General features: G+C 39.1%; 90 protein-coding genes (2 of these 90 running past the window's edge). 47 read left to right on the forward strand and 43 right to left on the reverse strand.

The features are described from left to right. The 4 genes from J0A69_RS18060 to J0A69_RS18075 all read left to right on the forward strand — a co-directional run. On the forward strand, positions 1 to 414 hold the end of the coding sequence (locus tag J0A69_RS18060; protein ID WP_206588025.1) for an ATP-binding protein. It extends 1,500 nt beyond the left edge of the window; 414 of the gene's 1,914 nt are visible here — the last part of the coding sequence; the start codon falls outside the window, past its left edge; the stop codon is at positions 412 to 414. A gap of 164 nt (positions 415 to 578) precedes the next feature. Continuing rightward, entirely contained in the window at positions 579 to 1,055 is a 477-nt protein-coding gene (locus J0A69_RS18065) for an SRPBCC family protein (protein ID WP_206588026.1), read from the forward strand. Positions 1,056 to 1,265: 210 nt separating this feature from the next. Then, positions 1,266 to 2,279 (forward strand): tetratricopeptide repeat protein, encoded by a 1,014-nt coding sequence (locus tag J0A69_RS18070; protein WP_206588027.1) that lies wholly within the window; start codon positions 1,266 to 1,268, stop codon positions 2,277 to 2,279. 61 nt (positions 2,280 to 2,340) lie between these two features. Further along, positions 2,341 to 3,078, forward strand: a complete 738-nt coding sequence (locus tag J0A69_RS18075; protein ID WP_206588028.1) for a hypothetical protein — start codon at positions 2,341 to 2,343, stop codon at positions 3,076 to 3,078. 308 nt (positions 3,079 to 3,386) lie between these two features. Here J0A69_RS18075 and J0A69_RS18080 read toward each other — a convergent pair whose 3' ends face one another. From J0A69_RS18080 to J0A69_RS18090, 3 genes are all read right to left on the reverse strand, one after another. Next, entirely contained in the window at positions 3,387 to 3,872 is a 486-nt protein-coding gene (locus J0A69_RS18080; RefSeq protein WP_206588029.1) for a transposase, read from the reverse strand. A 112-nt stretch (positions 3,873 to 3,984) separates the two neighbouring features. After that, on the reverse strand, positions 3,985 to 5,160 hold the full coding sequence (locus tag J0A69_RS18085) for a hypothetical protein (RefSeq protein WP_206588030.1): 1,176 nt from the start codon (positions 5,158 to 5,160) through the stop codon (positions 3,985 to 3,987). Between the two features lie 229 nt (positions 5,161 to 5,389). Further along, complete coding sequence (locus J0A69_RS18090) at positions 5,390 to 7,786, reverse strand: ABC transporter permease (protein WP_236032994.1); 2,397 nt, start codon at positions 7,784 to 7,786, stop codon at positions 5,390 to 5,392. Positions 7,787 to 8,280: 494 nt separating this feature from the next. Between J0A69_RS18090 and J0A69_RS18095 the strand changes: the two genes are divergently transcribed. From J0A69_RS18095 to J0A69_RS18110, 4 genes are all read left to right on the forward strand, one after another. Further along, positions 8,281 to 9,750: a M43 family zinc metalloprotease gene (locus J0A69_RS18095; RefSeq protein ID WP_206588032.1), complete on the forward strand. Its 1,470-nt coding sequence runs from the start codon at positions 8,281 to 8,283 to the stop codon at positions 9,748 to 9,750. Positions 9,751 to 9,981: 231 nt separating this feature from the next. Continuing rightward, positions 9,982 to 10,401, forward strand: a complete 420-nt coding sequence (locus tag J0A69_RS18100; RefSeq protein WP_206588033.1) for a helix-turn-helix domain-containing protein — start codon at positions 9,982 to 9,984, stop codon at positions 10,399 to 10,401. Positions 10,402 to 10,694: 293 nt separating this feature from the next. Further along, positions 10,695 to 11,141, forward strand: a complete 447-nt coding sequence (locus tag J0A69_RS18105; RefSeq protein ID WP_206588034.1) for a DUF6266 family protein — start codon at positions 10,695 to 10,697, stop codon at positions 11,139 to 11,141. A gap of 652 nt (positions 11,142 to 11,793) precedes the next feature. Next, on the forward strand, positions 11,794 to 13,833 hold the full coding sequence (locus J0A69_RS18110) for a glycoside hydrolase family 3 protein (protein WP_206588035.1): 2,040 nt from the start codon (positions 11,794 to 11,796) through the stop codon (positions 13,831 to 13,833). A gap of 328 nt (positions 13,834 to 14,161) precedes the next feature. On the opposite strand, the gene J0A69_RS18115 is transcribed toward J0A69_RS18110, so the two are convergent. From J0A69_RS18115 to J0A69_RS18130, 4 genes are all read right to left on the reverse strand, one after another. Continuing rightward, the gene (locus J0A69_RS18115; RefSeq protein WP_206588036.1) at positions 14,162 to 16,615 is read right to left on the reverse strand and encodes an ABC transporter permease; all 2,454 of its coding nucleotides are present in this window, start codon (positions 16,613 to 16,615) and stop codon (positions 14,162 to 14,164) included. A 218-nt stretch (positions 16,616 to 16,833) separates the two neighbouring features. Then, positions 16,834 to 19,194 (reverse strand): ABC transporter permease, encoded by a 2,361-nt coding sequence (locus J0A69_RS18120; protein WP_206588037.1) that lies wholly within the window; start codon positions 19,192 to 19,194, stop codon positions 16,834 to 16,836. A 363-nt stretch (positions 19,195 to 19,557) separates the two neighbouring features. Continuing rightward, positions 19,558 to 20,256 (reverse strand): ABC transporter ATP-binding protein, encoded by a 699-nt coding sequence (locus J0A69_RS18125; protein ID WP_206588038.1) that lies wholly within the window; start codon positions 20,254 to 20,256, stop codon positions 19,558 to 19,560. A gap of 202 nt (positions 20,257 to 20,458) precedes the next feature. Continuing rightward, positions 20,459 to 21,706 carry an efflux RND transporter periplasmic adaptor subunit gene (locus J0A69_RS18130; protein ID WP_206588039.1) on the reverse strand — a complete coding sequence of 416 codons (1,248 nt, stop codon included), beginning with the start codon at positions 21,704 to 21,706 and terminating at the stop codon, positions 20,459 to 20,461. A 338-nt stretch (positions 21,707 to 22,044) separates the two neighbouring features. Between J0A69_RS18130 and J0A69_RS18135 the strand changes: the two genes are divergently transcribed. Next, positions 22,045 to 23,433 (forward strand): sigma-54-dependent transcriptional regulator, encoded by a 1,389-nt coding sequence (locus J0A69_RS18135; protein WP_206588040.1) that lies wholly within the window; start codon positions 22,045 to 22,047, stop codon positions 23,431 to 23,433. Then, positions 23,423 to 24,775, forward strand: coding sequence for a sensor histidine kinase (locus tag J0A69_RS18140; protein WP_206588041.1), 1,353 nt, complete (start codon positions 23,423 to 23,425; stop codon positions 24,773 to 24,775). Before J0A69_RS18135 ends, J0A69_RS18140 begins: the two co-directional genes overlap by 11 nt. On the opposite strand, the gene J0A69_RS18145 is transcribed toward J0A69_RS18140, so the two are convergent. Beyond that, on the reverse strand, positions 24,776 to 25,318 hold the full coding sequence (locus J0A69_RS18145) for a hypothetical protein (RefSeq protein ID WP_206588042.1): 543 nt from the start codon (positions 25,316 to 25,318) through the stop codon (positions 24,776 to 24,778). It lies immediately after the preceding gene. A gap of 178 nt (positions 25,319 to 25,496) precedes the next feature. Here J0A69_RS18145 and J0A69_RS18150 point away from each other — a divergent pair, with 178 nt between their 5' ends. Beyond that, positions 25,497 to 26,018 (forward strand): TerB family tellurite resistance protein, encoded by a 522-nt coding sequence (locus J0A69_RS18150; protein WP_206588043.1) that lies wholly within the window; start codon positions 25,497 to 25,499, stop codon positions 26,016 to 26,018. A gap of 38 nt (positions 26,019 to 26,056) precedes the next feature. On the opposite strand, the gene J0A69_RS18155 is transcribed toward J0A69_RS18150, so the two are convergent. Beyond that, entirely contained in the window at positions 26,057 to 28,720 is a 2,664-nt protein-coding gene (locus tag J0A69_RS18155) for a PQQ-dependent sugar dehydrogenase (protein ID WP_236032995.1), read from the reverse strand. 268 nt (positions 28,721 to 28,988) lie between these two features. Between J0A69_RS18155 and msrA the strand changes: the two genes are divergently transcribed. The 4 genes from msrA to J0A69_RS18175 all read left to right on the forward strand — a co-directional run bounded on the left by msrA (position 28,989) and on the right by J0A69_RS18175 (position 37,029). Next, positions 28,989 to 30,098 (forward strand): peptide-methionine (S)-S-oxide reductase MsrA, encoded by a 1,110-nt coding sequence (msrA, locus tag J0A69_RS18160; RefSeq protein ID WP_317194886.1) that lies wholly within the window; start codon positions 28,989 to 28,991, stop codon positions 30,096 to 30,098. A gap of 287 nt (positions 30,099 to 30,385) precedes the next feature. Further along, positions 30,386 to 35,518: a PAS domain S-box protein gene (locus tag J0A69_RS18165; RefSeq protein ID WP_206588044.1), complete on the forward strand. Its 5,133-nt coding sequence runs from the start codon at positions 30,386 to 30,388 to the stop codon at positions 35,516 to 35,518. Positions 35,519 to 35,553: 35 nt separating this feature from the next. Then, the gene (locus J0A69_RS18170; RefSeq protein WP_206588045.1) at positions 35,554 to 36,621 is read left to right on the forward strand and encodes a response regulator; all 1,068 of its coding nucleotides are present in this window, start codon (positions 35,554 to 35,556) and stop codon (positions 36,619 to 36,621) included. Positions 36,622 to 36,639: 18 nt separating this feature from the next. Next, complete coding sequence (locus J0A69_RS18175) at positions 36,640 to 37,029, forward strand: response regulator (protein ID WP_206588046.1); 390 nt, start codon at positions 36,640 to 36,642, stop codon at positions 37,027 to 37,029. 8 nt (positions 37,030 to 37,037) lie between these two features. Here J0A69_RS18175 and J0A69_RS18180 read toward each other — a convergent pair whose 3' ends face one another. After that, positions 37,038 to 37,646 (reverse strand): alpha-ketoglutarate-dependent dioxygenase AlkB family protein, encoded by a 609-nt coding sequence (locus tag J0A69_RS18180; RefSeq protein ID WP_206588047.1) that lies wholly within the window; start codon positions 37,644 to 37,646, stop codon positions 37,038 to 37,040. 104 nt (positions 37,647 to 37,750) lie between these two features. On the opposite strand from J0A69_RS18180, the gene J0A69_RS18185 reads away from it, so the two are divergent. Then, the gene (locus J0A69_RS18185; protein WP_206588048.1) at positions 37,751 to 38,158 is read left to right on the forward strand and encodes a hypothetical protein; all 408 of its coding nucleotides are present in this window, start codon (positions 37,751 to 37,753) and stop codon (positions 38,156 to 38,158) included. On the opposite strand, the gene J0A69_RS18190 is transcribed toward J0A69_RS18185, so the two are convergent. Beyond that, positions 38,159 to 38,596: a Dabb family protein gene (locus J0A69_RS18190; protein ID WP_206588049.1), complete on the reverse strand. Its 438-nt coding sequence runs from the start codon at positions 38,594 to 38,596 to the stop codon at positions 38,159 to 38,161. 161 nt (positions 38,597 to 38,757) lie between these two features. On the opposite strand from J0A69_RS18190, the gene J0A69_RS18195 reads away from it, so the two are divergent. Together J0A69_RS18195 and J0A69_RS18200 are read left to right on the forward strand one after the other, a co-directional pair. Then, positions 38,758 to 39,942 (forward strand): hypothetical protein, encoded by a 1,185-nt coding sequence (locus J0A69_RS18195; protein ID WP_206588050.1) that lies wholly within the window; start codon positions 38,758 to 38,760, stop codon positions 39,940 to 39,942. Between the two features lie 2 nt (positions 39,943 to 39,944). Next, positions 39,945 to 40,949 (forward strand): 2-hydroxyacid dehydrogenase, encoded by a 1,005-nt coding sequence (locus J0A69_RS18200; protein ID WP_206588051.1) that lies wholly within the window; start codon positions 39,945 to 39,947, stop codon positions 40,947 to 40,949. 92 nt (positions 40,950 to 41,041) lie between these two features. On the opposite strand, the gene J0A69_RS18205 is transcribed toward J0A69_RS18200, so the two are convergent. The 12 genes from J0A69_RS18205 to trxA form a co-directional block, all read right to left on the reverse strand. Then, on the reverse strand, positions 41,042 to 41,236 hold the full coding sequence (locus J0A69_RS18205; RefSeq protein WP_206588052.1) for a cold-shock protein: 195 nt from the start codon (positions 41,234 to 41,236) through the stop codon (positions 41,042 to 41,044). Further along, a complete protein-coding gene (locus J0A69_RS18210) occupies positions 41,229 to 41,489 on the reverse strand; it encodes a cold-shock protein (RefSeq protein ID WP_206588053.1) in 261 nt (86 codons plus the stop codon). Before J0A69_RS18210 ends, J0A69_RS18205 begins: the two co-directional genes overlap by 8 nt. A 9-nt stretch (positions 41,490 to 41,498) precedes the next feature. Further along, a complete protein-coding gene (locus J0A69_RS18215; protein WP_206588054.1) occupies positions 41,499 to 42,692 on the reverse strand; it encodes a DEAD/DEAH box helicase in 1,194 nt (397 codons plus the stop codon). Positions 42,693 to 42,696: 4 nt separating this feature from the next. Beyond that, on the reverse strand, positions 42,697 to 43,635 hold the full coding sequence (locus tag J0A69_RS18220) for a fatty acid desaturase family protein (RefSeq protein ID WP_236032996.1): 939 nt from the start codon (positions 43,633 to 43,635) through the stop codon (positions 42,697 to 42,699). 496 nt (positions 43,636 to 44,131) lie between these two features. After that, positions 44,132 to 45,484 (reverse strand): hypothetical protein, encoded by a 1,353-nt coding sequence (locus tag J0A69_RS18225; protein WP_206588056.1) that lies wholly within the window; start codon positions 45,482 to 45,484, stop codon positions 44,132 to 44,134. Beyond that, positions 45,481 to 46,539 (reverse strand): c-type cytochrome, encoded by a 1,059-nt coding sequence (locus J0A69_RS18230; protein WP_206588057.1) that lies wholly within the window; start codon positions 46,537 to 46,539, stop codon positions 45,481 to 45,483. Before J0A69_RS18230 ends, J0A69_RS18225 begins: the two co-directional genes overlap by 4 nt. Positions 46,540 to 46,623: 84 nt before the next feature. Then, on the reverse strand, positions 46,624 to 47,340 hold the full coding sequence (locus J0A69_RS18235; protein ID WP_206588058.1) for an acyl-[acyl-carrier-protein] thioesterase: 717 nt from the start codon (positions 47,338 to 47,340) through the stop codon (positions 46,624 to 46,626). Continuing rightward, a complete protein-coding gene (locus J0A69_RS18240; RefSeq protein ID WP_206588059.1) occupies positions 47,337 to 48,509 on the reverse strand; it encodes an MFS transporter in 1,173 nt (390 codons plus the stop codon). Before J0A69_RS18240 ends, J0A69_RS18235 begins: the two co-directional genes overlap by 4 nt. A gap of 249 nt (positions 48,510 to 48,758) precedes the next feature. Beyond that, positions 48,759 to 49,244: a DUF6691 family protein gene (locus J0A69_RS18245; RefSeq protein WP_206588060.1), complete on the reverse strand. Its 486-nt coding sequence runs from the start codon at positions 49,242 to 49,244 to the stop codon at positions 48,759 to 48,761. 11 nt (positions 49,245 to 49,255) lie between these two features. Beyond that, positions 49,256 to 49,837, reverse strand: a complete 582-nt coding sequence (locus tag J0A69_RS18250; RefSeq protein ID WP_206588061.1) for a YeeE/YedE family protein — start codon at positions 49,835 to 49,837, stop codon at positions 49,256 to 49,258. A 118-nt stretch (positions 49,838 to 49,955) separates the two neighbouring features. Further along, entirely contained in the window at positions 49,956 to 51,377 is a 1,422-nt protein-coding gene (locus J0A69_RS18255; RefSeq protein ID WP_206588062.1) for an MBL fold metallo-hydrolase, read from the reverse strand. Positions 51,378 to 51,463: 86 nt separating this feature from the next. Next, positions 51,464 to 51,784: a thioredoxin gene (trxA, locus tag J0A69_RS18260; RefSeq protein WP_206588063.1), complete on the reverse strand. Its 321-nt coding sequence runs from the start codon at positions 51,782 to 51,784 to the stop codon at positions 51,464 to 51,466. A 167-nt stretch (positions 51,785 to 51,951) separates the two neighbouring features. Here trxA and J0A69_RS18265 point away from each other — a divergent pair, with 167 nt between their 5' ends. Continuing rightward, positions 51,952 to 54,936: a glycosyltransferase family 117 protein gene (locus tag J0A69_RS18265; protein WP_206588064.1), complete on the forward strand. Its 2,985-nt coding sequence runs from the start codon at positions 51,952 to 51,954 to the stop codon at positions 54,934 to 54,936. 23 nt (positions 54,937 to 54,959) lie between these two features. Here the strand turns inward: J0A69_RS18265 and J0A69_RS18270 are convergent, their stop codons facing one another. Further along, positions 54,960 to 55,736, reverse strand: coding sequence for a class I SAM-dependent methyltransferase (locus J0A69_RS18270; protein WP_206588065.1), 777 nt, complete (start codon positions 55,734 to 55,736; stop codon positions 54,960 to 54,962). A 61-nt stretch (positions 55,737 to 55,797) separates the two neighbouring features. On the opposite strand from J0A69_RS18270, the gene J0A69_RS18275 reads away from it, so the two are divergent. Beyond that, positions 55,798 to 57,033, forward strand: coding sequence for a GWxTD domain-containing protein (locus tag J0A69_RS18275; protein WP_206588066.1), 1,236 nt, complete (start codon positions 55,798 to 55,800; stop codon positions 57,031 to 57,033). Further along, the gene (gene rlmB, locus J0A69_RS18280; RefSeq protein ID WP_206588067.1) at positions 57,006 to 57,782 is read left to right on the forward strand and encodes a 23S rRNA (guanosine(2251)-2'-O)-methyltransferase RlmB; all 777 of its coding nucleotides are present in this window, start codon (positions 57,006 to 57,008) and stop codon (positions 57,780 to 57,782) included. Before J0A69_RS18275 ends, rlmB begins: the two co-directional genes overlap by 28 nt. Before the next feature lie 18 nt (positions 57,783 to 57,800). Here the strand turns inward: rlmB and J0A69_RS18285 are convergent, their stop codons facing one another. Next, positions 57,801 to 58,874: a mannose-1-phosphate guanylyltransferase gene (locus J0A69_RS18285; RefSeq protein ID WP_206588068.1), complete on the reverse strand. Its 1,074-nt coding sequence runs from the start codon at positions 58,872 to 58,874 to the stop codon at positions 57,801 to 57,803. A gap of 6 nt (positions 58,875 to 58,880) precedes the next feature. Further along, positions 58,881 to 59,849, reverse strand: a complete 969-nt coding sequence (locus J0A69_RS18290) for a KpsF/GutQ family sugar-phosphate isomerase (RefSeq protein WP_206588069.1) — start codon at positions 59,847 to 59,849, stop codon at positions 58,881 to 58,883. A gap of 99 nt (positions 59,850 to 59,948) precedes the next feature. Here J0A69_RS18290 and recQ point away from each other — a divergent pair, with 99 nt between their 5' ends. From recQ to J0A69_RS18310, 4 genes are all read left to right on the forward strand, one after another. Continuing rightward, the gene (recQ, locus tag J0A69_RS18295) at positions 59,949 to 62,126 is read left to right on the forward strand and encodes a DNA helicase RecQ (RefSeq protein ID WP_206588070.1); all 2,178 of its coding nucleotides are present in this window, start codon (positions 59,949 to 59,951) and stop codon (positions 62,124 to 62,126) included. Between the two features lie 14 nt (positions 62,127 to 62,140). Beyond that, complete coding sequence (purD, locus tag J0A69_RS18300) at positions 62,141 to 63,430, forward strand: phosphoribosylamine--glycine ligase (protein WP_206588071.1); 1,290 nt, start codon at positions 62,141 to 62,143, stop codon at positions 63,428 to 63,430. A gap of 131 nt (positions 63,431 to 63,561) precedes the next feature. Further along, complete coding sequence (ricT, locus tag J0A69_RS18305) at positions 63,562 to 64,998, forward strand: regulatory iron-sulfur-containing complex subunit RicT (protein WP_236033004.1); 1,437 nt, start codon at positions 63,562 to 63,564, stop codon at positions 64,996 to 64,998. Beyond that, on the forward strand, positions 64,991 to 65,446 hold the full coding sequence (locus J0A69_RS18310) for a gliding motility lipoprotein GldH (RefSeq protein WP_206588073.1): 456 nt from the start codon (positions 64,991 to 64,993) through the stop codon (positions 65,444 to 65,446). The genes ricT and J0A69_RS18310 overlap by 8 nt, the downstream gene beginning before the upstream one ends. Positions 65,447 to 65,511: 65 nt before the next feature. Here J0A69_RS18310 and pgi read toward each other — a convergent pair whose 3' ends face one another. Next, positions 65,512 to 67,155 carry a glucose-6-phosphate isomerase gene (pgi, locus tag J0A69_RS18315; RefSeq protein WP_206588074.1) on the reverse strand — a complete coding sequence of 548 codons (1,644 nt, stop codon included), beginning with the start codon at positions 67,153 to 67,155 and terminating at the stop codon, positions 65,512 to 65,514. A 247-nt stretch (positions 67,156 to 67,402) separates the two neighbouring features. Between pgi and J0A69_RS18320 the strand changes: the two genes are divergently transcribed. Next, positions 67,403 to 68,167 carry an energy transducer TonB gene (locus J0A69_RS18320; RefSeq protein WP_206588075.1) on the forward strand — a complete coding sequence of 255 codons (765 nt, stop codon included), beginning with the start codon at positions 67,403 to 67,405 and terminating at the stop codon, positions 68,165 to 68,167. Between the two features lie 61 nt (positions 68,168 to 68,228). Further along, positions 68,229 to 68,990, forward strand: a complete 762-nt coding sequence (locus J0A69_RS18325; protein ID WP_206588076.1) for an energy transducer TonB — start codon at positions 68,229 to 68,231, stop codon at positions 68,988 to 68,990. A gap of 54 nt (positions 68,991 to 69,044) precedes the next feature. On the opposite strand, the gene acnA is transcribed toward J0A69_RS18325, so the two are convergent. Continuing rightward, on the reverse strand, positions 69,045 to 71,819 hold the full coding sequence (gene acnA, locus J0A69_RS18330; protein WP_206588077.1) for an aconitate hydratase AcnA: 2,775 nt from the start codon (positions 71,817 to 71,819) through the stop codon (positions 69,045 to 69,047). 159 nt (positions 71,820 to 71,978) lie between these two features. On the opposite strand from acnA, the gene J0A69_RS18335 reads away from it, so the two are divergent. Further along, positions 71,979 to 73,037: an endonuclease/exonuclease/phosphatase family protein gene (locus tag J0A69_RS18335; protein ID WP_206588078.1), complete on the forward strand. Its 1,059-nt coding sequence runs from the start codon at positions 71,979 to 71,981 to the stop codon at positions 73,035 to 73,037. Positions 73,038 to 73,068: 31 nt separating this feature from the next. On the opposite strand, the gene J0A69_RS18340 is transcribed toward J0A69_RS18335, so the two are convergent. The 4 genes from J0A69_RS18340 to J0A69_RS18355 form a co-directional block, all read right to left on the reverse strand. Beyond that, positions 73,069 to 74,049, reverse strand: a complete 981-nt coding sequence (locus tag J0A69_RS18340) for an MlaD family protein (protein WP_206588079.1) — start codon at positions 74,047 to 74,049, stop codon at positions 73,069 to 73,071. Beyond that, the gene (locus tag J0A69_RS18345) at positions 74,046 to 74,798 is read right to left on the reverse strand and encodes an ABC transporter ATP-binding protein (RefSeq protein ID WP_206588080.1); all 753 of its coding nucleotides are present in this window, start codon (positions 74,796 to 74,798) and stop codon (positions 74,046 to 74,048) included. Before J0A69_RS18345 ends, J0A69_RS18340 begins: the two co-directional genes overlap by 4 nt. Positions 74,799 to 74,800: 2 nt before the next feature. Then, the gene (locus J0A69_RS18350; RefSeq protein WP_206588081.1) at positions 74,801 to 75,598 is read right to left on the reverse strand and encodes an MlaE family ABC transporter permease; all 798 of its coding nucleotides are present in this window, start codon (positions 75,596 to 75,598) and stop codon (positions 74,801 to 74,803) included. Between the two features lie 334 nt (positions 75,599 to 75,932). Further along, positions 75,933 to 76,310, reverse strand: coding sequence for a response regulator (locus J0A69_RS18355; RefSeq protein ID WP_206588082.1), 378 nt, complete (start codon positions 76,308 to 76,310; stop codon positions 75,933 to 75,935). Positions 76,311 to 76,731: 421 nt separating this feature from the next. On the opposite strand from J0A69_RS18355, the gene J0A69_RS18360 reads away from it, so the two are divergent. Together J0A69_RS18360 and J0A69_RS18365 are read left to right on the forward strand one after the other, a co-directional pair. Continuing rightward, positions 76,732 to 78,108 (forward strand): TIGR00341 family protein, encoded by a 1,377-nt coding sequence (locus J0A69_RS18360; RefSeq protein ID WP_206588083.1) that lies wholly within the window; start codon positions 76,732 to 76,734, stop codon positions 78,106 to 78,108. A gap of 12 nt (positions 78,109 to 78,120) precedes the next feature. After that, positions 78,121 to 78,579 (forward strand): YciI family protein, encoded by a 459-nt coding sequence (locus tag J0A69_RS18365; protein WP_206588084.1) that lies wholly within the window; start codon positions 78,121 to 78,123, stop codon positions 78,577 to 78,579. A 25-nt stretch (positions 78,580 to 78,604) separates the two neighbouring features. On the opposite strand, the gene J0A69_RS18370 is transcribed toward J0A69_RS18365, so the two are convergent. Both J0A69_RS18370 and J0A69_RS18375 read right to left on the reverse strand, forming a co-directional pair. Next, a complete protein-coding gene (locus J0A69_RS18370) occupies positions 78,605 to 81,469 on the reverse strand; it encodes a PD-(D/E)XK nuclease family protein (protein ID WP_206588085.1) in 2,865 nt (954 codons plus the stop codon). Further along, on the reverse strand, positions 81,462 to 84,677 hold the full coding sequence (locus J0A69_RS18375; RefSeq protein ID WP_206588086.1) for a UvrD-helicase domain-containing protein: 3,216 nt from the start codon (positions 84,675 to 84,677) through the stop codon (positions 81,462 to 81,464). Before J0A69_RS18375 ends, J0A69_RS18370 begins: the two co-directional genes overlap by 8 nt. 171 nt (positions 84,678 to 84,848) lie before the next feature. Between J0A69_RS18375 and J0A69_RS18380 the strand changes: the two genes are divergently transcribed. Both J0A69_RS18380 and J0A69_RS18385 read left to right on the forward strand, forming a co-directional pair. Continuing rightward, on the forward strand, positions 84,849 to 87,002 hold the full coding sequence (locus J0A69_RS18380) for an alpha-glucuronidase family glycosyl hydrolase (RefSeq protein WP_206588087.1): 2,154 nt from the start codon (positions 84,849 to 84,851) through the stop codon (positions 87,000 to 87,002). 96 nt (positions 87,003 to 87,098) lie between these two features. Further along, positions 87,099 to 87,584 carry a VOC family protein gene (locus J0A69_RS18385; protein WP_206588088.1) on the forward strand — a complete coding sequence of 162 codons (486 nt, stop codon included), beginning with the start codon at positions 87,099 to 87,101 and terminating at the stop codon, positions 87,582 to 87,584. A gap of 9 nt (positions 87,585 to 87,593) precedes the next feature. Here J0A69_RS18385 and J0A69_RS18390 read toward each other — a convergent pair whose 3' ends face one another. Continuing rightward, complete coding sequence (locus tag J0A69_RS18390) at positions 87,594 to 88,439, reverse strand: alpha/beta hydrolase (protein ID WP_206588089.1); 846 nt, start codon at positions 88,437 to 88,439, stop codon at positions 87,594 to 87,596. 101 nt (positions 88,440 to 88,540) lie between these two features. Between J0A69_RS18390 and J0A69_RS18395 the strand changes: the two genes are divergently transcribed. After that, complete coding sequence (locus tag J0A69_RS18395; RefSeq protein ID WP_206588090.1) at positions 88,541 to 89,758, forward strand: serine hydrolase domain-containing protein; 1,218 nt, start codon at positions 88,541 to 88,543, stop codon at positions 89,756 to 89,758. Between the two features lie 34 nt (positions 89,759 to 89,792). On the opposite strand, the gene J0A69_RS18400 is transcribed toward J0A69_RS18395, so the two are convergent. Beyond that, entirely contained in the window at positions 89,793 to 90,626 is an 834-nt protein-coding gene (locus J0A69_RS18400; RefSeq protein WP_206588091.1) for a 1,4-dihydroxy-2-naphthoyl-CoA synthase, read from the reverse strand. A gap of 104 nt (positions 90,627 to 90,730) precedes the next feature. Between J0A69_RS18400 and J0A69_RS18405 the strand changes: the two genes are divergently transcribed. Together J0A69_RS18405 and J0A69_RS18410 are read left to right on the forward strand one after the other, a co-directional pair. Continuing rightward, positions 90,731 to 91,798, forward strand: coding sequence for an AMP-binding protein (locus J0A69_RS18405; protein WP_206588092.1), 1,068 nt, complete (start codon positions 90,731 to 90,733; stop codon positions 91,796 to 91,798). Then, complete coding sequence (locus tag J0A69_RS18410) at positions 91,795 to 92,217, forward strand: DUF2141 domain-containing protein (protein WP_206588093.1); 423 nt, start codon at positions 91,795 to 91,797, stop codon at positions 92,215 to 92,217. The genes J0A69_RS18405 and J0A69_RS18410 overlap by 4 nt, the downstream gene beginning before the upstream one ends. On the opposite strand, the gene J0A69_RS18415 is transcribed toward J0A69_RS18410, so the two are convergent. Beyond that, positions 92,214 to 92,825: a 2OG-Fe(II) oxygenase gene (locus tag J0A69_RS18415; RefSeq protein WP_206588094.1), complete on the reverse strand. Its 612-nt coding sequence runs from the start codon at positions 92,823 to 92,825 to the stop codon at positions 92,214 to 92,216. The two genes, J0A69_RS18410 and J0A69_RS18415, sit on opposite strands and share 4 nt — an antisense overlap. 73 nt (positions 92,826 to 92,898) lie before the next feature. On the opposite strand from J0A69_RS18415, the gene J0A69_RS18420 reads away from it, so the two are divergent. Then, complete coding sequence (locus tag J0A69_RS18420; RefSeq protein WP_206588095.1) at positions 92,899 to 93,657, forward strand: hypothetical protein; 759 nt, start codon at positions 92,899 to 92,901, stop codon at positions 93,655 to 93,657. Positions 93,658 to 93,725: 68 nt separating this feature from the next. Further along, positions 93,726 to 94,796, forward strand: a complete 1,071-nt coding sequence (locus J0A69_RS18425) for a toll/interleukin-1 receptor domain-containing protein (protein WP_206588096.1) — start codon at positions 93,726 to 93,728, stop codon at positions 94,794 to 94,796. Here J0A69_RS18425 and J0A69_RS18430 read toward each other — a convergent pair. Both J0A69_RS18430 and J0A69_RS18435 read right to left on the reverse strand, forming a co-directional pair. Beyond that, positions 94,786 to 95,559, reverse strand: a complete 774-nt coding sequence (locus tag J0A69_RS18430) for an XRE family transcriptional regulator (protein ID WP_206588097.1) — start codon at positions 95,557 to 95,559, stop codon at positions 94,786 to 94,788. The two genes, J0A69_RS18425 and J0A69_RS18430, sit on opposite strands and share 11 nt — an antisense overlap. Continuing rightward, positions 95,556 to 95,813, reverse strand: coding sequence for a hypothetical protein (locus J0A69_RS18435; RefSeq protein ID WP_206588098.1), 258 nt, complete (start codon positions 95,811 to 95,813; stop codon positions 95,556 to 95,558). Before J0A69_RS18435 ends, J0A69_RS18430 begins: the two co-directional genes overlap by 4 nt. A 350-nt stretch (positions 95,814 to 96,163) precedes the next feature. On the opposite strand from J0A69_RS18435, the gene J0A69_RS18440 reads away from it, so the two are divergent. After that, entirely contained in the window at positions 96,164 to 98,929 is a 2,766-nt protein-coding gene (locus J0A69_RS18440) for an outer membrane beta-barrel protein (protein WP_206588099.1), read from the forward strand. Positions 98,930 to 98,963: 34 nt separating this feature from the next. Here the strand turns inward: J0A69_RS18440 and J0A69_RS18445 are convergent, their stop codons facing one another. After that, positions 98,964 to 99,290 (reverse strand): four-helix bundle copper-binding protein, encoded by a 327-nt coding sequence (locus J0A69_RS18445; RefSeq protein WP_206588100.1) that lies wholly within the window; start codon positions 99,288 to 99,290, stop codon positions 98,964 to 98,966. 302 nt (positions 99,291 to 99,592) lie between these two features. Here J0A69_RS18445 and J0A69_RS18450 point away from each other — a divergent pair, with 302 nt between their 5' ends. Next, positions 99,593 to 100,579 carry an LLM class flavin-dependent oxidoreductase gene (locus tag J0A69_RS18450; RefSeq protein ID WP_206588101.1) on the forward strand — a complete coding sequence of 329 codons (987 nt, stop codon included), beginning with the start codon at positions 99,593 to 99,595 and terminating at the stop codon, positions 100,577 to 100,579. A gap of 35 nt (positions 100,580 to 100,614) precedes the next feature. Here J0A69_RS18450 and J0A69_RS18455 read toward each other — a convergent pair whose 3' ends face one another. After that, the gene (locus J0A69_RS18455; RefSeq protein ID WP_206588102.1) at positions 100,615 to 102,858 is read right to left on the reverse strand and encodes a Tex family protein; all 2,244 of its coding nucleotides are present in this window, start codon (positions 102,856 to 102,858) and stop codon (positions 100,615 to 100,617) included. A gap of 277 nt (positions 102,859 to 103,135) precedes the next feature. On the opposite strand from J0A69_RS18455, the gene J0A69_RS18460 reads away from it, so the two are divergent. From J0A69_RS18460 to J0A69_RS18485, 6 genes are all read left to right on the forward strand, one after another. Further along, positions 103,136 to 103,708 (forward strand): TlpA family protein disulfide reductase, encoded by a 573-nt coding sequence (locus J0A69_RS18460; RefSeq protein WP_206588103.1) that lies wholly within the window; start codon positions 103,136 to 103,138, stop codon positions 103,706 to 103,708. 87 nt (positions 103,709 to 103,795) lie between these two features. Next, on the forward strand, positions 103,796 to 106,132 hold the full coding sequence (locus tag J0A69_RS18465) for a glycoside hydrolase family 95 protein (RefSeq protein ID WP_206588104.1): 2,337 nt from the start codon (positions 103,796 to 103,798) through the stop codon (positions 106,130 to 106,132). Positions 106,133 to 106,227: 95 nt separating this feature from the next. Continuing rightward, a complete protein-coding gene (locus J0A69_RS18470; RefSeq protein ID WP_206588105.1) occupies positions 106,228 to 107,361 on the forward strand; it encodes a carbon-nitrogen hydrolase family protein in 1,134 nt (377 codons plus the stop codon). A 107-nt stretch (positions 107,362 to 107,468) separates the two neighbouring features. Beyond that, positions 107,469 to 107,840: a hypothetical protein gene (locus J0A69_RS18475; protein ID WP_206588106.1), complete on the forward strand. Its 372-nt coding sequence runs from the start codon at positions 107,469 to 107,471 to the stop codon at positions 107,838 to 107,840. Between the two features lie 3 nt (positions 107,841 to 107,843). Beyond that, positions 107,844 to 108,821: a hypothetical protein gene (locus J0A69_RS18480; RefSeq protein WP_206588107.1), complete on the forward strand. Its 978-nt coding sequence runs from the start codon at positions 107,844 to 107,846 to the stop codon at positions 108,819 to 108,821. Between the two features lie 75 nt (positions 108,822 to 108,896). Next, positions 108,897 to 109,484, forward strand: coding sequence for a hypothetical protein (locus J0A69_RS18485; protein ID WP_206588108.1), 588 nt, complete (start codon positions 108,897 to 108,899; stop codon positions 109,482 to 109,484). Here J0A69_RS18485 and J0A69_RS18490 read toward each other — a convergent pair whose 3' ends face one another. Continuing rightward, entirely contained in the window at positions 109,485 to 111,149 is a 1,665-nt protein-coding gene (locus tag J0A69_RS18490; RefSeq protein WP_206588109.1) for an FAD-dependent oxidoreductase, read from the reverse strand. A 147-nt stretch (positions 111,150 to 111,296) separates the two neighbouring features. Between J0A69_RS18490 and J0A69_RS18495 the strand changes: the two genes are divergently transcribed. Beyond that, positions 111,297 to 113,735 carry a TonB-dependent receptor gene (locus J0A69_RS18495; RefSeq protein WP_206588110.1) on the forward strand — a complete coding sequence of 813 codons (2,439 nt, stop codon included), beginning with the start codon at positions 111,297 to 111,299 and terminating at the stop codon, positions 113,733 to 113,735. A gap of 12 nt (positions 113,736 to 113,747) precedes the next feature. Beyond that, positions 113,748 to 115,070: a PepSY-associated TM helix domain-containing protein gene (locus J0A69_RS18500; protein ID WP_206588111.1), complete on the forward strand. Its 1,323-nt coding sequence runs from the start codon at positions 113,748 to 113,750 to the stop codon at positions 115,068 to 115,070. A gap of 61 nt (positions 115,071 to 115,131) precedes the next feature. On the opposite strand, the gene J0A69_RS18505 is transcribed toward J0A69_RS18500, so the two are convergent. After that, positions 115,132 to 115,343, reverse strand: partial view of an alkaline phosphatase family protein gene (locus J0A69_RS18505; RefSeq protein WP_206588112.1) — the 3' end only. 1,942 nt of this gene lie beyond the right edge of the window; only the last 212 of its 2,154 coding nucleotides appear in the window; its start codon lies off the right edge, out of view; the stop codon is at positions 115,132 to 115,134.

Here is a 115,343-nt window from a genome sequence, read left to right on the forward strand (position 1 = left end):
GATTCTACTTTTTCAATCACAGGGACAACAGATTTTGACCATGACAACGGCTTAAGTTCACTTAGAAAAATATTAATAATTGAACTAAAGCGTGGGGGGTTTAAAATCGGTAGAGATGAAAGAAATCAAGCAGTTGGCTACATTGAAGATTTTTCAAATTGCGGAACATTAATTGGTAATCCGTATATCAATGCTTTTGTAGTTGGAGAATCATATAGTGAAAAGGTTCAACCCTTTCAAACTATTGAAAATGATAATAAAGTCGAGATTGGTAAAGTACACATATGTTTATTCTCGCAAATAGTTGATTCGTCTGAAAAAAGACTATTTAATTTACGGGAACGACTAAATGAAAGGTATGCAGACATTGCAGGTATTGACCTCTTTCACCAACAGAAAAAATTAGCTATTTGAAAAAACACGAACGCCCTTCTAGATTTCTTCAGATTTTTCTTAATCAAAGATTGTAATTATAACTCTCCCCCCTCTAGGTGTAGTCAGAAAGTCAATGCACTGGGTGTAGTCTGCGACAATGGTCGGGAGTAAAACCCTCAAATACGATAAACTCAAAACTCCAGATGCCAAGCATTGGAATTACCACGGAAATAAAAGCAGATATCTCGGTAGTTTTTGATCTTTCGAGAAGTATTGACTTGCATAAAATATCCACAAGTCATACGAATGAAACGGCTATAGCCGGTAAGACAGAAGGGCTAATCGAATTAGGGGAATTCGTTACCTGGAAAGCAAAACATTTTGGAGTTTATCAAAAGTTAACCACTAGAATAACTGAATACGAACGACCCAGTTTCTTTGTAGATGAGATGGTTAGTGGAGCTTTTAAATCTTTCCGACATGAACACCATTTCAAGGAAACTACCACAGGTACAATGATGACAGATTACTTTCATTATGTTTCGCCATTTGGATGGATTGGAAGACTAGTGGATACTTTGTTTCTCAAAAAGTATATGACAAAGCTGCTTTTAAAAAGAAATGAAACTATTAAGAGCTTCGCGGAAAGTGATCGATATAAAGAATTGATCGGCTTTTGAAAGATCCTCTTCTAAGAACTGTCGAATTGTCCTTTGTTCTAACAATTGTCAAGTACACTATTCGAGAGTAGCCATGACTATTTTTCAATACCAACTGCTAGAATATACCCAATATAGGGTATTGTTCAAAAAGGATTTTTCCTTTTTATTTCGTCAAAAAGGAAATTAAAACATCCTTTCAAACACTTTCTCCCCCATGTAAATTCCTAGATGAACAAGACTAAATTATTACTTAGTATTTCTCTGATTTTTATCCTCAGTTCCACTTTTGCACAAAATGAAAAAGTCCAAAAACTTGTCTCGGAAGGCATAGAATTTCATGATCAGGGAAATTATAAAAAGGCTATTGAAACTTACAAGAAGGCCTTGAAGGTTGATGAAAATTCCAGTCTAGCGAATTACGAAATCGCTTTATCATACATTTCCACAAAGGATCTTAAGAATTCAATTGCTCATGCTAAAAAAGTAATTGAGCTTAATGAAAACCATTTAATAGAAGCATATGTCCTTTGGGGAAATGCGCTTGACATGGATGGCAAACCAGAAAAGGCAATAGAAGTCTATGAGGTTGCCATGAAAGAATTTGACAATCACCTAATAAATTATAATTACGCAGTAACCTGCACCAATGTAGGGGAAATTGATAAGGCTTATGATGCACTTCTGGATGGAATCAGTATTAACCCATCACATGGAAGTAGTCATATGCTTTTAAGTCAAATAATGACTATGAAAGGTTCTAGAATCAAAACCATTTTGCCATTGTATTTTTTCTTACTTCTAGAACCCGATTCCAATAGATCAAGAAGTGAATATCAAAAACTAAGAGATTTGCTAAGTCAGGGGATCTCCAAAAAATCAGAAAAAGATATTGACATCAATATTGCTTTTTCTGGAGGAGATGATTCTGATTTTGATGCAGCTGAACTAATGATCAGTCTTTCGGCTGTTTCAGGTACGCTTGAGGAAAACGAAGAAAAATCCGAATTAGAATTATTTAGTGAACAAAATGAATTGATTTTCAAAACTCTAGGCGAGCTAAAAAAAGAAAACACAGGATTGTTTTGGGAATTATATGTTGCCTTATTCAGTGATATGGCAAATGCAGGTTTTACCAAACCTTTCAGTTATTACATTTCCCAAACTAGTGGTCCAGAAGTACAAGATTGGCTAAACAACAACGAGGAGGAATTTCAAAAATTCTTGGATTGGATAAATAATTAATCTCTCTCTAGGTGTAGTTTTCCTACCCTATGGTCTGGTCCATTGTTAAAACATCGGCAGAATGATTTCTTTAGAATTATTCTGTCTGAACTTCAAAATAAATCACTTTACCTATCACAGAGAACAAATAAAAACTATGGGAATAGGAAGAAGACAATTCCTCAAATTATCAAGTCTTGCATTAACAGGTCTTACTGTTGACCCTTTAAATGCTGTTGCTATAAACGATAGGGTTTATGTAAATAAAAAACTGGGAATTCTATTCCATATACCAAAAGAATGGGGTTTCATAGCAGTTAAAGACTTTGGAAAAATTAAAAGTGATCAAATAATTGGAGAAGGGCTTGAAGATACCCAAGAAGAAATTTGGGAGGAATTAGGAGACCCAATTTGTATTGCTACAAAATATTATGAAGACAAACCCGAGCATACAGGTGTATTCTCTCCAACAATTACTTTAAACATTACGGCAAAAGAGGAACTCGATTATTTAGGACACGAATCTTTCGAAGAACTATTGGAAATGTCTGAACACGGGACTTCTATGATTTTAAAAGGCTTCAAGGTGATAAAAAAATATGAGCCTTATTATATAAGCAATTGTAAATTTTATGAGTTTGACGCTGAATACTTATTCGAGCATGTGGAAATAAATGGACCATTGAAAGTTGAGCTAAAAGTCTTGAAAACAGAACATAATGGATTCTATTACGACTTTAACTGTCACCAATCAAAAGCTCAAAATCAACTAGCGAACATAGAATTTGATGAATTTAAAAAATCAATAAAACTAATTTAAATAATACCTTTTCTAGGTGTAATCAAAAAGTTTTAGCACTAGGTGTTGCTATCCCTTCTAAGTGTAGTCAGAAAGTCAATGTACTGGGTGTAGTCCCCTCTAAGTGTAGTCAGAAAGTCAATTCACTGGGTGTAGTCTCCCTCTAAGTGTAGTCGGAAAGTCAATGCACTGGGTGTAGTTTGCCTGCCCTACAAGCTGGCCCAAGGCTAAAACAATTCACTGAATTGTTTTTTTTAACGCCTTGTCCTACCCAAATATCCATACCATATTGAACCGCTGTCTGTATTAAATTAATCCTAACGAACTATTTACCAATAATCCACCTCAATCAGACCTTTCAATCCTGAGTAATTTCTTGCGCTAGAATTCAAGTAATCTTCTGGTTTTTCAACAATTCCAGCTCGAACAGGATTGTCATGAATATACTTCATTCTAGACTCTATCATCTCAGTTCGATAGAGTTCAATTGCGTGATTTTCATGAGTCCAGAACTGTAAGTCACCAGCTCTTTTGTTAAATTTCGCATGGTATTCAAAGATCATTTGAAGCCATTCTTTCCTACTTTCTTGCGGGTTTTCAAGAATAATTTTCAATAATTTCTTACTTGTAAATTTCTTGAAGTCTCTTACCCATTCTGACAATTTTCCCTCCTTTTGCTGGACTACTAAATGGATATGGTTGCTAATGATAACATAACCATATGGGTACAACCCTTTTTCAATTCGAGAATAAGTCAAATTTTCCAAAATAAAATCACAATAGACTTTTCTTGAAAATACATCAGCCCAACCCACTACCTGAGATTAATCCAATTACAGTATTTGTAAGGTAGACGTTTTCAAGGTATTTGATATCTGTATTTAATGACTTAGACAAATTATCCAACTAAAGCATTGAAATATTCTATCATTCTATATTCAACTCAAACTTAAAAATCCTGAAATAATCCTGCTCTGATTCTGTATCAAAAGATTCCAGCATCCAAATCTCATTATCTCGGAGGACCATACTACCTGGAATAAATCCTTCCATAGGAAAGTGACTTAGAACCTTTCCTTTATTATTCAAAATTGCCACTTTATGAGGATATTTCTCATTCATTCTTTTTTGAAACAACATACTTTCCTCTCTTGATTTATTTTCAAATTGCTCTTGTGTATCGGTAAAATCAAATCCTGGGAAGTAGACGATTATAAAAAATTCTCCAATTTTCTTGATATTCAATATCCTTCCTGATGTTCTTCTCTGCCCAAAAAAACTGACATCTGAAGTGATTTTCTCTGCCCCTTTAAAGTAGTTGTATTCAGGCAATTCAAGATTGGTCTTTGAGATCAAAGAGTATGGAGGATGTTTATCATAAGAATATATAACCGGCTCCACTCCAAATACAACATATACAAAGTTGTCCGCAATTGTAAATGCAGGGTCCCAAGCATTATTGAAAAAAAAATTGTCTCCACGGAAAATACTAGAGTTTGGGAAACTGATAAATGGCTCCTTTTCCCCTGTTGACTGATCTAGCCATGTTAAAATTTTCAGTTCTTCATAAAACTTTCTTTCGTTTTTACTATAGTCTGGTATTTCTATATTTACATATAAAAGACGGTTTCCTGATTTTTCCATTCCACCCCCAAGCCCGATTCGATTAAATCCAAAATAGTCGAAATCCGGATGTTTTACTCTAGATAGTAACTCTCCATTAAAATCATAAGTTAAAAAACCTCTTGAACCATAAGCGATAAATGAATTGCTATTATCGATTAAAAGTGGGGCAATTAGGTTTCCATAGGAATCAGGAACATCCCCCCATTTTGAGAAGGTATTACGAATAGTTCCATCAAAATCTGCCAGAATTATTTCTTGGGATGATAGCATGTGCTCCATGAACAAAACTGTTCTTGAAGATGGATCTATATCATGTACAGTTGGATTACCTAAATAGGGAATTTTAATACTATCAAGCTTTTCTAAGGAATATACTTTTTCACCAGTACTGATTTCAGTTTTTTGAAACTTATCTTTATCAGGCTTGCAGCCTGACATTAATAAATAAATAAAAATAAATGATAGAAAATACTTCATACTTTTTCGTTGGTTAAGCAATGTGCTAAATCCCCCCCTACGTGTAGTCAGAAAGTCAATGCACTGGGTGTAGTCCCCGAATCTGATATGCTTCACCCATGAAATGAAAATAAACCGAAACACCCGAATTACAAATTCTTTGAAATATAAAGGTGTAGTTGCAAACTACACCTAGTCCCCAAAATATTCCCAGTCATAGTGAAGTAAGTAGCAACCTATCTATTTCAACCTATTCATTTTTCAGATAATCCACCGGATTAGAGGCTGCTGTTTTGAAACTCTGGTAACTTACCGTCAGCCAGGCAATCAGGATAGAAATCATTCCTGCTATCAGAATAAGTCCTAGATCTATCTCTGTTCGGTAGGCAAAGTTTTGAAGCCAATATTTTTCCAAGAAGAAATAGCTTAGTGGTCCCGCCAGAATGAAGGCGATGATGACCAAAAGGGTGAAATCCTTACTCAAAATCGTCACCAAGCTAGCCATGGAAGCGCCTAGTGCCTTTCGAATACTAATTTCTTTGGATCTTTGCTCGGTCGTATAGGCAGCTAATCCAAATAAGCCCAAGCAGGCAATCCCAATTGCCAAGACAGTGAAAATAAGAATGATATTTCCCATCTTCTGTTCTTTTTGGAAAAGGAGATTGAAGTCAGCATCCAAAAACGAATACTCAAATGGGGCCCCGTCTGCATGCTTATTCCAGGTCTGTTCGAGAACATCCAATTTATCGGAAATTTGACCAGGATTGATTCTGATAGCTATTTCATTGAAATCATTTTTCACCCCTTTCATCATTACCAAGGGCCGGACATTTTGCCGTAGGCTCTCGTAATTGTAATCTTCCAATATCCCAATCACCTTTCTGTAAGTAATTGATCCATCATCATCCCAAAAACCGCCCACTGCTTGATTTCCATCAAGTTCCGTCCATCCCATTTGGGCAAATGCTGCTTCATTCACTAAAACTGCCCCAGTGTCTGAAGGAATATCCTTTGAAAAGAACCTTCCGCCAACCAATTTCAAACCCATGGTTTCCAAGAAATTTTCATCCACCACATTGATATTGCAAAGGATATCCTGTTGATTGTCCTTTGTTCTCATCACTGAGCTCCAGTCGATTCTCGGAGGAAGAGAATTGGCAAAACTCGCATTGGAGAAACCTGTCTGACTGATTAAATCCTGTTTGAAAGCTTCCTGATTATTTCCCAATGCCCGAATGTGTAAAAGGGATATAACATTCTCCTTGTCAAAACCCAGATTCTTTTCCTGCATATAACCCAGCTGCTTGTAAACCACCATGCTGCTAATGATCAGAACCGTGGAAATAAAGAACTGAAATACCACCAGACCGCTACGAAGGTGAGACCTTTTCACGCCTGACCTGATTTTTCCTTTAAGCACCGATGCAGGGGAAAAAGAGGTGAGGAAAAAAGCGGGATAAGAGCCTGCAACCAAACCTATCAAAAGAATAAAGGTCAAAAATCCGAAAACAAATTGGGGCTGGATTAGAAAGCTCAGTCCAATATCTTTCCCGGAAATTGCATTAAACGGCTGAAGAAGAATCAAAATGATTCCAAGAGCAATCAGCCCCGCAAAGACACTGTTTAATATCGACTCTGTTAAAAATTGGGTGATCAAGCGACTTTTGTAGGCACCTATGGATTTTCTCACCCCTACTTCTTTGGCTCGATTGGCAGATCGGGCTGTGGACAAATTCATAAAGTTGATACAGGCGATAAGCAAAATAAAAACAGCAATCCCTCCAAATAAATACAGGTATTGCATGTTTCCTGAAGCTTTGATTTCGTCATCGGTATCTGACTTGAGATAAATATCGGGAAGTGCCATGGTATGAATTCCATAGGCATTGCCCTGCTCTTTGAAAGCATCTAAAGAAATTCCAAGAAATTTCTGGATCTCATCTCCAACATATTTAACCACAAAACCATTGAGGGCAACGTCAATATCTGCCGGATTGGCTCCTTCCACAAGTTTATAATAAGTGTAGATGTTGTTACTAGTCCAGTTTTCCTGATCAAAAAACCACCAATTTTCTCCTGAAATTACCGCATCAAAATCCAAGTGTGAATTTGCCGGCACATCAGATACCAAACCTGTTACTTCCAAGGGCTTCTTTTCAGAACCACTGAAAATCGTTTTTCCAATGGGATCTTCCTCACCAAAATATTTCTCAGCAACGGTTTGAGTCAGAACAATTTTATCTGGTCCTGAAAGAGCGGTTTCAGGATTTCCTTTGATCAATTGAAATCCGAAAAAACTGAGAAAATTAGGGTCAGCAGCCAAGACAATTGGTTCGGTAAAAGCCTTATCCTCCACTCGAAGGGGAAAAGTCCGCATCATCCCAAAACGTACAGTTTCCTCCACTTGCGCAATTTCGTTTTCCATTGCAGGTCCCATAGGGGTGGCTGAGGTTGCGGAAGTAAACTCATTGCCATTCATTTTCCCGCTGACATTGGCTCGGTAAATCCTATCCGCATCGGGAATAAACTTTTCATAACTGAGTTCATCCAAGATAAAAAGGCAAATCAAAATACTTGCTGCCATCCCCAAACTTAGGCCGATAATATTGATGGCGGAATAGATCTTATTGCGCTTCAAATTGCGCATGGCGATTTTGAGATAATTTTCCCACATACTAGTTGGTGTTTAGTTGGTTTAGTTTCTGTAAAAAGTTGGTTTAGCTTTCACTAAATCAGATGCAGTTAGCCGCCAAAGAGTTGCATGGACTATGTCAAAAACCATAAAAAATTTGCCGATCGGCTAAAAAGGCTTTCTTAGAGAAGGGTATTTGTCTGACTTGCAGATCTAAAAAATGGGAAATAAATAGATCAGACTGCATTAGTTGAAGTCTTGTAAAATTTCCTTTTTTCAAAGGTACGTATAGAAGGGAACTAGAGCGAGATGGAGTTGTCCAGGCTCGTGTCTCCACAAGCCAATAATTCCTTCTGTTCGTGAAGACACGAACTTGGGCGAAAAAATCACATACCTAATATCATAAATCTTATATCTTATATCACAATTCCCAACTTCCACTGTTGCAACTTGATCGGGATCTGCGTTTAGTTTTAGATTAACAACTACTTGTACTTTTTACCCTTTCTATGACAAACTTTAAACTGCCTTCCCAACTCGCTTTATTTTTTATGTTTTGCTTTGCTCTATTTGGTTGTTCCAATTTAGAGGATGAAAAACTGGAGGCTTTTAACAGTCAAGTTGCCGGGATAAAAATTACCGCCTATGACTCGATATTCTCAACAACTATCAAGGAACAAACCTTAAAAATTTTTCCTCAGTTCTTGAATGGAGCTGATGAAGAGGTTTTTTTAGAAGAACTCCCCAAACAGGTAATTTACATCAATGATAAAGTCAGCAAAGACTTGGTCATAGACACCAGTGAAGAAGCTGAATATTCGGTTTTTATGAAGGTAGGAAGCGTTAAAAGCAATACCCTTCGGATAAAAGTCATGGATGTGAATACCCGAACCTATATTTCAAGAATAGCAATCTCACCGGGAGATTCTACTTTCTCGCCTTATGCTATTTCCGGTATTTCCAGAATTGATTTGAAGCCAAGGATCTATAATTACAAGGAAAGAGAATTCGAGACAGACTTTTATCCAAATTATTCTGTTTGGTTTGATGGGGTAGAATATCCGAACCCAACAAACATCCTGGTGAACCGGACAGGAAATATTCCTTATTATGTTGTTTCGGGAGATAAGAAATCTGAGGTGCAATATATTATTTCAAGAGAAAAGCCTGATTTGTCACCTGTCTATAGCCTACCAATTATTTTTCATTTAGTAAAGGGACCAGGAAGCAGAGAAGCTTATTCAGAAGAAATTCCTGGGATTCTTGAAAAGGCAAATGAACAATTTAGAAATGAACCAAGTACTTTCAGACAAAGCCATAATTCATTCGATTCCGGAATTCAATTTACTTTGGCACTCACTGATACGCTTGGCAATTTATTAAACGAACCTGGGATTCATCGGATAAACACTGATATAGACAAATTCCCCTATAATTCTAATCTAACCAATGAATTCATTTTTGAACATCTTTGGGATCCAGAAAAGTACATTAATGTTTTCATCTTGGAACTGACTGGAGCAGGAGGTTTTGCCAATTTTCCCAGAGAATATCCAGCCGATCAAATCCCTCCTCTAAACTTTAATTATGCAGTTGCAGTTGGTATGTCTTCCTACCGAAACTCTACCACTTTAACCCATGAATTGGGTCATTTATTTGGTCTCCCCCACATATTTCATAACAATGAATACGACCCTTGTAAAGATGGGGATGGAATACCTGACACTGAGTCTTACCTGAAAAAGGGCGATATCTTGGCTTCCAAACAAGACATTTATTGCAACGATATTCCATTCTACTCCACTAATTATATGGACTATATCGGGGCCAAGAATAGCTTCACTCTCGACCAAGTGATAAAAATGAGAGAAGTGGTATCAAAAAATATTTATTTGCCAGCCATAGATTCCAAGGGAAGAATAGACCAAGGCTCATTTGTAAAAGGAACCCTGGATTTGAGTATTAAAGCAGTTCAATAAGAGATATTAGATACTCTTGAATTGTATAAAAGATGGTATAGAATCTAAACTCCTGAATTTACAGACATAGGATGTCTACATTTTGTAGGGTTGGAATAAAATATCCTTATAAAACAACTATTTTACCTTGGAATTAACTTTGCATTTCCAGCGTCAAATCCAGAAAAGGTTTAAATTTGATCTACTACAGAATTAAGTCTTAAGCCACAAACCGGAAAAATATCCTAAACCATGAACGACTCTCCATCCAATAAAATCCATCAAGGTAGAAACGTCAAACGCTTCAGGGAAATGCTAGGCATCAAGCAGGAAGCCCTGGCTTATGAGCTAGGTGAGGACTGGAACCAGAAAAAGATTTCCCTGCTGGAACAAAAGGAAGAAATTGAAGCTAGTCTTTTAAGCCAGATTGCTGAGGCACTCAAACTTCCTGTTGAAGCATTTCAGAATTTTGATGAGGAACAAGCCGTGAATATTATTTCTAATACTTTTCAAGATTTCAAAGAGGGTGCTGTGGCTATTAATGTAAATCCAACTTTTCACCCAATAGATAAATTGATCCAGCTTCACGAAGAAAAAATTGCATTGTACGAGCGTATGCTCAAGGAGAAAGATGAGATGATGGCCAGGCTGGAGAAGTTGATCGGAAAGTAATGGCATCTTTTTAATTACCTTAAATCCCTCAAGGCCTTTCCTATCACTCTTCCTACCATCTTTGCTACATTTTCTCTCCCAATAAAAGCAGCTTACTAGCATCATCAGCATAGTATACTTTAGTGTAAAACCATTCTATGACCAATCCAAAAACAATCTGAAATCAATCCATAATTAATAAATTATTGGTTTGAAGATAATTGTAGAGTGATTTTAGATAAAAAACAAACTAATTTATTGTGTGATTATTCTTTTTTTAAACTAAATTCTACTGTAAATTAAACAGTAAGCAAATGGCAAGGATTACTAACTCAATTCTGGAGGGACTTTCAGGAAGCGTAGGAGATCTGACTTTTTACAAAATAGGAGGAAAAACCTATACGCGCAGGAAACCCGGAAAGCAAAGTAAAAGTACTAAAGCAAAAACTTCAGAAATAAAGCGCCGATCTCAATCTGTGAATACGCAGAGCGTAAGATTTCTGAAAAACATTACTCATATTTTAAAGTTCGGCTATCAAAACCATGAAAACGGTGCAAGGAGAGCTTATCATGCAGCAGTCTCCTATACCAATAAAAATTCTTTCAAGTTCGAAGGCAATTCAAAAATTCTGGATATCAGCCTTGTAAAAGTAAGTCTGGGCAATCTATTAGGTCCGCAAAATGCTAAAGCGGAACGGGTTACTGATGGAATAAAATTCACCTGGACAGATAATTCCGAACAGGCATCTGCAAAACCCTAGGACAATGCTTTTCTATTTTTACTATCTACAGAAAGCACAGGCTCAGAATGGGAGTTTTTAGGTAGCATCAGAAAATCCGAAAACCATTTAATGCCAATATCTCCAATACTTGCCGATATAAAATGGCATGCTTGGTTAGCCTTTAGCCAAGAAAACCCTTGGACAAAGAAAAGGGACTTATCTGATTCAGTGTATCTAGGTATTGTATAAGAAATCCATCTCCGACGATATGTTAGCTTAGGAGATTTAACCAAAAAAAACTCAAAGGTTGATTTCTAATTTCTGCCCAGCTTGTTTCCCCACGTGCCGATTTTATTTATTAGTTTGGTCGCTCAGGCTCGTGTCTTCACGAGCCATCAGAATAGTCAATTCGTGAAGACATGAATTAGGGCTTTAACGTTAGTGAATACAAGAACTTAGTAGGGGAATTATAACAAAACAAAAAATCCTTCTAGGTATTAATAACCTCGAAGGTTGAATTCTGCTTCGGCTTGTGTCTCCACAACCCGATTTTATTTTAAGCCCTATAGGAAAGGAACTTTTGGGAGAAAAATTTAACTTCTCATTTACTGCATCAGAAATCCCATCTGATTTTTTTTATATTGAGAAAGGTACCCAAATACCCTTTAGTCAATCAACCCAAAATAGTCCCATGAAAAATGCTTTTAAAGTAGTGCTATTAGCGCTATTACTCTCAGGCAATACTTTGGCACAAGGAACCTATAAATTCCAGCCTACCATTGAAGGTCGTGTCGTAGATATTCTACACGAAAATCAACTCACTTTTAAAGACCTGAACAAAAACAACAAATTAGATCCTTATGAAGATTGGCGTCAACCTGTGAACATCCGGATTACTGATTTACTAAATCAAATGACGCTGGAGGAAAAAGTGGGTATGATGCTAATCAATACGCTAAATGCTGGTGAACATGGAAAAATAACGGATCAGGCTGTAGACTTAATTGAAAATCAGAAAATGACCCGATTCATTTTCAGAAATACTATTAAAGACAATCCAGTCAATAATGGTCCGGGGAATGGTTTTGCAGGAGTACAAATCTCTCCTTTCGATGCCGCACAATTTATGAATGCTATTCAAGAGTTATCTGAGCGCACACGCTTGGGCATTCCGTCTATGTTTAAATCCAATTCCAGAAACCATATGGATTTTGACTCTAGAGCCGGAATTAACGTGGAGTCTGGTTCGTTTTCAGCCTGGCCTAAAGAAAGTGGTTTGGCAGCGACGAGAGATATGGAGCTAATTGCCGACTTCGCTAAAATAATGGCCGAAGAATGGAATGCTATTGGCCTGCGAGGCATGTATGGATATATGGCCGACTTGTCTACCGAACCGCGATGGTATCGCGTCCATGAGACTTTTACGGAAGACAGCGAGCTAGCATCTGATATCATCTCAGTATTGATAAAGAATCTTCAAGGAGAACAATTGAATTCAAAAAGCATTGCTTTAACTATCAAACATTTCCCTGGCGGCGGGCCACAGGAAGGAGGCGGAGATCCGCATTATGATTTTGGGAAAAACCAAGTCTATCCAGCCGGTCAATTCGATTACCACCTTGCTCCTTTTAAAGCTGCTGTGGATGCAGGGGCTTCATCCATCATGGCATATTATGGTATTCCAGTGGGCCAGCCTTATCTACCCAATACAGTTGGGATGGCCTTTTCCAAAGGGATTTTGACAGATTTATTACGAATTAAACTCGGCTTTAGCGGATATGTGAATTCGGATACTGGAATTATTGGTGACCGAGCTTGGGGATTGGAAGATAAGACTGTGGATGAACAAATTCTGATTGCAATAGAGGCTGGCACGGATATTCTTTCCGGTTTTAGCAATAACAAGCAAATCCTGGACTTAGTGAAATCCGGTAAACTCTCTGAAGACAGGGTCAATCTTTCGGTGACCAGATTATTGAAAGAGCAATTTGAATTAGGCTTATTCGAAAACCCATACGTTGATCCAAACAGAGCGGCTTATGTAGTGGGAAATCCTTCTTTCCAGAAAAAGGCTGATCTCGCACAAAGAAAATCAATTGTGCTTCTCCAAAATAAAATGACCCTTCCCCTGTCTCAACCCAAGGAACAGGATACGCTGAGAATCTTTACTATGGGAATGAATACGGCTTTGTTTAAAGATCGAGCATGGTCAAATTACATCTTCACGCCAGGCGATTACGACAAAGCAAAAAATGAAACATTACCAGCTATTTCACAAGAAACTGATATTGCTATTATCCGAATTCAGGTAACCACGAATGGTGGAAGTGAAAGAAGATTTGGGGGAGCTAGTCCTGATGAATTAAGTTTTCTATCCTTTTCAGAAATGGCAAAATCAAAGTCTTGGAAGATTTCACCTTCTTTGGAAGACATTCAGAAGATTATGGAAACTGTTGGCCCTGAGAAGACCATTTTATCCATTGACTTCCGCCAGCCATATGTATTGGATGAAGCAAGTGGCGTTCTCAATGCTGGGGGTATATTGGCTACTTTTGGAGTAAGTGATGCAGCCGTGATGGATATTATTATGGGAAAATTTAATCCAAGCGGAAAACTACCATTTGCCTTGGCAAAAACCAGTTCGGCAATTATAGAACAAGATCCTGATGCTCCTGGATATCCCGAAAAAGATACCTTATTCCCTTTTGGATTTGGGTTAACCTATAAATAAGAACTTGAATAGGTTGAGCAGTTAATTCCTCGAGAATTATGGGGATAAAAAGCATTAGAAAACAAAAAAACCTTCGAGGTATTAAAAACCTCGAAGGTTGATTTCTGCTTCGGCTTGTGTCTCCATGAGCCATAGGAATAGTCAGTTCGTGAAGACAGGAACTTCGGCAAGAGTCGAGATGGGTTACTTTTCAGACTTCTTCCTTTAGCTTTCTGACTTGAGATCCTTCGCTCCTACCTCTCTCGCCCGCCTCCCGGAGGGCAGGCAATAACGATTAAATCAGAAGGTCAGCTGAACCTAAATCCTACATCCAAAATCTTAAATCAAATTACTCGCTCTTTAATGAGTTTACCGGATTGGCAGTAGCAGCTTTGATGGATTGATAACTGGTGGTCAACAAAGCAATCACAATCGCAAACACTCCTGCCCCCAGGAATACCTGCCAGCCTAAATCCTGCTTGAACTGATAATCTTCCAGCCATTTTCTCATGGCGTACCAGGCCACTGGTGAAGCAATCAAGAAGGCTATCAAAACCAGTTTGGCAAACTCTTTCGACAGCAATACGATAATGCTTCCAATACTGGAACCCAGTACTTTTCGGATACCGATTTCCTTGGTTCGCTGCTCTGCAGTAAAGGCTGTCAAAGCAAACAAACCCAAACAAGCAATCACAATCGCAAAGCCGGCAAAGATGCCAAAGACCTTTCCAAGTCGGGTTTCAGCTGCATACATTTTCCCAAATCGATCATCCAGGAATGAGTAAGTAAAAGGCTGCCCGGGAGCAAATTCATTCCACTTTGCTTCCACAAATTCAATTACCTGATCTGTATTGTTGGCATTGAATCGGAAAGAGGCTATTCCTTGTGGTCTTTTATTCAAAAATATCATCACTGACCCGATATTTTCCTTCAGAGACTCGAAGTGGAAATTTTTCACAATTCCTACCACTGTCTTATTTTGAAGGTTACTCATATCCAGGTTTTCATTATCCCCAGCCATGGTATAGATTTTCTGTCCGATTGGATCTCCTTCAAAATTGAAGTTTTTCGCTGCCGTTTCATTGAGAATTACTGCGGAGGAATCAGATGGAAAATCCATAGAGAAATCTCTTCCTTCAGCAATCTCCATACCCAGAGTTTTCACATAATCGTAATCAACACGCCAGTTTTGAATGCTAACAAGGTTTTCAGTTTGCTTGGGATCTTTACCTTCTGCCCACCACGGGGTATCGCTCCGGTAAGTTCCAGCTACAGGTAAATAGCCAGAAATTGTCCCGGCTTCCATCATACTATTGGAAAGTACAGCAGCCTTAAAAGCTTCTGCCTGATCGCCTAGCGCATAGATATCATCTATTGTGATGATTTGATCTTTGTTAAAACCAATCTTCTTGTTTTGGATGTAATTCAACTGGTTGAATACCGCGATGGTTGCGATGATCAAAATGATGGAAATAGAAAACTGGAAAACCACTAAAGAGCTTCGAATCAATCCGCTTTTCATTCCAGAAGCCACTTTTCCCTTAAGAATACTTATTGGCTTAAAGCCTGAAAGGAAAAAGGATGGATAGGTTCCTGCCAATAATCCTGTACCAATGGCTCCCACAACCAAAATCCCGTAAAAAGTTATTTGAGAAAAAGGAATACTTAATGTTCTACCAGCCAAATCATTGAAAATCGGCAAAAGAAAAGCCACAATAGGAATCGCGATCAGGAAAGAAATTACGCTCAATAAGATAGACTCCATCAGGAACTGACGGATCAAGTGAGACCTGTAGGAACCCATTACTTTTCGGATCCCAACTTCCTTGGCTCGGTTAGAAGAACGTGCCGTGGATAAGTTCATAAAATTGATGCAGGCAATAACCAAAATGAATAATGCAATTGCCACAAAAAGGTAAACATAAGTGATGTTGAAATTCGGCTCAAATTCACCCATCAAATCACTTTTCAAGTGAATATCCAGCAGCGGTTGCAAAGCATATTCCATTTTACCCCCATCAGCAAGCATGGCATCCATGGTCGCACCTTCACCAAATATTTTACTTAATTCAGGCTCTATATTTTTTTTGACCAGAGACTTCATCTTTAGATCCAAATCTTCTGGATCCGAACCCTCTCTGAGTTTGAGATAAGTCTGAAAATTATTGCTCAGCCAAGATGTGGTTTGAGCTTCTTCCAAGCCTTCCATGGAAAGCAAAAAATCGAAATGGAAATGAGTGTTTTTTGGGATATCCTCATAGATTCCTGTAATTCTGAAATCGTATTCATTGTCCAAAATCAATGATTTACCCAAGGCACTTTCTCCCGGAAAATATTTCTCTGCGGTACTTTTACTGATGGCCATTGTATTTGGTTCTGCCAAAACCCCGTCAGGACTTCCTTCCAAAAGAGGTGTTCCAAAGACGTTAAAAAAGTCCTTACTAGCCCAAATCACATTGTTTTCCTTAATATTTTGGTCTACGTTCTTGACCAAGTAAGAGCCACGCTGTCTGAAGTTTACTGCGTATTCCACTTCGGGAAATTCCGCTGGAAGTGCTTCCGCCATTGGAGCGGGAGCCTGAATCATATTCCAGTGATTCCCACCAAAAATAATATCCGCATGAATTCTGTAAATCTGATTCGCATCTTTGAAATGCTTGTCGTAGGAGAGTTCGTTGATCACAAAAAGTGAGATGATCAGGCAGACTGCCACTCCAACCGATAAACCCAGGATATTGATAAATGTGTAGAACTTATGCTTCTTTAAGTTCCTCAGTGCGATTTTGAAATAATTCTCAAACATAATTGTGCTGGATAAGGTTGGTCAAAATTCTGGAACGCAGGGTCTTTCATCTGTTAGATGCGTTCTAAGTGAAACAGGTTTCACTTTATATTCATTTTGGATTGATATTTTCTATTTCAAAGGATTCAGATTCTTGAAGCATCATTTCATTCATCCAATACAGATTCTGAAATCGCCACCTCAAATCACAAATCCTATATCATATATCTTAAATCCATTTATTCGCTTCTCAAGGAATTAACCGGATTGGCTGAGGCTGCTTTGAAAGCCTGATAGCCTACCGTAATCAATGAAATCACAATCAAGAGCACACCAGAACCTGCAAAGATCCACCAACTCAAATCTGTCTGATAAGCATAAGTTTGCAGCCAGTTATTTGCGAAATACCAAGCAATCGGAACCGCGATGATGATTGACACTAAAATCAAAGCGATAAAGTCTTTGGATACCAAGGTCAGCACACTCATCAAGGAAGCTCCCATGACTTTGCGAACTCCGATTTCTTTTTTGCGCTTTTCGGCAGTAAATGCAGCCAATCCAAACAGTCCCAAGCAGGAAAGGAAAATGGCAGTGGTGCCAAAATATTTAGCCAGTTTAGAAGCTCTTTGCTCGGAGGCATAGAGCGACTGATAATCCTCATCCATAAAAGAATAATTCAAGGGTTGACCCGTGAATTTCTCATAGACTTCTGAAATACCTGCGATACTTGCCTGCTGATCGTTGGATTCAATTCTAACCATAACTTTCTGAGCGAAAGCTGGATCGTATTTCAGGAACGCTGGCTTAACAGTTTCTTTTAATGACTCAAAATGAAAGTCTTTCACAACTCCAATCACCTCTTTGTCATCGCCCCATAAGTTGACGATTTGACCAACAGGATCCTGAAAACCAATGGTTCTCACTGCTGCTTCATTTAAAATGATCTTATTTTGTTCTTCCCCATATTCTGGCGAAAAAGCACGACCTGCCGCCATTTCAAAACCCATGGTTTCGATCAATCCCATGTTGACAGTGATGTTTTCAAACTTCACCTGCTCCTCTTCATTCTTTCCTTCCCAAGTCAATCCAATAGTCGAACTTGCCAATCCAACCAAGGGATGGGATAAGCTGGATGCATTACTTACACCGGGTACTTTTTTGGTTTCTTCGAGGTAAGTTGCAAGTTGATTTGGAGCGATTCCTGAGGCGTTCAGCTCTATCAGGTGCGCTTGGTTATATCCCAAGTTTTGATTTTGGATATAATTCATCTGCTTGCTCAAAACCGAGATGCCAATGATCAATAAAAGTGAGATTGAAAACTGAAATACAACCAGTCCTTTTCTCGCTAAAAGCTCTCCAAAACTTCCTTTCAGATTTGATTTCATTACCTCCACTGGCTTGAATTTGGAAAGGTAAATGGCTGGATAAATTCCTGCCAATAAACCTGTAAGCAACCAAACTCCTAGCAAGATGAGAATGACATCTGGCTGGAATGAGAGTGTTAGCGTTTTGGAAGTGACTTGATTGAAAAATGGCTGCAATGCATAGGATACCAAAACAGCAAGCACAACAGCAAAGAAAGTCAGTACCAAAGACTCGGTAATAAACTGGGTAAACAATCCTCCACGGCTAGCACCCATCGATTTTTTCACACCGATTTCCTTTAACCTGCTCATGGATCTGGCAGTGGTTAAATTCATGAAATTGATGCATGCAATGATCAGGATGAAAATTGCGATGACAGAGAAGATTTTCACATAGCTAATCCTTCCGCCTGCTACTTTCCCGTCTTCATAAGTTCCGTATAAGTAAGTGTCTCCAAATGGCTGTACAAAAACCGACACGTTAGATTCCGCTTCCTTATTTTTTATAAAATCTGAAATCTGCTCATTGAAAGAAGCTACATCTGTTCCTTCTTTTAATAAAACTGTTGCGGTGGCATTGAAATTATCCCAGTGAGCTCCTTCACCAAGCATTTGTTTGAAAAATGGAAAAGCCATTAAATATTCAGGCTTGACAAGATCAAGTTTCCCAAAGTCCTTATAAACCCCGGTCACCTCCACATCATTTTTGAAATCAAAAACCTGCCATTTCAAAGACTTCCCTAAAGCCAATTGAGGGCTTCCAAAAAGTTTATTTGCCAAGGTTTCTGAAATCACCACTGAGTTAATATCTGTCAGGGCTTTTTCAGGGTTCCCAGCCAAAAAATCAACATCAAAAATCTGGAAATATTCCTGGTCCACGAAATATCCATCCCCTTCCATTTTTGTATTTCCCTGCTCAAAAGTCACTCCCTCGATAAATGGAGAAAAAGCAGTTGCCTTATCCACTTGGGACAGTTCAGCTTGCATCGCCTCCGCCATTTCAGCTGGAGTGTAAGGAATCGTAACAATTCCGGTAGAATTATCATGATTCGTCATCACTGTGTAAATCTGATCTATCTGTGCATGATAGCGATTGACACTCAATTCATCTTTTACCCAAAGCAAAATGAGAATGACCGTGGTGAGACCAATAGTCAACCCAAAAAGATTGATGGCAAAAATATGCTTGGACTTCATAAAACTTCGGAAGGCCAATAGAATTTGATGACGTAGCATGAGGAATTGGTTTAGTGGTGGGACTTAAATGTCATTGCGAACACGAGAGTCGGGAGAAGCAATCTCGTCTTCAGATATCTTTCTTGTTTTTAGATTCAATACCTTCTATTTCACGAGACTGCTTCGTCGTTCCTCCTCGCAGTGACGTCGTTTTCCGAGGTTTGTGTTGGAGCTATTTGCCTTGGCTCGTGTCTTCACGGGCCATTTGATAAACAGTCCGTAAAGACACGACCTGTGGCGAAGGTATTCCAGTTACCTCGGTCTGTGTCTCACAGACCGAGGTGGAGATTTTTCTTAAGAGACTAATTTTTCAATCCACCACGGCGGACAAGTATTTAGAATCTTCAAATCTTTCAATTCAAACTACACGTGAAACTGCTCCCTGATATTCTCGGTCACAACTTTACCGTCAAACAAGTTGATGATTCTGTGTGCGTAGTTGGCATCATGGGGAGAGTGAGTTACCATGACGATAGTAGTTCCCTCGTTATTCAATTCTTCCAAAAGTCTCATTACTTCTTCACCGTTTGTAGAATCCAAGTTACCTGTAGGTTCATCGGCAAGGATCACTGAAGGCTTTGCTACAATTGCTCTGGCAATAGCCACACGCTGCTGCTGACCACCTGAAAGTTGCTGAGGGAAGTGATTTCTTCTGTGCATGATATTCATGCGAGTCAAAACTTCTTCAACTCTGGTTTTTCTTTCGTCAGAAGGGATTTTCAGATAAAGCAAAGGAAGCTCAACGTTTTCGAATACTGTCAATTCATCGATCAGGTTAAAGCTCTGGAATACGAAACCGATGTTTCCTTTTCTCAAAGAAGATCTTTGTCTCTCGGAGAATTTACCAACCTCTTTGTCCAAGAAATGGTATTCTCCATCATCTGGGTTGTCCAATAAACCTAGGATATTCAACAAAGTGGACTTACCACATCCGGATGGCCCCATGATAGCTACAAATTCTCCTTTTTTGATTTCAATTTGGATACTATCCAATGCAGTTGTTTCTACCTCTTCAGTAGCATACATTTTCCTTAGATTGACGGTTTTGATGACGTTTTGCATATGCGTTTTTTATTTTCCGATGTCCGGTGTCGGAGGCCCGATGCGGCACAATCAGTGGTTTTAGTATTTATTTTATTTTAGACTTAAATGATTGCATCATATTCATTAGATGAAAAGAGTCGCGATATAGTTGCATGGATTTACATTTTATCCACGAAATCTTATTTCGTAGTTCTCATTACATATTTCATACTTCGCAGCATTATTTCAAATCCAGCACCTCATTGGTACCGAAATTTTCATAGCCAGAGACGATGACTTTTTCACCTTCTACAAGTCCTTCCAGCACTTCGTAGTATTCAGGATTCTTTCTTCCCAATCTGATATTTCTCTTCTCTGCATTTCCTTCAGAATTGATCACAAATACCCAGTTTCCTCCGGTATCTTTAAAGAATCCACCTGTTGGCAAAAGCAAGCTCTGCTCACTATCTCCCAACTCCAATCTGATTCTTACACTTTGACCTCTTCTGATTCCTTGAGGACTTTCGCCGGTGAATTTCATATCCACTTCAAAGCGACCATTGGTGATCGTTGGATAGATTTTCATGATTTCCAGCTCATGGTCCACTCCACTAAGAGTGAACTTTCCTCTCAATCCCTGACCGATTCTTGGCAGGTATAATTCGTCAATCGGAACTCTCACTTTGAATTCATCCAAGACGTCTATTTGTCCGTATCGCTCACCGGAATTGATGGCCTGACCAATTTCTATCTGTTCCATCGCCAATTGTCCAGCAATAGGAGCTTTGATCACCAGGTTATTCAGGATCTGACCAACTCCATTCAAAGAAGCATTCATTCTATTTTCTGACTGACGCAATTGCTGCAACTGATAAGCTCTAGCGATAGAGTCACTTCTATAAGAAGCATAGGTCAATTCCTTTCGCTTCAAATTGTATTCGTATTGTTCCGCCACTTCCTCAAACTCTCGGTCAGAAACCAGTTTTTTATCATGTAGCTCTTTGAATCTTTTGTATTGCGGCTCAAGTAAGCTGATCTGATAATCGATTTCAGCCAATTGGCCTTGTTGACTTAAGTCGTTTTGATCCAAGAAAAGACGTGTCTGACGCAGGTTATTGATTTGCTCATAAAGCATGGTTTCCCGCTGCATTACATCAAGCTGCAAATTGGAGTTGGCCATAATCAAAATCGTATCGCCAACATCTACCAAAGCTCCAGACTCCCGAACGATTTCAGCAACCATCCCTCCTTCTACTGCATCGAGGAAAAAGGTTTGGGCAGGTTCAATCTGTCCTGATACGAGAATGTAGTCAGTAAATTCACCGGTAGAAACCGTTGCGATACTGAGGCGATCCTTTTCCACATTCATAGTAGATCGATGATCCGCAAATCCGATTTGATAAACAATCCCGAAGAGCAATGCAGCTCCTCCGGCAATCCATGCAATCTTCCTGGGCGTCCAGGTCTTCTTTTGTATTTTTCTATCCATTGTGTGTATCTGCCAATTGTGGCTGTCCCTATTATGCCAAATGGTATGCCACCAAAAAAACTGCCTTCTGAGGCTCTTATCGCAGGTTTATGAATTTGTGCCGGATTGGCTCCCGAACATTTTTGTTCGCCAGCGAACAAAACCCGCTCAATGCATGATTTTTTTTTGTACCTTTTATTGGAATAAGAAATAAGAAAAAATGGCTTTAAAATGATATAGGAGAGCTTTTGATTTGAATTTCTTCTAAAAATGGAATTCGGTATGCTTTTGGAACAAAGGGAAGTAATTATTTAAAAAAGGCTGAAGCCCAAAAACTACTGTTTAAAACCTTTCAATAAATGAGTGAGCAAAAAATCGGTAAAATCCTGATCATTGATGATAATGAGGACTTACTAAAAGCGGCAAAGATTTTTCTTAAAAGACACTTTGCGCAAGTAGATACCGAAACAAATCCTGACCTACTTCCAATCTTGACTCATAATGAACAGTATGATGTGATCATGCTGGACATGAATTTCACGAAAGATGTGAGTTCGGGACAAGAGGGTTTTTATTGGCTTGACAGAATCTTGGAACTTGACCCATCCGCTGTTGTCGTATTGATTACAGCTTATGGTGATGTGAACTTGGCCGTGCGAGCTATCAAAGAAGGGGCAACAGACTTTGTTTTGAAGCCTTGGGAAAACGAACGACTTCTCGCCACATTGAATTCTGCATTGCAGTTGCGACAGAAGAAATTGGAAGTGGACCTTTTGAAAGACCAGAAGCAAACTTTGCAACAGGATATTGATCGGAAGTTTACCGAGATTATTGGGCAGAGTCCAGCTATGCAAAAGGTGTTTGAAACCATCGAGCGAGTAGCTGCTACTGATGCCAACGTGTTGATACTAGGTGAAAACGGAACAGGAAAGGAACTGATCGCTCGAGCGATTCACAGACATTCCAGAAGAAATAAAGAAGCATTTGTTGGAGTGGATTTGGGATCAATTACCCAGACATTGTTTGAATCAGAATTATTTGGACATAAAAAAGGATCCTTTACAGATGCTAAAGAAGATCGTGCCGGAAGGTTTGAGCAAGCCCATAAAGGAACTTTGTTTTTGGATGAAATAGGTAATTTACCTTTACCGCTTCAGGCCAAGCTTTTGGCAGTTTTGCAAAATAGACAAGTGACTCGCGTAGGTGCCAATCGGGCCGTGGATGTGAACATCCGTTTGATTTCCGCCACCAATATGCCGATTCACAACATGGTTTATGAAAATGGATTCAGACAGGATTTGCTCTACCGAATCAACACCATAGAGATTCAGCTTCCTCCACTTAGAGAAAGAGCGGATGATGTGATGCTTTTGGCAAATCATTTTATTCAATTTTATTCCAAGAAGTACAATAAAGATGTCAGAAAGGCTTCTGAGCCACTTATTAAGCGAATGATGAAATATCATTGGCCTGGAAATATCCGTGAATTGCAGCATAGTATCGAGCGGGCAGTCATCATGAGTAATCACAATGTTTTGCAGCCAGAAGATCTGTTTTTACAGAAAATGCAGCAGCCTGAGCAAAAGGATGAATCAGTAAGCTTGGAGCATCTGAACATTGAAGATGTGGAGAGAATCCTGATCAGAAAAGCCTTACAAAAACACAACGGACATATCACTAGAGCAGCCGAGGAGTTAGGACTGACACGTTCGTCTCTTTATCGCAGATTGGAAAAATATGGTTTATAAGCGGTTTTCAATCGGCGTAGCCCTACGGATCGTACTCATCATCTTTTGCCTCTACTTAGGTCTTTGGCTGTTTTACAGTCAGGATTTATGGTTGGCACCGGGTATTTTGGGTTTTATCGCTTTGATCCAAATCGGCGAATTGATCTATTATGTCAACTCCGTCAACCATAAACTTGCCCGATTTCTAGACTCTATTCGCTATACGGATTTTTCGAGTTCATTCACTTCAGATAGCCAAATGGGAGGCTCTTTCAGGGAAGTCAATGTGGCTTTTAACGAGGTGATGAATGTATTCAAGCAAACGCGAGCTGAGAAAGAGGAGCAAATGCTCTTCCTTCAGGTCATCATTCAGCACATAAATTCTGGTATTATTTCTTTCAATGCGGAAGGAAAAATCGGAGTGATCAATAATGCGGCAAAGCATTTATTACAAATTCCTCAGTTTCGAGATATTTCGGATTTGGGAAAGTTGAGCCCGGCACTTTTGGAGCAAGTGATGGAAATGAAACCGGGGCAGCGGATTTCTTACCGGGTCAATCCTAACCTTCATTTGATCATTCAATCCACTTCTCTGAAAATGGGAGGTTTAAGCTGGACACTTCTATCCTTACAAAACATCAATGCAGAACTCCAATCCAATGAATTGGAAGCTTGGCAAAACCTGACTAAGGTCTTGAGACATGAAATCATGAACTCCATCACTCCTATTTCCAGTCTGGTGGATTCGCTGAGTACGATTTTGGAAGAGGACTCTTATGTACAAAAAGAGGGTTTTTTAATCAAAAGAGATGGCTATCAGGATATTCAAGAAGGTTTGGAAACAATCGCCAATCGAAGCAAAGGTCTGGTCAATTTCGTAAATGCCTACAGGGATTATACCAACATCCCAATGCCTAAGAAAGAGATGACCAAAGTCAAAGCACTTTTTGAAAATGTATTGATTTTGATGAAGGAAGATCTGAAAGTTTCTGAGGTGAAAATCCAGACGGACATTTTACCTGAGGACTTGGAGATTCTTTGTGATCCGGATCAGATCACTATGATTTTGATCAATTTGGTTAAAAACGCAAGTGAATCTTTAATGCACCAGGTAGACCGTACAATCTGGCTATCGGCTGTAAGCCAAGGTGATGCAGGTACAGTGATCCGCGTAGAGGATCATGGACCTGGAATCATACCAGAAGCTTTGGAGAGAATCTTTGTGCCTTTCTATACAACCAAGAAAACCGGTTCGGGTATTGGATTAGCTATTTCCAGACAGATCATGAATCTTCACAGAGGAAGCCTTCAAGTGAATTCAATTCCCAACGAAAAAACAGTATTTACGCTGTCTTTTCGATAATTATTTGTTGTACAGAGAGGTATAATAGTCGGTATAAAAATTATATACGTCAGGAGTTTCGCGGTAAAGATCTTTGATTCTTTTGAATACGAAAATGGACTGGGCAATCAGTTCTTTTTCATTTTTCACCTCGACAGGAGCTAAACCTCTGTTCTCTACATTAAATAAGAGCCCGCTAGGTCCGATGATTTCGTATCCTTCTTTTTTCTTCTTCTTTTCAAAAATGAATTCGTCTCCATCAGTAAAAATAAGATTTCCTGATTGGAAACTATTGAGGCTTTTTCCTTCTGCATAGACTTGGTCTGAACCCAACTCTATGATCTTACATTTCTTTTCGCTTTTGTTAAGCAAAATTCTGTATGATTTTGATCCCAAATGCAGATCTGCAAATTCCAGACTTTTCTCAATTTCAAGATTTGCTTTGGCCTCCCCTTCTGAAACTAGTGGTACCTCGATGGTAGGAATTTGCCAAGTGGAAGTTTGGGCTTGCCCAACTCCTACCATTAATAATATTCCCGAAATTAATAGCGTGATCTTTTTCATAAAGTAGGAGTTTAGGATGTATACAAGACTTCTACGGGCAAAACATTCGATAGTTTGATTCTCCTTTTATTATAATTCCAAAAATCCAATCTATCTTTTTTTAATCCAATCAAAGAATACTTCACTGGGGATGTTTCATTGTAAATCAAGACTTTGTATCTTAAATAAAAAAGAGGATATGGAAGAAAATATCATCACTCAAACCCAAATAGCTTTTCACAATTTAAATGGTCTTATCAATGGAATTGCCATGGATGGTAGGATCACAAAAAGCGAATTTGATGCAATCAAAGGATGGTGCCAAACCCATCATGGTCTTTGCGATCAAGAGCCTTTTAATTCTTTTTACCATGAGATCCATGATAAGATAAGACCTGGGGTGCTTGGCTCAGAGGAAATTTTTGAACTCAAAAGTATTTTGGATTCTTACGCACCAAAATTTGAAGAAAAAGACAAGTCTAAAGCTGCCCTACATTATTTGCAGGGGATTTGTTTTGGAATCATGGCAGATGGAGACATCAATAAGTATGAGCTTTTGATGCTCAAGAATTGGCTAGATGAACATGATCAGCTAAAAACCACTTATCCATTTGACGAGATTGCAGAGGAAGTAAAAAAGGCCATCGAAGCCGGAAAATTGGATCAGGAATCCTATCTGTCGCTGCAGCGATATTTTAGGGAATTCTTGAAAATTGATTAAAAAAAGGAGGCTAATCTAAAAATTAGCCTCCTCATTTTTTATCGAATAAATCTCAGGGAATTCATATTGAAGGTATTCCAAATCGATATTCCATCTTCTGTTTGGATCACAAAATAGACATCGTGTGTACTTTCTGTTTGCTCAATTGGAATACTGATTATTCCCCAGGTTTTTCCTGCTTTGATGGAATTATCCACTAACGCTGTTTCCCCAAGTAATTTTCCTTCTGGGCTATCCAAACGCACTTGGATTTTAGCTTTGATACTTCCTGGATCCAGTTCAAATTCGATTTTCCCGATTCCTTTAAGATCAAGTTGATTCATTTTAAACCAAGCAGCTTTTTCGGTAAACCTTACATAGTTTTTACCATCATCATTGGCTTTGGCCACATGATCAAATGCATCTGCAAAAACCGGAGAAACCAATGGACTTCTTAAAATCAATTGCTCGGTAGCCTGCAAAGGTGCTAATCCATTTGCACCTTGATCTGTATAGCTAGCTTGAACCACATAATACCCTTCAGCCATTTCCTCTTCACCCAAGGTAAATGTTCCATTGAGAGGAAGATTGCTTTTAGAAGATTCAGGATTGGATATGGCAAGAATAAAATCCACCATTTCCTCTATTTTCGATACATCAATGTGGGTGTGCCCCGGCATCTGAGTATCTCCCCAGACTCCCGCTCCACCATTTTGGATCTTGTTTATGAGATAATCTTTTGCATCAGAATCATCCTTATACTTTTCAGAAACCTGCTCATAACTCGGACCAACAGATTTTTCAGCAATTCCATGACAGCCTTTACAGCCCGCTTGATTGATAAGGGTCTCTCCTACACTGATTATTTCTTCTTCTGGACCTGTCTGGATCAAATCATATCCTCCCGGCACAAAGTCAATTGTGAAATCAATTGCTTCTTCACGAATATTGGAATCCTCCTTATCCGAGACACTAACTGCATAAGAAACTTCCTCTTTGCCGAAGTAAAAACTTCTGTTACCACTCCAGGCTAATTCAACTTCAGGAGCCTCATTACCTACTTGCACTTCCAGTCTTTGGGTGGCGCTTGCCCCGTCTTGATCGGTAACTGTCAAAGAAACCTCATAAACTCCTACTTCTTCAAAAGTGAAACTTGGATTCTTATCTGTAGAGGTCCCTGCTTTACCAAATTGCCATTCGTATTTAAGTACATCTTCTGGATCAAAATCCACAGTGCCCTCCGATGAAAAATCAACTGTCAAAGGAGCACTTCCAGATTTCTTGTCTGAAGAAACCTTCACATTTGGTTTTCTATTTCCAGCGGCAAACTCAATTCTGTAAAGCCCTGAATTATCATTTTGAGATCTCCAAAAGGTTCCGTATTCGAGCACATAAAGCGCTCCATCCGGTCCATATTGCATGTCCATGGGTTTATCAAAAACGGTGGAAGGCATAAACTGCTCAAGCGTATCCAACTCATTGTTTTCAGTCAGACTCACCATGAAAATCCAGTTTCTCATCCAGTCGTAAAAAAGCACTTTCCCATTGTAATAGCCTGGAAATCTCACTTCTGAATCTTCGTAATCATCCCGGTAGAAAACCGGCCCCGCCATGGCATTTCTTCCTCCTGTTCCCAGCATCGGGAATTCCTCAGATTCATCGTAAGGATACCAAATCAAGGGTTTTTGTGTTGGAGGAAGGTTTTGGATTCCTGTATTATTTGGGGAGGAATTAACTGGAGCAGTTGGATCAAACTGAAAAAGAGATTCTTCCTTCGCAAAGTCAAATTTCCAATAGGCTTTGTTATCACCCACGAAATAGGGCCATCCATAAAAGCCAGGTTTTGTAGCCAAATTGAATTCATCATGACCTTTTGGTCCTCTCAAAGAGTCATTTACTGCTGCATCTGGTCCAACTTCACCCCAAAACAAATTCCCGTTATGCTGATCAATGGCAATTCTAAACGGATTTCGATTTCCCATTACATAGATTTCAGGCCTAGTACCTTCTGTCCCAACTGAAAATAAATTTCCTTCAGGAATAGTGTAAGTACCATCAGCTTCTGGGTGAATTCTAATAATAGCACCTCTTAAGTCATTGGCATTTCCAGAGGATCTTTGTGCATCGACGTTTTCCGGTCTAAAATCACGTTCGTCTATCGGATTGTAATTACTGGATTCAAATGGAGTGGAATCATCACCTAAGGAAAGAAACAAGTTTCCATTCGCATCAAACTCAATGGAACCACCGGAATGGCAGCAATCTCTATAAACCGGGACATCCAGAAGAACTTTTTCAGAACTCAAATCCACTGAATTGTCTTTGAAATCAAATCTGGCTAATCGATTGACGCTGGTATTCTTTGGAGCATAGTATAGATAGATCCAATGGTTATTCTCAAAATCAGGATCTTTTGCAAGCCCCATTAATCCATCTTCCCGCTCAGGATAGACATCTATAAAGCCAACTTGAATGGTTTCACCTGTTGCATTTTGATAAAGCTTTATCTTTCCTGCCCTTTCGATGATCATTACATCTTTGTTTGCAAAGACTTCAATTTCCATCGGTTCATTTAGCTTTTCCACCAAGGTTACTTTGGTAAATCGGCTTTCATCGGGTTTGATTGTCGCAAATGGATCGGATTCCTCTTTGGTGCAACCGGTAAGCCATAAGGCAGCTATACAGGAGGCAAAGACCAATTTTCTCATAATTCTATACTCCATACTTTTTCAGCAGTGCCGAAGATAGGGAAAATCAATATTTTTAATTAACCGCAGGTGGATTTGGCAGAATTATTAAAAATCAGCTTAATTAAGTTCAATTTTAGAGAGATATGTCAGTTAGCTGACACATCCAAGGAAGATTCTATTCCGTAATTGAAACTAGAACTGGAAAAATTGAATTAACATAATAAAACCAAACAGAACTCAATTAATTCAGTTTATTAATCAGAGGTAGTTTAGAACTACCACTTAATCATTCATACAACCCATGAAATATTTTAACACTATGTCTTCAAAACTTCTAAGTGCAGCAGTAGCTCTGCTTTTGACTGCATGCGGGAATGCTCCTGCAGAAAGCAAGGAGAACGAGAGCAGTACTGATATGGAAAAAGTAGCTGCTTACAAAGGCGATACAGAACTTGCCACTTTTGCTGGTGGCTGTTTTTGGTGCGTTGAGGCTCCTTTCGAAGGAATCGATGGCGTAATTGCCGTGACTTCAGGCTATTCAGGAGGAAAAGAGAAAAATCCAACCTATGGTGAAGTCAGCAGCGGATCTACTTCCCATAGAGAATCTGTACAGATTGCCTTTGATCCTGAAGTAATCAGTTATTCAGAATTAGTAGATATTTTCTGGCAAACTTTTGATCCTACCGATGTAGGAGGATCGTTTTATGATAGAGGAAGTCAGTATGAATCAGCAATATTTTACCATGATGCTGAGCAAAAGAAAGTAGCTGAAGAATCTAAAAAAGCATTGGATGCATCAGGTAAGTTCGATAAGCCTATCGCAACCCCGATTATCAAGTATACCAATTTCTATCCAGCAGAGGATTATCACCAGGATTATTACAAAAAGAATCCTAAGGAATATTATGCTTATAGAAACGGAAGTGGAAGAGACGCTTTCATAAAGAAACACTGGCCTGAGTTGTCAGAAAAGAAATACCCTGCTCCATCCAAAGCAGAATTGAAATCTAAATTGACGGATTTGCAATACGAGGTAACCATGGAGGAGGCTACAGAATATGCATTCCAAAATGAATACAATGACAATAAGAAAGCCGGAATCTATGTAGATATCGTGACAGGTGCTCCGCTTTTCAGTTCAAAAGACAAATATGAATCTGGTTCTGGTTGGCCAAGTTTCACCAAACCGATAGATGCCAGAATTATAGAAAAGCCGGTAGATCGTTCTGCGGGAATGATGAGAGTAGAAGTTAGAAGTAAGTTGGGAGACAGCCATTTGGGTCATGTATTTTATGACGGTCCAAACCCTACTAATTTGCGCTATTGCATGAATTCAGCTGCGATGAAATTTATTCCGAAAGAAGAAATGGAAGCCGCAGGTTACGGCGATTATCTTTGGTTGGTTGATTAGTTTTTTTGAATAGAGGACAGAAGCCCGGAGCAATCTGGGCTTTTTTTTATTTTTTTTAAAAAAACTTAAATTCAAAAATATAACTATTTCTATATAAAAATATAATTTTTTAGCTGAGACTTTCGAAAATATTGAATTTCCATTTCACAGCTATTTCACATGACTCGTATGTGACAAATGTTACAAAAGATTATTCTATAAAACTTACTTATATTTGCTTTTGCATTCAGAATGAAGACTTAATCAGAATATAATTTTGAAAAAGACTTCTATTATAAAATGAGAAAATGAATATTCAAGACACAGATTCGGCTATTCCAAATAAAGAATCCATTCAAATAATACAGCAGTCACTTAGTTTATTTAAAACAATTGCATTCTTTATTTCGGCTAAAAGCCAAACAATCTATTTAAATCAGAAGGCAAATGATTTTTTAAAAACACCTAATTCGGAATGGAATGGCTCTTATGTTTCTATGTTTCCAGAATTGGATAAAAATGAGTTGGAACATTTCTATAATTCAAATGCCCTAGACTATTTTGAAACAGTTAAGTTCAATCATCAAACCAACCAAACCCTGAAACATGATTTTAGCAGGGCTGAAAATGGATTTTTTGTGAGGGTCCTTCCTATTTTAAGTGAAAATCCTAATAAGGAATTTGAACTAAAATCAATTGAACTACTTAACTCTCTTGACCAAGGGGTCATCGTGATATCGGAGGAACTTGATAAGATCAGTTTTATAAACAAGTATTTTATTGAGCTTACTGGATTAGATGAGATTACTTTTTTAAATAAATCAAAACAGGAGCAGTTACAAATGATACTGCCTCTTTCTCAAGACCTTGTCCAACAAATTGAATCTGAAAACCCAGTTCAAAAAGAGACTTGGATTCTAGATAAAAATGGTAAGAACGTTTGCTATTTAATCAACCCTATCCAATTTGATTCAAACCATGGGAAAAAGACCTTTATCTATATTCAGAACACAAACCAAGAAGGTAAAACCGAAAACCAATCTAATGTAGGGTACAATAAATTTTCATCGCTTTTCGACAAAATGCCAGAGGGTATACTGATTCAAAATGAATGTGGTGATATTATTTATGCCAATCCTGCCGCTGAAAAGATCTTGGATTTTGATCCGGAAAAAATTATTGGGAGGCCCTTTAATTTCCGCCCAAATCAAGTCATTCAGCTTGATGGTAGTTTTTTACCATTAGAAAAGTACCCCCATATTATAGCCTTAAACACTGGAAATGCAGTTGAAAAATCTATCCTAGGTTTTTACAATAAGAAAAAGGATTCCTATACCTGGGTACAATCCAATACTACTCCTGAATTTCGACCAGGGGAATCAAAGCCCTATCAGATCTTTAATTCCTTTATCGATATCACGAGTCAAATTAAAGCAGAGAAGAAAGTAGAGCAGCAAAAGGAGTTATTAAAGTTGATGGTATCTACTTCCACCTCCTACATGAATATTCCAGAGGAAAAGCTTCCATTGACTATCCAAAAATCACTCAAAAAACTGGGAGAATATGTAGAAGCAGACAGGATGTATATTTTTGATTACAATTGGCAAGAAAAAACCTGTACAAATACATATGAATGGTGTGCTGAAGGTATCGAGCCTCAGATCGAGCATCTTCAAAATATTCCTCTGGAAGGGTTAGAAGATTGGACTGGAAAGCACCTAACTGGTGAATATTTGTATGTTGAGAATGTTCAGGATCTAAATCAGGAAGAAATTCTCTGGCAAATATTAGAACCACAAGGCATTCAAAGTTTGATGACTATGCCAATCATGGATAACCAACATTGCCTCGGTTTTATAGGCTTGGATTCAGTCAAAAAAATCCATAAATATTCAGAAAATGAAATCAATCTTTTAAACATCTTCTCCGGGATCATTGCAAATGTGATCACGCGATTAAACCGTGAGAGAGACTTAAAAGAAAGAATCAAGGAATTAAATACTATCTATAAAGTTTCCTCTTTTACAAACCAGGGTTCTCTATCGGAAGCAGAGATATTCCAAAAAATAGTTGATATTATTCCTCCTGGATTCCTGATCCCTGAGGAAACTTCAGCTCGATTGATATACAAGAATCAAACTTTTACTTCTCCTAATTTTCAGGAAAGTAATAAGAGCATTGAGGAACCAATTAAAATAAAGGGAGAAGCTTTGGGTCTTCTACAAGTCTATATCCCAGATCATAAAAAATTCTTAATTGAAGAATATTCTTTGATTAAAACCATTACTAATACATTGGATCAACACCTTGAGGCGAACGAAAATCTCATTCAGATAAAGAACAATGAAAGCAGGTTGAGAAATTTAGTCAACTCTCAAACGAGTTTTGTTCTAAGGACAGATCTTAAGGGGATCAAGAAATATTGGAATCAAAAATATGAAGATGAGTTCAGTTGGTTGATCCAGAAATTCCCTAAAGAACAGCCAATCAATGTATTTGATTTTATCTGTGATTATCACCACGAAAGAGCTAAGGAAGCATTAGCTAATTGTCTTGAAAATCCAGGTAAAATATTTTCTGTTGAATTGGATAAACCTGGAAAAGACGGAAAAACAGTGACGGTATTAGCCGAATATTCTGCATTAGTTGATGAGAAAGGAATTCCTAGTGAAATCCAGTGCATGGGAGTGGATATCAGCAAAAGGAAAGAGTCAGAAATTAAATTAATTGAAAGTGAAAAAAGACTGAGAAGCTTAATTGATTCGCAGACTAATTACATCATCAGAACTGACCTGAATGGTATTCATACTTTTTGGAACAATAAATTCGAAAGAGATTTTTCCCATTGTTTTTCAAATGATTTAAAAGATTCAAATTCACTTGTCAGCATTTGTGAGTATCACCACGAAAGAACGAGAGAGGCCGTATTCAAATGTTTAGAATCACCAGGTAGCGTTGTCCAGGTAGAATTAGATAAACCTGGAAAAGACGGAAATATCCTAACCACGATTTGGGAATTCACCTGTATTACGGACAGTTATGGAATTCCCTTTGAGATGCAATGTGTAGGGATTGATATTACAGACCGGAAAAAAACCCAGCAAAAACTTGAAGAAAGTGAAAGGAGGCTGATCCAGGTAACCGATCACAGTGGATCTGTAGTATGGGAAACTAATAAAGATGGCTTATTTACCTATATGAGTCCGGCTTGTGAAAGAATTTTTGGCTACCATCCAGATGAAATTATCAATAAGAAATATTTCTTCGACCTTTTTCCTCCATCGCTTAGGGAAGAGTTTACTTCTCTAGGAAAAAATAAAATTGAAAGTGCTCTTGGTATATTGGATATCGAAAACCCAATCCAAAAGAAAAACGGCGAAATAATATGGGTAGCAACACATGGGGTAGCTGTAAGAGATGAGGATGGTAACACGATCAAAGTATTGGGCGTCGACAATGATATTACAGAGAGAAAAATTCAAGAAAAACAGATAAAAGATCAAAATGATCGTCTCCAAGCAATTGTTGAAGCAATACCTGACATCCTTTATGTAATGGATGAAGATGGCAATTATTTAGAGTATTATAGCTCCACAATTCATAATGAAATTGGGGATTATAGCTATCTGGTTGGGAAAAACATCAGAGAAGCTTTCCAAGAGAAAGAAGCTGATTTGCATCTTTCAAAAATCCAAGCGGCTTTAGCAAGTGGTAAGGTAGAAACCTATGAATACCCCGGAATGATTGGGCATGAAAAGAGATTCTTTGAATCCCGAATCATTGCCATGTCCCCAAAAAAGGTGTTGAGGTTTGTCCGGGAAATAACTGAAAGAAAGAAATCTGAACTTGAAATCAAAAAATTATCCCAGGCTGTAGAACAAAGCCCTGTGGCGATTGTGATTACTGATCTTGAAGGAGAAATAGAATACCTTAATTCTGCTTATAGTAGTTTAATTGAGGAAGACACTGAAAAAATATTAGGAACTCCTTTAAGCTTTATTTCAAACATCTATTCCAATAGGTTGAAAAAAGAGGAATTATGGGCTCACCTTAATTCTGGAATCCCATTCACCATTGAATGTGAATATAAAAAGAATAGCTCCTCTGAAACCCTATGGAAAAATGTAACCATCACCCCGATCCAAAATGAGAGAAATGATATCATTAAATTGATGGTAATCATTCAAGATGTAACGGAACAAAAAGCCTTCGAAAATCAAATCCTTGAATTGAATCTATCTCTGGAAAAGCGGATTGAAGCAAGGACAGAGGAACTCAAAAATTCAAATCTAGAACTAAAGAAAGCCCAACTAGAAGCAGAATTTGCCAATCAAGCTAAAAGTGAATTTCTCTCAAGAATGAGTCATGAACTTAGAACTCCAATGAATTCTATTCTTGGCTTTGCCCAGTTGTTGGAGTTTACGGACCTAAAAGCAAATCAAAAAAGAAACTTGGATTTTATTCTAAAAAGTGGAGATCACCTACTCAATTTGATTAATGAGATCCTTGATATCTCAAGGATAGAATCTGGAATGGTAACAGTTTCTTTGGAAACTTTGGAGCTAAACAACCTAATTGAAGAAGTAGCAGAATCTATAATGCCAGCTGCAATTTCAAAATCTGTCTCTGTCCACTACCCTAGTTCGCAAACAGATTTTATTTATGTAAAAGCTGACCTCCAAAGATTAAAGCAAATCTTTATTAACCTTATCAATAATGCAATTAAGTATAATAAAGAAAATGGGACTGTAACGATTGACTTTGAAGAAGTACCTGAAAATAAAATCAAAGTACATATTAAAGATACCGGTGTAGGTATTTCAGAAGAAGATTTGCCTAAACTTTTCAAACCTTTTGAAAGAGCTGGCAATAACAATTCAAACATCGAAGGCACAGGTCTGGGCCTATCAGTTGTAGAAAAGCTTGCTAATTTGATGCAGGCTAAAGTTGGAGTTACCAGTGAAATAGGAAAAGGAAGCGATTTTTGGATCGAACTTCCAATCGCAACAGAATCTTTTGAAACATTAGAAAAAGAAATTGAATCCGAGCCATTTAAAAATGGGGGATCTGACATGCATCACTTATTGCTGATTGAAGACAACAATACCAATATTGAACTCATCAGCGAACTCTTGCACCATGTCAAACCACAATGCCATGTTCATCCCGTAATGGGCAAAAAAGAGGCTATATCACTAGCAAAAGAATACCATCCCTCTCTCATCTTACTGGACTTAAATCTCCCAGATATTCATGGTTCTGAAATTTTAGATACTTTGAAATCAGATCAAGATTTGAAAGATATCCCGGTTGTAATTGTCAGTGCTGATGCAACAGCCAAGCAAATTGAAGCTATGATTAAAAAAGGGGCTGAACATTACGTGACTAAGCCAATCAATGTGAATAATATGGTTAAAATATTTGAAGATTATTTATCATGAAAGATTTTCAGGCTCAACACAAAAAAGATATCCTAATGTCCAAAATCTTTATTGTTGATGATAAAATTAACAATGTGATTTTATTAGAAAACATTCTGGAAATCGCTGGATTTATAAATATCTGGTCTACAACTGACGAGCGCGAATTGAAGGAAAAATTGGAAAAAGAAAAACCAGATCTTCTCCTTCTTGATCTGATGATGCCACATATTTCAGGGTTTGATTTTCTCAATGAAAGAAATGATCCAAACTCCAACGAACCTTTTTATCCAGTCATCATTCTAACTGCAGATACTATCCCTGCTACTAAAAAGAAAGCTTTAGAATTAGGTGCAAGTGATTTTCTCACCAAGCCCTACGATTTCAACGAAGTAATTTTAAGAGTGAAAAATCATTTGGTCACGAAATTCCTGCTTGATCAAACAAAGGTTCAAAATGAAATACTGGAAGAAAAAATCAAGGTAAAAACATCAAATTTACTAGTAGCCAATAAGTTAGCCGAAAAGAACGAACAAAAATACAAGCTACTTTTTGAGGCTAATTTAGACAGCATATTAATGATGTATGTGGACGAAAATGGACCTTCGGACTTCATAGAATGTAATCCTGCGAGTGAGAAAAACCTTGGCTATTCTAGAGGTGAAATTCTAAGTATGAATATAAAATCACTCCTCAAAAATTTCGAATTTGACAAATATGTTCAAATCCGAAAAAAAGTTCTCGAGAAAGAAAAACAAATATTTCAGATGGAAATAAAAAGGAAAGATGATGAAGTTCGTATCATGGAAACCTCTGTTATTCCTGATGAATTGGATGGAAAACCGGTCGCAATCGTATTTTTAAGAGATGTCACAGATCAAATCAATAATTTGGCTGCTATCTTAAAACAAAATGAGATTTTCAAAGAGATTGCTTGGATTCAATCTCACGTGGTCCGTGCGCCTTTAGCAAGGATGATGGGAATTATCAATATTTTGGAGGAAGTAGAAGACCTGGATGAGGAAGTTTCTAATTATCTTTCTATAGTTACGAATTCTGCTAACGAACTTGATGGAATTGTTAGGAAAATTTCTTCGAAAACAAATGAAGCTTTATATATTTGAAAAGATAGACCTAGACTAATGAATTTTGACCTTTTAATCGTAGATGACGATCTGCAATTTCAGTTTCTCCACAAGAAATTAGCTGAAAAATCTGAATTTCATTACGGCCCAGTTTGTGTTTCCAGCGGTGAGGAAGCCATCGACTATATCAAGCAAAAACATCTTGATTCAACAAACAACCTGTTGATTTTTTTGGATATCTACATGGAAGGAATTGATGGCTGGGATGTGCTGGACTATTTAGAAACTTTGAAGCTCCCCAAGCGATTCAAAGTTATTTTGATTTCTTCCTCAGTAAATATTGAAGACAAGAGGAAAGCTCTAAACTATGATACGGTTATCGAATACATCGAGAAACCTCTTATGGTGGAGTATTTGACAATGCTCAAGGATGCAATCATCTTCTAAGCAATTCCCTAGGTAATAATTTTTCTAAAAGTAAGATTGATCCGAGCAGGAAGTGACTTGCTTGTTTTTGGGATCTGATGCTCCCAAAATTGCTGGCTGAGGCCTGACATAAGCAACAAACTTCCATCCTCCAAGGGTAATTTTACCTTCTTACTTTTGTCTTGGTAGTATCTCATTTGAAATTCCCTTACAGCTCCAAAACTTACAGAGGCAATAGTTGGGGTCTTTCCCAGACTCAATTCATTGTCTCGATGCCAGCCCATGGAATCCTGTCCATCGCGGTAATAATTTAGCAGCACATGGGTAAACTCCGCTTGTGCAATCCCTTCGATTCTTTCCTTTATGTCCATCAAAAAATCATTCCAAGGAAGCGGAAGCATTTCTATTCCGGAATACCTATAAACCTTATTTGGATTGCCATACAAAGCTGTCAACCTAGGCTGCATCACTTCTTTCCCGAAAATCTTGATGGGTTCTTGCTTCCATTCTATTTCCTGCTTCAGAAGATTCAGGTAGCGATTGGCATCCTCTTTTGGCAAAAAGCTTTTGAAATAAAAAACTTCTCCATCGTAAGGAAGTAAGTTTTCAGTTGGGCTTGCAAATAGATCTGACTGCATGAACTTATTTCTGAAATTTTAATCAAGATAAAACCAAAATATTGGGAATAGAATCGATTTTATTCATCGACTTTCTATATTTAATAAACCTTACAAATCACTTTATGAAGAAGTTCGCTTGGATTCTCGGTATCAGTGCCTTGGTTATTTTCTTGGCCTTTTTTTGGTGGAAATTCTATTTTGTCTTCGGTGAAGGCGTGAAAGCCGGAAGTCTCAATTACTTTGTGAAGAAAGGTGTGATTTTCAAAACCTATGAGGGAAGAGTTGTTCAGGAAGGTTTTCAAAGTCCAACAGCTGGAGGACTCCAAAGTAACGAATTCAGGTTCAGTGTGGAAAGTGAGGAAGTGGCCCAACAATTAGAAAGAGCCTCTGGGAAATTCGTGGAGCTTCGTTACAAAGAATTCAATGGGATGTTGCCTTGGCGTGGTACTAGCAACTTTGTGGTAACTGAAGTGCTCACAGTGGAAAATACAGGCAAAACGGATGGTTCCGCTTTGCCCTATGATCAATGATTAGTGAGTCCAATAATCGACAACCACTACTTTCTCCAAGCTATTTCCTAGCACTTCGCCAAAAGCTTTGTGATCTGGATGAGGAAGATAAATCGCACGATCTTCTTCAGAATGAAAAGTCAAGGTAAATGCATGAGTCAATCCATCATTTAGACCTTCAGGACTGTTGTTTGTACCGTATTCAAAGCCTTTGATCTGTTCAATCTTACTTGGTAAAGCTTTGAAAGCATCTACTACTTCCTGAATTTTCTCTGGAGAAGTTGTCTCTTTAAATCCAAACATGACAACGTGTCTCAATACGGAATCTGGTTCCATTGTTTTATCCATTTCAATTTCTTTTACTTCTTCAATAATATTTTTTTCCTCTTTTTCTTCATTGCAGGCTGAAAAGAAGGCCAATAAGCCTAGCATTAGAATTCCTTTATACATTTTTTTCATGTTGATTGGTTTTTTGAAACTAATCTAGGCAGAATAGTGAAATTATGCCAAGTCTTCTTAGAATATGGATTCCAATCTTTAAAAAAAGGTAAATACTAGGGATTGAAGGTGGAAAGATATATATTGAACGAAATTTTCATAGATCTACGAAATAAAAATAAATGAAAACCACAAACGCCTTATCCCCCATTCTTGTACTCACTCTTTCAGTATTATTTATTGGTTGCTCTTCCTCCACCAGCGATGAGAAAACAGAATCACAGGAAAGCATAAATTACAACCTTGTAAAAGTAGATTCCTTTCAGGTAGACAATTTCACCCGTGTTGTTATCAGGGATTTTAGCCCTGAGGAAAATATTTATTTAGGCTATTCTATCATTGAAGATGATATTTTGGAAATCTCACCTTCCGGAGAAATCCTAAAAAGGGTCAATAGAAAAGGGGAAGGACCCGAGCTTTACGGTACTTGGAACCCAATAGGTCTTGGATTTGGTCCTGATAACTTGCGAATCGTAGAACTGCCGTTTATGCTTGCAGCATATAATCCTGATTACGAAATGGAGTATTCTCACAGGATTCAGTCCCCTCTTCCGATCAGAGCGAATATGCCTTTAGGAACCCCTCCCTACTACCAAAAGAATGATACCACTTTATTATTGGTAGGTCCCAGCAATTATCTAACTGCGAGTTATCTCATTAGAAATCAAGAGGGTAAAGACACGCTACAAAATTTCTATCAGTTAAATCTCCAGACTGGTGATGTAAAATCCGTGGTGCCCTATGATGAAAACTCTATCTATACCAAATCACAAGGTATTTTCCCAGAATTGATGGGCAAAACCTTTTTCATAGATCATAGCAAAAACGAGTTGGTGTTAGTTCAAAATTTAGATCCAGAAATTCTCGTTTACGATCTGGATGGTTTGACTTTAAAAAACCGAATCCCGGTTTCTTATTCTGAATTTCTCAGATATGATCCAGTTTCCATTGAAACTTCTCCAGCAGATGAAAGCACAATGCCTTCCAAGCGATTGGCCGCAAAAAACCAGAAGTTAGTCAACTTAGGAAATGGAATATATCTACTTCAGTATTTTACCGGAATTACAGAAGCAGAGTTTGAAGCAAGAAATTCAGAAGATGATCCCTACAACGGTCAATTTGACACTGAAGAACAGCGACTTATCATTTTCAAGAATGGAACTCAGGTAGGTTCTGAGTTGCCAGGAATCAAGGGAAATATAATTTTAACATTACCAAATCAGAAAATATTGGTACAAGAGCCAGAAAATTCAGAGATTGAGGAAGAGTTTACTCGTTTCTCGATTTATGAACTTCAAAATGAATAAGGATGAAAGTGGCTTTCTTCAGTACTAAATCTTACGACAAAGATAGCTTTACCAAACAAATACCTCATTTCAAGCATCAATTCACCTTTTTGGAGCCGAAATTAGATCTGGATACTGCCAAATTAGCGGCAGGTCATGATGCCGTTTGTGCTTTTGTAAATGACCATTTGGATGAGCCAGTCTTAAGAAAGCTTGCAGAATTAAAAATCAAAAGGATAGTCTTGCGCTGCGCAGGATATAATCAGGTGAATCTAGAAACCGCAGATGAACTGGGTTTTAAAATTTGCAGAGTTCCTGCCTACAGTCCCGAGGCGGTAGCTGAGCATGCTTTTGCTTTAATCTTATCATTGAGCCGCAAAACCCATAAATCATTTAATCGGGTCAGAGACAATAACTTTTCATTAGAAGGACTGGTAGGCTTTAATCTAGCCGGTAAGACAGTTGGGGTAATCGGAACAGGAGCTATAGGTACAGCCTTCTGCAAAATTGCTTTGGGTTTTGGCTGTACGGTTTTGGCTTATGATTTAATTGAGAGCAAAGAGCTAAAACAAATCGGGGTGAATTACATGTCACTAGACGAGCTACTTTCCGATAGCCAGATTATTTCCCTGCATTGTCCTTTGACTCCTGGCACAAAACATTTAATCAACCCACAGACCATCTCACAAATGCCAGATGGTGTGATGCTCATCAATACTAGCCGAGGAGCCTTAATCGATACAAAGGCAGCAATCAAAGGGCTGAAAAGCAAGAAAATCGGATACTTGGGGATCGATGTGTATGAACAAGAAGAGGATTTGTTTTTCAGGAATCTTTCAGAAGAGATCTTGATGGATGAATACATTTCCCGATTGATGACTTTCCCGAATGTTTTGATCACAGGTCATCAGGCATTTTTGACAAGGGAGGCATTGGAGCAAATTGCCACCACTACACTATTTAATCTGGATGAAATGGCCCAAAACAAGCCGCTTACCAATCAGATAAAGCTCCTGAAGCAATTCTAAAAGTCTATAAATAAAAACACCTACCTCAGATTGAAGTAGGTGTTTATGTATCAAAAAGTAAACGGATTCGGGCGAACCCATTCCTGTTTTCTTTATTTGATCACTTTAACGTTAACAGCATTAACGCCTTTTTTACCTTGAACTAAGTCATATTTCACTTTATCGTTTTCACGGATATCGTGTACCAAACCAGACTGGTGTACGAATACATCCTCGTCAGAGTCAGATGGTGTGATAAATCCAAAGCCTTTTGTAGTGTTAAAGAATTTTACTGTTCCTTCATTCATGATTTCTTGATTTTAAATTAGGTGTTCTTAAATTTTTATTTTTTTGATTTTGATTTGTATTCTTTACTGGCTCCTCTTCCGGAGGAGTATCGGTGAAATTACCGAAGCGATCCACGTAGACGATCATATCATCTAAATCACCGCTTTTTGGCTGTGCTTTTCTTTCTAACTTTTTCTCAAATTTTTCTTTTTGTTTTCTTCTTTTTAATTCTGCCTTTTGCTTCTTTATGAAGCTATTTTGATTTTTTGACATACAATTAGTTTAGTTGACAAATGTGATGGCATGACCCGTCTTACCTGCCCTGCCAGTCCTTCCGATTCTGTGTATATAGCTATCCATAGTCATGGGCAGCTGATAGTTGATCACATGGGATACATCAGCCACGTCTATACCTCTGGCAGCTACGTCAGTTGCTACCAGTACTCTGGTTTGACCAGATTTGAATTGCTCAATGGTTTTATTTCTAAAATTCTGAGACTTATTTCCATGAATCAATCCTGATTTTACTCCGGATTCATTTAGTTTTTTGCTGAGCTTATCTGCTAGTCTTTTGGTTTCGGTGAAAATGATCACCTTTTCCAAAGCCTTGTCTTTGAAAAGATCTGCCAGCATGATAAACTTATCTTTGCCTTCAGGAACACGAATGATCCCTTGTTCAATATTCTCGTTGGTGGTAACTCCAGAATTGATTTTTACCTCTACTGGATTATTGAGCAAGCTATTGATCAGATTTCTCTGAGTAGCTTCCAAAGTCGCCGAAAACAACATCGTTTGATTTCTTTGCGTCATGGCTCCTACCAATTTTTTCACATCATTGACAAATCCCATATCCAACATTCTATCAAACTCATCCAGCACCAAGGTTTTTACTTGGTTTAGCTTTAGAAGTCTTCTATCTGCCAGATCCAGTAGCCTTCCCGGAGTCCCTACAATCACATGTAGTTTCTTTGACAAAGCCTTCATGTCTGTGTTTATGTTCGTACCTCCAATAAAGGTGGCCGAATGTAGGTTCATGCCCTTGCTCAGGCTTTTAAACTCCTCTTCGATCTGCAATGCTAGTTCACGTGTAGGTGTGACGATCAATGCAGTGAATTGTCTTGTATCCTGAAGCGCATGCTCAATGATAGGAATCAAAAAAGCTCCAGTCTTACCTGAACCTGTATTTGAAATCCCCAAAAGATCTCTTCCATCCAATAAAGCAGCAACAGATTGTTCCTGGATATTGGTCATATTTTCATAGCCCTTTGCTTTCATGTTTTTCAAAATTCCCTGAGCCAAATTAAGGCTGGTGAAGGAGGTTTTGGACTGAAAACCTTGCTGTCCGGTAGGTCTGGCTTTTTTCACCAATAAGTTGGGGTCCAAAGTAGACTCCTTCTTTTTCTGGACTTGTCTAGGACCTCTGTTGGGTCTTGCGACAGGACTAGGGTTTGTATTTCTATTTCTTGTATTATACATTATTTCAAGCTTTTTGTGGCTCCAACTTCGGCGTATTACCGAGTATGTAGAGCATTTTAAAATGATCTAAAACAGCCATGAAAAAATTGGGCTTGGAATAATAAGGCACGTTAAATTCCTCCGCTGTGGCTTTTACGATCGGAGCAATGTCTTTATAATGTACGTGACAAATGTCTGGGAATAAATGATGCTCTACCTGGTAATTCAATCCACCGGCAAACCAAGTGATGATTCGCGAGTTTGGTGAAAAATTACAAGTAGTAGCTAATTGATGTAAGATTCTTTCGCCTTCTACCGTACCGTTTTCGTCAGCAACCGGGAAATTAACGTCCTCCACAATATGTGCAATCTGGAAAACCATCGTAATGATAAATCCAGTCACAAAGTGCATCGTGACATATCCCAATAAAATCATCCAAAATGGAAATGGAGCAAATAACAAAGGCAAACCTAAAATGAATGCGAAATAGACAACCTTCCAAGCGATAATTGTCCATAGCGTATTTCTGTAGCCATTCTCTCCTTTTACCAAACCCTTCTTATGATACCTTTTCAGACGGATAAAGTCTTTGGCAGTCACCCAAGAAAGCGTAGATAGAGAATAGAAAAACCAAGCATACAAGTGCTGGTATTTATGTAATTTATTTTGCTCTGCTTCAGGAGAGAATCTCAAAAAGAAAGGAGCATTGATATCGTCGTCATGCTCATGGATATTGGTATAACTATGATGCAGGACATTGTGCTGTATTCTCCATACCTCAGAACTGGCTCCAACCATATTTAGGGTATAGCTGACCATTTTATTTACAAATGGACTTTTGGAATAAGATCCATGACAAGCGTCATGCATCACACCCATACCGATGCCAGACATTCCAAAGGCAGACAGGATATAACATCCAAATAATTGCCATGTTTCAGTTACGAAACCGGAAATAATCAAGATTTGTGGGACGAAAAAGAGAGAAATTAGGATGACGGTCTTAAAAACCATTTCCTTGTTGGCATACTTTGATTTATTGGAATTTTTGAAATGTCCATAAACCCGAGATTTGAGGGCGACAGAGAAATCTGATAGATTTGATTCTGAGAATCTTATAGTTTTAATAGAGAACTGTTTTGGTTAATAATTGAGTGATACAGGTACTGTTTGGGAGGATTTTTACTGCAGGTTTTAATTCGAAAAATAGCCTTGGGCCATTGTTGAATTAAAAAAGTAGAAAAGGGAGAGAATTAAAACCTAGGTAATCGTAAGGGAAAACTCTTGAATTTGCTACTTAAGCAGGTTGATAATCAACGCTAACTTTACTTCAAGGATCAGGATGCTGTTGTTTATGTGAATTCCTGACTGGGTCAAAGGTCTGTCTATTAATCCGTAATTCCTAATTTGTTCCAAAATAGGTCTATACAGCCTTCATTTATTGATTGGAAATACTAATTTATTGAAATGGTCTCCAATTGACTATTCCATTGATATGTATCATTTCCACCTTATTATACCGCTGCCTTGGGCTAAGAGCCTCATTTCCTAAGGCTTCTTTGTTCATCAGAATGATATGAAAATCCAAATCCTTTCTGTTTTTAGGTTTGTATTTAAGACCTAAATTAATTTGCCTGTAGGAAGGGAAACCATACTTATTAGCTGCTGCATCAGCCAGATCAGGCAACCAATGAAAACCTATATGAAGGTATGGTCTTAGCCCAGTTTCCGGAATTTTATATTCAACATACCCTACTAGGGCATCAAGGCTTTCCATGCCTTCATTTCTCTCACGTGGTATAAATGTATACCAAGCATCTTTCCCCCATTCTCTTGGACTAAGCCATCGCCCTTGTCCGTCTAAATGTGTAAAGCTCAATGAAGTATTCCAATTATTGACTTCATATCCTAGTTTGCCGGAAAGAACCCAGTTTTGGTCTGAGGGATCTTTATAGCTGAGTTTTGGATCATCATTTCCACCATTCCCTACTCCAACCTGATAGCCGATCTGAATTCCAGAAAACCATTTTTTAGCTGGATTATCATTTGGCCAGACTTTCTCTAGTTTTCCCCAGAGTGTGTTTGAAATATTCTGGACAAATGTTTCAGATAAACTGATCTTTCCTAATTTCTCGGTTTGATAAGCCAACTCCATAATTCCTATCCAGTCACTTGAAGTGTTATTTCGGTAGAAAGAGCTCTCTCCTGTCACATCCCTTCCAACTGGAAATACTCCGATGGACTCACCTATTCCCAGCCATTTGGAAGATCCCCTGACACTCATGCGATTGATTCCCCAAAGCCCAATTTTCCATTTTGGGTTCGGATTTATCCAAGTATGAATTCCCTCCACATAAGTTGGTGACAATCTTCCATCCTGCCCATTGATCCAATCGGTTTCAATATCCATCCGACCGAGAGTCACTCCCCAAGTATCTTTTGAATAGGATAAACTCAACCTTTCAAGCTTCCCAAAAAACTTATCCTCTGGGTTTAATAAGTCAAACAATCCTACTTCGTAGCGATTATCTAAACCCGATAATGGATCTGGAGACGTAAGGTCCGAACTCCAAAGGTTTCCAAAAACTCGGTATCCGATCCTGAATTTCAACCTTTCGGCAAATGTGATCTGTGTCCCTAAATTCAAACTCGAACCTAGGGCAAAATCATTTTTAAAGTCAGTCGGATAGCTGGTGCTCATCCAAAATATACGAAAATGGATATCCGGTACTATTTCTAGCTTTTTTTCAGTTTCCTGAGCCATGGCGAGAAAAGGTAGTACCAGGAATAATCCTAGTAGTAGCTTTCTCATTTTAGTTTGGCTATAGCTTCTTGAATAGGTTTGAAAGGACCGAATTTGTGCTGCTCCTCAGAGAAACTATCGGCATATGGACCAAAGGGGTGATCCATTGGTTTTTTAGAGATATCAGGCCAGTCGTTTGGAAAATCCTTTTTCGGCCTATCCAGACTATTTACATAAGCCGCAACATCCCAAGCTTCCTCATCACTTAGAATGGGGTTTTCATAGGTTGCCCCAAAAGGCATGTTAGCTCTCACATATCCAGCAAACCTGGACATTCTGAAAAGACCAGCTCCTTGATTGTAACTATGGTCTCCCCAAAGTGGTGGATAAGTATATCCCGATCCATCAGGTTTTGGAAGACCTTGTCCATCAGCCATATGACAGACCACGCATTCCTGTTCATAGATAGTTTTACCTTTCACTGGGTCAGCGGCTCTATCCAGCAACGGTACTTCGTAGATCCCAGCTCCTTTTGGTTTTTCACCTTTGGGAACTCCTGTTCCTAGCCAGTTCATGTAAGCAACCATGGCAATCATTTCCTTACTATCAGCAGGAAGTGGATCGCCGTTGAGACTTCTTTCAAAACAGCCGTTGATTCTACTGACAACATCCTCTGATTTACCTGATCTTCCTCTGACTTTGGGATAAGTAGAGGCTACTGCAGAGTAGTTATTTCCCAAAGGAACCGTTCCTGCCTGAAGGTGGCAATTTTGACAGTTTAAGCCATTGGAGATCTTCTTAACTTTTCCGTTTGGGCCTAGATATTCGGCTGTATTGGCGATGAGTTCTTTTCCATATTTAATTGCATCTGCATCGGGAGATTCATCGACTTTACTCCAATCAGGAGCTTGCCACATACCAGCAGGATCCATTAAAGCAGTTGGCTTTGGAGTTTCTGGAATTGCAGAAACAAGAGGCGCATCTTCTTCCAAAGTAGGAAGTTGAACACCAGAAAAAGAGAAAAATAAGATGAATACGATGATCCCTACCAGAAAACTGGAAAGCACCAATAAACCACTGATTAATGTGATTAACTGTAGAAAGGGTTTTCCTAGCTGTTTCATATTGCTTTATCAAGCTACAAAAATGCTCCAAGAATGATTGAAAAGCTGTGACAAGAATCACATCTGCTGCTTGACTTACTAATATTAACTGGCAGAAGCCAAAAAAACGAGTTTTTCTCCGATTTTTCCTTGGAACAAAAATTCATTAAGGCTTTGAAACATTTCTAATTCAACCAAATCTCCAAGCCTACATTCCGCTTGGAAATTGATGAGGAACTGACTGAAATCAATGCCCTTTTCTCGAAGGATGTTTTCTACCCAAAGAATATAACTGGTATTGTTCACATGATCATAAAGATCCAAATCAGAATAGCGCACCCGAACCAATTCTTTAGCGATAAGCTCTCCCTGAATTTTAACTTTATCAGGTTGCCACTCGGGCCTTTCCAAGGGATCAAATAGATGTGCCGGCAAAACAACCTCTGGACGCATAGGTCTTTTGCTTTCAGTATTTAGCAAAAGGTAGGAAGACATACACTGTGCTAGGACTTTATCGTCTTCATCAGTAATTAAAAACTCACGAAAAGCAAATAGCTTCTCTACTCCTCTTCCTGCAGTAAAAACCTTCACTTTTTGACCCCAAGTGGGAAGATCAAAACAATGAAAATCCAACCTGGCAAGTACCCACATTTGTTGATTTTCCAGAAGGTTCCTTCCGAAATCCGCAGAATCTGCATGAGACCAGGAAGTTTCCTGAAAAAGATCCGCCAGACTAGTCAACCGGATTTTTCCATCGGGATGCACCTGAAATGATCCGATTTCAAAATCCTTTTCATGCTGAAAACTGGAGGAGTGGCTCATGAAGCTTTTACAGTTTTGACTTTCGGAGGTATTAAGAAAACTGCTTTTCTGAAACTGGACAGCAAAGTGATTCCTAAAGCACTTACTGCAACCATTGCAAATGATATTTTCAGGTTAAATAAATCGGCAATGAACCCGATCAAGGGAGGTCCCAGCAAAAAACCAAAAAAGGAAATAGTCGATACAATAGCCAATGCAACACTTGGAGTGTAAAGTTTCGATCTCCCAGCAATACTGTATGAAAGTGGAATAATTGATGCCACTCCAAAACCCACTAAGAAAAATCCGAAAGTTGCCATCGGAACTGTAGGAAATAAAACTGCTAAAGCCAAACCCGCAGAAATCAATAAACCACTTACTTGGATCACAGCAACTTTGGTATATCTCGCGGCGATTTTATCAGTGATAAATCTTCCGGAGGCCATGGTTCCCATAAAAGCCACATAGCCCAAAGCAATCAGGGAAGGGTCTGCCTGCACTACTTTTTTGAAATAAACTCCCGACCAGTCAAACATACATCCCTCGCACATCATACCTAGAAAAGCGATCAAACTGATCCGCATCAATAAGGCGTCTGGTTTTTTCAACACCATTCCACCTTCTTTAGATGTGGCTTTTTGTTTGATAATATATCGCTGGGCAGAAAGGATAATGATAAATGAAATGAACATTACTATTCCATAGTGGGCTGCTGGTGATAAACCTAGAAAAATCATTAAGGCCCCTATTCCTGCACCTGTAAAGCCTGCCATACTCCAAAGTCCATGAAAACTGGCTAGGATGCTCTTTCCCATTTCATCTTCCAAAGCCAAAGCCTGAGTATTCAGGGAAATATTCATGGTGTTTCCTAACATTCCATATAGCACCAAAACGGGCACCAATAACCAAGTGCTAGGTGCCAAGCCAATTAATGGCAAGGTCATCGCGTAGGCACATGCTCCGATCATGATCACAATTCTGCTTCCAAACTGGTGAACAGCCCAACCGGCAATTGGTAATCCAATTACGGAACCCATGGGTAAGAAGAGTAATAAAGTACCGAGTTGTCCTTCAGACAAATCAAATTTTGCCTGAATATCCGGTATTCTAGCAGCCCAGGAAGCAAAGCATAATCCTACGAAAAAGAAAAAGGCCCCTAAGGCCACTCTGCGTTTGGAAAGGATGTTCATGTAAGGATAGGTTGATAGGCTCCGAAATTTAGCAAGATTCGCTCAAAATGACTTCATTTTAAGAGAAAGGAGGCTGAAACTATTTTTGACCTTTGCTGTTATTCAATAAAATTTAGCCCATGGAATTTGTCATTGTAGGAAGCATAATCATCTGTATTATTTTTTTGATCCGATTTATTATCAGAAAGGTATTTGAATAAAAAAGCCGCTTTCCTTTACAGAAAACGGCTTTTCTATATTTAAGCATTTTTAATTCGGCAATTTGTCTGAAAACTTTCCATAAACCCATGTGCCTGCAATGGCTGAAAGTAGGGTGACAAAAACAACCGTAAATCCGCTTCCAATTTGAGCAAACAAAGGTCCAGGACAAGCTCCGGTAATTGCCCAACCTAAGCCGAAGATAAAACCTCCTATAATCTGACCTTTTCTAAATTCTTTATTTGGAATCTTTACAGTCTCACCTGAAATGGTTTTGATCCCGAATCGCTTGATGATCTGAATCGAAATAATTCCAGTGACAATTGCAGAACCGATTACTCCATACATATGGAAGGACTGCAGTCTGAACATCTCCTGAATTCTGAACCAGGAAATGATTTCAGCTTTGACAAATATGATCCCGAAGAGAATACCAATGATGATATACTTCACCAAAGCAAGGCCTTTCTCTATATTTTCCTGAGAGTTTGGTGCATCACAAACTTCAGCTTTTATATCTTTTTCTACTACTTGCATTTCCTATCAGTTTAAAATCCCACAAGTTTCATCAAAGGCTCCATCATAAGATGGGTCATCAAAAAGCCTCCCAACATAAAGAAGATAGTAGCCACTAGAGAAGGCCACTGAAGGGAGCTGATCCCCATAATCGCATGTCCCGAAGTACATCCTCCCGCATAGCGCGTTCCGAAACCTACCATAAAACCTCCAATCACAAAGAACAAAAGCCCTTTTGCTGTGAAGAGGTTAGACCATGTGAAAATATCAGAAGGCATTAATCCTGAGAAACTGCTGATGCCAATAGCATTTAGATCTGCTTTGGTTTGTTCTGCAATTACAATCTCATTTGGATTTGAGATAAATTGAGTGGCTAGAAATCCCCCAATCAATACTCCCAAAACAAACATGAGATTCCACATTTCCTTTTTCCAGTTGTAGGTGAAAAAAGGAATACCAGCCGGTACGCAGATGGCACAGGCATGACGCAAGGAAGAGGAGATCCCAAAGGTTTTATTCCCCACCAACAGCAAGGTCGGCACTGTTAGACCAATGAGCGGGCCTGCTACATACCATGGCCAAGGTTGGGTAATCCAGTCCATAAATTGATTCATATATTTCAGTTTTTTTAAAAGAACAAGTTAAAGGCACCTAATAAGAAGAAAAACGGCAAGTCTGAGACTTGCCATTTTTGGGATTAAGCAACTTTTCTCAATTTCAATTTACTCAAATTCAAAGCAAAGTAGTTGGACAAACGTAATCTGTAACTTTGAATTTTTCCGAATCTTTAATGGCTTTGAATCCGCCATTTATATCGATAAGGTTATCATATCCACGAGCTCTTAAGATTGAGTTGAATACCATGGATCGGTAGCCACCCGCACAATGCACATAATATGTTTTATCCTTATTTATTTTCAGCATGCTTTCATTGATGTAATCCAAAGGAGCATTCTCAGCATCAACAACATGTTCAGAGAGATATTCACTGTTTTTTCTCACATCAACAATGTTGATATCAGGATTCTCAGCTTGTCTTTTTGCAAGCTCTTCTGCTGAGATGGATTCGATCTGGTCGATTTCATGACCTGATTTCTTCCAGGCATCAATTCCTCCATCCAAGTATCCAATTGCATAATCATAGCCTACTCTTGCAAGTCTAGTAATTACTTCTTCTTCTCTTCCTTCATCAGCTACCACCAAGATCTCTTGTTTCAAGTCAGGAATCATAGCTCCAACCCACACCGCAAAGCTTCCATCGATTCCGATATTTACTGAGTTAGGAACAAATCCCTTTGCAAATACCTGAGGTGCTCTAGTATCCAAAATCAAGGCGCCAGTTTCATTTGCTGCTGCTTCAAATTGAGCTGGAGTCAAAGGCTTCACACCTCTTTCCAAAACTGAATCAATGCTATCATATCCTTGGATATTCATCATCACATTCTGAGGGAAATAAGCCGGAGGAGGAGTCAATCCTGTAATTACTTCTTTGATAAACTCTTCTTTGGTCATCTCCTGAAGTGCATAATTGGTCTTCTTTTGATTTCCAAGCGTATCTGAAGTCTCTTTGCTCATGTTTTTGCCACAGGCAGAACCAGCTCCGTGTGCAGGATAAACAATCAAATCATCTGGTAATGGCATGATCTTATTTCTCAAAGAGTCATACAAGTGACCAGCTAATTTTTCCTGAGTCAAATCTTTAACTACTTTTTGAGCCAAATCAGGTCTTCCTACATCCCCGATAAACAAGGTATCTCCTGTGAAAATTGCTTCTGGATTTCCTTCCTCATTATAAAGCAAGTAACAAGAACTCTCCATCGTATGACCCGGAGTGTGGATCACTTTTACTTTTGCTTTACCGATTTGGAATTCCTGACCATCTTCTGCTACGATCGCATCAAAACCCATTTTCATGGTTGTTGGACCGTAAATAATTGGGGCTCCGGTTTTAGCGGATAAATCCTGGTGACCAGAAACAAAGTCTGCATGGAAATGCGTTTCAAAAACATATTTGATTTTGGCATTTCTTCTCTCAGCTTTTTCAATGTATGGCTGAACCTCTCTTAACGGATCGATGACAGCTGCTTCTCCATCTGATTCAATGTAGTAAGCTCCTTGTGCTAGACAGCCTGTATAGATTTGCTCGATTTTCATATGATTCTATTTTTTATTCTTTTCTAAATTTGATTCAAAAGTAAACTGTGTCTGATGATTCCTAAATGACTTTTGTCACATTGGCATCAGGCATTACTCAGAATGTTTGATTGGATTGTCTGTACCAACTGATGCGCTGGAACCACTCCTGATTGTCTCCAAAGGATTTTGCCTTGTTGAAACAGGATCAAAGTTGGCACCCCTCTCACTTGAAATTTACTGGCAGCCAAAGGATTCTTATCTACATCCACTTTTAGAATTTTCACCTTGTCTCCTAATTGACGGGCAGTGTCTTCCAAAATTGGATGCATCATTTTGCATGGGCCACACCAAGTTGCAGTGAAATCTACCAAAACCGGTTGTTCTCCATTTATTAAATCCTGAAAACTTTTTGCTTGTCCACTCATAACTATGATATTTAAGTAACACAACAAAAGTACAGGTACATTCAGTTCTTTACAGTAATTTTTATCACAAAAGCTCTTTTCGCGTTTTGTTTAACTTTTAAAAAGTGCTAAAAAATCCTCAGTTGGCGATTATTTTTTTATTTTCGCCATTCTAATTTCCCGAATTAATGCTCAATTATAAGCAAATCAATAATTTAACTGGCTGGGTAGTTTTTGTTGTAGCTGCCATTGTATATATTCTGACTGCCGAACAAACCGCAAGTTTCTGGGATCCAGGAGAATTCATCGCGGTTTCTTATAAACTTCAGGTTCCTCACCCTCCAGGAGCTCCTTTCTTTTTGCTCGTTTACAGAATGTTCAGTTTCTTGGCTTTGGGCGATACATTAGAGGTTGCTTACTGGATGAACGTGGGTTCTGCCCTTTTCTCAGCCTTCACGATATTATTCCTTTTCTGGTCAATTACTCTTTTTGGAAGAAGACTTTACAAAATCGAAGAAGGACAAGAAAGCAAAGGTCAGGTAATCTCTTTGATGGGAGCTGGAATTGTAGGATCGCTTCTTTACACTTTTACGGATAGTTTCTGGTTCTCTGCAGTAGAAGCGGAAGTTTATGCCATGTCCTCATTCTTTACAGCAATCGTGATTTGGGCATTTTTGAAGTGGGATGTGATCAAGGATCCAAGAGAAGAGAACAAATACATGATTTTCATTGCCTATTTGGTGGGTCTTTCTATCGGTGTTCACTTGCTGAATTTGGTGACTCTTCCTGCTTTGGCACTGGTTTATTATTTTAAAAAATATCAAAAACCGAATCTCAAAGGAGCTATCATTGCCATGTTTGCTGGCGGATTAGCACTGATCATAATCAACAATTTCATCATTCCTGGCTTGCCTAGCTTGGCAGGATCAATGGAAATCTTCTTTGTCAATTCACTGGGATTGCCATTTGGATCAGGTATTATTTTCTTCTCAATTCTGTTTTTTTCGGCTTTATATTTTGCCTACAAATATTCCAGAAGCAAAGAAAATGCGACTTTAAATACAGCATTGCTTTCTTTGGTTTTCATTCTGATTGGATACAGTAGCTATGCATTGATTGTCATCCGTGCCAATCAAGACCCTATTATTAATGAAAATGCACCGAAAGACATTATTAGCTACGTTTCTTATCTAAAGCGTGAGCAATACGGATACAGACCTTTGCTTCATGGGCAGTATTTCACCGCGAAATTGGTAGATCAAGAAGAAGGTGATCCTGTCTACATGAAGGGAAAAGACAAGTATGAAATCGTGGATTATGAATTAAAGAACATCTACGAATCTTCAAAAACCACTATTCTTCCGAGGGTCTATTCCACACAGGAAAACCACAAACGGATCTATCGCCAAAAGCTGGGATTGAGAGAAGGTCAGGATCCTACATTTGGTGACAACCTTTATTTCATGTTCAGTCATCAACTTGGACAGATGTATTGGAGGTACTTTATGTGGAATTTCTCCGGAAGAGAAAGTGATTTCTCCGATGCTCCATGGATAGGAATTACAGATGCATTTTCTGATAAGTTCCCTGATTATATCAAGGAAAATAAAGGCCATAATAACTTCCTGATGCTTCCACTTTTGTTGGGAATCATCGGATTGTTTTTCCAGGCTAAGTATGATCCAAAATCTTTCTATGTCAATTTGATGCTATTCCTGATGATGGGAGTGGTTTTGGTACTCTACCTGAATTCCCCTCCGGTAGAGCCGAGAGAAAGGGATTATATCTACGTAGGTAGTTTCTATGCCTTTGCAATATGGATAGGCATGGGAGTCATGGGCATTGCTCATGCAATCGGAAAAATGAATAAAAATCTAGCGACGGCAGGTATAATAGCGACATTATTGACTTTGCCTGTTGTGGGATTAGTGGCCAGTCAAACTTGGGATGATCACAATAGACATGGAAGATTCTTCTCAGTAGATTCTGCCAGAAACTTCCTTGCTTCATGCGCACCGAATGCCATTCTATTTACAGGCGGTGATAATGATACTTTCCCACTTTGGTATGTACAAGAAGTGGAAGGCTTCAGAACGGATGTTCGAGTAATCGTATTGAGCTATTTCGACACCGATTGGTATGTACAGCAAATGACAAGGAATGTCAATGAATCTGAGTCTTTACCATTTAGCCTGTCTCCAGAGCGCTATCAAAAAGGAACAAATGATGTTCTTTATGTAACTGGAGATGACAAGCCAAATTCAGCTATTTCTGTAAGAGCTTATCTGAACCTTCTAAATGATGCCGATCCGAGATTGAATATTAATACCGGAGGAAAAAGTGTGGTCAACATGGTGCCTTCAAGAAACCTGATTTTGGATATTGATAGTGCTTCAGTGGCCAATAAGGATATTATCCCAAATGAGTTTACACCGCTATTTACTCCTCAAATCAACTTGAGAGTTAATGGTCAGTACATGACTAAAGGAACCTTGATGCTAGTAGATTTGATCACCACAAATAATTGGGAGCGTCCGATCTATTTCAACAACACATCCCTTTCCACTATCGGAATTGACTTAGAAAGTCATGTGGTAAATGAAGGTTTGACTTATCGTCTATTGCCTATTCAAAAGCCGGATTTTATCCGTGACGAATTAGTCAATGCTGACTTGGCTTATAAAAACTTCATGGAAAAATTTGCTTTCCGTGGCCTGGATGATCCAAATGCATACAAAGATGAGGAATATAGAAGATTTGTTTCAAACCACAGAAGTGCGCTGAACTCTATCGCGATTGCTTTATTGGATCAAAACAAAATGGATAAAGCAGCTGAGCTGTTGAATTATGGTCTGGAAGTGATGCCAAACGAGTCTATTCCTTACGATTTGTCCAGTGGACAATCAGTTCCTTTGTTTTTTGAGGTTGGAGAAGAGGAGAAGGCTCTGGACATCATCGACAAAGTCTCCAAGAAATCTTTGGACATGATAGAATTCTATACCAAAGAAGATAGAGATTACGATCGAGAAATGATGATTTCCATTGAAATGATCCGATATTTCATTCCACTCTTGGAAGAGCGTGGTTATCAGGAAAAAGCTGATGAATTGAGAACTCGACTGAGATTGTACATGGGTGAAGATGCCCTTCCAACCCAAATAGACAGAAGATAAAAAAAGCGGCTTAGGCCGCTTTTTTACTTTTTATGAAGGATATAAAATAAATCCAAACCAACTGCCGGATCATCAACGATGGGATAATCCTCATGGGTGATTTCAACTACATTATCTCTTTGTTGTTGATGCAGTTTATTTCTGTTTCTTCTGTTAAGGAATTCATAGGGCATTCTTAAAATCGATGCTGGCAATCTGTACTGCAAGTTGAAAATATCAAAGCGCATGATTTTTTGAACGGACTTTCGGTTGGCAGCATGGTAAGCCCATACTTTTTCATTCCCCCCTACACCTTTTGCCTCCACAGAATCAAAAATGGAATTGCAAAGATCTATCAACTGCTGAGGGGTATACTCCCGGATATGCCAGGGATTTCTGGAAAGGGTATGGGTAATATTTGGAGTAGAAATAATCGCTTTTCCACCTGGCTTTAAGACCCGGTAGATTTCCTCCAAAAATAATTTATCTTCTTTGATATGCTCGATAACCTGAAAGCTAACTACCGTGTCGAAAGAATTATCTTCCAAGCCCTTGAAAGGAGGAATAACTGCCTGTTCAAAATTCACCTGAGGGAATTTTGAACTCAGCATATCGATTACTTCTTGGATTTTATCAATCCCAAGATATCCTGTAGAATGAGGCAAAAGAATCTCCACTCCTCTCCCTTCTCCACAACCCACTTCCAATAATTTTCCTGAAATCCAAGGCTGAGCAGCAATGTATGCTTTTAGCAAACGTTGATGAATTGGATTGTCACTGATTAACTTGTCGGAGGCAATTTCCGTTGTATAGGTAGCCATACAAAATTTTACTATTTTGGCAAAAGTAAGGTTAATTTTCAAAACCCGATAAGATCACTCAATGAAGCTTAAACTAAAATTCTTCCTATTTTTTGTAATCCTCCAAGTAGGAACTATCCAAACAGGCTTTTCTCAAAGAAATCTATCCAATCTCAATCAGACACTTCGGTATTCAAGGTATTCCCGTTTAGGTCTCAAAATCATTCCGATCAAAGAGAATGAGACAGACTTTAAACTTCAGATGGTGATAGAGAAAATTGAAGAGAACCCAAACTTCAATACTTTCAGTTTTTCTTATTCCATTTTGGAAAGCTATGAGCAGGAGATCAAAGATGATGAGGTAAATCTTCTAACCGATAACGACCTTAAGTCCGACACAGAAAGACATTGGTTTTTTGAAAAAACAGTAAGTATTCCCGCAGACCAAAAAGTGGCAGTGGCTTTATTAACTGTTCTGGATACCAGACAAGGAGATGAGTATTACTATCATGTTGATTTAAAAAGCCCATTTATTTTCAGTCAACCGGAATTTGGAGCGTATTACGCAAATAATGTCCCATTTGACCAAAACTTTCTGAATAAAGGACAATCTCTTCTTTTCAAATCTGAGCAGGGTCCAAACCTTCATGCCTTTTATTACCCTGCGCCTTTTGAAGTACCATATCCTCCGATGGAAACCAAGCCAAGTGCTGTTCCTAAGGAACTGGAAGTTATTGATCAGGGAGATTTTCTTGCCAATGTCCCTAAAAGTCTAGACGGGGAAGGATATTATTTTATCCAAGGAGATACTTCAGAATCATCAGGATTATTACTAAAAACAACTCATGAGGCATTCCCAAAAGTAAAAGACTGGGAAGAGATGGTTCAGATAGTCACCTATATCTCTACAAGGAAAGAGCATGAAACTTTGCTTGCCGCAGAGGATAAAAAGAAAGCATTGGATCAATATTGGTACAATTTGACCCGAAATCCAGATACTGCCAAAGACCTGATCAGGGAATATTTCCGACAGGTAGAGTTTGCAAATATCCTGTTTACAGACTTCAAAGAAGGCTGGAAAACAGACCGTGGGATGGTATATGTTGTCATGGGACCACCGACTGAAGTCAACTTTTATTTGGACCGAGAGGTATGGTCTTATGGTGGATTGAGTGAGAGTTCGAAAATTCGCTTTACTTTTGTCCGCATAAAGAATATTCTCACACCACACTATTACTCGCTGAACCGCTCCAGAGCATATCAGCCAGTTTGGTTCAAAAACATTTCCATATGGAGAAGCGGAAAGATGGCTTTCTGATAGAAAAAGGGGCAACTGAAAAGGATTTTATATTTGGCACCAGAGCTGTCATGGAAGCAATCCATGCGGGCAAAGAAATAGATAAGGTATTGGTTCAAAAGGAATTGAACAATGATCTGATCAAAGAATTACTGAAACTTTGCAAAGCTGATGGAGTGCCTGTGGTCCGTGTTCCTGATGCGAAACTCAATAGAATCACCAGAAAGAATCACCAAGGCGTTGTCGCTTACATTTCCTCGATTGAATATGCTTCTTTGGATCATGTGATCGAAAGTTGCTTTAATGTCGGCAAATCTCCAATGATCTTGATTTTGGATAGAATTACTGATGTCAGGAATTTTGGTGCAATTGCAAGGACGGCAGAATGTGCCGGAGTTGATGCGATTGTGATCCCTGCCAAAGGTAGTGCTCAGATCAATTCAGATGCTGTAAAAACCTCCGCGGGGGCTTTGAATTTCCTTCCTGTAGTTCGGTCAAAAAACCTTTTTTACACCTGTCGAGATCTTCAAAAATCCGGTTTGACTTTGGTAGCAATTACCGAGAAAACGACAAAATCCATGTATGAGGCCGATTTTTCAGCTCCTGTTGCTTTGGTGATGGGTTCGGAAGAAGACGGAATATCTAATGAACTCATGGGGATTGTGGATGAAAAAGTAAGAATCCCAATGCTTGGAAAAATCGAAAGCTTAAACGTGTCTGTATCTGCTGGAGTAGCGATATATGAAGCGATGAGGCAGCGTCAAAAATAAATTTCTATACTGGGGAGGTCAGACAAAGTCCTCCCCTTTCTTTTTGGCATTCGCCACAAATTCCCTGAATTTTTTCTCAGCATCGAGTTTGCAGATCAAAAGCACATTATCTGACTCATTGACTAGGTAATTATCCAGACCCTGGATAACAACCAATTTATTCCCATCCACTTTGATATAAGAATTTTTGGTATCGTAAAGGATACTATTTCCTTCCACCACGTTATTATCCTTATCTCTTTTTTTCAGCTCATGAATGCTATGCCAAGAGCCTAAATCGGACCAACCAAATTCAGTTGGGATGACGTAGACATTATCCGAATGCTCCATAATGCCATTATCAATGGAAATATTTTTAAGCATGGAATAAGCGCGGTTGATAAACTCTTTTTCCTCTAGGCCTCCGAAATAAAAAACACCTTCGTTGAAAACCTCAGCAACATCGGGCATGTATTTTTCATAAGCTGAAATAAGGCTTTTCACCTTCCAGACAAACATCCCGGAATTCCATACAAAGTCTCCACTTTCCAAAAAGGCTTTGGCAAGCTTTGAGTTAGGCTTTTCGGTAAAAGTTTTGACTTTGAAAGCTCCATTTTCTGAATTGTCCAAATATTGAATATATCCATAGCCAGTGTCAGGACGGTTTGGTTTGATTCCCATCGTAACCAATCTACCCTCTATCTGGGCTGCCTGAGAGGCTAATTCAATGGCTTGATGAAACTTCTTTTCCTGTGTAATCAAATGATCTGCTGGAGCCACTATGATCATAGCATCCGGGTCTAATGAATGAATCCTGTAAGTAGCATAGGCGATGCAAGTGGCAGTATTTCTGCGTAATGGCTCTGTAAGAATCTGTTTTTCATCTAGTTCAGGTAATTGTTCCTTGACTAGATCCAGATAATTCTGGTTGGTAACGATAAAAAATCTTTCTACAGTAGATATTTCCAAAAAACGATCAAAAGTCATCTGAAGCAAGGTTCGGCCTGTACCTAAAATGTCTAAAAATTGTTTTGGTCGATTATTTCGACTGTATGGCCAAAATCGGGAGCCTATACCCCCTGCCATGATGACGATGTATGGTTTTTCTTGCATTTGGGTCTATACGATGCCTTCTTTCATTAACTCATGAATATGCACAAATCCTGCGATTTTAGTTTCATCCATTGCTACCAGCTGCGTGATATTGTGATTTTTCATCATATTCAAAGCACGAATGGCAAATTCATCTTTAGAAATTGTCTTTGGATTCACAGTCATGATATCCGAAGCGGTCAATTTTTGAATATCCAGACTCTTTTCGAGCATTCTCCTCAAATCACCATCCGTAATTATTCCAACCAATTCATCTTGGTCGTTGACCACTGCTGTGGCTCCTAAACGCTTCCCGGAGATTTCTACAATGACCTCTGCCAAGCCAGAACTCTGATGGACTTTTGGTAATTGCTCCTTACTTAACAAATCGCTGACTTTAAGATACAATTGTTTTCCCAAGGAACCACCAGGATGATACTTTGCAAAATCATCAGAGGTAAAACCTTTTGCCTCCAAAAGGCAAACTGCCAAGGCATCTCCCATGGCCAAATGTGCCGTAGTACTTGTTGTAGGAGCTAAATTATGCGGGCAAGCTTCTTCATCTATTGTCGCGTTCAACACATAATCTGCCTGCTCAGCCAGATAACTTTGTGTGTTGCTCACCAAAGCAACCAAGACTGACCCTGACTTTTTCAGAAGAGGTACTAAAACTTTTATTTCGGGAGTATTGCCACTTTTTGAAATACAGATCACAATATCATCATCTTGAATCATCCCCAAGTCACCATGGATCGCATCAGCCGCATGCATAAAGATCGAGGGCGTACCTGTAGAGTTGAGAGTTGCTACAATTTTATTGGCAATGATGGCACTTTTACCCACTCCCGTGATCACAACTCTACCTTTTGAGTTTTTGATCCTTTCCACACATGCCTCAAAATCACCGTCCAGGTATTCAATTAATTTTAATATCGCATTCGACTCATTTTGCAATACTCGAGTGGCTGTATTCTTAATATTTTTAGCTAAATTCAATTTTACCTGTGTTTATAAGTAATTTTACACAAAGGTATAAAAGTAAATAAATCATTCCTGTTTACAGGCCCAGAGCACCCTTTAAAGTACCTGTTTCAAGTGGAAGAAAAAGTAAAAGCAGATCTTAAGAAAATATTTGGCTTCAGCCAGTTCCGTGGGAATCAAGAACTCATCGTGGACAATTTGCTCAGCCAAAAGAACACCTTCGTGATCATGCCGACAGGAGCCGGGAAATCCCTATGCTACCAATTGCCTGCTGTGGTCAAAGAAGGTACAGCCATCGTGATATCGCCATTGATTGCCTTGATGAAAAATCAGGTGGATCAGTTGAATGCGATTGGGATAAATGCCCATTTTCTAAATTCGACTCTCAATAAGTCAGAAGCTACTAAAGTTAAGAATGAAGTCTTGAGTCAAAAGACCAAGCTACTCTATGTAGCTCCAGAGTCTCTGACAAAAGAAGAAAATATAGCCTTTTTGAAATCCGCAAAATTGAGTTTTGTAGCGATCGATGAGGCGCATTGTATTTCTGAATGGGGCCATGACTTCAGACCGGAGTATAGAAAAATCAAATCGATTGTAGCTCAAATTGCTCCGAACCTACCCATCATTGCTTTGACCGCAACTGCAACACCCAAAGTGCAGCAGGATATTCAGCGCAACTTGCAAATGGAAGAAGCGGACTTGTTCAAGTCTTCTTTTAATAGGACTAACCTCTATTATGAGGTCAGACCAAAACAAAAGAACGAGTCCAAAAAGCAACTAATCAAGTTCATCAAAAACCATAAAGGTAAATCAGGAATCATCTATTGCCTCAGCCGAAAAAAGGTAGAGGAAATTGCTGAACTTCTGAAAGTGAACCAGATCAACGCCGCCCCTTACCATGCTGGATTGGATTCGGCAGTTAGGATAAAAAACCAAGATGATTTCCTAAATGAAGAATTGGATGTCATTGTCGCCACCATTGCTTTTGGAATGGGAATCGACAAACCTGATGTCCGCTATGTGATTCATTACGATGTTCCAAAATCTTTGGAAGGTTATTATCAAGAAACTGGTAGAGCTGGTAGAGATGGTCTGGAAGGGCATTGCTTGATGTTCTATCGCTACGATGACATCCTGAAACTTGATAAGTTTAACAAGGACAAACCAGTCACCGAACGTGAAAACGCCAGAGTCCTACTTCAGGAAATGGCAGCTTATGCCGAGACTGGCGTTTGTAGAAGAAAATTTATCTTGAATTATTTCGGGGAAACCTTCGAGAAAGATTGCGGCTATTGCGATAACTGTAAAAGAGAGCGGGAGATTTTTGAGGGAATGGATTATATCCAGACAGCTTTGGAAGCCGCCCTTCAGACAAACGAGCGCTTCGGGATTGAGCATTTGGTCAAAGTAATTATCGGAGAAACCAACGAATATGTCTCCAGCTACAAACATGATTTACTTCCTGTTTTTGGTAAGGGCAAAATCGTTCCGGAAAAATACTGGACAACAATAATCCGACAGGCCATGATCTTCGATTTCCTCGAAAAGGATATTGAGGCTTATGGTGTATTAAAACTTACCCCGAGAGGAAAGGCCTTTTTGGAAGCACCTTATTCAGTCAATCTATACAAAGATCATGACTATGAAAATGCCGAGGAAAATGAGGCACCTGAAGTGGTAGTAACTGCTGGAATTGCTTATGACGAAAAGCTTTTTGAACTGCTAAAAGCAGAGCGAAAAAAAGTCGCAAAATCCAAAGGATTACCTCCTTACGTGATTTTCCAAGATCCTTCTTTAGAGGAAATGGCCACAGTTTACCCAACCACACGTGAAGAGCTTGCTCAGATCAACGGTGTTGGTATGGGAAAAGTGTCTAAATTTGGGGCGTCGTTTTTAAGAATCATTTCCACCTATGTGGAAGAGAATGATATTGAGACTGCATCGGATGTGGTGGTAAAATCCTCCGGGTCCCGATCAAAAATCAAGATCACGATCATTCAACAGATCGACAGAAAAATCGATTTGGATGAGATTGCAAATAACCTGAATATCAGCATGACTGAGTTGCTGCAGGAAATCGAACAAATCATCTATAGCGGTACAAAATTAAATATCGATTACTACATCGAACATATCATGGATGAAGAGCGCGAAGAGCTACTCCATGATTATTTCATGAATGCAGAAACCGATCGTATTAAAGAGGCATTGGAGGAACTGGAAGATGAGGATTTTGCAGAAGATGAATTGCGGGTCTATCGGATTAAGTTTATCTCCGAGCATGCCAATTAACTAGAATTGAGTCAATGAATATACTCCTATTAGGAAGCGGAGGCCGAGAACATGCCTTTGCTTGGAAAATTGTACAAAGTCCAAAATGTACGCAACTATTCGTTGCGCCAGGTAATGCCGGCACCGCAGACATTGCCACCAATATCAGCCTTTCTATTACAGATTTTGAGGGAATCAAAAATTTCATCCTATCAGAATCCATTGACTTAGTAGTCGTTGGACCAGAGGAACCTTTGGTAAAAGGCGTAGTAGATTACTTGCTTGACCAGCCTGAAACTTCGAAAATCCCTGTAGTCGGTCCTTCCCAATTGGGAGCAACTTTAGAAGGCAGCAAGGATTTTTCGAAGCGATTCATGCAACGTAACAATGTGCCGACAGCAGCATACGAAACCTTCACCGCAGATCAAATTGAAGCAGGTTTAGCTTACTTGGAAACGCAGAATCTTCCTATCGTTTTAAAAGCCGATGGACTTGCTGCCGGAAAGGGAGTTTTAATCTGTCAAACGCTGGAAGAAGCAAAAGCTTCATTCAAGGAAATGCTTTTGGAACAGAAATTCGGTGCTGCTTCAGCCAAAGTAGTCGTGGAAGAATTTCTTTATGGAATCGAGCTTTCTGTTTTCGTAGCTACAGACGGTAAAAACTATAAAATCCTACCTGAAGCGAAAGATTACAAAAGAATCGGAGAAGGTGATACTGGTTTGAATACCGGAGGAATGGGAGCTGTAAGCCCTGTGATCTTTGCTGATGAGGCCTACATGAAAAAGGTGGAGGAACTGGTTGTCAAACCAACGGTAGCCGGACTTGCCAAAGAGAATATTCCTTACAAAGGATTCTTGTTCATTGGTTTGATGAATTATGAAGGTCAGCCTTATGTCATCGAATATAATGTGCGAATGGGAGATCCAGAAACTGAGGCTGTTTTACCTAGAATCACGAGTGATTTTGTTGGATTATTACATGGAATTGGAACGGGAACGCTGGAAGATTACGATTTGCAGATTTCTCCGGAATATGCCACTACAGTAGTAATGGTGAGCGGTGGATATCCAGAATCCTATGAAAAAGGATTTGAAATCTCCTTGCCGAAAGAAACTCCGGGTACGGTAGTATTCCATGCAGGCACAGCTATCAATTCCGCAAATCATTTGGTCAATCAAGGGGGTAGAGTACTTGCCATCACTGGCATGGGTGCAGACCTTGAGACCGCATTAAAAAACGCTTTCTCTACAGTGGAAAATATTCATTGGGAAAAATCGTACCATAGACGGGATATCGGACAGGATATCCTGAAGCTATCTAAGTAAACCCAATCTTACCCAGGGCTCTCGAGTCCTGTAACTATATACTTATGAGTGGATGTACAACTTGCTCTACCTCTTCTGGAGGCGGTGGTTGCCAAAATAATGGCAGCTGCGGAACGAGCGATTGCAATAAAATGAATTCCTTTGATTGGCTTAGTCACATGGGAATTCCTGAGGTGGATACCTTTGATATCGTAGAAGTAAAGTTTAAAGGTGGGAGAAAAGAATACTATAGAAATGTAGATTACCTACCATTAACTACCGGTGACCCAGTGGTTGTAGACGTGCCTAATGGACATCATATCGGTTATGTTTCTCTGCAAGGTGAACTCGTTCGCCTGCAAATGCAGAAACGAAAAATCAAAAATGATGACGAGATCCTGAGGATCTACAGAATCGCTACTGAAAAAGACCTGGAGAAATGGCAGGAAGCCAAAAATCGTGAAATCCCAACATTATATCGCTGCAAGCAGATTGTGGATGAACTGGGACTCAAGATGAAAATGTCTGACATCGAATACCAATCAGATAACTCCAAAGCAACCTTTTATTATTCAGCTGATGAACGTGTAGATTTCCGTGAGCTGATCAAAGTGCTTGCTTCTGAGTTCAGAATTCGCGTTGAAATGCGCCAAATCAGTCTTCGTCAGGAAGCTGGGAGAATAGGTGGACTAGGAGTGTGCGGTAGAGAACTTTGCTGCTCTACCTGGCTGGTTGATTTTAAAAATGTCAGCACCTCTGCAGCGAGATATCAAAACCTTTCTTTAAATCCAGGTAAACTTAGCGGTCAGTGCGGCAGATTAAAATGTTGTCTCAATTATGAATTGGACACCTACATGGATGCCATCAAAGACATCCCACAAGTGGATCGTCCTTTGATGACTGAAACGGGACCTGCGAAATTGCAGAAAACCGACATCTTCAGAAAGATGATGTGGTTCAGCTATAACAATGATAATGATTGGCAAAGCATCACATGCGAAAGAGTATCTGAGATTTTAGAGTTGAATGCAAAAGGAATCAAGGTCTTTAATTTGCAGGTAGACAAAGCTTCTGATATCGAAGATCTAGCTGCTAAATCTACCCGCGAACTGGAGCTTTTGGACAAAAAATTTGCTTCTACACCTACTAAAAAGAAAAGGAAGTCAAGAAATAAGAATAGGAACAAAGGTGAAAATCCTCAGGCTAATTTAAGTGCTGAAACGAGAAATCAGAAAATCAGTCCTGATGCTCCTGCGCCTCAAAACCAACAGCCAAAAGGAAATCAGCAAGGACCAAATCAGCCGGGAGAAAATAGAAAAAGGAAAAACAGGAATCGAAACAAGCCTAAAAATCCGCAAGGCTCTACCCCGCCTGTACAAGGTACTAATCCACCTAAAAGACAGGGAGGCAATAATGGTCCAAAACCAAATCAGGAAAGAAAACCTAAGCCTCAGGGAGAACCTAAAGTGAAACCTCAAGCTGAAGCTGGTTCGCCAAAACCAAAGCCTGAAGGAAAACCAGCTGGAAAAAGGAAGTTTCCGCCAAGAAAAAATCAAGGACCTAATCCAAATAATCCTTCCAATGAATAGAGTGATTGCACTGCTGCTTTTGGTTTGCTGTGGTCTGTTTTCCTCTTGTACAGAAGACCGGGTGTTTGAGGAATTTCAAGCCATTCCCACTCAAAACTGGGGAATGGAAGACAGCCTACATTTTGAATTGAAGGATGTAGAAGGCATTAGTAATCCAGGTATGATCGCTTTTCGCTTCAATGAAAAGTACACCTTTTCCAATTGCTATGTCAGGGTTTTGAGTAAGGACTCTATCGGAAACTTGATTGATAACCGATTGATCAACGTGCCGCTCTTTGACTCGAAGACAGGTGAGCCTTTAGGAGATGGATTTGGAAGCACTTATACTTTCTATGATTCTTTGCCATTCAGACTCAATCCTCAAACCAAGTCGGTCACTTTGATTCAATACATGCGACAGGATCAATTACCCGGAATAGAAGCTGTGGGATTGAAAATTTTGAAATAAATCAATCACAAACAAAAAAGTCACTTTCAGTAATTTGAAAGTGACTTTTTTTATTGACTTTAGAACTACCTCATTTTCTTGTAAGCATTGATCAATCCGTTGGTGGATCCATCATGCGAAGAAACTTCTTCATCGCCTTTTAGCTCAGGTAGAATACCATTTGCCAAAACTTTTCCAAGCTCTACTCCCCACTGATCAAAACTGAAAATATCCCAGATGACGCCCTGAACAAAGATTTTATGTTCATACATCGCGATCAATTGTCCTAAGGTGTAAGGAGTGATTTTCTTGACCAAAATAGAATTCGTAGGTCTATTTCCTTCAAAAACCCGATGTGGCGCAATTTTCTCGATTTCCTCTTCTGATTTTCCAGCTTTGGCCATTTCTGCTTTCACATCCTCCAACGATTTCCCTTTCATCAAGGCTTCTGTTTGGGCAAAGAAATTGGAAAGTAACTTAGGATGATGATCTCCAATCGGATTATGAGAAACAGCTGGCGCAATAAAATCACATGGAATCAAGTGTGTACCTTGATGGATCAACTGATAAAAAGCATGTTGTCCATTAGTTCCTGGCTCACCCCAGATAATTGGCCCAGTGGTGTAGTTAACTTTTTCCCCATCTCTTCTGACATACTTGCCGTTACTTTCCATATTTCCTTGTTGAAAATAGGCAGCAAATCGATGCATGTATTGATCATAAGGTAAAATAGCCTCTGAAGCAGCTCCTAGGAAATTGGTATTCCAGATCCCGATCAAAGCCAAAATCACTGGAATATTCCTATCAAATGCAGAATGCCTGAAATGATTATCCATGGAATGGGCACCATGCAGCAATTGTTCAAAATTTTCGAAACCAATGGCGCAAGCGATAGGTAAACCGATGGCTGACCAAAGCGAGTATCTACCTCCTACCCAATCCCAGAATGCAAACATGTTTTGGGTATCGATTCCAAATGCCTCCACTGCTTTTGCATTGGTAGAAAGTGCAACGAAATGCTTGGCAACTGCCTTTTCATCTTTAGCATATCCCAAAAACCAATCCCTAGCGGTATGGGCATTGGTCATAGTTTCTTGCGTCGTGAAAGTTTTGGATGCGATGAAGAAAAGCGTGGTTTCTGGATCCACTTTCTTTAATGTCTCAGCCATGTGGGTTCCATCCACATTCGAAACAAAATAAATTTCAATATCTGGATTTTGGTAAGGTTTCAATGCTTCGGTCACCATTACTGGGCCGAGATCTGATCCTCCAATTCCAATATTTATTAAAGATTTGATTGGCTTTCCTGTATAACCAAGCCATTGTCCATTTTGGATTTTATCTGCGAAAGTCTTCATTTGATCCAGAACTTTCTGAATCTCCGGCATCACATTTTCTCCATCTACATAGACCGCATGATCCGATTTATTACGAAGGGCCGTGTGAAGCACTGCTCTCCCTTCGGTTTTATTGATCGGTTGACCAGTAAACATATCCTCTATCGCGACATGCAGTTCAGTCTCTCTTGCTAAATCACAAAGTGCTTTTAAAACATCATCATTCACCCTGTTTTTGGAATAGTCTACAAGAATTTCCTCCAAAGAAAGGCTATAACGATCAAAGCGCTCACGCTGATCAAACAAAGAAAGTATCGTTAGGTCTTTATGCTCTTCTGCAAGTTGTTTTAAACGGGTCCAAGCGGGAGTGCTGGTTGGATTTATCGAATTCATCTGTTGGTTATTGATAGGTAAGAGCAGCAAAATTAAGACTTATATCGAGGGATAAAAGGGATTTTAACCAAAGGAAGGGAATCTGTTTAAACCGTAGATTTCCTATTTAAACCATAGTGTATCATATGAGGTTGAATTTGAAATAATTTCAACCATCTGCTAAAATTCCAATCTCTAAGAAGAGCTGAGAAATTGATCCCTCAGATTTAATTTTCTATATTTTAATCGAAGTCACCCATAGCATAGGATGAAAAAAATTCTAGTCACTTTCATTGTTCTGATCTTTTTTGCCAAAGTGAATTCTTTTAATGCCTTGGCTCAGGATTTTGAAATCACTCCTCTAAATGAGCATTTTTATCAGGTTTTGGGAGACGATCAGACCAGAACTGTCTACAATCAATTGAAAAATTACAATCAGGACGGTTCTACTTTCATCCAGATTACGGATCTACAAAACAGGGTTGTTAAAACAATTCAAACAGCTATCAATCCGCAAAAGGGCTATTTGGAAGAAGTGACTGAAGTCTTTGATCAAAATGGAGACTTGGTGATGAGAAAAGAAGAAAATAAAGAAAACACCAGGGTTTTGACTTTTTATTATGAAAATGGAGTTCAGGTGGGGCATGTCGTTTACAGGGGTAATAATGATTATGAAATCTGGAGAATGTCAGGTAATAATCGATACAAATCAAAAAGGAATGATTTCCAACCTAATTTATTTCCAGATGATAAAGCCTGGAGAAAGTTTCTCTTGAATGAGTTGAGGTTTTTATCTGAAGCCCAAAAGCAAGGACATGAAGGGACAGTCATCCTTGCATTTCTAATTGACAAAAATGGTCAGCGAGTCAAAACGGAAGTAGCAAACCCCGATGACCTACCGGAGCTTTTGACAAATGAAGCGCTTCGGGTAGGTGAACTCTTCAGAGGAAATTACACTCCTGCCATTAATTATAATGGAGAAACGGTAGAAGCATGGCTCTATTTACCGGTAGGCTTCTATTTCTATCGCTAATGAGATTTTTAAAACTGAATAATATATTTTAGTTTCAGATTCAGTATAGTATTACAAAAGCATGCATTTAAAAAGGCAAATACCTCTTCTTCTATTTTTTATTCTTGGTTTATTCTCAAACAATCTATTCGGGCAACAAAAAGAAATTGCTTACCTCAATAAGTACTTTTATCCGATAGAAGAATCTGATTCCGCCTCCTACTTTTACAAATCCATCACCAGTGAGGATAAAAATGGAAATGCTATAGAGCGAGTTTTTACAACTTCAGATCAATTGGTAAGGATTACCCGATCATCTTACAATGCCGAAGGACGATTTAACCAAGAAGAAATCGAAAATTATAATCTATCCGGAGAATTGATTTCACAAAAAACCAAGAATGCCGACAATGGTCTTTTTCTGGCCAAATACTATGAAAACGGCAAGTATATCGGAGAGGCGTTATATACGGTTGACAGAACCTTTGAAATCACAAAGCCAGGAAGCAGTGATGTTGTAACTACAGAATTCAATGAATTTGAGCCTCATCCTTTCACAGACAAGTTACTTTGGCAAAAACACCTGATGAAGAATCTGAGGTATCCTCCAGAAGCCAGATCAAAGCGGGCTGAGGGAACAGTAATAGTGGCGATGCATGTAACCGAACAGGGAAAACTTGAAAAAATAGAAATTGTAAATCCAGTGGGTTTAGAAAAATCCTTGATCAAAGAAGTCATTCGCGTTTCCGAATCTTACAAAGGGCAATTTTTACCAGCTCGGGATTTAAAAGGCAATCCCATAAAAGCATGGCTCACAATACCAGTTCGATTCAAATTGAGTTAAAACACCAAAACCCGCCATCTCTGGCGGGTTTTGTGCTTTTTAGAAATTAGAAACTTAATCCTTCAAGAAATCTCTCAAGACATAATTCAAAATACCTCCATGTTGGTAATAAGCAATCTCCACTTCGGAGTCCAATCTTGATTTTACCTTGAACGCAATTTCTTTACCCTCTTTATCGACGGCTTTTACATCAAAAGTCTGACTTGGTTTCAACCCCTCAGAAATTCCAGTTATGCTAAAAGATTCGAAGCCAGAGAGACCTAAGCTTTCTGCACTTTCTCCTTTTTGAAACTGAAGTGGAAGTACACCCATTCCCACTAGATTACTTCTGTGGATCCGCTCATAGCTCTCTGCTACAACTGCTTTAATTCCCAGCAAATTCGTGCCTTTTGCTGCCCAATCCCTAGAGGATCCAGACCCATATTCCTTTCCTGCCAAAACGATCAAAGGAGTATTAGAGGTTTGGTATTTTTCAGCTGCTTCAAAAACAGACATTTCTTTTTCCTCTGGAATGTAAGTGGTATAGCCACCTTCCTGAGTTGATAATTGGTTTTTGATCCTAACATTGGCAAATGTACCCCGAACCATCACCTCATCATTTCCTCGTCTGGAACCATAGGAGTTAAAATCAGGTCTCTGAACTCCCCTTCCGACAAGGTATTTTCCAGCTGGAGAATCAGCCTTGAAAGAACCTGCAGGGGAAATATGGTCAGTAGTGATAGAGTCTCCCAATTTCAATAATACGTTGGCATCTTTGATATCCTGAGCCTTCTCCACATCCATAGAAATACCCTTAAAGAATGGAGCCTCTTTGATATAAGTACTATTTTCATCCCAAGGATAAATTTCACCTTCTCCTGATTCAAGGTTTCTCCAGATTTCATTTCCTTCGAAAATCTCCCCGTAATTTTTGGCGTAATCATCTGGGCTCAAAACCCTTCTTGATATTTCATCGATTTCAGCTGTAGTTGGCCAAATATCCTTTAAGAATACAGGTTCCTGGTTTGGATCATATCCTATCGGCTCATTGTATAAATCAACATCTACCCGGCCAGCCAAAGCATAAACAACGACCAGCATTGGCGACATCAGGTAGTTCATCTTTACTTGTGGATGGACTCTTGCTTCAAAATTCCTGTTTCCAGAGAGCACAGATGCAACGACTAGGTCATTATCCTCCACAGCTTTTGCAATATGGTTAGGCAAAGGACCAGAGTTTCCGATACAGGAAGTACATCCATATCCAACTGTATGGAATTTCAAAGCTTCCAGTTCTTCCAATAAGCCTGCTTTTTCCAAATAATCGGTTACCACTTTAGATCCCGGTGCCAAGGAAGTTTTAACCCATGGTTTGACATCTAGTCCTTTTTCAATGGCTTTTTTTGCAACCAATCCAGCCCCAAGCATAACAGCTGGGTTCGAGGTATTCGTACAAGAAGTGATCGCAGCGATAACAATTGATCCATCATAAATTGTGAATTTCTCATAATTCAAATCAATCGTAACAGATTTCAATCCGTTTTTCACTTCAGTTTTGATCGATACATCCTGTGGGGAATCTTTTACATCTTTTGAGGCCTGACTTCCACCTTCTGCCAGCATTCTCCCTAAATCTCTTTTGTCAATTGGAATGTATTCTCTACCGTGAATAGACTCTATAAGTTCTTTGAATTTGGGTTTGAAATTCCTTACCAAGATTTTATCCTGAGGTCTTTTTGGACCGGAAACTGTCGCTTCTACAGAACCTAAATCCAGCTCTACTACCGAAGAATATTCAATCAAATCCTCTTCTTTTCTCCAAAGCAAATTGGCCTTGCAATAATCCTCTACCAATTGAATCTGCTCTTTGCTTCGATTGGTTTTAGCCATGTAATCCAAGGTTCTAGAATCGATAGGGAAATAAGAAATCGTACATCCAAATTCAGGAGACATGTTTGAAATGGTAGCTCTATCCGGCACAGTCAGATGATCCAATCCTGGCCCAAATACTTCCACAAATTTCCCTACCACTCCATGCTTACGAAGCAGCTCTGTAATGGTCAAAACCATATCAGTAGCAGTAGTTCCAGCTGGTAATTTTCCAGTTAATTTTAAACCAACCACCTCAGGCATAATGAAAAATATCGGCTGCCCGAGAAGTGCTGCCTCCGCTTCAATACCTCCGACTCCCCATCCAACTACACCAATACCGTTGACCATTGGCGTATGGGAATCTGTCCCTACCAAAGTATCCGGAAAGACTTTTCCATCTCTCAAAATCACGCCCTGAGCAAGGTATTCAAGATTTACTTGGTGACAAATACCCATTCCAGGCGGTACCACAGAGAAATTATCAAAGGATTTTTGTGCCCATTTTAAGAATTGATACCGTTCTGCATTCCGCTCATATTCTACTTCTACATTTCTTTGATAGCTGTAATTGGTTCCAAAATAATCCACCTGAACAGAGTGGTCAATAACAAGATCTACAGGAATCAAAGGATTAATCAACCCCGGGTTTTTACCTTTTCTTTTAGCTTCAGATCTTAGCGAAGCAATATCCACTACGGCCGGAACTCCGGTAAAATCCTGCATCAAAACCCTTGCTGGTTTGAATGGAATATCCAAGTCAGAGGGTTCAGGTTTCCAATTAAGAAGTGTATTCAAATGGTCTTTAGTGATGGAAAAATCATCAAAATTCCGAAGGGCATTTTCGAGCAAAATCCGGATTGAAAATGGAAGTTTTTTGATAGAATGTCCCGCTTTTTCAAGCTTTTCCAAACTCCAATAATCATAGGTTCCAGATTCAGTCTTTAGGATGGATTTGATATTGAATGGGTCTTGATTCATAATAAAAATGGTTTTGATGTTAATGAGAAGCGTACCAATAAGTAACCAATTTACCTGAAATAGAATTCCTAAATCTCGATTCAATTTTAGAATTGGAGTAGAATTGGCCCGTTTTTAAAGGTTTCTTGGATATATTACCATTAATAAAATCCAAAGTGCATGCCCATTTATATTTTAAGGTTTTTCAGTGCCTTTTTTTTGATCGCAACGCTTATTCCTTTTATCAGATGGGATCATTGGTGGATCCGGATTTTTGATTACCCTCAACTCCAAAAAATGATCATTTTGGTTCTTTGTGTATCTGGATGGATTTTCATCAATTCCCAAAAAACAACGACCGAAAAATGGATCTGGATTTCCTGCCTTGGAATTGCTATCGGTTACCTTTTCCTAAAAGTAAAAACATTTAGCCCACTCGGAGCTAAGATGATTGAATCTGTTCCTTACGAAGAGGAAAGTGGTATTCATGTTTTGGTTGGAAATGTTTTGCAATTCAATGAATCCTATAAGGATGCGGTTTCTTTGGTAAAAGAGACAAATCCAGACCTTATATTCTTGGTCGAGACAGATCAAAAATGGGTTGACGGAATCTCTGCCATCAAAGAGGAATATCCAAATACCATTCTTATTCCCAAAGACAATACTTATGGAATGACACTATACACGAAATTGGAAATCGTGCGCTATGAGATAGATTATTTGATTGATGAGGAAATTCCTTCGATTGAATTAGAGTTGAAACTTAGAAATGGAAAAGTCATTACCATTTATGCTATCCATCCCACGCCTCCTGTTCCCAATGAAAATCCAAAGAGCACCGAGCGTGATGCGGAAATTTTGATCGTGGGTAAAAAAGTAAAAAATAACCCAAATCCTTCCTTGGTCATTGGAGATTTGAATGATGTCGCCTGGAGCTATACGACAGAGCTTTTCCTAAAAATCTCAGAAATGGCTGATCCGAGAAGAGGAAGAGGACTTTTCAGTACGTTTCATGCAAAAGTTCCTTTGATGCGATGGCCATTGGATCATATCTTCCTGAGCAAGCACTTTGGTCTGGGAGATATCAAAGTAATGCCAGGAATCGGTTCTGATCACTTTCCAATAAGTATGAAAGCGGTATTGACAGAACACGACACTACAGAACAATTAGAAGTTGATAGCGAGGATAAAAAAGAGGCAGAAGAAAAAATCGAAAATGGGAAAGAAGAAAACCAATAAAAAAAGGTCCAAAAAAATGGACCTTTTTATATTAGTTGTTATTAGCCTCTTCTTCGGCTTTTGCTTTTCGCTTGAATCCTTTTCTGAATGGCCAAGTATATTCCAGAGCTTCCAATCCTCGATTTAGATTCAAAGTAGCTGAATCAGCATTGATCATAGTCTGCTTCAGGTTCTTGGCAAACTCCTCATCGTTCAATAATACCCCGATAGAATTGTCATTGGAGTTCAGTTTATCTGTCACCACCTTCAATTCCTCAGTCATTTGTTCAGAATTTGCTGCTGCCACTTTAAAGCTAGCCATGGTTTCTTTCAAATCTGAAGCCATGGTAGTATCAGTGACTAAGTCATTGAATAGGTTTCCTTTTTGGTTCAGCTTTCCTGTGAAGGTATTCAGTTCAGCAATCATTCTATTACTGTTTACCGAAGCACGATCCAGGTTTTGAACGATAGATCTGAAAGTCTCAGCAAGGGTAGAATCAGTCAAAACTGCTCCTACGATTCCTTCACCAGCCGCTAATTTGCTGGTCAATTTTTTCAGGTCATTTGTGATTTCAACAAGGTTTTCATTGTTCACCTGTAGAGTTTCCATCATTTTGTCGGTATCTAGAGGCATCACAGACTCAAGTCTATCTCCATCCTCAACCGGAGGTGCCATGGTAGTTCCACCATAGATGACGATGATCTTATTACCGATCAATCCATCTGAACTGATGGTAGCTTTGGAATCCTTCCGGATAAATTCCACCACCTCTTCCTCAACGTTCATTTCGATCTCCACCTGAGAATCTCCATAGAAGTTGATTTTGCGAACTGTACCGATTTTCACCCCTGAAAACCAAACGTTGTTTCCAGATTGCAAACCTCCGATATCATCGAATACTGCTTTCAAATGAATGGCTTTCACAAACTTCTTTTGCTGGCCGCCTAGGGTTAAAATACCTGCTACCAAGATGGCAATGCCTAAAAAGACAAAAATGCCTACTAATACGTTGCGTTTATTTTCTGATTTCATGAATCAACGAAATTATAATCGTAAAATGATTTGACACGCTCATCTTCTGCATGAGCAAAAACTTCTTCAAAACTTCCAATTGCTTTAAACTGACCATCCAATAATACGGCCATTCTATCTCCTGTTGCTTTGGCACAGGTCAAGTCATGTGTAATCACAATGGAAGAAGTATTATACTGCTCCCGAACCTGCACAATCAGATTATTGATATCCATACAGGTAATCGGATCCAAACCAGCAGTTGGTTCATCATAAAGCATGATCTCTGGATTCAAGATCAAAGTTCTGGCGACACCGATCCGCTTTTTCTGTCCTCCAGAAAGCTCAGAAGGCATCTGATTTATGGATTGTGGTAATCCCACACTATCTAATAACTCTTCGATTTTTCGGGTAATTTCTCCTCTAGTAAGGTTTTTTACATTTCTGACTAAAGGGAATTCCATGTTTTCACGAACAGTCATACTATCGTACAAAGCAGAATTCTGAAATGAAAAGCCGATTTTCAATCTCAATTCATTCAGCGCTTTAGTTCTCAAAGTAGAAACTTCCTGTCCCAAGACTTTCATCGAACCGGAATCCTGCTTGAGCAAACCGACCATGATCTTAATCAAAACAGATTTACCGGAACCGGATTTACCCAATACAACCAGATTTTCGCCTTTGTATAGATCCAAATCAACTCCTTTCAAGACATCTAAGTCTCCAAAGGACTTCATCAAACCGCGTATTTCAACAACTTTCTCTTCCATGCTTACATCATTCGAATAGCGTTCACAATCTGAAGTACCAAAAGCTCTTCAATAAATATTAAGAACATGGCCATTACTACAGCTGAATTTGCAGCTCTACCAACTCCTTCTGTTCCTTTGGATGAATTATATCCTTTATAACATCCCACAATTCCAATAGTAAATCCAAATAGGAGCGATTTCAAAACTGAAGAGATGATGTCCAAGAAACTGATTGATTCAAAAACCTGAACAAAGAAGGTGGTTAAACTAACCATTTCATTGGCATTGACACTGAGAAATGAACCCATCAAGGCCACAAAATCAGTATACATTACCAAAACCGGGATCATAAAGGTGGTAGCCAAAACACGGGTTACCACCAAAAATTTGAAAGGATTGGTTGCTGACACTTCCATCGCATCAATTTGCTCGGTAACCTTCATGGAACCGATCTCTGCACCAATACTCGAACCCATCTTACCTGCAGCAATCAGGGCAGTAACCAAAGGTCCCATAGCCCTTACCACTGCAATTGAAATCAGGGAAGGCAACCAGGACGTTGCTCCAAATTCAGAAAGGGAAGGTCTGGATTGATTCGTAAATACAATCCCTACAATAAATCCCGTCAAAGAAATCAAAGGAAGTGACTCCACACCGATGCGATAACATTGGTGAATAACTTCTTTTAGTTCATAAGGTGGTACAAATACTTCCTTAAAGAATCTTCTGACAAAGTTCCAAGCGCTTGCCAGTCCCGTAAAAAATTTATCTATTTTCTTAGAAAGTAGAGGTTTTCTGTCGTCTGCTTCTCCAACCATAGGTTAATTTAATCGCTTGAAATTAAGTAAAAATCTCCAAAGGCTTCCCCGATTTTCAGGCAAAGGGGACTTTATTACTCGAAAATGGTGAATTCTGGTGATAATTCAGATTTAATTTTAGTAAAGCTAAAACCGATCCAAGTTGCTACAATCAATCAAGTACGGCCTCAAATAGTTCAATTGATTCCATATTCAAATATGAAGGACTGTTGACTTGGATGGTAGTTCAAATAACCTGCCACAATCGAGATAAAAAATAATACTTTATGGTGGGTGAAATTCCTGCTCGATTCAATCAAAAAACTATCCCGTAATCGAAGTTTTCACACTTGGATTATGATCTCAAATAATTTAAAATATCAGCAATTTGTTCTGTTGAAATAGGCTTTTCGAAAAGCCGAATTGCCTGCGGAAAATCCTTCATTTTTTCGAGTTCATATGGGCTGATATTTCCAGTTAAAACCACCACTGGGATTTTAGAAATCTTTCCAATTTCCTGAAGCAAATCCCAACCGGAAAGTCCCGGAAAATTAAGATCCATCAAGATCAAATCAGCGGTGTTTTCTTGCAGCCAATCCAAGGCATTTTGAGGCTCGTCAAATGGGAACAACTGTACACTGGAATCAGCCTGCAACATTCGCTTCTTTACGAGAATGTGCTGGATTTTATCATCATCAATCGAGATGATTTTTAATGTTGATCCCTGATCCATGTTTAAAAATAATTGAGCTTTTGAAATACCTATGGATCAAATATCAAAAAATCTGGATTGAAATCAATTAATAATTTAATTCTTTCTCAAAATAAAGAGATCAGCTTTCTGGCTTCGATTGACAGAGGCTGAATGAGAGAGAAATTAGAAATTATAATTTTTTAGCCTAACCTAATTTATTTAGCCTTATCAAATTACGCTACCCCTAAATCATCTATAAAAATCTTTAAATCAATTATTTAAGACATCTTAAATAAACTTAAATAGAATTTTAAAAAATAGGATTGGTACTTTTTTGATGTACATAATCCGTTCCAATTTTGAAACCTCAATAAACTGCTAATCGGAGATGTTTTTACTTCTTTAAAATTTCTGGAAAGAGTATTTTACTTAATTTGCCTTCTAAATAGAAACTCTTTTAATGGAAGAAAGCAAACGCAGTCACAGGAGTAAAAGTGGATTCATCCGTACCCTACTCTACCTGAAAGATAGATTCGATCTGCACGAGGGAAAAGAAGATGAACTCGCAACGATTGATTATATCAGTAAAAATGTGGAGTTCAAAGGAGCTAATTTATGGATCCTGATTTTCGCCATTTTTGTGGCTTCCATCGGGCTCAATGTGAACTCTACTGCAGTCATAATTGGAGCCATGTTAATCTCCCCTTTGATGGGTCCGATCATGGGGATTGGGATGGCTGCCGGCATCAATGATTTTGAGCTATTGAAGCGATCTTTGAGGAACCTAGGAGTTGCTGTTTTTATCTCGATTTTGACCTCTACAATTTACTTTTATTTTACTCCTTTGGATGACGCACAATCCGAACTTTTGGCAAGAACTGAACCTACGATTTGGGATGTTTTGATTGCACTATTTGGAGGTCTTGCAGGAATCATTGCCGGTTCCCGAAAAGAGAAAAGTAATGCCATTCCTGGGGTAGCAATTGCCACTGCTTTGATGCCGCCTTTGTGTACTGCAGGTTATGGTTTAGCCACCATGAATCTGTATTATTTCATCGGCGCATTTTACCTCTTTTGTATCAATTCGGTTTTTATCAGTCTTTCCACTTATCTGATCGTTCGCTTTATGAAATTCCCAAAAAAGGAATTCCTTGATCAAAAAAAGGAAAAGCGAGTTCAAACCTACATCACACTCTTTACGATCATCACAATCGTTCCCAGTATTTATCTGGCTTATGGAATTGTAGTTCGTTCGATTTGGGAAGAGCAGGCTAAAACCTTTGTGAGTCAGGAAATGATTTTTCCCCGCACCCAGGTTCTCAACTCGAATTTCAATTATTCCTCCAATGAAAAAGTAATCCAAGTAAGCCTGATAGGAGATCAAGTGGATGACGAGACGATCAATTTGATCAAGGAAAAGGCGGTAAACTTTGGGCTTTCAGACACTGAAATAGTTATCAATCAAAATAATTCCGGAATTACGGATATGAATCTGCTCCGCTCAGATATTCTGAAGGACCTCTATGAACGAAATGAAAAGATAATTCAGGACAAGGATGAAAAAATTGCACTTCTGGAAAGTGAAGTGGCTAATTATGGAACGGTGAGGTTTCTAGGCAAAGAAATAGCCATGGAAGCCAAAATCAATCATCCTAAACTTCTTAAATTCACATTAAACAGATCTTTGGTCACCGACCTGGAAAATGACAAAACTGACACGCTTTTGGTTGCCTATGCCCAATTTTCAAGTAAACCCACCAAAACTGAAACCGATAAATTATCCCAGTGGCTAAAACTGAGAACGAAATCCGACACAGTTGGCCTGATTCTCCAATAAACTCCCAAAATCATGAAAAATCTAATCCTACTCTTTTCTCTGATTCTATTCTGCAATCAATTGTCATTCGCCCAGACACAGTCCGAATATGATCCAAAAATGGCTGAGGAAGTCGGAGCGGATGCTTATGGAATAAAAAAGTATGTAATAGCATTCCTTTATCGTGGAGATAAAGTAGCTGATTATTCAACAGAAGAGAAAGCTAAGCTTCAGGAAGGGCATATGGCAAATATCAACCGTATGGCAGAAGAAGGAAAACTTGTGATGGCAGGCCCATTTTTTGGAAATGAGGAACTGAGGGGACTTTATTTCTTTGCTGTTGAAAGCATAGAAGAAGCAAAGGCACTTACTGAGTCAGATCCATCAATTCAAGCAGGAGTCTTGAAAATGGATCTGAAAGAATGGTATGGATCCGCAGCCTTGATGCTGATGAATGAAATGCACATGAAAGTGGCCAAAGAAAAAATCTAATTGGAAGTTAATTCTTGGACTTAACTTACCTCCCACAAATCTCCTTGTAAGGACAATACTCACACTTTTTCAAATCATCCGTTTGGTCAAAAGGAATTTCAGGATTGTATATATCCTCCAAAAGTGATTTCAATCCAGTCTTATATTCCTCCTCAAAATGCCTGTAATCATTTACTTCAACTCCATCTTTTCTTGGCAATTTTACCTGTAAATAGGGATTAAAATCCTCTCCAAACATTTCCCTTAGATTGAAAATGGCGGGTTTAAGAGGCAAGGTATTGCTTGGATTTGTAGCCTGATAGATCAATCCATAAAACATTGTTTGCATCGCCGCTTTATTTCGGGACTTATGCTCACGATCAAAAAGTGACTCCACATCAGGGAAAGTCTTATTGTCCTGACCAGATTTGTAATCGATCAGCCTCACAGAACCATTATGCTCATCTACCCTATCAATGATTCCTTTTAGAGACACGGTTTGGTCTCCAGCAGAAGTTTGAATAGTCAAGCCAGCAGTATATTTTTTCTCTTTCTCCAGAGAAATCAACTTAAATGGAGCAGAATCCTCATCAATTTTTAATATCTGATGCAAATATTTCTGCAGCACATCGCGCGCAATTGCCATTTGCCCATTCAGTTTTGTATCTACTTCATCTTCTAAATGATAGAATTGGCGTATGGCTTTTTCAATTGCCGGAAACACCCAATTCTTACTCAACTCATCGAAATCTGTCTTTTCCAGCAAAGTTCTATTCTTTCGCTTCGCAAAATCCTGGTATAAAATCTCCATGCTCAGGTGAGCCAGATTTCCAAAAACTGCAGCGTCGATCTCCTCACTTACCTCCTGCTTTTCCTGAATATTTGCCAGATATTGAAGGTAGAATTTCAGCCTACAATCCAAGAAAACATTTAAGGCAGAAGGTGAAAAAGAAGTCTTTGATTGCCCATGCTCATCGATCAGATACTTGTCCAACAAGCCTAGGACTTCAGAATCCTTTTGGATGGTAATTGCTTCCGGTGATTTCTGATCGATAGGTATGAAAACAACCTCTTCCTCTATCTCTCTCCCAAGCTCCACTCCCATTTGCTGCATGTAACGGCTCTTTTCTCCTGCTTTTCCCTGATCGGAAGCTGTAGTATAAATCATATGAACTTCCTCAGCACTGTGCAAAAGCCTATAGAAAGTATAGGCATAGATCGAGTCATTCTGCTCTTGCACTGGCAAGCCAAAGGCTTTTCGAATATTAAATGGGATCATGGAATTTAGCCCGGCAGAAGGCGGAAAGCTATCCTCATTCATATTGCAAATGATCACTCGCTTGAAGTCAAGATTTCTGGATTCCAACACGCCCATGATTTGTAAACCTTGTAGTGGTTCTCCTTCGAATGGCAATTTGACCTCCCGGAAAACTTGACGAAAAAGGCGAATAAAGAATTCCCTATTAATGGAAAGAATATCCTGTCCTGCAAATATCTCGCGTAATCTTGTCAGTTGCTTGAAGCATTGATACAAATAAGAACGCTGCAAAGGCTCATCTTTCAATCGCTCAGCCAAATCTTCCATCAGCTTAGCCAGATATGGAAAAAGAGAATCATTCTCCAACTTTTGGAATATCAACTGATATAACTCACCTCCTTTGTGAAGCTTTTCTGCTGAAACATGAATCTGGTTCAAAAGCTGCATTTCTTCCATCAAGTTCTCAGCAAATCCCGGATTGGCACTTTTGAGATAGATGGAGCTTAAGAGATTTTTTACGGCAGTATGATAAAACAATACTTTCCCATCCTCTTCTTTGATGAAACGCTGCATCTCCAGCACAGCCTCCAAAAAGGAGTAAACCGGTGCATTTTTCACAGGATAACCCATGGTTACGTTCACCTTATCGACCTGCTCAGGCAATGTGTGAAGGACAGGAAAAAGCATCTGCTCGTCTGGCAAAATCACCACGGTTTCTTCCCAGGCTTCCCCAGCTGGAATTTTCTCCAGAATTGAACCAACCAAATTCGCCTGGTTGGTCTTTAGAGGTGTTGCGTAGGTCATGATCTTTGCATTTCTATCATCAATCTGGGTGGGAATATGTTCCGGAAAAGTGGGTCCAAAGATCTTGTCCTTTTGATAATCACGAAAAAACAAACCTGCTTCTTGGACCTTATCTTCTAAATAATAGGCATCAATATCCCAGTAAATCTTTGCTCCAAAAGCGGTAAGGTAATGCTTGATCAAAGCCTCTTCAGTTCCTGTGAAAGCATTAAAACCCACAAAATGGTGAACTTTCTCAGGACTAGGAATGCTTTCCAAAGCCTCCGCAACTTTTCTATACAACATCCCGGAATAAGCCAAACCGGATACTGCAAGCGAAGACTTAAAACTAGTGTAAAGCGGACTGAGCAATTGCCAGAACTTCAAAAATTTCTCCTGATGATCCCTATCCTGATTTACAAATGATGCCCAAAATTGCCGAATCAAAGCAATTTGACTCTCGGTCAGAAAGCTCAAATCCGACTCTAATTCCTTGATTTCAGACAAATGATGGTAGAGTTTACCAGCATCCGCCATAAACTGATCCACATCATTGAAATCCTTCAGGATCATCTCTCCCCAGAAATAGAACCGATCGAAAGTCTCAGCTTCAGGATTGAGATCCTGATATACGCGATACAACTCAAATATTAAGGTTAAATCATCAGCAGGTCTGTTTCCTGCCAGATCATAGAATATCTCTTCGATAGTCTTTACCTCAGGCATCCAAGTCGGTTCGCTAATCAAACTCCCAAGGTGTTGAGTGAAAAATAATCCTGCTCGCCTATTTGGCAGTACGACGGTGAGCTTTTGCAGATCAACTCCACTTTCGAGGATTTCTTTAGCTGTATTTCTTAAAAAACTATGCATTGACTTCCTCTATTACTCCTGTTTCTAAATAACATAAATAGCCCTTGGTTGGCTTCTGTGATAGCTTTGACACCAATTCCATGTATTCTCTCACTTGATTGGCATAGCGACTTTGAGCCTCACCCGTTTTAAAATCTACGATCACCGCTTCACTTTCACTTAGGATAATTCGATCTGGTCTTTTCTGCTTTCCTCCGGGAAGAAGAATTCCCTGTTCCGCCAATAAAATACCTTTGGTGCCAAACCAGGAAGCAAAAAGTGAATCTTGAAATAGATGCTCCAATTGCTGCTCAACTAGCTGTTTTTCCTCCTCGTTTAATCTTCCTTCAAAATAGAATGACTGCAAATTCTGTAATGCTGATGCCTTGTCAGTAGATAATTCAAGGACTTCATGTACTATCAAGCCAAACTTCTGCTTCTTTCGCTGCTCTATTCCTTCCTCAGAAAAATCGATTGCATATTTCTTGAGAGTTAGTACTTCAGACCAATTTTTATAAGCCCAACGAAGTTCCGGAGACTTTTTAGGGTGTAAGTTTCTTTCCTGTTTATCAGGCCATTTCCCGAATTCAAAAGTTTTTGACTCCCGGTCATAAAATGAAGAGAGACTTAAATTCTCCTCTGTATCCTGATGAGATTGAATCAATTGCTGTAATTGAACTTCGATAGAATTTTGAGATCCAATTTTTTCTTTGAAAGGAACATAGCCGTAAAAAACATCCTCAGCCCTTGTGAGAGCGACATAAAGCATATTCAAACTATCCAAATAAGCCATTATCGCTTCCCCAGCATATATTTCACTAAAGTCAGAATTTGCCAAATCGGCTCCAAGAGTTAATGGTATAATCGCTGAGAGTCCTTTTTCACTATCTTCGAATGGTGACCAAACTACATTACCCTTGTTGGTCTCGAAGATCGGCCATTTTAAAAAAGGCATTAAAACCACCTTAAATTGCAAACCTTTGGACTTGTGAATTGTCAAAATCCGCAAGGCATTGTGACCATCAGGAATTTTGACAGTACGTTTGGTTTGGTTGACCTCCCACCATTCCAAGAATCCACTAAGGTCTGCACGATTATTGGCTGTGAAGTCATAGACAGCCTCTTTGAATCCGGAGATATATGCCTTTTCCAATCCCAAATCCATCAATCCTAGAACCTTGATCAATTCCTCCAAAGCCTCCATTAGTGGCAACTGAAGCATCAAAATTTCCTTTTCTTGAAATGCTTTGACTTTGTCTTCCAAAAAGGATGGCATTTTATCCAGTGCAAATAACTCATGGTCTATCGGAGCATCCATTAGCACCGCCAGATAATACCACATGGTCTTATACTGAACTTTATCGGCAGGATTGTGCAGGTAATTAAAACCTGAAACAAGAGCTTTTACCGAAGCAGCTTTATTTAGATACATAGACTCATCGGAAAGTACATCGAAGCGGTATGCAGTGTCTGGATGCTCCGCAGCATAGCTCATCATGCAATCCGCAATCGCTTCTCCCTCTGATCTTGTTCTAACTAGAAAAGCGATATCCTCCAATTCATATCCATGATCCTGCAACTCCATGACCCGCTCAGGCAATTTTCCTAGAACGATCTCATCGAACTTACCCTCTTCTTCATCCTTGGGATCGATAAATTCCAGTTTAACCTTCCCCTTAAAAGCAGACTTTTCTTTTTTAGGAGAAATTTTTTGAATGGAATCTGCATAAGCTTGAGAAAGAATTTGTGCATTTTCAACTCCATAACTTGAGCCCAAAACCTGCTCCATTGCCTGCGGCAAAGCCTTAAAAACCGCATTATTGAAATTGATGATATTGGGAAGGCTGCGGAAGTTCGTGTCCAGATTCTCCAATTGTATGCTTTCCTTTCCGATTTCATCCTCCACCTGAGAAAGCAATAATTTCATCTCACCACCTCGCCAGCGATAGATCGATTGCTTTACATCTCCTACCAATAAATTGGTTTGGCCTTGACCAAGGGAGTTTTCTAGAAGCGGTTTGAAACTATCCCATTGAAAACCTGAGGTATCCTGAAACTCATCAATCAGGTAGTTTTTGTACTGATTGCCGACTTTTTCATAGATAAAAGGCGTATCATTTCCTTTGGTGATTTCCTTTAGAAATTCATTTGCATCGGAAATAAGTAGAATATTTTCCTCGTCTTTGATGAGTGTCAATTCATCGAGAAGATTCCTAAAAACCCCATAGACATAACTGTTCTTCGCAATGGCCTGCAAGGTGTTCCATTTGCCAGTTAGCACTACGATTTGATGTAGAATCTGATTTAAGCCTTGATCGTAGGCTGATAAAATCGCATCAATCTGTTTACTTGACTTCGAAAACCAAGCATCTGGATTATCAATTTTTCCTTGTTGAGAATCCGAAAGAATTGGTAGCGGCTGATATCTATCTCCGAATTTCTCAAACAGTTTCGCAAAAGATCTAGAGCCTCCGGCAAAATCTGTCCATTCCAAACCATTTGAAATACGAATAGCTTCCGCTTGCTTACCTAACTCCTTCGATAAATTGACAATCTCATTTTTACGCTCCCTTACAAAAGACTGTAGCAGCGTAATGTTCTCCTTATCCTTCAAAAACTCCTTTATCTCTGGAGCGTATTTTTTAAAATCCTCCTGAAAAATCTGCTTTCCAAGTCCTCGAATGTTTCTCCGAATATCCCAGGATTTGCCATTTTGGATTTGTTCATAAGCATAATCCACCAACCATTTATGCAGAAATTGATCATCCATAACTAGCATCACCACGCGATCCACCACACGATCCAAAACAGCTTCCTGATCCAATTCCACATCAAATTTGGCATTCAGGTCAATCTCTCTGGCAAAAGCCCGCAGCACTTTTTGGAAGAAACTATCAATGGTACTGACTGAAAATCTACCATAATCATGAAGAATTGCCGTGAGCGTCTGCTGAGCTAAAACCTTGAGCCCTGACTCATCAACTCCCAGCGATCGCATTAATTCCTGGTCCATCTTTTCATCAGGACTTATATGATTTCGCAGTCTTTTCAATTCCTCCACAATCCTCTCCTTCATCTCTTGCGTGGCCTTATTTGTAAAAGTCACAGCAAGAATCTGCTTAAAAGCATGAGGGCTCCGCAAAGCCAATTTGAGATACTCCAATGTCAGGGTATAGGTTTTGCCTGAGCCAGCGGAAGATTTATAGATGATAAAAGGTTTCTGATCCATGATAAAAATGAGAGAAACTAAGATAAGGAAGCGAGTTAGTTTATACCTATAAAAATTATCTACATGACAAAAATTGTCACAAAATTGACTCTAGAAAGGATTCGCGCAAAGCAAAATACCCTATTGGATTTTGAACAGATATTTAGAACTTTTAGGTCTAAACCCAAACCAATGCGCAAACCTGTCCTTCTTTCATTCCTTCTTTTGATCGGTCTTTTTTTCAATGCTTTGGCCAATGATGGTTACAAGCTTTGGTTAGATTATCAGCCCATTCAAGATCCAGAATTAAAAACTCAAGTCAAAAACCTCTTAGATGGAGTCTTTTTCTATGGTGAAAATGACACTTATCAAGTCATCAAAAAAGAGTTGGAATTAGCATCCGAGAATATGTTGGATCAATCTCCAATTTACTCTCAGGAACGTCTAGGAAATTCCAAACTTTGGATTGGAACAAGAGACCAGTTATCGCAGGTTTTATCCTTGACCCAGCAAGGTGAAATCAGAGAACTGGGAGCTGATGGATATTGGAGGGGGCCTTTGGTTTTCGAAGGAAAAACCTATTATGCAATCATCGGAAACAATCCAGTCGGCACACTCTATGGAGTTTTCAATTGGCTGAATTCCATCCAAACTAAAACTTTTAATAGCTCTTCAATAATTTCTGATAGTCCGAAAGTTAAGGTTCGTATGTTAAACCATTGGGACAACTTGGATCGTACAGTTGAAAGAGGTTATGCAGGCGCTTCGATTTGGGATTGGCACAGATTACCGGGCTATGTAGACCCGCGGTATATAGACTATGCAAGAGCCAATGCATCACTTGGAATCAATGCTGTTTCGCTGACAAATGTAAATGCAAATGCCTTGATTCTAACCACGGATTTCATGAAGAAAGTGAAGGTCTTAGCCGATCTTTTTAGACCCTATGGAATCAAGGTTTTCTTAACAGCTCGCTTCTCCGCGCCTATCCAAATCGGTGGCTTAAAAACTGCAGATCCTTTGGATCCAGAGGTAATCAAATTTTGGAAAGAAAAGACTGTCGAAATGTATTCTTTCATTCCCGACTTCGGTGGTTTTTTAGTCAAAGCAAATTCTGAAGGGCAGCCCGGGCCACATGAATATGGAAGGAATCATGCCGAAGGAGCCAACATGCTGGCAGATGCACTTGCACCCCATGGAGGTCTTCTAATCTGGAGAGCTTTTGTGTATTCACATGAAGTAGATGAAGATCGACATAAGCAAGCCAACCTAGAGTTCGAACCCTTGGACGGTAAATTCAGAGACAATGTCATTATCCAAGTGAAAAATGGGGCAATCGATTTCCAACCACGCGAACCTTTTCATCCATTGTTTGGAGCGGTGAATCATACCCAGCTGGGAATGGAATTTCAGATTACCCAGGAATATTTAGGCCAGGCGACTCAACTGGTTTTTCTTGCCCCGATGTGGGAGGAGGTATTAAAAAGTAAAACTTTCCAACCATCTCAAAGCTCTACAGTAGCTTCTGTTGTAGAAACTCCTATCAATGAAAATCACAAGACATTGATCGCAGGAGTATCAAATATCGGCACAGACAGAAATTGGACAGGGCATTTGTTTGGACAAGCCAACTGGTATGCGTTCGGAAAACTGGCTTGGGATCCAGAATTGGATTCAAAAGCTATCACTGATGAATGGATAAAACTAACCTTTGGAAATAGTTCCGAATTAGCTTCAAAAATTGAAACGATGATGCTGGAATCCCATGAGGCTGCAGTGGATTACATGACTCCTTTAGGGCTGCATCATATAATGGGCAGAAGCCATCATTACGGTCCGGGCCCATGGGTTACAGGTGGTAGGGCAGATTGGACTTCGCTTTATTATCACCGAGCAGACAGTTTGGGAATTGGTTTCGACAGAACCTCCTCAGGAAGCGATGCTTTGGCACAATATGCTCCAGAAATAGCGCAAGAGTGGTCAGACCCTAATCAGATTCCTGAGAAATTTTTGCTTTGGTTTCACCATTTGCCTTGGGATTTCAAATTGAAAAATGGAATGACTCTTTGGGATGGAATAGCGAATCATTATGACTTAGGAGTAAAAAAAGCCAGAGAAATGCAGCAAACCTGGGCATCGCTCAAAGGTGAAATTGACCCTGAGCGATTTCATCATGTCGAACAGCTTTTAGCAATCCAAGTGGAAGAAGCTGAATGGTGGAGAAATGCTTGTTTACTGTATTTCCAATCTATTAACCACTTGCCGTTTCCTGATAACATCGAAAAACCAGAAGGAGATCTGGAATATTACAAAAGCTTGAGATTCCCAAATGCACCTGGGATATAGATATTGAGATGAAAAATCTGAGATTTGAAATTTTCACCAAAGACGGCACTAATCCATGACTAGTTTGGTTAATCTCAAATCTCAAACTTCACATTCATGAGTAAGTACACTATTCCCACTGCCACAAGAATTGGCCATGTTCATTTAAAAGTCTCAGACATTCAAAAAGCATTGGATTTTTACCAAGGTCTATTGGGATTTGAATTGGTCACCATGTATGGAAAGGATGCCGCATTTATTTCAGCTGGAGGATATCATCATCACATTGGATTAAATACCTGGCAAAGCAAAGGTGGAAAACCTGCTCCAAAAAATGCTGCAGGTCTATTTCATACCGCGATTTTGCTTCCAACAAGAAGAGATTTGGCTATCCTATTTAAGCGATTGATTGATGCTCAATATCCTTTAACTGGTGCGGCAGACCATGGTGTTTCCGAAGCAATTTACTTAGATGATCCAGATGAAAATGGCGTTGAGTTGTACTGGGATAGACCTCGGGAGAAATGGCCTTTGAATCCTGATGGGAGCATTCAGATGTTTACTCGGCAATTGGATATCGAAGGTTTATTGGGTGAGATTTAACCTGGCCACTTAGGATTTTGGAATCCTATCAATTATCCAATTCACCAGCAAGTTCATCACCTCTTCCCTATCCAAATCATTGATCAATTCATGGTAGCCACCTGGAAAAACCTTCAGGGTTTTATCTGAGGATTTAGCTTTTTCGAAAAGAATTTCAGAGCCTTTAGGATTAGTCAAGCCATCTGAAGATCCATGGATTAGTAAAACTGGCAACTCAAATTCAGAAGCATTTTCTTGGACAAAGCGCATGGCCTGAAGTAATTCGAAGCCAGTTCTGGCTGGCACCGCATCTGTGTAAACCAATGGGTCCTTAAGATATTTCTCCACCTCTTCAGGGATTCTGGATACTTTACTTGCATCTAATTTTAAGGCTTTTAATCGAGGAAAATATTTGCTGATTACGCTAGAAACTGCAATTAAAAGCTTTGAAGTGCCCTCGGCCTCTTTTATCGCCGGACTACTCAAGATCACACCTGCAGATTCAGGTTTGTATTTCAAAACATAAGTGGCAACCAAACCACCTCCCATGCTATGCCCATAAATGAATGCCGGCACATCCGGCACAAACTTCTTGACCTTCCCAAATAAGACATCTATGTCTTTCAGATAATCCTCATAAGATTCAAAATAGGCAGTTGGTTTAGGTTTATCAGATTTTCCATGACCTCGCCCATCAAATGTAAAAACAGAAATTCCTGCTTCATTAAACTTCTCTACTAGATGAACATAGCGTGAACTGTGCTCGCCAAGCCCATGAACCAAAAGTATAGAGGCTTTTGGGGAAGGCACCATCCAAGCTTGGAGGTACAAATCCAATTGATCATGGGTCTTGTAAGAAGTTTCTAAGTGCTGCATTTGTTATTGTTTTCTGCGGGATTTGAAAAAGGTAAGCTAATGATATTTTCAAAGATTCTCCCTTTCAATTTCTATATTGTATCAATCAACCCAAAAACATCATGCGAAAATTTACAATCTTCTATTTTTATTGCTTCCTCTTCCTTTTTTCATTTCAGGAAGGATTTTCTCAAGAAACCAGTTCCATCTCTCAAGATCGACTCAAACGGTACGATCAGTTTATAGAGTCACAGATTGCCGAAGGTAAAATTCCTGGAGCTGTGACCTTGATCTATAAGAATGGGGAAGAAGTCCAGGAAAAAGCCTTTGGGTATTCGGATCTGCAGGCAAAAACTCCAATGGTGACAAATCAGATCTTTTTCATTCAGTCCATGACAAAACCCATCGTTACGACTGCTATTATGATGCTTTATGAAGAAGGTCATTTTCAACTTAATGATCCTGTTGAGAAATATCTGCCTTGGTTTAAGGATTTGAAAGTGGCGGTAGATCCTAGTAAAGGAATCGCTGGAGGAACTGTTCCTGCCGAATCAAATATCACCATCGCCATGCTTTTAAGCCATACCTCAGGATTATCCCATGGCATAGCTGCTGGAAAACTAGAAGAGGAAATTAGAAGTGCTATTTACAGTCCAACACATAAAACTATTGAAAGTAGAATCAAAGCTATGGTCACGATGCCTTTGATTGGGCAACCTGGAGAGCAATGGTATTATTCTGCTTCTCCTGATGTTCTTTCTTTATTGATTGAAACATTTTCAGGGATGACTACAGACCAATTTTTGAAACAAAGACTTTTTGATCCACTGGGAATGTCAGATACCGGGTACAATTTGAATGAGGAACAAAAAAGCCGAATGGCCACACTCCATACCTACAATCAAGACGGAAAACTGATTAAAGCACCTAATCAAACTCCAACCTCAGGAAATACGGTTTTTGCAGGGGCAAACGCCTTGTTCAGCACTGCTTCTGATTATGCCAAATTTGCAAGAATGCTACTCAATAGTGGAGAATGGAATGGGGTTCAGTATTTAAGTCCTAAGACAATTGAACTAATGACTATGGACCAAGCAGATGGTATGTTTGGAGATCCAGGTCATGGCTTTGGTTTTGGCTTTGCAGTTTTAGAGGATCTGCGAAAGACTAAAAATCTGGGTTCTGTGGGACAGTATTTTTGGAGTGGTGCTTATTGTACTTTCTTCTTTATAGACCCAAAAGAGGATATGATCTCCATCTTTATGACTCAAGTAAATCCTTACAATAATTATTGGGGAGAAAAAATGAGACAGATGGTCTACCAATCCATTAGTTATTAAAAGAAAAGGAGGACTTTTTGTCCTCCTTTTATTTTTATGGAATCCATTTATTGGCTCCGAAATTAGGTTTTCTTTTTTCCAAAAAGGCATTTCGTCCCTCTTTGGCTTCTTCTGTTCCATAGGCAAGTCTCGTGGCTTCTCCTGCAAAAACCTGCTGACCAACCATCCCGTCATCGGTCAAGTTCATCGCAAATTTCAACATTTTAATAGAAGTAGGTGATTTTGCTAAAATCTCTTGTGCCCATTCGTAAGCAGTGCTTTCCAATTCTTCATGAGGAATTACAGCATTGACCATACCCATTTCATAAGCTTCTTGAGCTGAATAATTTCTGCCTAAAAAGAATATTTCACGGGCTTTTTTCTGGCCAACCATCTTTGCCAAATAAGCGGATCCATATCCACCATCAAAGCTTGTTACGTCTGCATCAGTTTGCTTGAAAATCGCATGTTCCTTACTTGCCAAAGTCAAATCACAAACCACATGAAGCGAATGTCCTCCTCCTACTGCCCAACCTGGCACTACAGCAATCACAACCTTTGGCATAAAACGAATCAAACGCTGAACTTCCAGAATATTCAAGCGATGATATCCATCCTCTCCTACATAACCTTGCTCTCCTCTGGCTTTTTGGTCACCACCGGAGCAAAAAGCCCAGCCTCCATCTTTTGGAGAAGGTCCTTCGCCGCTGAGTAGAACCACTCCGATCGAGGTGTCTTCTTGCGCATCGTAGAATGCATCATAGAGTTCCGAAGTAGTCTTTGGACGAAAGGCATTTCTGACTTCAGGTCGGTTAAATGCGATTCTGGCAACTCCGTTACATTTTTTATAGGTGATATCCTGATATTCTTTTGCAGTAATCCACTCCATTCTATTATTATTTTAAGCTCAATTTTTGATGCAAGATAACAGGCTTCGATGAAAATTGTTGTTAGTTTGCCAATGGAGTTTTCCTGTACCCTGATTGATTTACCATGTTTGAGCTGCTGATAGGCAAACATAGACTGAGTTCCCCTCAAGATTTTGAAAATGCTCCAGATGATCTTAAATCATTTGAAAAAGAAGCTTTTGACTTTTGCAAAGACTGGTTATCAGACAAACAAAGCTTTGAATTACATACTTCAGGCTCCACAGGAACTCCTAAATTGATCCAGGTTTCTAGAGAACAAATGGAGTCCAGCGCTCGTGCTACCGGTGCTTACTTCGGGATTAATCCTGGCACTGAATTGCTTTGCTGCATGAATACAGCATACATAGCTGGTAAAATGATGCTCGTTCGAGCTATGGTTTGGAAATGTCCAATTTTAGTCATTGAACCTAGTTCAAAACCTTTTGAGAATGTACCTCCTCGCTTTGATCCTATGTTTGTAGCTATGGTCCCACTCCAGGTTGAAGCCAGCATTTTATCAGATCCTCAATCCCTCCAAAAGCTATCTTTCCTCTTAATCGGAGGTGCGCCTGTTTCAGAAAAACTTCAAAATAAGATTCTGGATCTTGGACTGAATGCTTTTCAAAGCTATGGTATGACGGAAACAGTATCTCATATTGCCATTGCTCCATATGCAGCCGGAGATTTCATTTATGAAGCCTTGCCGGGTGTTGAATTAGGTCAAGACGAACGAGGTGCGATCTGGGTGAAAGCTACCATGAGCAATAATCAAAAAGTCCAGACAAATGATTTGGTGGAATTTTTAGGTGAGAAACGATTCAAATGGCTGGGAAGAGCAGATTACACGGTAAACTCAGGGGGAATCAAACTTCACCCAGATTTATTGGAAAGAAAAATTGAAAGTATTGTCACTACCTATTTTCCAGAAAGTCACTTTTTTTTGATAGGTGAGCAAGATGAAAAACTGGGGCAAAAATTGGTCTTGGTTATTGAGGCTCCAAAGAACTTGGAAGAAAAGGCATCTATTTTGCATAATGCACTAAGCTCAAAGCTCACAAAATATGAGCTGCCAAAATCCATTTATTTGATTGAGCAATTTAAAAGAACCCCAACCGGTAAAATCAAACGTTTAGAATCTTTTAAATTAAGATGAGCAAGCTTCTTATTTCTTTCCTTTTGTTTTCCCTTCCTCTCTTCGATATTGATCCGGGTGAAATCCATTTACACATCCGAGAGACTGATAATGATCTAGGAAATGTTTTAGTCTTGGTGTTTAATCAATCAACAGGATTTCCATCAGATCCCGACAAAGCTTTGATGAAACTCAGCTTACCCTTAAAAGGAAAAAAAGCCACCATCACACTTCCTGATATCAAACCTGGGAAATATGCTATTTCAGTATTCCACGATGAAGACGGAGATGGAAAAATGGATAAAAACAGTGTGGGATATCCTTTGGATAAGTACGGATTTTCTAATAATCCTTCCTCATTTTTTGGACCTCCAAGTTTTGAAAAAGCCGCTTTTGAAGTTGGCTCCAAACCTGTGAGAGTTGATATTAAGTTGCGTTAATCAATATTTCTAAGCCAACCTGTGATACTGATTCTTTCCTTTTTGGTTGGGAGAACCTCATGAGGAATTTCACCACTCAAGAAAACTACCATTCTGCCACCCTTTGGCATTATGTCAAGAATCTCCTCTGAACCATCTTCTTTGGGTAAATACATCCGAAGCATGCCTTCATCTTCTTGCTCCCAGCTATCATTCAGGTAAATAATAACAGTGACCAAGCGATAAGGAACTTGCTCAAATTGGTCTAAATGCCTCACATAAAAAGAGCCCTTTGGATATCTGGCAAAATGCCCTTCAAATGATTTCAAACCCAAATAGCATCGCTGATTGATTGCCATTCTGACTTTATCTACTTCTTCCCAATAATGCATTTCAAAAGGGCTCAAATCTTCAGGATCCATCCAAAGTACCTGATCGTTTCTGATTTCAGTCCTCACCTGCTTTTTTTCGCCTTTACCCACAGCTGCCAGTCTGAATTTCCCTGCTTCCAATAGATCCGATTGTTCTTTCAAGAGTGAAGTTCTCAATTCTTCACTGATGAAATCATCAATTATTGCATAGGATTTTTCATAAATCTCTGCTGCAATTTTTTCATATACCGATTCCATAGTTCGTGTTTAACCTTGCAAATAACCTCTAATTCATCGAAAAAAATTACTTTTGCCGAAAGCAAATTTTACAATGCCTCAAAAAGACACACTGACAGGGATAGAACTCGAGTTTGATTCAGGAATTATCCCTCCTCCTTATAGCCATGTTTATAGAATTTCATTGGATTGGAGCAAAGGAGACCTGCAGGCAAAATTAGATTTACATTATACTGACCGGGAGGAATTGACAGAAACCGAAATTTTGGATGAGGGTTTCACTCCCAATGATGATTACTCTTACGAAGGTCCGCTTCATGAGATTTGGATCAAAACTATCCAACAGAAACTGGATGCGGCAAAATGGTCTGGAAAATCAATGGAAGATGGTGGTCTTATCGTCAAACCAATCGAGAATGGGCAAATTGGAAAAGTAAAGGTTCCAGCTGACCAAGAAGACTGGCAATTATTCGGTCAGGATTTGATTCAGGCTATTTATGAAACTGCCAAAAAAGAAGCTCCACTGACGGTCCATTACAGAAAAGTGTCAACTGAGAAAATTCAGGATTGCCAGATTACTATTCAATTCTCAAATAGAGAAGTAATTTTTATTACTGAGGGCGAAAGCAGATCGATCAATTGGGAATATACAGTTCAGTTGATGAAGCTCATCTTTACTCCAGATTATAACTATGAAATCGCCAAAGAGGAACCAAGTAGTAAAAGAGGAGCTTATATCGAATGTGGAGATGGCTTTTGGCATGAACTAGGAAAAGGTGTAGTCAATATCGACCCTTCCAATGACGTGGTTAGCAAAATAAAAGAAAGGTTTGATGATCTTTTGGGAGAATAAGATTTCAAACAAATACATCAATTCTTCTTTTTTTATAAATTAGTCTCTGAAAATCAGGGACTTTTTTTATGGCTGACAATAAAATTTTCGTTAGTTACCGCAGGCAAGACGCATCAGGTGAAGCTGGCCGATTAGTAGATCACCTTCAGGAAGTATTTGGGGAGGAAAGTGTGTTTCTTGATGTGGAAACCATTGAAGCTGGATTGGACTTCGTTCAAGCAATCGACAAAGCACTTAATTCTTGTAAAGTTCTGATTGCGATGATTGGTCCGCACTGGTTAAATATGCGAGACTCCGAAGGAAATCTTCGCCTTTTCCAAGAAGGTGATTTCATTCGAATAGAAATCTCTGCGGCTTTGAAAAGAAATATCAGGGTGATACCGGTTTTGGTAAATGGTGCGGTGATGCCTACTCCTGATCAACTTCCTGAAGACCTTCAAGCCCTTACCAGAAGGCATGCGCAGGAGTTGAGTAGCTCCAGATGGAAATATGACAGTGATCAACTAACACAAGTCCTTAGCAAGATCATTGAGCCCAAACCAATTCCACAACCGACACCTAGACCTACTCCAAGACCAATTCCTCCAAAAAAGAAAAGTTGGTTGGCTAAAAACTATTTATGGGTTCTGGGTGGATTTGTAAGCTTACTTATTTTGATCCAATTGATGGATTTGCCAGAGGAAGATTTTCCAAACGATCCCTATCAACCTCCAGTGGAAGAGGATTATGGAAATACAGATGATCCAACAGTGGAAGATCTACAACAATTCCGAGAAGATAACCCTGGAGGAACAGAAATCAATGATAATTTGACGGGTACTGCTACTGAAATCGAAGATGTCTCAGGTTATTGGAGAATGGATGACAATCAGGGGAATTTCAGCACTTTTATTTTTGAACTGTATGAAGATGGTGAAGTGGAGTTTTTAGAATACAATCAATTTAATATTCAAATTGGGTCCGGAACTGGCGTTGCAAATGGAACTGACTTGACTTTGGATTATTACAATTCACTTTTTCAATTAAATGGCAATTTTAAATTGAAGACATACAATCAGGGAAAAAGCTGGTCGGGCAATGTTAATTTTCCAAGTTTAGGTACAAGTTCACCTATCACATTTCAGCGAATTAACCCTTGATCCTTCTTAAGTCTGCCTGAATATCCTTAATCATTTCTCCTAGATCCTCCAGAGTGAGTGATTTCTTTTTGTCGCCAGGATTTGGAAAATCAGTACTGATAAAAGCTTTTGATTCCCAAGCTTCCAATACATCCTCACCTTTTACTTCAAAAGGTTTGTAATGCTCATTATCAGAAACCAAAAACAATTTGCCGTTTTCATGGAGGTAATTGAATACCCGTTTGTAAACCACTCCCTCGGATTGGGTAACTAGCACATAGGTATTACCGCTTTTGATATCTTTCAACTGATCCACGTAAGATCCGATTACGATTGTACCTGGAATCAATGGCAACATGCTGTCTCCGGCTAATTCAAAAGCACGGTAAGTAGCATTTCGGGACAAATTAGGAAGATGAAACTGCGGAAGCTTTTCCATATATTCTGGATCAGCAAAACCATTCAAGTAACCAGCCGAAGCTTTTTGGGGCACCATAGTAATGGTTTCTTTGTCATCCGCATCAGCTGCAATGGTCAAAATATTGATCCCTCTTTTCTGAATTGCCTTTCTTCCTTTGGTTTCAATATCATGCTCCAAAAGCTCCTCCAAGCCAACTTCCAAAATATCACATAGCTTCTGTAAAGTCAGCAACTTTGGCTCAGATCTTCCATCTTCATAAGCAGAAATCATCGTCCGCTGAACAGCCAGTTGATCGGCTAATTCATTTTGGGTAATTCCCTTTTGCTTCCGCAAAAACCTAAGATTAGATGCGAGGAAACTCATGCCGAAAACAGGTAAAAATTATGATCTTCTTGTACTGCTGGAACTGGGAAAAATGGATTTAGATTCATGGCAGAAGACTTCCTTCTTTCCATTCGCTGCTTGATCTCCTCTATAATTTCCCCCACTGGCTTTGGTTCTGTCACCAATAAGTAACCGTATTGAGGTTTTACCTCATCTTCAATAAAAAACTTGACCTGTCTATTCCCTGAAGCTAAGGTCTTTGTAGTAATGCTGATTTTTTCCTGATTTTCCATAATTGCCATTTTTAACATCAGCTAATTTACAAATGTTACTTTTATAAACATGTAGATGATGTAAAAATAAACATATTATTCTGACAAAAACTGTCAACTCTCTAAAAAACCTTTCCAATTGTTTCATTTTCAATCATTAACAGACAGACAATATTTTTACCATCTATCAAAAAATCACAGAATAAAGCCCTGTTTAATTCAACATTTTACCGTTTAGACAATATAACTACTAATCAGGGAGGCTTCTTGCTTCCTTTGTAGCATAGAATTATTTAACAATAGCTCGAGTCTTAGGTTTTGATCTTAAAGGCAAAGTTCAAATAAGCCGAGTAACCTATTAAACCAACTACATGAAATACCTATTACTATTTTTATTTTTTATTGGATCAGTACATCTCAGTTTAGCCCAAAACTATTCCATCAAGGGTAGAATTCTCGAGTTTGGATCCGATCAAAGTATCCCAAACGCAACCATCCTTTTATTGACATTTTCTGATTCACTTCAGGTGGACGGGATGATTTCTGATATCGATGGAAATTTTGATATCGAAAGCATCAAAGAAGGTGAGTATATCTTGAAAGTTCAGTACCTGGGCTATCAGGACCTTTTCAAAACTGTTCAATTAAAAGAAGACATTGACTTAGGAAATCTAAAACTGAAAGAGACAGCTACCGAATTAGGAGAAGTCACTATCAGTGCTAGACGATCAACAGGCGTCAATAAAAGTGATACGACCTTATTTAATGCGGATGCATTTAAAACAATGAAGGATGCTTCTGCACAAACATTGGTGGAAAAGCTACCGGGAGTCACGATGATGGATGGAGCTCTTCAGGCCCAAGGTGAAGCCATTGCCCAAATCTTAGTTGATGGCAAGCCTTTCTTTGGTGGAGATGTGAAAACTGCTTTGCAAAATTTACCTGCTGAAGTGATTCAGGGGATAGAGATTTTTGACCAGAAAAGTGAAAAAGCTCAGCTAAGTGGTTTTGATGATGGGGAAAGAATGAAAACGATCAATATCATCACCAAACCAAATCGCCGAAAAGGCCAATTCGGTAAAATTTCCGCAGGCTATGGAACGGATGATCGTTACTTATTGGGAGCTAGCATCAATGCCTTCAATGAAGATCAGCGAATCACATTTACAGGTTTGAGTAATAACATCAACGTTCAGGATTTTTCATCTGATCCTAATGTCCAAGGCAATAATCGACCTCAAAACGGGATTATCAAGACAAATATCCTGGGACTGAACTATACTGACCAAATCGGTGAAAAGCTGAAAATCAGTGGAAGTTACCTTTATAGAACCCGTGAAAACAATGGGATTTCTTCTCTTTTTAGAGAGTATGTAACAGATTCAGAGAATGATCAAACCTATTCTGAAAACAGCCTAAATACAAGAAAAAATCAGGATCACCGGTTTGATATGAGGTTGGAGTACAATATCAACGAGAAAAACAGAATCGTTTATAGACCTCGGTTTTCAGCTTCAAATGATAGGGAAAATTCCAGTTTCTTTGGTGAATCTTTGAATGCTGATGGTCCTTTGAACCAGACTGAAAATGTCAGAACTGCTGATAATGACGATTTCGATATTGACAATAGACTTTACTATGGTCATAAATTCGATAAAGAAGGAAGGTCTTTGACAGTTAGATTAAATGCCGGATATCATTGGAATAAGGATTTGGCTTTTAGAAAAGCTACAAATATTTATTACCAGCCAACGGAAAGAACTGAAATCATCAATCAGAGAATCCAAAGAGAGCGTACTGGAACCAATTGGGAAACCAGTTTCTCCTATACTGAACCTCTCGGCCAGTATGGGCAAATGGAACTGGAATATGAAATTGGAAATAGAGCAAATGACTCGGATCAATTGACTTTTGATATCCTGAATGAAGATCTTTCAGAATTCAATTTAGCATTGGACACTGCACTTAGTAATACTTTCGAAAGCAAGTACCTGACTCAGGAAGTGGAGCTGGGATATCAGTACCGAAGAGAAAAAGTCCAAGTTCAAATAGAAGGTCAATACCAAAACGCAAGCTTGCAAAACGACCAGGGATTCCCTGCTCCTTTTGACTTAAACAGAACATTTGAAAGCTTCCTTCCTACTGTAAGGTTTGATTACAAATTCTCCGATAACACCAACATGGAGATTGATTATGACACAGATACGGATGCACCTTCTGTCCAGCAACTTCAGTCTGTTATCGACAATTCAAACCCATTGCAGCTCAGAACAGGTAATCTTAACCTAGACCAATCTTATTCCAACCGATTGAGATTGAGATTCAGAAGTAGAAATCCAGATACAGATAAATCCTGGTTCGTTTTTGCCCAAGCTAGATTGGTAGAAAATTCGGTTGCAAACAGTTCATTCATCGCAGAAGAAACTACTGAGTTGCCTGGAGGAATTATCCTTGAAAAAGGTTCACAATTATTCCGACCTGTCAATTTGGATGGTTTTCAGGATTTCAGATCTTGGGTTAGCTATGGTATGCCGCTCGGCTTCATCAAATCAAACCTGAATATCAATGGTGGTCTGAGTTACAACAAAAGACCTGGACAAGTAAATGGAGAATTGAGTTTCAATAACTCAAGCAGGCTGAGCACAGGTATTTCTATCAGCAGTAATATCAGTGATCAAGTAGATTTCAATATTTCCACAAGGATGTCATTCAACAATGTGGAAAACACCTTGAATACCAACTTGAACAACAAATACTACAACCAATCCACTCGACTTAATTTCAGCTGGATTATTTGGGAAGGATTCATCTACAGATTGGATCTAAATCATCAGATCAATTCCGGTTTGTCTGCCGGGTTTGACAACAACTTCCTGTTGATGAATATGAGTTTGGGTAAGAAAATATTCAACAATCAACGCGGTGAAATTTCTCTTAATGTATATGACCTTTTGGGTCAAAACACCAGTGTCAGAAGAAATGTGACCGACGTATACATCGAGGATGTTCAAAACAATGTTTTACAACGCTATTTCATGTTGACTTTTTCATTCAACCTCCGAAGATTCAGTAAAGGAATGGATATGAATGACTACAATGAAATGGTCAATGATGGGAATGAACCAAGAAGAAATTAAAAAAAATGGCTGCTTCAATTGAAGCAGCCATTTTTTATAGCATCATATCCTCACATTCCTCAATGCAATTATAGCAGGAGGCAGCACATTTCTGGCAATCTTCATGTTGGTGCTTAGAACACTCTTCAGCGCAAGCTCTACAGGCATCAACACAAGCCTGAAGGTAAAGTCCACGATCTTGTGAATTTGACTCAAATGCAGAAATACAGTCTTTGCAGGCATCAATACATCTACCGCACAACTTCACACAGCTTTCCATCCCCAACATTTTTTGACAGGACTTTGCGCAGGCATAGCAATCTTCAATGCAACGATTACAAGCCTCTATGATATTACTTCTGAGCTGAACAATATTATTCATGATTTCTAAAGTTTAGGACCTCTGGTCTGGTTATAGGATTTATTCTACAGACTTATTTTCAAAAAAGAGACCAAGCTTATTCCGATCATAAAAACCATTAAATATTGGATATGAAGCACTTATACTAAATTCACTTCAGGAAAAAGCTAAGTTTTTTGGGGAGGAATTGTCGCAACTTGTAGAAATAGACTTCAAATACTTTTAAAATCTTTCCTTAAAGAAACTTTCCAATTCAAAAAATCATTGAATAGGCAATCCGATCCAAAACTTTGGATCGGCACTACGAGTAATTTACTTTATCCATGAAAATCCCCTATTCACTTCTTGACTTAGCTATCATCCGCGAAAATCATGATGCCAAAGAGGCCTACGAAAGAAGTTTGAACTTAGCAAAACATGCTGAAAAGCTAGGATACACGAGAATGTGGCTTGCAGAGCATCATAACATGGCTAATGTTGGCAGTTCTTCTCCACAAATCTTAATTGGCTACTTGGCGAATGGAACATCCAAAATACGTTTGGGATCTGGTGGTATCATGCTTCCAAATCATAGCCCATTAGTAATTGCAGAGCAATTCGGAACATTGGCCACACTTTATCCAAATCGCATTGATTTGGGATTAGGAAGAGCTCCAGGCACAGATCAAACCACTGCCCAAGCTTTGCGAAGGGGAAGAATGGAATCGGTTCAGGAATTCCCAAATGACTTAGATGATTTACGGCAATATTTCTCAGAAGAAAACAGAGATCAAAAAGTAAGAGCTTTTCCAGCGGAAGGATTGGAGATTCCTATCTATTTACTCGGCTCTAGCATGAGTAGCGCAGTACTTGCATCGCAAAAAGGTCTTCCTTATGCATTCGCTAGCCATTTTGCACCTGGATATTTAATCAGTGCATCGAAGTATTATCGGGAAAACTTCACTCCTTCCGAGCATTTGCAAAAACCTTATTTCATTTCCTGTGTCAATGTGATTGCTGCCGATACGGACGAAGAAGCCAGCTATTTGGCAACTTCCTTTTTCCAGACAGCCTTGGGAATAATCCGAGGTCAGTCTTACCCGCTTAAAAAGCCTGTTGAATCCATGGAAGGAATCTGGACAGAGCCAGAAGCTGCTGCCATCCAAAATATGATGGCCTGTACTTTTATCGGTTCAAAAGAAAGTTTAAAACCTCAATTTGAAAGTTTCTTTTCCCAGGTCCAAGTGGATGAATTGATGATCAGCTGTAATATCTATGAACCGGAAAAAAGACATAGGTCGCTGGAAATTGCATCTGAATTATTTCAATAAAAGAAAACCCAAAATAGCTGATTCGGGGTTTCTTTTTACTTACCAAATTGTTTTTTCAACATCGCCAGCTTCTCTGCCATTGAGCCTTCCTCCTCTTTCTTTTCCACTCGCTTGGCTGGTTTTTCCATTTTCTTTCCTCGCTCAGCAAAAGGATCTGATTTCATGCTTAAGCCAATCCTTTTTCTAGGAATATCTACTTCCATGACCGTCACTTGCACTTTCTGATTGACTGTCACTATTTCATTCGGGTCTTTGACGAAGCGATCGGCCAAATGACTCAAATGGACTAATCCATCCTGATGAACTCCTACATCGACAAAAGCCCCAAAAGCAGTGATATTGGTGACCACGCCTGGAAGTTTCATACCTACTTTTAGATCACTCATGCTATTCACACTTTCTTCGAAAGCAAATACTTCAAAAGTTTCCCGTGGATCTCTTCCCGGCTTTGCCAATTCCTCCAAAATATCCTGAAGCGTCGGCAAACCAACCGTTTCAGACACATAATTCTTCAAAATGATTTTGTTTCTCAAATCATCCGAACTCATCAAATCAGAAACTGAAGCATTGACATCTTTGGCCATTTTTTCCACCAAATCATATCGCTCTGGATGGACTGCAGAAGCATCTAGTGGATGCTTTGCTTCGCTGATCCGTAAAAATCCTGCCGCTTGTTCAAAGGCTTTGTCACCTAGTCGAGGTACTTTTTTCAATTGAGATCGGCTTTTGAAAGGACCGTTTTCATTTCTGAATTCGATAATATTCTGTGCCAAAACAGGTCCCAAGCCAGAAACATAGGTTAGTAGCTGCTTTGAAGCTGTATTAACTTCGACACCAACTCCATTCACAGCCGACATTACTGTATCGTCCAGTGCATGTTTCAATGCATTCTGATCTACATCGTGCTGGTATTGACCAACTCCAATTGATTTGGGGTCAATTTTCACCAGTTCGGCCAAAGGATCCATCAGCCTTCTTCCAATAGAAACTGCTCCTCTTACCGTCAAATCCAAATCAGGAAATTCCTCCCTCGCCACATCCGATGCAGAATAAATGGAAGCTCCTGCTTCATTAACCATCGTTACGATCACTGACTTTGGAAGTCCCAAGCTTTTGACAAAAGTCTCTGTTTCTCTTCCAGCCGTTCCATTTCCAATGGCAATCGCCTGAATCGAATACTTTTCAACCAAGCCTTTGATACTCATGCTAGCTTCAACAGTTCTTCTCTGAGGCTCATGCGGATAGATGGCCTCATAATGTAAAAACTGACCCTGAGGTCCCAAGCAAACAAGCTTACAACCTGTTCTAAAACCTGGGTCAATTGCCATTACAGATTTTTGACCCAAAGGAGCTCCAAGAAGCAATTGCTTTAAATTTTCAGTAAATACTTTGATTGCCTCTTCATCTGCTTTTTTCTTGGTCAAAAGTCTGACTTCAGTTTCCATACTTGGCTTCAGAAGTCTTCTATAAGCATCTTTCAAGGCCAATCTGACTTGATCCACAGAAGAATTAGATTCTGGTTCGAGGATGAACTTCTCCATCAAAAAAATCGCTGAAGCTTCCTCTGGAACGGAATCCAACATTAAAAAAAGTTCTTTTTCTCCTCTTCTCATCGCCAAAACCCTGTGAGAAGGAGCCGTTTTGATCGGCTCAGACCAATCAAAATAATCTTTGTATTTGATTGCTTCTTGTTCTTTTCCTGGAATTACTTTCGAAGTGAAATTTCCTTCCTCCATAAAAAGCTTTCTCATCTTTTCACGAAGCTCGGCATTTTCATTGACCCATTCGGCTATGATGTCACGTGCACCTTGTAAAGCTTCTTCAATGGTATTTACTTCTTTCGAGGCGTCGACAAATTTTTCCGCTTCTTTATCTAAGGCAATGGATTTTTGGCTAAATATTAATTCTGCCAATGGTTCCAATCCTTTTTCCTTAGCAATGGTAGCTTTGGTTCGACGCTTTGGTTTATAAGGCAAGTAGATATCCTCCAACTTCGCCATAGTCTCCGCCTCTTGAACTTTCTGCTTTAACTCCGGAGTAAGCTTGCCTTGCTCGTCAATTGACTTTAAAACAGCTTCTTTTCGCTTATCCAGCTCTCGCAATTGAAGAACCCTATCTCTGATTGCAGCAACCTGAACTTCGTCTAAAGTCCCAGTAACTTCCTTTCTGTAGCGCGAAATAAATGGAACTGTTCCGCCTTCATCCAGTAACCCAATAGTGGCTTTGACTTGTTCTGGTCGGACTTGAAGCTCCGCGGCTATCTTAATTTCGTAATTCATATTCTGAAAATTCTACTCTAATTGCCCCGCAAGTTAAGCCTCCTTTTTGAGACAAAAAGAAAGAATTGTGAGACTTGTCACTAAAGGTCTGGTTTCAAGAGCGTAAAATTGTAAGTCAATTGAAATGAAAAATTGTACCTCCTCATGAACTGAATAAATATTTAAATTCTTTACATAGGTGATTTGAATCCTCATTAATAAATAAAACTTTCAAAAGGAATAAAAGGCTTCATGTATTATTAACCTTCAAAGATTCCTTTACAAATCAAACTTCTACATGGATTGGAAAAAAGAAATAAAAAGTTGGGGAATTATGGCTGCCGTAGTGGCATTCCTGTATTTCACAGGATTGCTTCCTGTTTTGATCGGAGGCCTCCAATCAATTTTACTTTCTACTGGATTAATTAAGCCAAAAATCGAAATGCCCGATTTGACGGATCATCAATTTGACTATCGAGGTAGATTTTTGACTTTCGACGGAGAAGAAATCAATTTGGAACAATACCGGGGAAAAACGCTTTTCATCAATTTATGGGCTTCTTGGTGTGGACCTTGCCGTGCCGAAATGCCACACATTTCTGAACTTTACAAATCGGTCAAAGATGATCCGAACATTGAATTCCTCATGATAGGTCTTGATAAAAATATTGAAAAAAGCAGGGATTTTTTAGAGGGTAAAACATGGGAATTCCCAACAGCTCATGCGAGTTTTGGACTCAACGAAAGCCTCCAAAGCGAGGCTATTCCTACCACGCTGGTGGTTAATCCAGAAGGAAACATCGTTTTCTACCAACAAGGAATGAGTAATTTCAACAGTCCAGAATTCAAAGAATTCCTGATTTCCCAATAAGATTTTCCTAGCTAAATCTACTTTTTAAGCCTTTTCTATTGGCCAAAGAAGAGGTTTTTCGTAATCTTAAATCCAAACCCAAAATATATGAAAGGCCTTCTATCACTGATAGCATTTTTTTTATCGCTATCCACCGCGAGTTATTCCCAAAAACCTGTTCTCTGGTATTCCCAAGCTGCTGAGCAATGGGAAGAAGCTCTTCCAGTCGGTAATGGTAGATTGGGAGCGATGGTGTTTGGCAAAACAAGCATGGAAAGAATCCAGCTCAATGAGGACTCCATGTGGGCAGGAGCTGCTGGAGACTGGGGATTAGCAGATGGGAGAAGGAAAGATTTAGATCAGGTGAGAGCCTATCTTTTAGCTGGAGAAAATGAAAAAGCAGATTCACTTTGGGTGGCAGCTTTCTCCAGAAAAGGGATCACAAGGTCTCATCAGACATTGGGAGACCTCTGGCTAGACTTTGAGTTCCAGGAAATCACAGACTATAAAAGAAGCTTGGATTTAACCACAGCTTTGGCTAGTTCATATTACAAAAGTGAGGGGTATCCTGTTAGTCAAGAAGTAATCAGCAGCGCGGTAGATAATGCGATTTTTATTCGATTGAAGACTGAGCATCCCGAGGGTTTCCGAGGAAAAATCAGGCTTTCAAGACCTCAAGATGAGGGATTTGAAACTGCAGAATACAAAACAGTAAATGCCATGACTTTGGAAATGAGTGGCATGGCTACCCAAAGAAAAGGTCAAATTGACTCAAAACCCTACCCAATTTTAGAAGGAGTCAAATTCAGGACTTTGCTTTTTGCAGATTCGGAAGAAAACACAATCGATACAGGCTTTGACTATTTAGAATTAAAAGGAGCAAAGGAAGTCGTATTAAAACTGGTTACAGTTACTAGTTTTTATAATAAGGATTTCGAATCCGCTGCCCAAAGGGAGTTGGAATCCATAAAAGACAAATCATGGGAGGATATTTTGGCAGCTCATATTGCAGATTATTCTGAGTTTTTTGGTCGGATGGAATTAAAATTGGGCAATCCAAATGGCAGCGAAATTCCAACTGATATCCGAATTGAGCGAGTGAAATCAGGCGAAGAAGACCTACATCTAGAAAAATTACTCTTTGATTTTGGAAGGTATTTATTGATTTCATCCAGCAGACCAGGGACTAATCCAGCGAATCTTCAGGGAATTTGGAATGAGCACATCAATGCTCCTTGGAATGCAGATTATCATTTGAACATCAACCTTCAGATGAATTACTGGCCGGCAGACGTTACAAACCTCAGCAAGCTAAATCAACCTCTTTTTGATTTCATAGACGGCTCAATTTACAATGGACAGAAAGTCGCCCAGACCAATTTTGATATGAAGGGCACTTTCCTGCCCCATGCCACAGACATTTGGCAAGTACCATTTATGAGGGCTGCCACAGCTTATTGGGGTGGCTGGATTGGTGCCGGGGGCTGGATGTCTAGGCATTATTGGGATCATTATTTATTCACAAGAAACAAACGCTTCTTGGCTGACCGAGCATTTCCTGCGATTGCGGAGGTAGCTGCATTTTATTCAGATTGGCTGGTCAAATATCCTGCAGATGGAAAGTTGGTTTCAGCTCCCTCCACTTCTCCCGAAAATCAATTCATCAATGCAGCAGGTAAATCAGTCGCAACAACCATGGGAGCTGCAATGGATCAGCAAATCATAGCTGACGTCTTCCAGTCATTTTTGACGGCAGCCAAAATCCTGAATTCTGAATCCAGACTCAGAGATAGAATTGAAGAACAATTAGCCCAACTGAGACCAGGTGTTCAAATCGGCGAAGATGGAAGAATCCTGGAATGGGATCAACCCTATGAAGAAACTGAAAAGGGACACAGACACATGTCACATCTTTATGCTTTTCATCCAGGAAGTGCCATTACACAAAGTGCGACTCCAGAAGCTTTTGATGCAGTCAGAAAAACATTGGAGTTTCGCCTTGCCAATGGAGGAGCCGGTACTGGCTGGTCCAGAGCTTGGCTGATCAATTTCTCGGCAAGGCTTCTTGATGGAGAGATGGCTCATGAGCACATTCAAAAACTCATCAGCCAATCCTTGTATCCCAACCTTTTTGATGGGCATCCACCGTTTCAGATTGATGGCAACTTTGGATACACAGCTGGAATAGCCGAGATGTTGATTCAATCCCATGAACCTGGAATCATCCGCTTACTTCCCGCGCTGCCAAAGGCATGGCAATCCGGTGAGGTAAAAGGAATCAGAGCACGCGGGGACATTACTGTTGACATGGCTTGGGAAAAAGGTGAAATCATCAAATTATCTATGCTTTCAGGCGAAAACCAAACGATTACTTTGTATTACAATGGTTCAGAAACTACCATCATGTTAAAGAAAGGAGAGTTTTTCGGTTTTGAATTCGATTAAAAATTTTTGAAATCAAAATCTCATGAGTAAGTAAAACTATGCAGTTTAAGTGCTAAGTTTGACTAGCTAATAAAACAAGTGAGAGTCTACGATTCATGGTAAAAAGAAGTATCAGTTTCTTGATTTTTGTCGTTTTTGTATGGCTAATCTGGTCTTATTCAGGAAGAAACTTACCCTTAACTGAGGCCCAATCATTTTTATCGGTAATAGAGGAAGTTAATTCTCCGGACTCCTTGGAGAGAAATATAATAGGCATTCAGCCCTATATGGAATTGTCAGATTATTTGAATCCAGGCAAATTCGACAATAAGATCAGACTTTATATAGCTGCAGCTAGGCAAAAAGGTTTTATTCGCAAAAACACGGTAATCCTATTTCCTGAAAATCTGGGAACCTATCTTTTCTTATTAGGAGAAAAGCATGCAGTAGCGGAAAAAGAGACTTGGGAAAAGGCTAAAAACACCTTGATTTTCAGCAACCTATTTGATTATTTTTTGGGATACATCAAGACTGGTGAGGAACCAGACAAAGCCAAATCAGCCATTTTCCGAATGAAATCTAAATCCATGGCGTCAGTTTATTTTGATACTTTTAGTACGCTGGCAAAAGAAACTCAAAGCTATATTTTCGCAGGCTCCATCATACTTCCTGGGCCTTATGTTTCTGATGGCGAAATCTTTATCGAGAGAAAAAAAGCTTTGGTAAATGTCTCTTTTCTTTTTGGACCTGACGGAAAAGTTGTGGGGCAGCCGATTCAAAAAACTCATCCCAACAAAACAGAACTAGGTTACCTAATCGAGCCTGAACTTAAAACCATTCAGAATTCTCCCCTCCCCTTTGCCAACGCTTCCCTTTTAATAGGCAAAGACAGCTGGTTTCCGGAAAATCAGGATAAGGCCTTGGCAAATAATACCGACCTGTTTCTTATGCCTGCTTCAGCAATAGGAGAAAACAGCATGAATTCCTTTTGGACTGCGAATGATTTTACCGCAATCCCTTCATTCATAGAAGAGGGCGACGTAAATCAAATTTCACTGAAGGAGGCTTGGTCCAAATATTCCATATTTCAGCGCTTGGCAGCATTCCCTTCAAAAGTGGGAGTCAGTGCTTTCTTGAACGGGAACTTTTGGGAGAATTCATCTGAAGTTCAGCCAATCATTTTTTACAATGGAGAATTTCTATCTCTTACTTCTGCAGAAAATGCTGGAATCTGGTCTCTGAATTTTTAAGCAAATTCACCTGAAACTGAGGGTAATCGATAATTCAAAAAATTAATTTAAATTGATTTTAAATCCCTCATCAGAAGGATCATGTTTTAACCTAGCTTTTTTGAATTATGGATTCTGTAGAAGAAATGAGGGAATTCCTGATCGAATGTATCAAGAAGCATGTCCCCCCACTTCGCATAAATAAAGATAAATCAGATGTTTTTGAAGTTTCTGGCACCAAGCATGCCATGCAAGGAAAACAGTTGGTTGATGGATATTATTTTGGGAGTGTTGTGCCAAAACCCAAAGATGTGAGGCTTTATTTTTTCCCCATTTACACGCATCCAAGTGCCTTTGATCTGATTTCAAAGGACCTCAAAAAATGTCTTAAAGGGAAAAGCTGTTTTCATTTCAAATCAATTTCACCTGAAATGAAAACCGAAATCGAATCGATGATTGAACAAGGAATTAAAGTCTATTCTGAAGAAAACCTCGTCTGAAAAATGAAACGTCTTCTATATTTAGCTTTGCCTCTTTTAGTTTTTACAGCAATGGCATGCACCTCTGGAACAAAACAAATGGAGGGTAAAAATTCCGAATCTACGTTTACAGAAGAGGAGGCCTCATTTATTGGGGATTTTGTAACTGAGGGATACTTTGATAGAGAAAAGGGATTTGACTGGACTGTGGTTCGGATCTTTATGGATAACCAAGGTTCAATAAAATCAGAGATCAGCTCCAGATCGGATTTAAAAAGGCCAAGTTGTACCTGGAAAATAGACTTAGAAATCAAAAATCCAAACACTCTAGAAGCTCAATGGATGGATGATTCCTTTCTTTTCGAAGTCATTGGAGATAGTCTTTTCATTAAAGGGTCAGATGAGAAATCAGATGAATCTCTTTACTTTTTTTGCAACGGAGGAGCAAGCCTGAAAAACAGCTATGTCAGACTCGAAGAAAGCTTTGACAGTACCCAAATCAGCGGATATACTTTCGAGCAGGAATTGGAATTGCAGGGAATAAGTTTTGAGGTTCACGCTACAGAACAAAACCCATACACAACCATTTTAATCGAAACTGAAGGTTTGGAAATAGATTCCACACCAGTGACTCATCAAGTGGATGGAGGATATATCAAATCTGAAATTGAGGATTTAAACTCCGATGGATGGCCCGAATTATTGGTTTATTTCAATTCCTATGGCATGGAAATGAAGTCTTTTTTAATTGGCTATTCTGTAAATAATGGAAAGTCTATGAGTAGGATCAGCATGCCTGAATTGAGTGAAGAAGCAGCGGCTGGATTCCAAGGCCAGGATGAGTTTGCCATAGTCGAAACTTCATTAGTTAGAAGATTTCCAATCTACAAACTCGAAGATGGGAAATGGATACCTTCTGGAAAAACAAGGCAAATCCAGTACAAACTCAGAGACGGTGAAGCCGCAAGAGAGTTTTATGAAGTAAGTATCATGGAGTTTTAAAAAGGTCTGTCTTTTGGAGAGAAAGCGATTTCAAAAATAAAACCGTAAATTGAATCAGACCCAAAACAACGCACCATGAAATCTCTATTCTTTTTATCTCTTGGCTTTTTGTTTTTTATTGAAGGAAACGCCCAAACAATTCCTTCCAAAGAAGTTCAAATCAAAACTGCCCTAATGGCTGCTCCTGAAGAAAAACAGGCTGGAGCGATGGTTTATGGCTATGATTCCTCAGGTGAATTTGTAGTCCTTCGAAAAGGCACCAACGAAATGATCTGCATCACTGATGACCCTAAAACTGATGGCTTTAGCGTATCCAGTTATCAAAACAGCCTTGAACCTTTTATGCAAAGAGGGAGAGATTTGAAAAAGGAAGGCAAAACTTTTCAGGAGATTTTTGATACCCGCGAGGCTGAAGGAAAGAGTGGGAAATTGAAAATGCCTACTGAAGGTGCTTCTCTTTATGTTTTGACTGCAGATAAAGAAAATTACAATCCTGCAACTGGCGAAGTTTCAGACACCTATTTACGATATGTAGTTTATCTACCTTGGGCAACTTCTGAGACTACCGGCCTTCCGCTCAAACCCAGTGCGCCAGGTATGCCATGGATTATGGATCCAGGCACTCACCGGGCACATATCATGATCACTCCTCCTAGGGATTAATTACAATCTTCCTTCCAGTTCCATGACTTGTTTTTCATTGAGAAGCACTTCACGAAGCATTGTGTAATCCAAGTCTTGAACAGCAACATTCTCATCGATTGACAGGGAAGCAGCCGCTGCTGCAGATTGACCTAAAATCATGAAAACAGGTTCCATTCGGATTGAACCGAAAGCTGTATGGGAGCTAGATACACATACCGGCACCAATAGATTTTGGCATTCTTCCTTTTTCGGAAGTAAAGTACCATAGGAAATACTGTAAGGGTTTTTCGGGTGAACTCCAATATCTCCTTCATTTTGGACGTTGCCAGCCGCAGTGACAAATCGCTGGGCATTGTGGGAGTCTAAGGAATAAGAACCCATTCCTACTGGATTTGGTACTTCCCGATCACCTAAAACCTCATGCTCTGTCATGACATAATCGCCAATCATCCTTCTTGCTTCTCTCACATAAATTTGATGCGGCCAATTCCCATTGTCCACAAACTCATCTTTTGCCAATCCCCACTGAGCCATTTCATTGCGAACTTCCGCTGGTACTCTTGGATCATTTGCCAAAAAATACATCAGTCCTTTTTGATACAAAATGTGTTCTTCTAAAATGGCTTTTCGCTCCTCATAGCTGGCTTCAGGATAATCATAATTTTTCCCGATATAGTCTGTGCTAAATGGACCATGATTATTTGTATCGGTCTTCAGGTTTGGAATTGGATCATATTTTTCAAAAGTTTCATCCCATCCTGCCGCATATACTCGAGCCAACAACTCATATCGACTGGAATCATAGCCCACTGGTTTTTCAAAAGGAACCCTATTATCGGGATGTCTGCTCAAACACATGCGGTAATTATAGGCTTGTAATCTATCATCCCCAGTACCATTTTCTCCGGGAGGGTTAGATGATATCTCGGGCAATAAGCCACTTGAAGGATCTCCAGGCACTTTATACGCACTGATGGAATCCCGGAAGTAATGTCTATGCTGATACACTCCTACTTGAACTCCATTCCAAGTTTCATCATAAACGTCATTTGCCTCCCTTCCAATATGATAACTCACTCCAGCAGCAGCCATTAAATCACCTTCATAGGTGGCATCAATAAACATTTTACCTTCAAATACTTTTCCCGACAAGGTTCGAATAGCAATGATTTTACCCTCGTTTTTTGTCACACCAGATTCTCTATCCAGCCATTCATCTCGATAGACTTCCAAAGAATTTTCAGAAACAAAGTCCTCAAAAACCTGCTCAGCAGCATGTGGTTCGAAAATCCACATCGTTCTGGCTGCCCCATCAATGGCTGGAGTTCCCTGCCCTTTGTTACCATATTCTTCTCTGGACTGCCACTTCCATGCTGAATCTTGCTGATAATGATCGTAGATTCTTCGATAAAAATCCCTCGCCAAGCCCCCAATCACAGATTTATCTCCGGTATCAGTAAAACCCAAACCACCAGAAGATAGGCCTCCCAGATGCAGATCCGGAGAAACAACAAGGACAGATTTTCCCATTTTCTTGACTTGAACTGCAGCTGCTATGCCGGCTGAAGTACCTCCATAAATGATGACATCCGCTTGAAAATGATCGTTTGAATTGTCCTCAGGTGGATTGCCAGAACAGGCAATTAAAAGAAGACTAAAGGCTAAAAGGGCTAGTTTATTCATGGAATTAATTTAAAAAGTATTCCTCAACTCACAGTATTCCAAGGCGATTCCAATAGATTTTTATTTTTATTTAAAATAATTCTAAATAGTCTGGTTTTATTAAAATTCAGCTACTAGTTTTGCGCTATCAATAATTAGTCTAAATAAATGAAAACATTCGCTACTCTTTTATTCTATATCCTATTAGGTGCCAGTCAAGTCATGGCTCAGGCTACTATTTCAGGAAAAATCAAAGACCAGGAAGGTAATCCCCTCCCTGGAGCCAATATTTTAATCCTAGAGCAAAACACTGGAACTGTTTCAGATTTAGAAGGAAATTATTCAATACACATCAACAAATCAGGTACTTACACCTTGAAAGTTTCATTTATTGGATTCGATGCTATCACTCAAAAAATCACAGTAGATTCAAAAAACACTAGCAAGAATTTCATATTATCAGAGTCTTCATCAGAGCTTCAATCAGTTGAAATTATAGGTAGAAAAGAGAATGGCTATAAAAATACAGCTACTTTTTTAGGTAGTAAAACGCAGACAAACATCAAAGATTTACCACAATCTGTTTCTTATGTAACTAAGGAATTGATCTTGGATCAAGGGTTAATGCGAACTGGTGAAACGGTCAAGAACATGTCTGGTGTAAACCAATTCACTTTTTATGATGACATCACCATTAGAGGGTTTAGAATCAATGGCTCTTCCAACACTCAGTTAGTAAACGGAATGAGAAGCACGTCTGGATTCTGGAAACAGCCACTTATCAATTTCCTAGAAAGAGTGGAAGTCCTAAAAGGTCCATCTTCTGCCCTTTTTGGCAATGCTTCTCCAGGAGGAGTAATCAATCGTGTGACCAAAAAACCATTGGATGTGACTCGGAATACCTTGAGTTTTTCAATGGGAAGCTTCAATAATTTCAGAGCCTTAGCTGATTTTACAGGTCCAGCCAATGAAAGTAAAACGCTCCTATACCGTCTAAATATCGGTTTTGAAGACACTCAATCTTTCAGAGATTTACAATTTGACAAGAATTTGGTCATTGCTCCTTCTCTATCTTTCTTGCCTTCGGATAAAACCAGAGTCAATTTAGACATGGTATTTAATTCATCTAAAAGCCGCTTGGACAGAGGACAGTCAGCATTCGCAGACGACCTTTATGCCACTCCAACCTCCTTGGCTTTAAATACCGCGAATGATTATCTAAACGAACAAACTTATACCATTACAGCTTCACTGAATCACCAGTTCACCCAAAATCTAAGCCTGAATGCTTCCTACATGAGAACAGGCTATAATGAGGATCTCAGTGAGCATAGAAGTTCAAATGCATACGCCTTGGACGGAAATGGAGAAGTCATTCCGAATTTAGTTGCAAGACAGATTTTTATCAGGAAGAGAAGTCGTTATGTAGATAATCTTAGCTCCTATTTAAATTGGAATACAAAAACTGGTGAATTTGAACATCAGGTAGTTTTCGGATATGATTATGCCAAAGAAATGCTTCCTCCAGGAGGTTCTCAACTCACTGCCAATGGCTACAGAAATGCTGCAAATAACGGTTCCATTTCAACATTCAAACCTGAAAATGCTTCAGCCTATCTCTTAGACAAAAATGGCAATCCGGTACCGAATGTTCCTCATTTTGATCTAAATGAACCTATCGGTTCAAACAGGATGCAGGATATGAGTAAGTATTTTTATAATACCCGAGGCTTTGACCCAACCTTGTATCATCTCAATGGATTTTATCTTCAAGACCAGATCACCTGGGGAAAAATTCAGGCTATGATTGGAATTCGCTATGATCACTACACTGATTTTGTGGATTATAGAAAAGACAGCGAAACCAAGGTTTCGCAGCATGCATTCCTTCCAAGATTTGGGCTGGTTTATAAAGCAAACGAAAACATTAATTTCTACGGAACTTATGTTGAAGGATATAATCCTCAGACGGCATCCACGATTTCCAATCCCAATGCCGGAGGTCCTTTCGATCCGCTAATGTCAGAAATGATTGAATTCGGAATGAAGTCTGATTGGTTCAACAAACGCTTAGAATTAACTACTGGAATCTATCAGATCATTCAGAAAAATACTTTGTATCCAGTGCCAGGAGAAACCGATCTTCTTGAGCAGATTGGAAAAGAAGAAGCTAAGGGAATTGAAATTGATTTGACAGGTAGGATTTTGATGAACTGGAGCGTGATGGCTTCCTATGCATACAATGTCGCGGAAATCACCGAAAGTCCAGACGAAGATGATTTGAACAGACAAAAACCAAATGCACCAAAACATCAAGGCAATCTGTGGACTAAATATGAATTCGACCAAGGAGCACTTGAAGGATTTGGATTAGGTTTTGGAACCAATTTCGTAACGGAAAGGAATTTATCCTTGAATGATACCCAGACAATTCCAGGTTACACCTTGATGAATGCTGCGGCTTATTATACCAGTGGAAATTTAAGACTTCAACTGAATATAAATAACCTAGCGAACAAAACCCATTGGGTCGGAGGATACGATTATTTGAGACTTTTCCCTGGAGCTCCAAGAAATTTATTGGCCACCATCACCTATTCATTTTGATCTGAATAACTTATGAAGGGCAAAAGGAATAAAAACATACTTTGGAAAATCCACCATTGGCTGGGGCTATACGTCGGTATCGTCATCGCTGCACTGAGTTTCACTGGTGCAGCTGCGATTTTTATTCCTGAAATTGATCAATGGTTGACAAGAAATTATCACCAAGTATCACCAAAAGAAAGTAAAGTCCCAGTAGCTGATATTTTAGTAAAACTCGATTCAGCTTATTCAGATTACAGATTATTAAATATTTTCCCTCCTGCTAGTTCATATGAAGCTTTAGTCTTTGATTATTATAAGAACGACGGGGCCAATAATGCTCGATACCATGTGTATGTTGATCCCTATTCCGGAGAAATTCTAGGAACCAAAGATCATTACAATGGATTAGCCAACTACCTGAGACAATTGCACGTCCGGCTTTTGGATAATTTATACGGCAGACAGCTTGTAGGCATTGCCGGAATTGGTTTATTCATCATCAGTTTGACAGGAATTCTCATCTATGGGAAGTTCATGAAGAAGCAATCTTTCGCTGAAATCCGAAAGGGAAAGGGACTAAGAATCTTGATGGCTGATTGGCATAAATTAATTGGGATTACAGCTTTGGTTTTCAACTTGATGATTGCAGGTACAGGGGCTTGGCTGGGGCTTCAGCCTAAAATTATTCAGTGGTTTGATATCAAGGCCCCGAATAAATTCAAAAGATCTGAGATTTTGAAAAGTGCTCAGGAAGACATTCAGGAAGTTTTTGATTATGATCATTTGGTCGCCAAAGCTTCTTTAAGCATTCCTGAATTTATTCCTACTTTAGTTATTCCTTCTTCAGATGGAAGTAATACAGTGGAAGTCGCCGGGGATATTCAAGGTTTACCTTTTGAGCCTCATATCAGCAAGATTATTTTTGACAAAACCACTGGAAAGGAAATCTTCAAATATGATATCCGAGATCAGACCTTAGGAGATCAGATTTATTATATCCAGGAAGGATTGCACTTTGGAAGATTTGGAGGGATTTGGCTGAAAATTGCCTATGCTATTCTTGGTTTAAGTTCGGGTATTTTATCAATTACAGGCTATGTAATTTACCTGGCAAGGCAAAAAAATAAATACTCCAAACCAAATTTAGCATTGCGAAGAGTCTCTTTCTATTGCTTGGTGGGACTGATGTCATTTGTAGTTTTCGGATTTATCTCAGTATGGATTGGTTACGCAGTTGCGACTGGGATAGTAACTCCTTTGGTTTACATTTTTCTATTTTGCTATCTCAGTTATCAACTTTATATCTTTTGGCACAAAAAACGAACAATCAAAGAATCAGTCTTAGCCAAATAAGTTGGCCATAAAAAAGCTTCGTCAGAATAAATCTGACGAAGCTTTTTTTAATTATAATTCTTTATTCTATTTCTTTTCGATGTCTCGGAAAGCTTTTATCATAAGGAACAGTTATTTTAGGATCATCGGTCCTTGCTGAAGTCTCTTGGAATACACTTTCAAAAGTCGGAGCCTGATCCATTCTATCACCCATTCCCCATCTTGCTTTAGGAATACCATACCATTTGAGCAAAGTCGCGGCAAAAGAGGTTGAGTCAAATGGAATATCCTGGC

The sequence above is a fragment of the Algoriphagus pacificus genome, assembly GCF_017254845.1.
GTDB classification, from domain to species: Bacteria; Bacteroidota; Bacteroidia; order Cytophagales; family Cyclobacteriaceae; genus Algoriphagus; species Algoriphagus pacificus.

Bases quoted from the DNA above. Each gene is read 5' to 3' on its own strand.
- J0A69_RS18130 (WP_206588039.1), bottom strand. From the start codon at position 21,706: ATGGATAGAAAAATACAAAAGAAGACCTGGACGCCCAGGAAGATTGCA.
- J0A69_RS18085 (WP_206588030.1), bottom strand. From the start codon at position 5,160: ATGAAGTATTTTCTATCATTTATTTTTATTTATTTATTAATGTCAGGC.
- J0A69_RS18470 (WP_206588105.1), top strand. From the start codon at position 106,228: ATGGTAAAAAGAAGTATCAGTTTCTTGATTTTTGTCGTTTTTGTATGG.
- J0A69_RS18145 (WP_206588042.1), bottom strand. From the start codon at position 25,318: ATGAAAAAGATCACGCTATTAATTTCGGGAATATTATTAATGGTAGGA.
- J0A69_RS18150 (WP_206588043.1), top strand. From the start codon at position 25,497: ATGGAAGAAAATATCATCACTCAAACCCAAATAGCTTTTCACAATTTA.
- J0A69_RS18440 (WP_206588099.1), top strand. From the start codon at position 96,164: ATGAAATACCTATTACTATTTTTATTTTTTATTGGATCAGTACATCTC.
- J0A69_RS18195 (WP_206588050.1), top strand. From the start codon at position 38,758: ATGAAAACCACAAACGCCTTATCCCCCATTCTTGTACTCACTCTTTCA.
- rlmB (WP_206588067.1), top strand. From the start codon at position 57,006: ATGGAGAAGCGGAAAGATGGCTTTCTGATAGAAAAAGGGGCAACTGAA.
- J0A69_RS18165 (WP_206588044.1), top strand. From the start codon at position 30,386: ATGAATATTCAAGACACAGATTCGGCTATTCCAAATAAAGAATCCATT.
- J0A69_RS18105 (WP_206588034.1), top strand. From the start codon at position 10,695: ATGGCAAGGATTACTAACTCAATTCTGGAGGGACTTTCAGGAAGCGTA.
- purD (WP_206588071.1), top strand. From the start codon at position 62,141: ATGAATATACTCCTATTAGGAAGCGGAGGCCGAGAACATGCCTTTGCT.
- J0A69_RS18425 (WP_206588096.1), top strand. From the start codon at position 93,726: ATGGCTGACAATAAAATTTTCGTTAGTTACCGCAGGCAAGACGCATCA.
- J0A69_RS18180 (WP_206588047.1), bottom strand. From the start codon at position 37,646: ATGCAGTCAGATCTATTTGCAAGCCCAACTGAAAACTTACTTCCTTAC.
- J0A69_RS18345 (WP_206588080.1), bottom strand. From the start codon at position 74,798: ATGGAAGAGAAAGTTGTTGAAATACGCGGTTTGATGAAGTCCTTTGGA.
- J0A69_RS18075 (WP_206588028.1), top strand. From the start codon at position 2,341: ATGATTTCTTTAGAATTATTCTGTCTGAACTTCAAAATAAATCACTTT.
- J0A69_RS18465 (WP_206588104.1), top strand. From the start codon at position 103,796: ATGAAAGGCCTTCTATCACTGATAGCATTTTTTTTATCGCTATCCACC.
- J0A69_RS18375 (WP_206588086.1), bottom strand. From the start codon at position 84,677: ATGGATCAGAAACCTTTTATCATCTATAAATCTTCCGCTGGCTCAGGC.
- J0A69_RS18140 (WP_206588041.1), top strand. From the start codon at position 23,423: ATGGTTTATAAGCGGTTTTCAATCGGCGTAGCCCTACGGATCGTACTC.
- J0A69_RS18215 (WP_206588054.1), bottom strand. From the start codon at position 42,692: ATGTATAATACAAGAAATAGAAATACAAACCCTAGTCCTGTCGCAAGA.
- J0A69_RS18385 (WP_206588088.1), top strand. From the start codon at position 87,099: ATGAGTAAGTACACTATTCCCACTGCCACAAGAATTGGCCATGTTCAT.
- J0A69_RS18120 (WP_206588037.1), bottom strand. From the start codon at position 19,194: ATGCTACGTCATCAAATTCTATTGGCCTTCCGAAGTTTTATGAAGTCC.
- J0A69_RS18190 (WP_206588049.1), bottom strand. From the start codon at position 38,596: ATGAAAAAAATGTATAAAGGAATTCTAATGCTAGGCTTATTGGCCTTC.
- J0A69_RS18245 (WP_206588060.1), bottom strand. From the start codon at position 49,244: ATGCAAGTAGTAGAAAAAGATATAAAAGCTGAAGTTTGTGATGCACCA.
- J0A69_RS18360 (WP_206588083.1), top strand. From the start codon at position 76,732: ATGGAAGAAAGCAAACGCAGTCACAGGAGTAAAAGTGGATTCATCCGT.
- J0A69_RS18420 (WP_206588095.1), top strand. From the start codon at position 92,899: ATGCCTCAAAAAGACACACTGACAGGGATAGAACTCGAGTTTGATTCA.
- J0A69_RS18445 (WP_206588100.1), bottom strand. From the start codon at position 99,290: ATGAATAATATTGTTCAGCTCAGAAGTAATATCATAGAGGCTTGTAAT.
- J0A69_RS18350 (WP_206588081.1), bottom strand. From the start codon at position 75,598: ATGGTTGGAGAAGCAGACGACAGAAAACCTCTACTTTCTAAGAAAATA.
- J0A69_RS18230 (WP_206588057.1), bottom strand. From the start codon at position 46,539: ATGAAACAGCTAGGAAAACCCTTTCTACAGTTAATCACATTAATCAGT.
- J0A69_RS18365 (WP_206588084.1), top strand. From the start codon at position 78,121: ATGAAAAATCTAATCCTACTCTTTTCTCTGATTCTATTCTGCAATCAA.
- J0A69_RS18435 (WP_206588098.1), bottom strand. From the start codon at position 95,813: ATGGAAAATCAGGAAAAAATCAGCATTACTACAAAGACCTTAGCTTCA.
- J0A69_RS18115 (WP_206588036.1), bottom strand. From the start codon at position 16,615: ATGTTTGAGAATTATTTCAAAATCGCACTGAGGAACTTAAAGAAGCAT.
- J0A69_RS18250 (WP_206588061.1), bottom strand. From the start codon at position 49,837: ATGAATCAATTTATGGACTGGATTACCCAACCTTGGCCATGGTATGTA.
- J0A69_RS18095 (WP_206588032.1), top strand. From the start codon at position 8,281: ATGACAAACTTTAAACTGCCTTCCCAACTCGCTTTATTTTTTATGTTT.
- J0A69_RS18065 (WP_206588026.1), top strand. From the start codon at position 579: ATGCCAAGCATTGGAATTACCACGGAAATAAAAGCAGATATCTCGGTA.
- J0A69_RS18340 (WP_206588079.1), bottom strand. From the start codon at position 74,049: ATGAAATCAGAAAATAAACGCAACGTATTAGTAGGCATTTTTGTCTTT.
- J0A69_RS18255 (WP_206588062.1), bottom strand. From the start codon at position 51,377: ATGAAAATCGAGCAAATCTATACAGGCTGTCTAGCACAAGGAGCTTAC.
- J0A69_RS18475 (WP_206588106.1), top strand. From the start codon at position 107,469: ATGGATTCTGTAGAAGAAATGAGGGAATTCCTGATCGAATGTATCAAG.
- J0A69_RS18285 (WP_206588068.1), bottom strand. From the start codon at position 58,874: ATGCAAGAAAAACCATACATCGTCATCATGGCAGGGGGTATAGGCTCC.
- J0A69_RS18225 (WP_206588056.1), bottom strand. From the start codon at position 45,484: ATGAGAAAGCTACTACTAGGATTATTCCTGGTACTACCTTTTCTCGCC.
- J0A69_RS18495 (WP_206588110.1), top strand. From the start codon at position 111,297: ATGAAAACATTCGCTACTCTTTTATTCTATATCCTATTAGGTGCCAGT.
- J0A69_RS18125 (WP_206588038.1), bottom strand. From the start codon at position 20,256: ATGCAAAACGTCATCAAAACCGTCAATCTAAGGAAAATGTATGCTACT.
- J0A69_RS18490 (WP_206588109.1), bottom strand. From the start codon at position 111,149: ATGAATAAACTAGCCCTTTTAGCCTTTAGTCTTCTTTTAATTGCCTGT.
- J0A69_RS18070 (WP_206588027.1), top strand. From the start codon at position 1,266: ATGAACAAGACTAAATTATTACTTAGTATTTCTCTGATTTTTATCCTC.
- J0A69_RS18170 (WP_206588045.1), top strand. From the start codon at position 35,554: ATGTCCAAAATCTTTATTGTTGATGATAAAATTAACAATGTGATTTTA.
- J0A69_RS18320 (WP_206588075.1), top strand. From the start codon at position 67,403: ATGAAAAAAATTCTAGTCACTTTCATTGTTCTGATCTTTTTTGCCAAA.
- J0A69_RS18460 (WP_206588103.1), top strand. From the start codon at position 103,136: ATGGATTGGAAAAAAGAAATAAAAAGTTGGGGAATTATGGCTGCCGTA.
- J0A69_RS18200 (WP_206588051.1), top strand. From the start codon at position 39,945: ATGAAAGTGGCTTTCTTCAGTACTAAATCTTACGACAAAGATAGCTTT.
- J0A69_RS18370 (WP_206588085.1), bottom strand. From the start codon at position 81,469: ATGCATAGTTTTTTAAGAAATACAGCTAAAGAAATCCTCGAAAGTGGA.
- J0A69_RS18335 (WP_206588078.1), top strand. From the start codon at position 71,979: ATGCCCATTTATATTTTAAGGTTTTTCAGTGCCTTTTTTTTGATCGCA.
- J0A69_RS18265 (WP_206588064.1), top strand. From the start codon at position 51,952: ATGCTCAATTATAAGCAAATCAATAATTTAACTGGCTGGGTAGTTTTT.
- J0A69_RS18415 (WP_206588094.1), bottom strand. From the start codon at position 92,825: ATGGAATCGGTATATGAAAAAATTGCAGCAGAGATTTATGAAAAATCC.
- J0A69_RS18270 (WP_206588065.1), bottom strand. From the start codon at position 55,736: ATGGCTACCTATACAACGGAAATTGCCTCCGACAAGTTAATCAGTGAC.
- J0A69_RS18400 (WP_206588091.1), bottom strand. From the start codon at position 90,626: ATGGAGTGGATTACTGCAAAAGAATATCAGGATATCACCTATAAAAAA.
- trxA (WP_206588063.1), bottom strand. From the start codon at position 51,784: ATGAGTGGACAAGCAAAAAGTTTTCAGGATTTAATAAATGGAGAACAA.
- J0A69_RS18355 (WP_206588082.1), bottom strand. From the start codon at position 76,310: ATGGATCAGGGATCAACATTAAAAATCATCTCGATTGATGATGATAAA.
- msrA (WP_317194886.1), top strand. From the start codon at position 28,989: ATGAAATATTTTAACACTATGTCTTCAAAACTTCTAAGTGCAGCAGTA.
- J0A69_RS18325 (WP_206588076.1), top strand. From the start codon at position 68,229: ATGCATTTAAAAAGGCAAATACCTCTTCTTCTATTTTTTATTCTTGGT.
- J0A69_RS18450 (WP_206588101.1), top strand. From the start codon at position 99,593: ATGAAAATCCCCTATTCACTTCTTGACTTAGCTATCATCCGCGAAAAT.
- J0A69_RS18310 (WP_206588073.1), top strand. From the start codon at position 64,991: ATGAATAGAGTGATTGCACTGCTGCTTTTGGTTTGCTGTGGTCTGTTT.
- J0A69_RS18175 (WP_206588046.1), top strand. From the start codon at position 36,640: ATGAATTTTGACCTTTTAATCGTAGATGACGATCTGCAATTTCAGTTT.
- J0A69_RS18500 (WP_206588111.1), top strand. From the start codon at position 113,748: ATGAAGGGCAAAAGGAATAAAAACATACTTTGGAAAATCCACCATTGG.
- J0A69_RS18395 (WP_206588090.1), top strand. From the start codon at position 88,541: ATGCGAAAATTTACAATCTTCTATTTTTATTGCTTCCTCTTCCTTTTT.
- J0A69_RS18405 (WP_206588092.1), top strand. From the start codon at position 90,731: ATGTTTGAGCTGCTGATAGGCAAACATAGACTGAGTTCCCCTCAAGAT.
- J0A69_RS18135 (WP_206588040.1), top strand. From the start codon at position 22,045: ATGAGTGAGCAAAAAATCGGTAAAATCCTGATCATTGATGATAATGAG.
- J0A69_RS18485 (WP_206588108.1), top strand. From the start codon at position 108,897: ATGAAATCTCTATTCTTTTTATCTCTTGGCTTTTTGTTTTTTATTGAA.
- J0A69_RS18390 (WP_206588089.1), bottom strand. From the start codon at position 88,439: ATGCAGCACTTAGAAACTTCTTACAAGACCCATGATCAATTGGATTTG.
- J0A69_RS18205 (WP_206588052.1), bottom strand. From the start codon at position 41,236: ATGAATGAAGGAACAGTAAAATTCTTTAACACTACAAAAGGCTTTGGA.
- J0A69_RS18235 (WP_206588058.1), bottom strand. From the start codon at position 47,340: ATGAGCCACTCCTCCAGTTTTCAGCATGAAAAGGATTTTGAAATCGGA.
- J0A69_RS18110 (WP_206588035.1), top strand. From the start codon at position 11,794: ATGAAAAATGCTTTTAAAGTAGTGCTATTAGCGCTATTACTCTCAGGC.
- J0A69_RS18240 (WP_206588059.1), bottom strand. From the start codon at position 48,509: ATGAACATCCTTTCCAAACGCAGAGTGGCCTTAGGGGCCTTTTTCTTT.
- acnA (WP_206588077.1), bottom strand. From the start codon at position 71,819: ATGAATCAAGACCCATTCAATATCAAATCCATCCTAAAGACTGAATCT.
- J0A69_RS18480 (WP_206588107.1), top strand. From the start codon at position 107,844: ATGAAACGTCTTCTATATTTAGCTTTGCCTCTTTTAGTTTTTACAGCA.
- J0A69_RS18455 (WP_206588102.1), bottom strand. From the start codon at position 102,858: ATGAATTACGAAATTAAGATAGCCGCGGAGCTTCAAGTCCGACCAGAA.
- J0A69_RS18430 (WP_206588097.1), bottom strand. From the start codon at position 95,559: ATGAGTTTCCTCGCATCTAATCTTAGGTTTTTGCGGAAGCAAAAGGGA.
- J0A69_RS18090 (WP_236032994.1), bottom strand. From the start codon at position 7,786: ATGCGCAATTTGAAGCGCAATAAGATCTATTCCGCCATCAATATTATC.
- pgi (WP_206588074.1), bottom strand. From the start codon at position 67,155: ATGAATTCGATAAATCCAACCAGCACTCCCGCTTGGACCCGTTTAAAA.
- J0A69_RS18380 (WP_206588087.1), top strand. From the start codon at position 84,849: ATGCGCAAACCTGTCCTTCTTTCATTCCTTCTTTTGATCGGTCTTTTT.
- J0A69_RS18100 (WP_206588033.1), top strand. From the start codon at position 9,982: ATGAACGACTCTCCATCCAATAAAATCCATCAAGGTAGAAACGTCAAA.
- J0A69_RS18210 (WP_206588053.1), bottom strand. From the start codon at position 41,489: ATGTCAAAAAATCAAAATAGCTTCATAAAGAAGCAAAAGGCAGAATTA.
- J0A69_RS18155 (WP_236032995.1), bottom strand. From the start codon at position 28,720: ATGGAGTATAGAATTATGAGAAAATTGGTCTTTGCCTCCTGTATAGCT.
- J0A69_RS18275 (WP_206588066.1), top strand. From the start codon at position 55,798: ATGAAGCTTAAACTAAAATTCTTCCTATTTTTTGTAATCCTCCAAGTA.
- ricT (WP_236033004.1), top strand. From the start codon at position 63,562: ATGAATTCCTTTGATTGGCTTAGTCACATGGGAATTCCTGAGGTGGAT.
- J0A69_RS18410 (WP_206588093.1), top strand. From the start codon at position 91,795: ATGAGCAAGCTTCTTATTTCTTTCCTTTTGTTTTCCCTTCCTCTCTTC.
- J0A69_RS18185 (WP_206588048.1), top strand. From the start codon at position 37,751: ATGAAGAAGTTCGCTTGGATTCTCGGTATCAGTGCCTTGGTTATTTTC.